This window comes from Hylemonella sp. W303a (assembly GCF_046452315.1).
GTDB lineage: Bacteria > Pseudomonadota > Gammaproteobacteria > Burkholderiales > Burkholderiaceae_C > Hylemonella.
Genome location: NZ_JBKFDG010000003.1, coordinates 225,865 through 337,012, shown reverse-complemented (window position 1 = coordinate 337,012; position 111,148 = coordinate 225,865). Strand labels below are relative to the sequence as shown.

Sequence of the window (111,148 nt, the reverse complement as noted above, 5' to 3'; positions counted from 1 at the left end):
CGGACGCCGATGGCGTGGCGCGTCGCCTGATGAAGACCAACCCGCGCCTGCCCCTAGACAAGGCGCAATGGCTGGCGCGGCAATGGGCACGCCCGAACACCCAAGGCGACTGGGAAATCCTGGGCGACGCGGCGCACAAGATCGTCAACCCCCAGCTCTACCGCGTGGAGGAAGTGCGAGCCGCCTACGCCGCCATCACGGCTCCCGTGCTCGTCGTCGAGGCCTCTGAGACCGAAATGGAGCAGTGGTGGCAGGGGCGCTACAGCCTGGCCGAGTTCCATGAGCGGCTGCGGGCCGTGCCGCGCTTGCGCCGGGAGGTGATCGACAACGCCGCGCACATGCTGCACCACGACCAACCGGAGCAACTCGCCGGCTTGATCGAACATTTCCTCACGGCGCAGGCGCAGGTGCCGGTGCCCTGAAGTGGGCTGAAGTGCGCGGACAATGCCGGCCTTTCCCTGTTCTCCGACGCTCCCGTCGGTCTCGTTCCGGTCATGCACGTTTTCTTGTCTCGTCTCGCCCTTGCAGCCCTGATGCTGGGCGCACTCCACAGCCATGCGGGGGAGTTGCCCGCGCAAACCCCCAGGGCGCTCTCTGAGTCCGCCGAAACACCGCCTGAGTTGCCCTGGACGCTCACCGTCGTGCCTTATGTGCACCACTGGCATCACAACCCTGAGCATCGGCAAGTCTTCATCGCCTCACTGGAAAAGCAGCAAGACCCCAGGCAGTTGCTCGGCCTGGCCTTGTTCAGCAACTCTTTTGGCCAGCCCTCGGCGTACGCGTATGCGGGCTACGAACAGCAGGACTTTCTGGACATGCCCGGGCTGTCGGCCAAAGTCACCGCGGGCATCATCTACGGCTACACAGGCCGATACGCCGACAAAGTGCCGCTGAACCACAACGGCTATTCGCCGGGCATCGTCCCCTCCTTGGGCTACCAGGTCAGCGCCCGTGACAGCGTGCAGTTGATGGTGCTGGGCACCGCGGGTTTTGCCCTCGGTTTCGACCGCAGCTTCTGAAACATCCCTGGCCGGTCCAAGGTGTCCGGCTGGCGTCCTTGGGAACCTAAAATACGGGGTTTTCGGAATCGCAACGCTGCCGTCGGCAGCCCGCTCAGAACACCACAGGACACCCACCATGGACGCAGAACAGATCAACGCCATCGGCGCTCAACTGGCCGACCTCAGCCAGCGCACGGTCGAACTTCGGGGGTATCTTTGACTACGATGCCAAGGCTGAACGGCTGAGGACGGTCAACGCCTCCCTGGAAGACCCCACGGTCTGGAACGACCCCAAGAAGGCGCAGGAACTCGGCAAGGAAAAAAAGTCGCTGGACGAAGTGGTCGTCACGCTCAACCGGCTGACCAGCGAACTGGCTGACAACTCCGAGCTCTTCGAGATGAGCAAGGAAGACGGTGACGAGGCGGGCCTGCGGACCATCCAGGCCGAGGCGGGCAAGCTCGCGGAGATCGTCGAGAAACTCGAATTCCGCCGCATGTTCAACAACCCGGCCGACCCCCTGCCCGCCTTCCTGGACATCCAGGCGGGCGCGGGCGGCACCGAAGCCTGTGACTGGGCCAGCATGCTGCTGCGTCAGTACCTCAAGTACGCGGAGCGCAAGGGCTTCAAGGCCACGGTGGAAGACGAAACCCCGGGTGACACGGCAGGCATCAAGAGCGCGACCATCAAGATCGAGGGCGATTACGCCTTCGGCCTGCTGCGCACCGAAACCGGCGTGCACCGCCTGGTGCGCAAGTCGCCCTTCGACAGTTCGGGCGGACGCCACACGAGCTTCGCGTCCATCTTCGTCTACCCGGAAATCGACGACACCATCGAGATCGAGATCAACCCGGCCGATGTGCGCACCGACACCTTCCGCGCCAGTGGCGCGGGCGGCCAGCACATCAACAAGACCGACTCGGCCGTGCGCCTGACGCACATCCCCACCGGCATCGTGGTGCAGTGCCAGGACGGACGCAGCCAGCACAGCAACCGCGACGTGGCCTGGAAGCGCCTGCGCAGCCGCCTCTACGACTTTGAGATGCGCAAGCGCATGGAAGAGCAGCAAAAGCTGGAAGACACCAAGACCGACGTGGGCTGGGGCCACCAGATCCGCAGCTACGTGCTGGACCAGAGCCGCATCAAGGACCTGCGCACCAACTACGAGACATCGGCCACCCAGAAGGTTCTGGACGGTGACCTTGACCCATTCATCGAAGCTTCACTGAAGCAGGGAGTCTGAAATCATGCGTGAAGGACACACCACCGTCATCCGGCGCGAGGACTACACGGCCCCCGCCTTCTGGATTGACAGCGTCGAACTGACCTTCGACCTGGACCCGGCCAAGACCCGCGTGCTCAACAAGATGCGCCTGCGTCGCAACCCCGACGTTGCGGCCCAGGCCCTGAAGCTCGACGGGGAGGAACTGAACCTGGCGCGCGTGCTGGTCAACGGCCAAGGCACGAGCTTCAAGACCGAGGGCGACCAGCTGGTGCTGGAGAACCTGCCCACGAGCTCGGACGCCTTCGATCTCGAAATCTTCACGACCTGCGCGCCCGAGAAGAACAGCAAGCTCATGGGCCTGTACGTGAGCCAGGGCACGTTCTTCACGCAGTGCGAAGCCGAAGGCTTTCGCCGCATCACCTACTTCCTTGACCGCCCGGACGTGATGGCCAGCTACACGGTCACCCTGCGCGCGGACCAGAAGAAATACCCCGTGCTGCTGTCCAACGGCAACTTGGTCGAGCAAGGCGAACTGGAAGGCGGCCGCCACTTTGCCAAATGGGTCGACCCGCACAAGAAGCCCTGCTACCTGTTCGCCCTGGTGGCAGGCCAGCTGGTCGCGCGTGAACAGCGCGTCAAGGCGCGCAATGGCCGCGAACACCTGCTGCAGGTCTACGTGCGTCCGGGCGACCTGGACAAGACCGAGCACGCGATGAACTCGCTGATGGCCTCCATCGCCTGGGACGAGGCGCGCTTCCAGCTGCCGCTGGACCTGGACCGCTTCATGATCGTCGCGACCAGCGACTTCAACATGGGCGCGATGGAGAACAAGGGCCTCAACATCTTCAACACCAAGTTCGTGCTGGCCAGCCAAGCCACGGCCACGGACGTCGACTACGCCAACATCGAAAGCGTGGTGGGTCACGAGTACTTCCACAATTGGACCGGCAACCGCGTGACCTGCCGTGATTGGTTCCAGCTCTCGCTCAAGGAAGGCTTGACCGTCTTCCGCGACCAGGAATTCAGCATGGACCTGGCGGGCGAAGCCAGCGCCCGCGCCGTCAAGCGCATCGAAGACGTGCGCGTGCTGCGCACCGCCCAGTTCCCCGAGGACGCGGGCCCCATGGCCCATCCGGTGCGGCCCGACAGCTACATCGAGATCAACAACTTCTACACCGTCACGGTGTACGAAAAGGGCTCGGAAGTCGTGCGCATGCAGCAGACGCTGACGAGTCGCGACGGTTTCGCCAAGGGCATGGCCCTGTACTTCCAGCGCCACGACGGCCAGGCGGTGACCTGCGACGACTTTGCCCAGGCCATCGCCGACGCCAACCCCGGCTCCGAACTCGCGCGCCTGCTGCCGCAGTTCAAGCGCTGGTACAGCCAGGCGGGCACGCCCCAGGTCGCCGCGCGCGGCCGCTACGACGCGACGGCGCAGCGCTACACACTGACGCTTACGCAGAGCTGCCCGCCCACCCCGGGTCAGGCCGAGAAACTGCCGTTCGTGATCCCCGTGGCCCTGGGCCTGCTGTACGCCGATGGTCGTGAAATCCCCAACAGCGCCCGCACCGTGGTGCTCAGCGAGACGCAGACCGAGGTGGTGTTCGAAGGCGTGGTGTCCGAGCCCGTGCCCTCGCTGCTGCGCGGCTTCAGCGCGCCCGTGGTGCTGCGCTACGACTACAGCGATGCCGAGCTGCTGACCCTGCTGGCGCACGACAGCGACCCATTCAACCGCTGGGAAGCGGGTCAGCGCCTGGCCCTCAAACGCGCCCTGGCCGCCATCGACAGCGGCGCCACCGAGCAGCCCTTGGACGCGGCCTACCTGGACGCGATGCGCGCCGTGCTGCGCCACCCGCAGCTCGACGCTGCCTTCAAGGAACTCGTCCTCACCCTGCCCTCGGAGACCTACATCGCCGAGCAGTTGGACGTGGTGGACCCGCAGCGCGTGCACGCCGTGCGCGAGGCCATGCGTGGTCAGTTGGCGCTGGAACTGCGCGAGGACTGGGCGTGGGCCTATGAACAGCACCATGACACCGGCGCCTACCGGCCCGACGCCGTCTCCTCTGGGCGGCGCGCGCTGGCGGGCCTGGCGCTGGCCATGCTCTGCCTGGCCGCGCGCGAAACCGGCGACGTGGTTTGGCCCGGCAAGACCTACCAGCGCTTCAAGGACGCGGGCAACATGACGGACCGCTTCTACGCGCTGACCGCCCTCGTGCAAAGCGGCCACGCCCTGGCGCGCGACGCCCTTCAGCGCTTCCACGCGCTGTTCAAGAACGAGGCCCTGGTGCTGGACAAATGGTTCGCCCTGCAAGCCGGCGCCTCCGACCGCGGCGGCGACGTGCTGCCCGCCGTCAGGCAACTGATGAAGCACCCGGACTTCACGCTCAAGAACCCCAACCGCGCGCGCAGCCTGATCTTCAGCTACTGCAGCGCCAATCCCGGCGCCTTCCACCGCGCCGACGCGGCCGGTTATGTGTTCTGGAGCGAACGCGTGCTGGAACTCGACGCGCTGAATCCGCAAGTCGCCGCCCGCCTCGCGCGCGCGCTGGACCGCTGGAAGAAGCTCGCCGAGCCCTACCGGCACGCCGCCCGCGAGGCCATCGCCCGCGTCGCCGCCAAGCCGGACCTGAGCAACGACGTGCGTGAAGTCGTGAGCCGCGCTCTCGCCGAAGAATGAACGAGACCCGAACATGAGCCAGAAAATTTCCCTCTCCCGCTACCTCGTCGAGCAACAGCGCGTGCACGGCCACATTCCATCCGAGCTTCGCCTGCTGCTCGAAGTGGTGGCGCGCGCCTGCAAGAGCATCAGCCACGCCGTCAACAAGGGCGCCTTGGGCGGCGTGCTGGGCAGCGCCGACAGCGAGAACGTGCAGGGCGAAGTGCAGAAGAAGCTGGACATCATCGCCAACGAGGTGCTGATCGAAGCCAACGAATGGGGCGGCCACCTCGCGGCCATGGCCAGCGAGGAGATGGACAGCATTTACGCCGTGCCCAACCGCTACCCGCAGGGCGAGTACCTGCTGCTGTTCGATCCGCTGGACGGCAGCAGCAACATCGACGTGAACGTGAGCATCGGCACGATTTTCAGCGTGCTCAAGAAGCCCAACGACGACCCAAAGAAGATCGAGGCGGTCAGCGAAGCCGACTTCCTGCAAGCGGGCCGGCAGCAAGTTGCTGCGGGCTACTGCGTTTACGGGCCGCAAACCACGCTGGTGCTGACCGTGGGTGACGGCGTGGCCATGTTCACGCTGGACCGTGAACAAGGCTCCTTCGTGCTGACCCAAGAGAACGTGCGCATTCCTGAAGACACCAAGGAATTCGCCATCAATATGTCGAACATGCGCCACTGGGACGCCCCGGTGAAGCGCTACATCGACGAATGCCTGCAGGGTAAGGAAGGTCCGCGCGGCAAGGACTTCAACATGCGCTGGATCGCCAGCATGGTGGCCGACGTGCACCGCATCCTGACGCGCGGCGGCGTCTTCATGTACCCCTGGGACAAGCGCGAGCCGGACAAACCCGGCAAGCTGCGCCTGATGTACGAGGCCAACCCAATGAGCTGGCTGGTCGAGCAGGCGGGTGGCGCCTCCACCAATGGCCGCCAGCGCATCTTGGACATCCAACCCAAGAAGCTGCACGAGCGCGTGAGCGTCATTCTCGGCAGCAAGAACGAGGTGGAGCGCGTGACGTCCTACCACCAGGCTTGAGCCGAAGCACCCCGCAAAAAGGCCGATGCCCGGACAAGCCGGGCATCGGTTTTTTTTATGGAATCCGGCGGGCCACTGCCCGCTCAGATTCCCCCATCGACGTCGCCTCTCTCTGTTTCTCTCATCGCGCTGCCGGAGGCACCGCGTTGTCACTCCGGTGTGATGTTGTTGCGCTTGATGAACTGGCCCCAGTGTTCGCGCTCCTTGCGCAGTTCGACCGCGAAGGCTTCGGGCGTGTCCAGCACGGGGATCAGGGCCTGTTGCTCCAAGCGCTGCCGCACGGCCGGATTGTGGAAAGCCTTGCTGATTTCCGCGCTGAGCTTCTTGATGATGGGCGCGGGCGTCTTGGCCGGCGCCATGATGCTGAAGGACGTCCAGGCACGCACGTTCAGTCCCGCTTCCTGCAAGGTAGGGACGTTGGGCAAGAGCGGGGTTTTCTCATTCACGGCCAGCGCGACCACCTTGCCCGCCTTGATGTGTTGGTCGATCGTCGCGAGGTCGGTGTACATGAAATGGAGCTGGCCACCCAAGAGGTCTTGGTACGCGGGCGCCACACCCTTGTAAGGCACGTGGGTGAAGCGCGTGCCCGAGGCTTCTTCCAACATGCGCACGCCGATGTAGGGCGGGCTGCCCACGCCCGCGGAGCCATAAAAGTACTTGGTGCCGTCCTGCTTGCCGGCCGCGATCAGGTCCTTCACCGTCTTCCAGCCCGTGGACGGTGTCGCGACCAACACCATGGGTGCCATCACGCCCCGGCTCACCGGCGTCAGGTCTCGCTCAGCGTCGAAGGGCATGCTCTTCATGATCACCGGGTTGATGCCCAGCGAGGAATTGGACGCGATCAGCAAGGTGTAGCCATCGGGCGTGGACTTCGCCGCCAGGTCGGCGCCGATGTTGCCGCTGGCACCGGGTTTGTTGTCCACCACGAAAGACTGCTTGAGTTGCTCAGACAGCGCCTGCGTCAGCAGACGCGCGAAGGCATCGGTGCCGCCGCCCGGCGACGAGGGCACGATGACCCGCACGGGACGCGAAGGCCAGTCTTGCTGGGCCTGCGCCACGAACGGCAGCCCGACCGTCACGGCCAACAGGGCGGCTGCGACCGCATGGCGGCGTGCGAGGGAAAACAAAGTCTGCATGGTGATCTCCTGGTGTGGTTGTGATGGGTCTGGCCGGTGCCCTGGTCACGACCGGCGGCGTTCGACGGCGGCTTGTTTCCAGAGGTTCCAGGGGCGCTCGACCTGCCCCTCCGTGCTGTCCATGGCGGCTCGGCATTCGCCGGGCGTCAGAAATTCAGGGTCGCCCAGTTGCGTGGCTTGCAGTTGCAGGCGCGCGTTGATCTCCGCGTAGACCGCGCGATACACGGCAAGCTTGAGCGAGGGGGCCACCACGGTGGAGCCGTGGCCGCGCATCAGCACGATGTGGGCGCTGCCCAGACGGTCGGCCAGCGCCTGGCCCAAGCGCTCGTCGCGCACCAGCAGGTCGCTCGCGTCACCCGCGCTGTCGCGAATTTCGAACAGAGGCGCGCCCGCGCCAAGAAAGCCGCTCATGTGGCAGACCGGCGCCAGCCGGGTGCGGCGCGACACGGTGAAGGGCACGACCGAGGCCGAATGGCTGTGCACCACGGCCATCACTTCCGGGCGGGCCCGGTAGATCGCACCGTGGATGAAACGCTCCAGATACACCCGCCGGTCGCCAGCGTCCAGGGGCGTCCCGTCCAGCGCGAACTGCACGATGTCCTCGGCCTGCACCTGCCCGGGCGCCATGTTGCGCGCCAGCAAGAAGCGCTCGGGATGCACGTCGTGGCGCACGCTGACGTGACCGAAGGCATCCACCACGCCTTGGTCGAACAGGATGTGGTTGGCCGACACCAGATCGGCGATCAATTCGGCGGCGGGGCCAGCGGCCGGGGTCGGCAGGGTCATGGTCTCGCTGCTCCTCAGATCTTGGCCATCTCATAGGTGGTGGAAGCGAACAACTCGTCCACGCTCACCTTGCGCCGAGACAGACCCTGGTCATGGTGGTGGGCCAGGAAGGCCTCCAACGTGTGGCGGTTGGCGGCCACGCCGTTGGGCCAGTAGTCCGGTCCCATCAGTTGTTGCGCCGCCGCGATCTGCTCCTCCAGGAAAGGCAGCGACGTCTTGGGCGCGGACGGATCGGCCAGCCGCTCGAGGGCGAGGTTCTTCGCCGCGTCGAACGCCTTGTAGAGCGCCACGGGCAGCCAGGGGTGCTGCGCCACCAGCGTCTTGCGCAGGCCCAGCACATGCATGATCGGAAAAACGCGGGTGCGGCGGTAATAGTCCTGGGCTGCGGCGGTCGGGTCCGCGTAGAGCCAGCCCACTTGCGGATTGCGTCCGAAGCACGAGGGCGCGCGCGGACCGACGAAGGCATCGATATCGCCCCGGTCGAGCATGGCCGACAGCGTGTCCGTCTCGTCGGCGGCTTCCAGCTTCACGTCCGTGGGCAATTCGATGCGCAGCTTCTCGGGGCGCCCCGGCGTCTCGATGCCGCCGCGCACCCAGGTCACGTCGCTGGGCAAGATGCCGAAGTCGTCCTTGAGCAGCGCGCGCGCCCAGACATTGGCCGAGAGCTGGTATTCAGGCAAACCCACGCGCTTACCGCGCAGATCGGACGGTTGACGGATGCGGTCGCGCCGCACGTAGATCGCGGTGTGGCGGAAGGCACGCGACATGAAGATCGGCACCGCGACATAGGCACAGTCACCTTGCGACACCTTGAGCGTGTAACTCGACAGCGAAAGCTCACTGACATCGAACTCGGCACCGCGGAAGGCGCGGAAGAAGGCTTCCTCCGGCGACAAGGTCATGAAGATGGGATCGACACCGTCAATCAAAACCGCGCCATCCAGCAGCGCACGCGTGCGGTCGTAGTCGCCCATGGCGACGGAAAGGGTCAGCCTGCTCACGAAGTCTCCGATGTGTTCCGTGCCCCGGGCGCGCAGGGCGAACCGGGAACGGACGCACGGTAAGCGGCCCTCGCGGCAGGGTCAAGATTGATTGTTCAATCCAGCATTCGACGCGGCGAGGGATGACACCACGGTGTCAGCAGGCGTAACAAAACGTGCGCGCGGCCGCATGAGCTGGCCGCTACCGCGTTGTTCCTCGATGTGCGCCACCCAGCCGGCGACGCGTGCGACCACGAAAATCGCGCTCGCGGCCTCCTGGCCCAGCCCCATGGCGCGAGTGAGCACCACCATCGGCAGCTCGTGTCGCACGCGCAAGCTGGTGGCGCGCTCGATCTCCTCGATGGCATCGCAAACCGCCAAAACGGCCCGCTGGGGGTAGCGCGAGCGGATGAACGCCAGCAGCAAGCGGCCCCGCGGATCGCCCTGTGGATACAAGGCGTGGCCAAACCCCGGCAAGGGGCGGCCCGAGGCGTGCCGTTCCAGGGCACGCCGCAGCAAGGCGGCTTTGCCGCCACCCGCCAGAAATGCGTGGGCATCGTCGTACAGGTGCGCCACGTTCATGCCCGAGCTGGTGCACAGGGCCGCGCCAATGCAGGCATGCAACGTCGCCCCGCCCGAGGCCGCCACCCGCACCGCCAGGGTGCCCGGCATCAACTCATGGTCGGCCAGCAAGGTCAACATCAAACTCATGGCCGCGCGGTTGCTCGGGCTGGGCTCGCCCCCCAAAGCCCGCAACAGGGCATCGGCGATGCGCTCGCCGCGCGCCATGGGCACGTAATGCGGATCGCGCGAGGCCAGGCCGCAGCAGCCCACCAGGACTTGCACGATCTGGCGCGCCTGGTCGTGCACGCTCTCCTCCACGCCACGCCGCGCGCGCCGCTGCAGACCGAGCTGCAGCACCACCAAGGCGAACACCTCCAGCAGGGACTCTCGCCCCGCCGCGTCACGCAGCGCCTCCACCATGCCCACCAGCATGCGCGGCGTGGTCACCACGGGCCAATCCGGTGTTTGGGGTTGCCACTGCCCGCGCCAGAGCAACTCGGCCACGGCCTCGAAGGAGGCGGCTTCTTCGACAAGCTCCATCGCGAGGCGCCCCCGGTACCGCGGCCCCTGGGGGGTGATCTCGGTGATGGACGTCGGGATGATCGCCTGCCCATGGTTCATGGCATCGGCCGCGACCGCGCCGTGCCCGGCCCGCGCCAGCGCCCGCGCGTGCACCCGCTCCACATCGGCACGCAAATAAAGGCGCGCTTTCTGGCCGGGACGGATGACGCTGCGGATCAAGCCACGGCTCACGTAGGCGTACAGCGTTTGGCGTTGCACGTCGAGCCATTGCACGGCCTCACGCGCGGTGAGGTACTCGCCAGGAGTTGGATTCGGGTTCGCTTGCATGGATGCCAAGCTTAGCCAAGACGCCAACGCGGCTCGGGGTGCCCGCAACCACCGGAGCAGACCGCCACGGCCAAGCGGGCATCCCATTCCTGGCACCGCCGCCGGGCTGGGGCGGGTCGAAAGCCAACCCAAATACCCTATAATCCAGGGCTTCGCCGGTGTAGCTCAGTTGGTAGAGCAGCTCATTCGTAATGAGAAGGTCGAGGGTTCGATTCCTTTCTCCGGCACCAGAAAAAAGAAGCCCGCTATCTTTTGGATAGCGGGCTTTTTGTTTGCTCAACCCTCCAGCCGCTCGTGGAAATCACTCGCACCTTGCTTCCAGTAGACGGCGATGCGAGCCGCTTCCTTGGGCAGGCCCTTGTCCTGCAACAGCACCTGCCGCAAAGCGGCCATGCTCGCGGCCTCGCCCGCACACCAGGCGAAACCTTCACCGGCGGGCACGGCCCAATCTCGCACGGCATCCACCAGGGCGTCGGTACTGCCGCACCAGTGCACGTGCACCTGAGCCGCGCTCGGCAACTCGCGCTGGTCCGCCGGGTCATCCAGGTAGACGAACACCTCCACCTGCGCGTTCGCGGGCAGTTCTTCCAGTCGCCGGGCGATGGCGGGCAAGGCCGTCGCGTCGCCCACGAGCAGATGCCAGTCGTAATCCATGGGCACGATCATCGAACCTCGCGGGCCACCGATCAGCGCCTTCTGGCCGACGCGGGCCTGGCGCGCCCAGTCGGACGCGGCCCCTTGACCGTGCAAGGCAAACTCCAGCGTCAGCTCGCCCGCGCGACGGTCAAAAGACCGCGGCGTGTAGTCACGGCGCACCGGTTCCGCACTGCTCGACTCGATCATGAATTTGACGTGGTCGTCGAAGGAGTCCGATACGAAATCCCGCAGGGACTCACCGGCGAAAGTGACGCTGACGAAGTTCGGGCTGGGTGATTCGATGCGCGCGACCGTCAGATCGCGCACCTTGAGTTCGTGCCGCACGCGTTGGACGCGGCGTGCTGTTGCTTGCGATTCCATGGTATTTCCATTGGTTGATAATGTCCACTATCATGACGAAACAAGTTGATAATGTCAACCATAAGGATTTGCCACCAGCGGAGCAAGCCTTTGAGCTGATCCACACCATCATGCATTTGCATCGCGCGCGGCAATTGCGCGGACTGACCGATGGCCCGTCCGAGTTGACGCACATGGAAGGCAAGGCGCTGGGGTACATCGCCCGTCATCCGGGCACCACCCAGAGCGAATTGGTAACGCGCAGTCGGCGCGACAAGGCGCAGATCGCACGCCTGATTGGCAGCCTGCGCGAGCGCGGATTGCTGGAGACCCGGGTCGATGAACTGGACCGGCGCAGCCAGCGTCTGCACCTCACGTCCGCCGGACAGCAACTGTACGAAGCCCAGCAACTTCAGTGGCGCAAACTGGCCCGCTTGGGCATGGCTGGCCTGAGCGCCGAGGAAAGCAGGCAATTGGTGGTCCTGCTACAAAAAGTGGAGCAAGGCCTGAGCGCGAACCCGGACGAGGTCTGAGGCCGCAGGCTGTGGCAGGCTCGCGTCGCACGCGAGCCTGAGAGAGTCTTGCCCCGCGTAGGCCTCACTCGGGCGTGATCCCCGCCGCCTTGATGACCTTACCCCACTTGGCGGTCTCGGCCGCCTGGAAGCGCGCCAATTCGGCGGGACTGCTGGTCCAGGCTTCGCCACCGCTGGCCTCGAAGAAGGACTTGGTGGTCTCGCTCTTGACGGCAGTCACCAGCAACTGGTTGAGCTTGTTCACCACGGGCGCGGGCGTACCGGCCGGGGCGTAGGCCGCGAACCAGTAGCCCATGTCGTAGCCCTTGACGCCTGCTTCGGCGATGGTCGGCACCTCGGGCAACAGCGGGCTGCGGGCCGGGGTAGAGTAGCCGAGGGCGCGCAGCTTGCCGGCCTTGACCTGGGGCACGCCGGTGGAGGCGTCGGTGACCATGAGGTCGATCATGCCGCTGAGCAGGTCGGTGATGGCCAGGGGGTTGCTCTTGTAGGGGATGTGCAGCAGGTCGATGCCGGCCATCTGCTTGAGCATTTCACCGGCCACGCGGCTGGACGAGCTGCCGCTGCCGAAGGTCAGCTTGCCGGGCGACTGGCGCGCGGCGACGAGCAGGTCGCCCAGGGTCTTGTACGGCGAGTTGGCATTGACCACCAGCACCTGGCCGCCCTTGCCCAGACCGGTCAGGGGCGCGAAGTCCTTGACGGGGTCGTAGGGCAGCTTTTTGTACAGGTGCTCGTTGGCCGCGTGCGTGGTGTTGGTCGTGATCAGCACGGTGTAGCCGTCGGCCGTGGCGCGCGCAACACCCGCCGCCGCGGGCATGCCGCTGGCGCCGGCCTTGTTCTCGACCACGACCGCCTGGCCGGTCTGCTCATTGATCGACTTGCCCAGCGCGCGCGCCAGCAGGTCGGTGGCGCTGCCGGCGGCAAAGGGCACCACGAAGGTGATGGGCTTGCTCGGGTAATTTTGGGCCTGCGCCGGGCCTAGGCACAGCAGCAGCGCGCTGGCCACCAGGGCGAATCGTCGGGTCCAAGGGGTGATGTTCATCAAAGTCTCCTCCAGGTGGGTTGTGTGAAAAACTCAATCGGGTCCGATCAACAAGGCGGCGTGTTGCGCCGGCACGTCGATCAGAAGATCCAACAGCAGGTAGGACAGCGCCTTGCCGTGGCTGTCCAAGTTGAGCGCGTCGTTCACGCCGCCATCGAGCACGGCGTCGATCACGAAGTTCATCGCCTGCAAGCGCGGCAGCAGATGGCGCCGCACCGATGTGGGAGTGCGATGCGCGAACAGGCGCGCCACAGCCTCTTCGGTGACCTGCTCAACCAGCAGTTCCCAGAACACTGGGTGCCAAGCGATCACGCTGATGTTGGAGCGGTCGCCCTTGTCGCCCGTGCGGCCATGGGCCAGGCGGTGCAGCGGCACTTGGAGCATGGGCGCGCTCATGCTGCCTCCTCGATGAACCGGTGCGAGGCGGGCACACGCTCGCGCGGCACCAGGCAAGACATCGTGCCCAAGCGGGGCCGCAAGGCCGTGCGCACGCCACCGCCGCCCGCCGGACCACAGGTGTAGAGCGCCGTCACCTCGCGCGGCAAGCGCTCGGCGCTGGCCTGATCGGACTGGCGCCACGCCACGCGCAGCCGCACGTCGCGCGCTTCGCCCACGTCTTGCGCCTCTAGCCAGCGACCATCGTCATCTGCAAAGAGGCTGCTCACGCCAATCAGATCCACTCGCATCGGCCCCAGGCCCTGCAGACGTTCGCGCAGCACCTGCGCGGCCAGCCTCGCGCGCGCCTCGGCGCGGGCGCCCGCGTAGGAAATCTCGCCCTCGGCCAGCCAGCCGGTTTCGTGGCAGATGTTGACCTTTAAGGTCGCGGGGCGAGGATGGCCACGCACGCCAGTCAAACGCACGCGGTCGGGGCCGAGTTGCGTGACCTCGGCCTCGCCCAGGTCGGCCACCACGTCGGGCGTCAGGTAGGCCAAGGGGTCATGCACCTCGTAAAGCAACTGCTCTTTGACCGTATGTTCGTCGATGCGCCCGCCCGTGCCCGCGGGCTTGGTGATGGTGCAGTCGCCCTCGGCGTCGATTTCTGCAATCGGGTAGCCCAGGTTGGCGAGGCCGGGCACGTCCTTGAAACCTGGGTCGGCGTAATAGCCACCGCTGACCTGCGCACCGCACTCCAGCAAGTGCCCGGCCATGGTGGCGCGGGCCAGGCGGTCCCAGTCGTCGCGCCGCCAGCCGAAATGGGCCAGGGCGGGTCCGACCGTCAAGGAGGGATCGGCGACACGGCCGCAGACCACGATCTGCGCCCCTTCCAGCAAGGCATCGGCGATGGCCTCGGCGCCCAGATAGGCGTTGGCCGAAACGACCTTCAAGCCAACGGCAGCCTCGGCCCACAGGGCTCGACGGTCCGGCAGGTTCAGATCGTCCCCCTCCACCACCGCAATGCGCGGCGGAGGCAGGCCGAGTTCACGCGCGAGGGCGTGGATGCGTCGGGCTGCGCCAACCGGATGGGCCGCCCCGAAGTTGCTGACGATGCGCACGCCCGCCTTCAGGCAGCGTTCGAGCACGGGACGCAACAGCTCGACAAGCAAGGGCTCGTAGCCCCCCTCAGGCTGGCTGCGGCGGGACAATTGCGCCAGCGCCAGGGTGCGCTCGGCCAGGGTCTCGAAGATGAGAACGGCAGGACCACCCGCAGCGATCAAGGCTTCCACCACGGGGCCTGCAGCGTCCACGCGGTCGCCAGAAAAACCGGCGGCACAGCCGATGCGCAAAAGGGGTTCTCTCATGTCTCCTCGCAAGCAACGCCAAACACCGAATCGGCGCCGCCCTCGTACCGACAGGCCACGCCAAGGCAAGGCAAAAAAACACACCCGCTTTCTCTCCAGAAATTGCCGGACAGGCCCACGCGCAGTGGTGGGATGTGATTGCTTTAGCCCTTGTCGAGAAAGGACTCTAGGCCTTACGCTGTCATCCGTGAAATCGAATATTCAAATCAATTCATCGGCACATCAAATGAATGTCTCATCCCGGGACCTGCGGGCCTTCCTGGCCCTGGCCACCGAACGCAACTTCACCCGCGCCGCGGCGGCCTGCCACCTGTCTCAACCTGCGTTCAGCGCCTTGGTGCGGCAGTTGGAAGAAAGCCTGGGCGTGCGCCTGTTCGACCGCAGCACCCGCCATGTGGAACTGAGCCAGGACGGGGTGGAGTTCGAGCACGCGGCACGCCGCGTGCTGAGTGAACTCGATGCCTTGGTGCTAGGCATGCGCGAGCGGGCCGCGCGCGAACGCGGCCGGGTGTCGATCGCGCTGCTGCCCTCCCTGGCCGCGGACTGGCTACCGCCGGTGCTCGCGGGCTTTCATTCCGCCTACCCCGGCATTGAGATCGAAGTGGCGGATGTCCTGTCCGAGCCCTGCATCGAGCGGGTGCGCAGTGGGCGCTTCGATTTCGCGCTCGCGGCCACGCGAGCGGAGACCCCCGAGCTGCGTGCCGAGCCGTTCTGCAGCGACGGGTTCCATCTGGTCTGCCCGGCGGGCCATCCGCTGGCTCAGCTGCGCGATCCGCGCCCGCGCGACGTCACGGCCTGGCCGTTCATCCACCTCTCACGCACGTCCAGCGTGCGCCAGTACCTGGACGCGGCGACGCACCCGCAGCCTTTGCGCTCGATTCTGGAAGTCGATCAACTGGCCACGGTGGCGGGCATGGTGCGGGCGGGTCTGGGCGTGAGCATCGTGCCCGCGCTCACGCTCTACCAGTTCAGCGCCCCGGAGCTGGACATTCGCCCCCTGCGCTGGCCGGGCTTGAACCGGCGAATCTACCTGGTGCGCCGCCGTGACCGTGGCCTCTCACCGGCCGCGCAAGGCCTGTACGACTGGGTCATGGCGCACCGGCCTGCGAAGGAAAAATCGGCGCAGCGTGGCTGAGTGGCCGCTTGCCGTCAATGCGTCAGGGATGTTGGGGTCTTGTCGGACGAGAGCTTGGCCAAGGCGCCGATGGAATGCAGGTGGGCGTAAATCCAGGCCACCCAGCTCTTGGTGAACCAGAGTTCCAGCGTGTCGCCGCGCAGTTCGGAAAACTTCTGCGTGCTCACGGCGTGCAGACCTTGCAGGCGCACGGCGCGTCCGCCATCCCGGGGGCGAACTTCGACCTCGAAGGGCGCGAGCAAGCCCTTTTGCGCGAGCCCGTCGCAGAACTCACGCGTGCGTCGCATCTCGGTATCGAACCCGCGCATAAAGGCCAGCGCAGAGTCCAAGGCTGGGGCATGGCCATCCTCCGTGAACAGCAGCTCGCCCTCGGTTTCGGAAAAGGCGCGGCTCTTTTCGTCGATGCAGACGGTGCCATCCGAGGCCAAGGCAAAGGGGTAACGGCGGATGAAGGCGGGCACATAACTGCCTTGCCAACGGCCTTGGGGGTCCACCAGCGCATGGCCGCTGTTGGAGAGCGACATCATGACCACGGGAAAGAAATGGCCGTCAGCCCCTTTCTGAAACAGCACGGTCATGTCGCGGCTGGCCTCGAAGAATTCGATGGCGGCCAGGGGCACGGAGTTCACACCCGCCGAAAAGGCGAAGCCATCGTCCATCGCCTTCAAGCGCAGTTTCTTGTGTCGCTCGCGATTCAGGGCCACGGGCTTTTCGTAAAACAACAATTCACTCATCGTCTCTACCTCTTCCATTCAAATTTTCTTGTCTTGCCTGCCTCGCACAACCTCGTGCATCGCGCTGGGTCGCAGCAGGCACATGGCAGGCATCGCGCGCGTACGCTCCCACGCGCGCGCCTCAGTGCGCCTTGTCCCAGTTCACCCCCACGCCGACTTCGGCCAGCAGCGGCACCCTGAGCTGGGCCACACCGGCCATCAGCTTGGGGACTTCGCGCTTGAGCCAGTCCACCTCGTCCTCAGGCACCTCGAACACCAGTTCATCGTGCACCTGCATGATCATCTTGGTCTTGCGGCCTTCGGCGTCGAGCACGCGCTGCACCGCGTTCATGCTGAGTTTGATGAGGTCGGCCGCCGTGCCCTGCATGGGCGCGTTGATGGCGGCGCGCTCCGCGCCGCTGCGACGCGGCCCATTGGGGGAATTGATCTCCGGCAAATAGAGCCGTCGGCCAAACACGGTCTCCACATAGCCCTTGGCCTTCGCCGAGGCGCGGGTCTCGTCCATGTAGCGCTTGACGCCCGCGAAGCGATCGAAGTAACGCTCGATGTAGTTCTTGGCCGCCGTGTTGTCGATGCCCAGGCTCTTGGCCAGGCCGTAGCTGCTCATGCCATAGATCAGACCGAAATTGATGGTCTTGGCGTAACGTCGTTGTTCGCTGGTGACCGCGCTGGTGGGCACGCCGAACACCTCGGAGGCGGTGGCGCGGTGCACGTCCATGCCGTCGTGGAAGGCCAGCAGCAGGGCCGCGTCGCCGCTGAGGTGGGCCATGATGCGCAGCTCGATCTGCGAGTAGTCCGCGCTGGCGATCAAGCACCCGGGCGAGGCGATGAAGGCCTCGCGCACGCGACGGCCTTCGGGCGTGCGGATCGGGATGTTCTGCAAATTCGGATCATTGCTGGACAGCCGCCCCGTCACCGCCACGGCTTGCGCGTAGTGCGTGTGCACGCGCCCGGTGCCCGGCAAGGCCATCTGCGCCAGCTTGTCGGTGTAGGTGCCCTTGAGCTTGGACAGGCCACGATGCTCCAGGATCTTGGCGGGTAGCGGATAGTCGTCGGCCAATTTCTCCAGCACCTCCTCGTCGGTGCTGGGCGCGCCGGTGGCGGTCTTCTTGACGATGGGCAGGCCCAGCTTGCCGAAGAAGATTTCGCCAATTTGCTTGGGCGAACCCAGATTGAAGGGCTGGCCCGCCAGCTCATAAGCATCCTGCTCCAGCTGCAGGATGCGCTGACCCAGCTCATGGCTTTGCTGCGCCAGCGTCGACGCGTCGATCAACACGCCGTTGCGCTCAATCCGGTAGAGCGTCTCGCTGCTGGCAATTTCCAGCTCGTAGATGGCCTTGAGCTTGCCGCCCTCCTGGGCGTCCTTTTCCAGGCGGGGCCAGAGCGTGCGATGCACGTCCAGGGTCTGGTCGCTGTCCTCGCAGGAGTATTGCGCCGCCTTGTCGATGGCCACCTGGCTGAACGGAATCTGCTTGGCGCCCTTGCCGCAGAGGTCTTCGTAGTTGATGCCGGTGCGGCCCAGATGCCGCTCGGCCAGGCTAGCCAGGCCATGCGGCTTGTGCACCTCCAGCACATAACTCTGCAGCATCGTGTCATGCACGTAGCCCTGCACTTCAATGCCGTGGTTGGCGAAAACATGCCGGTCGTACTTCACGTGCTGGCCCAGCTTGTGCGCGGCCGGGTTTTCCAGCCAGGGCTTGAGCTTGGCCAACACCTCGTCACGCGGCAATTGCGCGGGCACTTTGTCATCACCGGGATAGTCGTGCATCAGCGGGATGTAGGCCGCCTCGCCGGGCGTGACGCTGAAGCTGATGCCCACGATCTCGGCCACCATCTCGTCGAGCGAGGTGGTTTCGGTGTCCAGGGCCGTGAGTTCCGCCGCCTCGATGCGCGCCAACCAGGTGTCGAAGGCGGCCCAATCGAGGATCGTGTCGTAAGCCACCTGCGTGATCGATGGCGTCGGCGGCACAGGCTCGTCAAAAAGGCCCGGCGCGTCGGCGGCCGATGCGGACGCCGCTGCCTTGTCCGCCAAGGTCTTGGCCAGGCCCTTGAAACCGTACTGTTCGTAAAAGGTCTTGAGCGCGGCGTTGTCCGGCTCGCCGATGCGCACCGCGTCCAGCGCGGGCAGGCCCGGCACCCAGCCGTTCAGGTCGCAATCGGTCTTGATGGTCAGCAGCTGGCGCCCGGTGGGCAGCCAGTCCAGCGCCTTGCGGATGTTTTCCCCCATCACACCTTTGATGGAATCCGCCTTCTGCACAACTTGATCCAGTGAACCATAGTCCTTGAGAAGCTTGGTTGCCTTGACGGGACCAATGCCGACAACGCCCGGCACGTTATCTACCGAGTCACCGACCAAGGTCTGGTAATCAACCATCAGATGGGGAGGAACTCCAAACTCAGCCTCTACACCTGCCACATCACGCTTCTTACCATTCATGGTGTCGACGATCGTGATGCGTTCAGTCACTAGCTGAGCTAGGTCCTTATCGCCACTGCTGATAACAACGTCCACATTTTGAGCCGCAGCCGTCACCGCCAGCGTACCAATCACGTCATCCGCTTCTACACCGGGAACATCCAGCACCTTCCATCCCATCCGGCGCACCACTTCATGAATGGGCTCGATCTGTGTGCGCAGGTCGTCAGGCATGGGGTCTCTCTGAGCCTTGTACTCGGGATAAAGGGCCTCGCGAAAGGTCGGCCCCTTGGCGTCAAAAACGCACGCCGCATAGTCAGCGGGCACTTCCTTTTTTAGCTTCTCGAGCATATTGATGATGATGCGGATAGCTCCAGTCTTCTGGACCGTACCATCAGGCAAAGTGATGCTCATCGCATCCCCACCGGCAAAAAAGGCACGGTAGAGGTAGCTGGAGCCATCCACCAGCAGCAGGGTTTTCTTGTCGCTCATGGGCGTGGATTGTGCCTGCCCTGAAGGGAGAAGCCCAGGCACGCGCGGGTCCGGGCTCTACAATCCGCACCATGTCGATCTCCCGCCTCCTCCCCCCGCTGCTCGCCCTGGGCGTGGTCTGCGCGCAGGCACAGACAGCGCCTACCGCTCCCGCACCGGAGGCCGTGAAAAGCGGGCCGCCCGATCAGAAGGTCGAACAAATCCAGCACGAGGACAAAGGCTCACGGATCGAAGAGTTGCGCGTGGGTGGCGAGACGCGCAGCATCACCGTGAACCCCAAGATCGGCAAAGGCACGGCCCCAGCCTACGAGGTCACGCCCGAGAGCAACAACCGCAATCCGGCCACCAGCGACGGCAGCGGCGAAGGCCGCGCGCGCTGGACGATCTTTTCCTACTGAAGCCCCCGCCTCGCCGACCGCTGGCCCACGGCACGCACCGACTGATCCTCCCATCCGCACACGCTCTGGCGCTCGCGCTTTACCTCCCTGACTTTTCAGCATGGCCGTTTTCACCGAAGTCACGCCCGACCAGGCCCGCGAACTGATGCAGCAACTCGGCCTGGGCGAGTTGCAAGAACTGCGCGGCATTCAGGGCGGCATCGAGAACACCAACTATTTCGTGACCACGGAGCAGGACGATCCCGATGGCCAGAAGCAGCGTGGGGACTACGTGCTCACCCTGTTCGAACGCCTGAGTGCCGAACAGCTGCCCTTCTACCTGCATCTGATGAAGCACCTGGCGCGGGCGGGTATCCCGGTGCCCAACCCCGCTGCCCGCCCGAACGGGGACGCGGCATCGGGCGCCCAAAGCGACGACATCCTGCACGCGCTGTGCGGCAAGCCCGCCGCCGTCGTGAATCGCCTGCGTGGCGCCAGCGAGCTGGCGCCCGGGGTGGCCCACTGCGAAGCGGTGGGCGCCATGCTGGCGCGCATGCACCTGGCGGGGCAGGACTACGCACGCCACCAGCCCAATCTGCGCGGCCTGGCCTGGTGGAACGACACCGTGCCCTTGGTGCTGCCGCATCTGGATGCGGCGCAGCGCTCGCTGATCCTCGGTGAACTGGCCTATCAGAACCATGTCGCGGCATCCCCCAGCTACGCAGCCCTGCCGCGCGGCCCCATTCACGCCGACCTGTTCCGCGACAACGTGATGTTCGACGGCCCGCGCGAGACGCCTGAACTCACGGGGTTTTTCGACTTCTATTTCGCGGGCGTCGACACCTTGCTCTTCGACGTGGCGGTCTGCCTGAACGACTGGTGCATCGACCTGGCCACGGGCGTCACCGACCTGCCGCGCAGCGCCGCCTTCCTGCAAGCCTACGCGACTGTGCGCCCCTTGACCGCCGCCGAACGCGCGCTGCTGCCCGCGATGCTGCGCGCGGGGGCCTTGCGTTTCTGGGTCTCCCGTCTGTGGGACTTCTACCTGCCGCGCGAGGCCAGCCTGCTCAAACCCCACGACCCGACCCACTTCGAGCGGGTGCTACGCCAACGGGTCACGCAGCCGCTGCAGGCCGCTGACCTGCTGACGGCACCGGCGGCACCTGCAGCCGAACTCGCTCCCACACCTGCCGCATGAAACTCAACCTCGTCCCCGCCCGCACAGGCCTCGCCTGGTTCCGCGCTGGCTTGCGCACCTTCTGGCGTCAGCCCCTGGCGTTCTCGGGTCTGTTCCTGCTCTTCATCGCGATCGTCTCCCTCGTGAGCATGCTGCCCGTCGTGGGCGGCGTTCTGGCACTGACCTTGCTGCCCGCTGCCACCCTCGGTTTCATGGCGGCCACGCGCGAAGCGACCCTGGGCAAGTTCCCCATGCCGGCGATCCTGCTTAGCGCTTTTCGCGCTGGGCGGCAACGCGCCCGTGCGATGCTCATGCTGGGCGTCGCCTATGCGCTGGGCCTCGTGCTGGTGCTGGGTGTGTCGGCCCTGGCCGACGGCGGACAGTTCGCGCGCATGTACCTGTTCGGAGGTCCGATCACGGTGGAACTCGCCAACTCCAGCGCGTTTCGCAGCGCCGTGTGGATTTCGATGGCGCTGTACGTTCCGCTCAACATGCTGTTCTGGCACGCTCCCGCGCTGGTGCACTGGCATGATGTGCCGCCCGCGCGCGGCCTGTTCTTCAGCTTCGTGGCCTGTGCGCGCAACTTCTGGGCCTTCACGCTCTACACCCTGGCCTGGTCTGGCCTGGGCCTGTTGGTGGCCTTCGGCCTGATCCTGCTCACCGCCCTGCTTGGCAGCCCGCAGGTGCTGGGCGTGGCCCTGATGCCCGTTTCCTTGCTGATGGGTGCGATGTTCATCACCTCCATCTGGTTCTCGTTCCACGACAGCTTCGTGGTGTCGGACGAAACCACGGACTCAGGCGCGGCCTCGGCCGAGGCCTGAGGCTGGAAGGCGAACAACATCCGCAGCCCCATCGAAGGCAGAAGACCGGCATGTCGGATGACACCCTGCCCCCGCTGCTCGAGGTCCGGCCTGGCCTCTACCGGCACTACAAGAACCTACCGTACGAGGTGCTGGGCACCGTGCGGCACAGCGAGACGCTGGAGCCGATGACGCTGTACCGCGCGCTCTACGGGGACCAGGGCCTGTGGGTGCGGCCTGCGGCCATGTTCCAGGAGGAGGTGGTGGTCAACGGCCAACGCCAGCCGCGCTTCACCTGGGTCGGTGAGTCCAGCGGGGCAGGTGAGGCCGAAGTCCCTCCACCGCCCGCGCAGCCCGAGGCCTGAACCGGCCATCCCTCGACCGGCCGTCCTTCAATCCCGCCTACTGCCAGAGCTTTAAGACCACGAGCTTTAAGAAGCCGCGCCATGCGCGGCTTTTTTCACACCTGCGCGAGCGGTGGCGCTTCAGTGCGACCATCGGGATGGCGGGCGAAGCGAGCAGCCTCAGCCCCGTGCACCGGGTCGGACGCAGGCCAGGGCCAACCCCCAAACTGCGTGCGACGGTAGTCCATGAAGGCCTGTTGAATCTCGGCCTGGGTGTTCATCACGAAGGGGCCGTACTGCGCCACCGGTTCGGCAATCGGGCGCCCCTGCAGCACCAGGATGTCCGCCGGTGCGGGGCCGTTGACCAATGCCACGGGCTGCGTCACCGAAGTTTCGATGCCCGCGCGCCCTTGGACCGTCTCGCCGTTGAGACTGAGGCTGTGCCCCTCGAAAAAATACAAGACGCGGCGCGTGCCCGGCCGCGCAGGCGGCAAAGTCAGGCGTGCGCCTGCCGCCAGCTTGAGGGTCCAGATGGCCACATCGCCCTCGGGCTGCGAGGCCCAGGAATCGGGAGGCGGTGCCAGGGGCGGCTCCACGTCCGGGAAAGCCCCTGCGATCACGCGCAGGCTCACCCCGTCGGCTTCGATGCGCGGGATCTGTGGGCCCCAGAACATCGTGAAGTGCGGCGCCACCATCTTGTTGCGCCCAGGCAGGTTGAGCCAGATCTGGAACAGCTCCGCCGGGTTCTCGCGATCGCTGTGCAACAAGGGGAACATTTCGGAATGGACGATGCCGCGCCCCGCGGTCAGCCACTGCACATCGCCCTCGCCAAAACGCGCGGCCGCGCCCAGGGAGTCGGAATGGTCGATCAGGCCATCGCGCACGATGGTCACGGTCTCGAAGCCGCGGTGCGGGTGAGCGGGAAAGCCAGGCACGGTCTCGCCGTGGTACATGTTCCAGCCATCCTGGTTGGCGAAGTCCTGACCGATGGCACGACCCGCCAGCGAAGCCGCCGGCCCGAATTCACCATTGCCCTTGGGGTAGGCGTCCTTGTGGTGCACGCAGAACAAAAACGGGTCCAGGGTCGGCCACGGCGGCGCGCCGAGCGGGAACTGCTGCAGGATGGTGGTCTGGTTCATGCGGATGTCCTCAATGCCAAGCCCAGGAATGGGCTTTTCCCGTACATGCGGCCTGAACCGCCTGCATCAACCCCGCATTGTCCCCCGCCAGCGCGCCCCATGCGGGTTGAAGGCCTCTGCGCTTCAAGCGCCCTCGATCCCCGGTCGTCCTGCGCCACCATCATGCGCGGCCACCGGGCGTGGGGCTGGGTGATGCTGAGTCTCTCGGCAGCTCCAGCACCGCCTGCAAACCGCCCTGTGGCAAGTTGTGCAAGCGCAAGTTGCCGCGCTGCCGGCGCACGAGGTCCCGGGCGATGGCCAAGCCCAGACCCACGCCGCCAGTGTGGCGATTGCGGGATGCATCCACACGGTAGAAGGGTTCGAACACCTGTTCAAGTTGGTGCGGCGGAATGCCCGGCCCGCGGTCGGAGATTTCAATGCGCAGGCTCGCGGGATCGTCGCGCAGCACAACGTGGGCCCGCTCGCCATAGCGAACCGCGTTGTCGATCAGGTTCACCAGCGCGCGCCTCAGCGCCGAAGCCTGGGCCCGCACCGGGCGCGCCTTGCCCTCGACCTGCACGGCCCCCGGGCCCACGGGGTGGTCATCGGCCAAGCTGCTGAGCAGCGCGCCGACATCCAGCCAAACGAAAGGCTCCTCCTCGGCCACGCCACGCAGGTAATCCAGCGTGGCGCGGATCATCTCTTCCATGCCTTCGATGTCATTCTGAAACGCCAGGCGATCAACGGGTTCGGCGAGGGACTCCGCGCGCAGTCGCAAGCGGGTGAGCGGCGTGCGCAGATCGTGGGAAACGGCGGCGACGAAACGGTCACGCTCCTCCAGTTGCCGGCGCAGCTGCGCCTGCATCTGGTTGAAGCCCCGGCTGGCCTCCCGAAACTCCTGGGCGCCCTCCTCCGGCAAAGGAGGCCGATGCACGTCCTGGCCCAACTCGCGCGCCGCTTGGGCCAGGCGACGGATGGGGCGGGACAACCAACGCGCTGCCAGCCAGGCGGTCAACATGAGCGCGCCCAAACGCACGCCGATGTCCAACAACATGCCCGTACCCAGATGCAAGAGCCCAATGGGCGGTGGTGGTGGCCCAGCAGGTCGAGGCGGCGCCGCCGACCAAGGCGCAGGAGCGGCCCCTGCGAATTGAGGAGGTGCCCCAGGAGTGAACTCAGGCCCACCCGGTGGTGGCCCGCGCCATTGGGGCTCGGGCCTCAACTCAAACATCAGCGTCAGGGCCAGCAGATGGCTGGCCAGCACCGCGACAAAAAGCAGCAAGGCCAAACGTCCAAACAGCGTGGCGGGCAGCAAGCGTGACGCCAGGGCGGAGACTCGTCGCAGCCAGGCGGGCACGACCCCCGCTACCACGACGCCATCCCCTGCACTGTGTTCACATTGAACAGGTAGCCTGCCCCGCGCACGGTCTTGATCAGGGACGGTGCCTCCGTGTCCTCGGCCAACTTCTGGCGCAGGCGTGACACCAACAGGTCGATGCTGCGCTCGAAGCTGTCCATCGCCCGGCCACGCGCTTGCTCCATGAGCTGGTCACGCGTGCAGACTCGCCGCGGCATGCGCAAAAAGGTGCTGAGCAAGCGGAACTCGGCGTTCGACAAGGGCACCACGACACCGCGTGGCGACAGCAGGTTTCTCTCCTGCAAGCGCAGTTCCCAGCCATCGAAGCACACGCGCCCGATCTGAGGCGGCTCGCCCGCGGGTCGGCTGGCACGGCGCAGCACCGTGCGGATGCGCGCCACCAGCTCGCGCGGCTCGAACGGTTTGCAGAGGTAATCGTCCGCGCCCATTTCGAGTCCGATCACACGGTCATACGCTTCGGCGCGAGCGGTGAGCATGATGATGGGCAAGCGGGCGTGCTGTCGGCGCAGTTCACGCGAGAGCACCAGGCCATCCTCGCCCGGCAGCATCACGTCCAGCACGACCAGGTCAGCCTCGTCTTGGGCCAAGGCCGCGCGCATGGCCGAGCCATCGCCCGCGGTGCGCACCTCGAACCCAAAGCCAGCGAGGTAGTCGGAGAGCAGTCCTGTGATGCTTTCATCGTCGTCGACGATCAGAACGCGCGGCTTGGAACTCATGGCACAAGGAGACGGAAGGAACAGCGGGAATGGGTGACGTCGGAAAACACAGGCGTTGGGCCAAAAGTGTAGGCAGCGCGACCGGCCCCGAACCCAAAAACTGGACTCGGACCGCCCGGCTGTTCGTGGCTTAGAAAGGGCTTTCGTATCGGCCTCGATACAAGGCGCACAACAGGGCTTTACGGCCACTTCAAACAATTCAGCAGTCGCCGTGCGTCCGTTTGGAACCGGCGGCGCAACCCTCTTGGAACTGAAAGGAATCACCATGAGTAGCATCAGTGGAATCAGCGGCGCGAGCAGCGCCTGGTCTTCCATGATCGCCATGCGCGGCAACCGGCCGCCCGCTGGCAAGGACCCCGCCGAAATGTTCGCCAAGGTCGACACCGACGGCAACGGCAGCGTGGACGAGACCGAACTGCAGACCATGCTGGACGACATCTCTGAAAAAACCGGCACGAGCTTCGACGCCAGCGCTGGCGAACTGCTGGGCAAGATGGACAGCGATGGCGACGGCAGCCTGAGCCAGGCGGAACTTGAGGAGGGCATGCGCAGCCTGCTGCCGCCCCCGTCGACGATGGACTTCGCCCAGTCGCGCGGCGCGGAAGGCGTCGATGACCTGTTCGGCAAGATCGACACGGATGGTGACGGCAAGGTCAGCAGCGACGAACTGCAAGCGCTGTACGAAAAAATGGGCATCGAGGAAGACGCTACCGAGCGCTTCGCCGAGTTGGACACCGATGGGGATGGCAGCCTGAGCCAGACCGAGTTCGAAGCTGGCCGACCCCAGCCGCCCGGCGGCATGCCACCGCCGCCGCCGAGCGCGGATGCCAGCGACAGCTCCGACAGCACGACCGATGCCTTGCAAGCGCTGCTCGATGCGCTGGACAGCAATGGCGACCATCAGGTCAGCGACGAAGAAGCCCAGAGCTTTCTGGAACAGCTGAACGAAGAGCAACAGGCCGCCCAAAGCGGCCAGGGTTCGGAGTCCAGCACGCAACGCCTGACCCTGTTGGTGCAACAAGCCTATGCCCAACTGAGCGCCACGTTCAGCAGCCAGGGCACCACGGTGAACGCCACGGCCTGAACGCCTTGAACGAAGGACTTGCCGCCGCAACGGCTACTTGCGGCGGCCGTCTGACCGCCATCGCCGATACAGAGTCTCAGCGCGCTGCCAGCAGGGTGCGCCGCGTGTGCCGCACGCGCAAGGCCGTCACAACCAAGGTCAGTTGCACCAGAGCGAGCCCGACGAACACGGCGCGCCAGTCCTGGTGGTCCATCAGCCAACCAAAAACCAGGGGCGACACCGCCTGCCCGATGTCCAGCCCGGCATACACCACCCCATAGACCCGGCCACTGGCGTGCTCCGGCGTTGAGCGCTTGATCAGCAGGTCACGCGCGGGCCCCGCGAAACCCGCCGCCAGCCCCATGCCAGCGAACAGCACCGGCACCGCCGCCGCGGGCAGGGGCGCCAGGCCCAGCACCAGCGAAATGCCCGCCGCCACGCCAAAACCCGCGCCCACCAGGCGCTCGCTGCGCACGGCGTCCGTGGCCAGGAAGCCGCCCACCACCATGCCGCAGGCGCTGGGCACCATGTACGCGGTCAGGCAAATCGCCACCCAGGCCAAGGGCATGGCGTGCAGTTGGCGCGCCGCTTCGGGTGCGTAAGCCTGCACCACGCTGAGCGCCGTGGCGAAGATGAAGAAAAATGCAAAGCACATCCAGACCGCCGGGATGCGCAGGAAGTCCAGCGCGCCTTCCGCCCGGTCGGCCTGCGTGACCTGCGCGCGCGCTGACACGAGAGGCGGCGGCGCGGCCAGCCGCCGACCTTGCCAGACGCAGAGGAGCAGCACGCCCAGCACCACGCAGCCAGCGGCCGCCAGGGCCACGCGCCAGGAATGCAGCATCGCCAACGGCACCACCAGGGCCGAGGCCCCGGCCCAGCCCAGATTGCCGCTGATGCCATGCACGCTGTAGGCATGGCCCAGACGCGGGCCGCTCACCTTGCGATTGATCAGGGTGTAGTCGACGGGGTGAAAGACACCGTTGCCCAGCCCACCCATCACCACGCAGACCAGCAACATTGCATAACTCGTGCTGGAAGCGTAGCCAAACGCCGCGAGAGCCAATAAGCCCAGACCAGCGTAGAGCACGGGGCGCGGACCGAAGCGGTCCACGAAAAATCCCGACAGCGTCTGCGCCACGCAAGACACGACAAAAAACACCGACATCAGAAAACCCAGCTCCGCATAGCTGACGCTGAACTCGGTGCGCAGCCAGGGAAACAAGGGTGGCAGCAGGAGCTGGCTGAAGTGACTGATCAAGTGGGCCACGCCGATCAGACCAATCAGGCTGGCGTCTTGGCGCAAGGGCACGGGCGCGACGGAAATGCTGGCGGTACTCATGGTGCTGGGCTTACGGCGTGAGTTTCAGGAATGGCTCAGGAACTCCGCGATCGCACACGGGTAGATCAGGTGCTCTTGCGTGAGCACGCGCGCGGCCAGCGCGTCTTCGTCGTCCTCCGGCAGCACGGGCACCACGGCCTGGGCCAGGATGGGACCGTGGTCCAGTTCCGCCGTCACCTGGTGCACCGTGGCCCCGGCGAATTTGCAACCGGCTTCGATGGCGCGGCGATGCGTGTGCAAGCCCGCAAAGGCGGGCAGCAGCGAGGGGTGGATGTTGAGCAGACGACCCGCGTAATGGTCCACGAAGCCGGGCGTGAGGATGCGCATGAACCCCGCCAGCACCACGAGCGCGGGCGCGTGGGCATCGATGGCTTGCATCAGCGCGGCATCGAAAGCCTCCCGGCTGGCGTAGGCCTTGTGGTCAAGCACGGCGGTGGCGAGGCCCTCGTCCTGCGCGAAGACCAATCCCTTGGCGTCGGCCTTGTTGCTGATCACGGCGGACACCCGGGCGTTGAAGCGCGTCTTCCAGTCCTCGCGGGCAGCGGCCCGGACGATGGCGGCCATGTTCGAACCGCCCCCTGAAATCAGGATCACGATGTTTCTCATGTCCGGGATTATCCTTGTCGCAGCGTGGACAGACCGAAACGAACGGTCGTGCTAAAACCACGGCACGAACTTGGCATGCGGGCCGCGTCCCCCAGACGTGGTCCGCCCGCCGCCCCAAGAAAAACCATCAGGAGACAGCCCATGGACTTGGCCTTCACCCCCGAGGAACAACGCTTTCGCGACGAGATCCGCGCCTGGGTGCGCGCGAACCTGCCGCAGGACATCGCGCACAAGGTACGCAACGCCCTGCTCCTGAGCCGCGACGACCATCAGCGCTGGGCCCGCACCCTGGGCCAAAAAGGCTGGCTGGGCTACGGCTGGCCCAAGGAGTTCGGCGGCCCGGGTTGGACAGCAGTGCAAAAGCATCTCTTCGAGGAAGAATGCGCGCTGGCGGGCGCGCCGCGGATCATTCCCTTCGGACCGGTGATGGTCGCGCCCGTCATCATGGCCTTCGGCTCGCCCGAGCAGCAACGGCGCTTTCTACCGGGCATCGCCAGCGGCGAGGTCTGGTGGAGTCAGGGCTACAGCGAGCCGGGTTCGGGCTCGGACCTGGCCTCGCTCAAGACGCGCGCCGAGCGGCAAGGCAACAAGTACATCGTGAATGGCCAGAAGACCTGGACCACGCTCGGCCAATACGGCGACTGGATCTTCTGCCTGGTGCGTACCAGCACGGAGGGCAAGCCGCAGACCGGCATCTCCTTCCTGCTGATCGACATGAAGAGCCAGGGCGTGACCGTGCGGCCCATCATCATGCTGGACGGCGGACACGAAGTGAACGAGGTCTTCTTTGACAACGTGGAAGTGCCCGCCGAGAACCTGATCGGCGAGGAAAACAAGGGCTGGACCTACGCCAAGCACCTGCTCAGCCACGAGCGCACCAACATCGCAGACGTGAACCGCGCCAAGCGCGAGCTGGAGCGGGTCAAGGCCATCGCCAAGCGCGAAGGCGTTTACGACGATGCGCGCTTCCGCGACAAGATCGCCCTGCTGGAAGTGGACGTGGTGGCGCTGGAGATGCTGGTGCTGCGCGTGCTGTCGGCCGAGAAAAGCGGCAAGAACTCGCTGGACATCGCCGGCCTGCTCAAGATCAAGGGCAGCGAGATCCAGCAGCGTTACACCGAGCTGATGATGCTGGCCGCCGGCCCCTTCAGCCTGCCTTTCATCCAGGAAGCGATGGAAGCAGGTTGGCAAGGTGACTTCCCTGGTGGCTATCCGGGCGGCGAAGTGGCCAATGCCCCGCTGGCCGCGACCTACCTCAACACCCGCAAGACCACCATCTACGGTGGCAGCAACGAAGTGCAGCGCAACATCGTCGCGCAGACGGTTCTCGGCTGACGCGCCGTAGAACCGTCCGCGCCTTGCGCGACAGGACTGCTCCCCCGCGCCCCCGCCAAGAGGGGGCTCCAGCAAGAGCTACGTTAGGAGTTAGAAATGGACTTTGATTTTTCAGACGACCAGGAACAGCTGCGCGACGCCGTGCGCAAGTGGGTGGGCCGTGCCTACGGTTTCGAGCGCCGCCGCAACATCGTCAAGGAAGGCGGCTTTTCCGGCGAAGCTTGGGGCGAGCTGGCTGAACTCGGCCTGACCGGCCTCTACATCCCCGAAGACGACGGTGGTCTGGGCATGGGCCCCATCGAGGGCATGGTGGTGATGGAAGAACTGGGACGCGGCATCGTGCTGGAGCCGCTGGCGCAGTCGCTGATCGCGGGCGGCATCCTGGCAGGGTACGCACCGGCCGACGTCAAGCAAGGCTGGTTGCCCGGCGTTGCCTCCGGCGAACGCATCGTGGTGCTGGCGCATGGGGAACGCAAGGCCCGTTACCGACTGGAGGTCTGCGAGACCACGGCGACGAAAACCGGAGGCCACTGGGAAGTCAGCGGCCTCAAGAGCCTCGTGCCGGTGGGTGACCAAGCGGATGCCTACCTCGTACCCGCCCAGGTGCAGGGCAAGATCGCCCTCTTCCTGGTCGAACGTATTGCCAACGGGGTCACGGCACAAGGCTATGGCACGGTGGACGGATCGCGCGCGGCGGAGGTGAGCTTCAAGACGGCCCCCGCGCAACTTGTCACGGCCGAAGGCCTGGTCGCGCTGGAACATGCGGTGGACATCGGCCTCGCCGCGCTCTGCGCCGAGGCGGTGGGCGTGATGGACCAGACCGTGGCCGTCACAGTGGACTACATGAACACGCGCAAGCAGTTCGGCGTGACGCTCGCCACCTTCCAGGCCCTGCGTCATCGCGTGGCCGACATGAAGATGCAGCTGGAGTTGGCGCGCTCCATGAGTTACTACGCCAGCCTCAAGCTCAACGCACCGGCCGAGGAGCGGCGAAGGGCGATGGCCCGTGCCAAGGTGCAGCTGGGCCAGAGCATGCGTTTCATCGGCCAGCAGGCGGTGCAGTTGCATGGCGGCATCGGCGTGACCGAGGAATACATCGTCAGCCACTACTTCAAGAAGCTCACGCAACTGGAGCTGAGCTACGGCGACACCCTGCATGCCCTCGGCGAGGTCAGCGCGCGCATGCAAGACACGGCGGGCGTGTTCGCCTGAGATCCGACCATGGCGTCTGGCATGGCACAGGGCATGGCCCCCGCTCGCGTTGATCATTTGGTGATCGCGGCCCACACCTTGGCCCAGGGCGTGGCCTGGTGCAGCACTGTGTTAGGCGTCGAACCCGGCCCGGGCGGCGAGCACGTGCTCATGGGCACGCACAACCGGCTACTGGCCTTGAAGGACGGCACGCATCCGCTCGCCTACCTGGAAATCATCGCCATCAACCCACAGGCCCCGGCGCCAGGCCGACGTCGTTGGTTCGACCTGGACGACCCTGCCCTGCAGTCGGCCTTGCGCGAGGCGCCCCGCTTGGTCCACGTCGTCGCGCAATGCGAGGACGCTGCGCAGGCCTGTGCAGCTCTGTCCGCGCAAGGGATAGACCGCGGCCCGCTGCTCCGCGCCTCGCGCCAGACGGCGCAGGGCTTGCTGGAGTGGCAGATCACGGTGCGCGAGGATGGGCGGCGCCTGTTCAATGGCGCCTTGCCCACGCTGATCCAGTGGGGCGACACGCATCCATCCGGGTCTCTACCCGAACGCGGGCTGCGGCTGCGCGCGCTGCATGCGACCCATCCCGAGGCCGGGGCGCTGCGCGCCGCCTGCCAGGCCATGGGCCTGAGCGCGCTCACAGTGGAAGAGGGCCGACCCAACCTGGTCGCCGTGCTGCAAACGCCGCGCGGCACGGTCAGGCTGGAATCCTTGGGCACCTAAGCCCGAGGGCCTGTTGCCCACGGGTCGGAGCGACCCGGCGCGCTCAGAAACCCAGTGTGTGGGGCAGCCAGGTCGACAAGGCCGGCACGAAGGTCAGCAGCAGCAAGACCACGAGGTGCGCCCAGAGAAAGGGCGGCAGTTCGCGCAGCAGCGCGTTCATGGGCACCCGGGTCGCGACCGAGGTCACGAAGAGCAGGCTACCGACCGGCGGCGTGATCATGCCCAGGGTCAGGTTGACGATGACCACCATGGCGAAATGCGTGGGATCAATACCCAGCGCGGCGGCGATGGGCGCGAGGATGGGCACCAGGATCATCACACCCGGCAAGGGCTCCATGAAGATGCCAAACAGCAGCAAGAGCACGTTGACAGCGAGCAGGAACATCCAGGGTGAAAGCTGCCAATCGATGATGGTCTGCGACAAGGCCTGTGGCACGCCTTCCACCGTCAGCACCCAGGAGAACGCCGCCGAAGCCGCCATCACCAACAGCACCGAGGCCGTCAGCATGGCGGAGCGCGCGGCGATGGCGGGCAACGCCGTCCAGGCCAGCGTGCGGTAGATCCATTTGCCACAGACCAAGGCGTAGAACACGGCCACCACCGAGGCCTCGGTCGGCGTGAAGACGCCGAAGCGGATGCCGACCAGGATCAGCACGATCAGCAGCAAAGCGGGCAGCGCCTTGACGCTGGTCAGCAGCATCTCGCGCGCCGAGGGACGGGGTTCGCTGGAACGGTAGTCACGCGCCTTGCTGATGCGCCAGTTAACGCAGGCCATGGCCAGGGCGATCAACAAGCCCGGCACAAACCCCGCCATGAACAAGCCGCCCACCGAAACCTGCTCGTCCTGCATGGCGTAGATGATCATGATGATGGACGGCGGAATGATGGGGCCAACAATGGCCGTGGCCGAGGTCAGCGCCGCCGCGTAGGCCCGGGCGTAGCCCGCCTTGTCCATCATCTTGACCATCATGGAACCCGGGCCGGCTGCGTCCGCCAGCGCCGAGCCGGAGATGCCCGAGAACAGCGTGAGCGACATCACGTTGGCATAACCCAAACCGCCGCGCAAATGACCGACGAATTGGGCCGCGAAGCGCAGCAACACGGCCGTGAGTGCACCGCCGGACATCAACTCGGCCGCGAAGATGAAAAAAGGCACGGCCATCAGCGGAAAGCTGTCAATGCCCGTGAACATTTCCTTGAACACCACGAGCTGCGGGTAACGCCCGCCGACGGCCACTGCCAGGGCCGCTGACAGGATGAGCGCGAAGGCCACCGGGAAACCCAGGGCCAGCAGCGCGACGACAGCGATGAAGAGGGTCAGGGTCATGGCAAAGCGCGGGAATCGGCGTGACGAAGCGCAGGCGTCGGATCAGATGGACGCGGCCGCCTCGGCGTCCATCTCGGTCGACGCCGCGTGGTGGCCTTCCAGCACATAAACCCGCGCGATGAAGAGCAGGTGCAGGAAGAGCAAGGCGAAACCCAGCGGCATCGCCGAGTAGATCCAGGCGAAGGGAATGTCGGTGGCTGCCGTGGTCTGGAAACGCGTGGCCCAAACGTAGAGCGAAGCGTGGTAGGCCATGAACAGAAAGGACAGGCCCAGGCCAGCCAGCACGCAGGCACGCAGCCACCGAGCCCAACGCGGGCCGACCGCCTGGTGCAGGTTGTCGATGGCCACATGCCCACCAAAGCGCAGCACCAGGCCCGCGCCCAGAAAGGTGATCCAGACCATCAGGTGCCGCGCCACCTCCTCGGCCCAGTAAATCGCGTCACCGGTGGTGTAGCGCAACACCACGTTGGCGAAAACGATGCAGGCCATGACCAGCAGCAAGACGATCAGCAGGCCGCGGTTGACAGCGACCAGGGCGCGTTCGAGCTTGTCCAACATTCGGTGGTCCGCGATCGGGCGAGGAGGAGTCCTGAATCGAGCCGCGTGGCGGCTTTACTTCACGGCGACGATCTGGTCCAGCGTCTGCTGGCCGAATTTGGCCGCGTACTGTTGGTAGGCCGGCGTCAGCGCGGCCTGGAACGGCGCCTTGTTCACCTGGGTCACGACGTTGACGCCATGCGACTTGATTTCCGCCACGCCCTTGGCCTCGACATCGTCGACGAAATCACGCGAGGCCTTGGCGCCGATCTTGGCGCCTTCGATGAACGCGGTCTTCTGCGCGTCCGTCAACCCGTTGAAGAATGCCGGCGAGACGATCAAGGCCACCGGTGCGTAGACATGGCCGGTCAGCGTCAGGTTTTTCTGTACCTGCCACAGCTTGGCCGAGACGAAAACCGACAGCGGATTCTCTTGGCCGTCGATCACGCCCTGTTGCAGCGCGCCAATCACCTCGGGCCAGGCCATGGGCGTGGGCGCCGCGCCCAGGGTGCGGAAAGCCAGCAGGTGCACCGGGTTCTCCATGGTGCGGATCTTCAAGCCCTTGAGGTCAGCAGGCGTGTTGACCGCCAGCTTGTTGTTGCTCAAGTGGCGAAAGCCCTGCTCGCCCCAAGCCAGGGCCATCAGGCCACGTTGCTTGAATTTGTCCAGCAGGCCCTGGCCGATGGGGCCGTCAAACACCTTGCGCGCGTGCGCCGTGTCGCGGAACAGGAAAGGGACGTCCACCACGCCGACCTCGGGCACGAAGTTGCTGAGCGCGCCGGTGGAGACCAGGATGGCTTCGATGGTGCCCAGCTGCAGGCCCTCGATCAGCTCGCGCTCACCACCCAGCGCGCTGGAGGGGAACTGCTGGACCTTGAAGGCATTGTTCGTCGCTTTTTCCACATGGGCCGCCCAGGCTTGGGCACCCGCGCCGTAATGGGAGTTGAGTGCCAAGGCATAAGCCATCTTGACCGGCTTGGCGGTCTGAGCCTGTACCGGGGCAGTGCAGGCCAGCAAGGCCAAGGCCGCGGCTGCGGAGTTGAAAGTGCGGCGTGCAAACATCTGGGAGTCTCCTCGTTGCGGGGTTCTTTTGATTGGGTCTTCGGCGGGCCGTTCCAAGCCGGCCGGTCTTGCGCCTCGGCTCATGCGTGGACACAAAAAAACGGCCTTCGCGTCACGCGAGGGCCGGATTGTAGGGGCAGGCCCCGAAGCGCTGGGGCAAGCTGCGGCGGGTGGGCTTTCAGGCCAGCAGTCGGGAGGACTTAGGCACGTGGGCCATCAAGAACTCCATCTGGTCCGCCAGGATGCGCCGATTGCGCAGGATGAAGTCTTCCCACAAGCTGGGCACATAGGGTGTGTACAGCAGAGGCATGCCAGCCTGCTCGGGCGTGCGGCTGCTCTTGCGGTGGTTGCAGGCGCGGCACGCCGTGACCACGTTCATCCAGGTGTCGATGCCGTTCTGAGCGAAGGGGATGATGTGCTCGCGCGTCAATTCTTCTTCGTGGAAGTGCTGGCCGCAATAAGCACAGACATTGCGGTCGCGCGCGAAGAGCTTGGCATTGGTCAGGCTCGGGCGCAGGTCAAAAGGGTTGATGTTGGGCACGCCCTTGGTGCCGATGATGCTGTTGACGGTGACCACGGACTGCAGGCCCGTGATGGCGTTATGCCCCCCGTGGAACACAGCGACCTCCCCGCCTGCCTCCCAGCGCACCTCGTCGGCGGCATAGTGCAGCACCGCTTCTTCCAGCGAAATCCAGGACTGGGGCAGTCCCTGGGCCGAGAGCTTCAATACCTTCAACACGTGCCTCCTGATGGTCAAACCAAGCCAGCAAACGGGAATGTCGGGCGATGCGACAATATACCCCCAATTCGTGAACGTGGCGCGATAGGGCCCTTTGACGGCCCGCCAGTGCACGCCGCGCCGCTATCAAAACCGTATCAACCCGCCGCGGTCCATCGACCCTCCCCGTCTTGAAAATCTTTCGCGGTTTCCACCACCCAGGTCTGTCCAGCGTACCGACACCTGACGGATCGGGCAGCCACGCCATCGGCACCGCCGTCACCATCGGCAACTTCGATGGTGTGCACCGGGGACATCAAGCCATGCTGGCCTTGCTGCGCAGCGAAGCCGAGCAGCGAGGCTTGCGCAGTTGCGTGCTGACCTTCGAGCCGCATCCACGCGACTATTTCGCCGCGCAAGCGCGCAAGCCTGAGTTGGCGCCCGCGCGGATCTCCACCTTGCGCGACAAGCTGGCCGACCTGCGACGTGCGGGGATCGACCAAGTCGTGGTGCTGCCTTTCGATGCGCGCCTGTCCAGCCTCTCACCCCAGGCCTTCATTGACGAGGTGCTGCTGCGCGGCCTCAACACCCGCTACCTGCTGGTGGGCGACGACTTCCGCTTCGGTGCTCGGCGCGCAGGCGACTACACCCTGCTCGATGCGGCCGGACAAGCCCAGGGCTTTGACGTCGCGCGCATGAACAGCTACGAAGTGCATGTGCCCGGCCCGGGTTCCACGGGCGCGGGCCAGCGCGTCTCCAGTTCCCTGGTACGTGCCGCCCTGGCCGAAGGCCGCATGGACGACGCGGCCAAGCTGCTGGGCCGCCCGTACCACATCAGCGGCCACGTGCTGCACGGCCGTAAGCTGGGGCGCGAACTGGGCAAGCACCTGGGGTCAGGTTCACCGGGTGGCGGCCAAGGCTTTCGCACACTCAACCTGCGCTTCGCTCATTGGAAACCCGCCGCGAGCGGCATCTACGCCGTCCGGGTGCATGGGCTGAGCGAAGCCCCCCTGGAGGGAGTGGCCAATCTGGGGGTCCGGCCCTCCCTGGACCCAGGAGATGTGAACGGCGGTCGGGTGCTGCTGGAAACCCATGTCTTCGACTGGCCCGCCGAACTGGGCCTGGAGGGGGGCTACGGTAAAATCATCCGCGTGGAATTGCTGCACAAACTGCACGACGAACTGAAGTACGACAGCCTGGAAGCCCTGCAAGTGGGCATCGCCCAGGACTGCGAGCACGCCCGTGCCTGGTTCGCCACCCACACCCAGACGCGTCGCCAGACCACGCGCGACCGAATTTGAGGCCTAGCCACCGGCCGCCGGCTCGTGCCTGCCAACCGCGCAGGCACTCTTCGACAAGCTCAGGGCAAGCGGTCTCCAGTTTCGCGCGAACCCTCACCTGTTCGGGCTGAGCCTGTCAAAGCACAACCACAAGCAAGCCATGTCTGAATCCAACACGCCGAACGCGCCCGACCTCCGCAGTACCCTCAATCTGCCCGACACACCCTTTCCGATGCGCGGCGATCTGCCCAAGCGCGAACCCGCGTGGGTAGAAGAGTGGAACGCCAAGGATGGCGACGCGGGTCTGTACAAGCGCCTGCGCGTGGCCCGCGCGGGCAAACCCAAATTCATCCTGCACGACGGACCGCCCTACGCCAATGGGCAGCTGCACATGGGCCACGCGGTCAACAAGATCCTCAAGGACATGATCACCAAGGCGCGACAGCTTGAAGGCTATGACGCGCTGTACACGCCGGGCTGGGACTGCCACGGCCTGCCGATCGAAAACGCCATCGAGAAGAAATTCGGCCGCAACCTGTCGCGCGACGACATGCAGGCCAAGAGCCGCGCCTTCGCGACCGAGCAGATCGCGCAACAGATGGCCGACTTCAAGCGCCTGGGCGTGCTGGGCGAGTGGGACCAGCCCTACAAGACCATGAACTTCGCCAACGAAGCTGGCGAAATCCGGGCCTTCAAGCGCGTGATCGAGCGCGGCTTCGTCTACCGCGGCCTCAAACCCGTCTATTGGTGCTTTGACTGCGGCTCTTCGCTGGCCGAGTTCGAAATCGAATACGCCGACAAGCAGAGCCAGACCATCGACGTGGCGTTCAAGGCGCACGACCCGGCCAGGCTGGCCGCAGCCTTTGGCCTGCCCGCCCTGGCCAAGGACGCTTACATCGTCATCTGGACCACGACGGCCTGGACCATCCCCGCGAACCAAGCGCTCAACCTGAACCCGGAGCTGCCCTACGCCCTGGTGGACACGGAGCGCGGCCTCTACATCGTGGCCGAGTCCCTGGTGGCGTCGTGCATGACGCGCTGGGGCCTGCAAGGTCAGGTGTTGGCCGTGGTGCCAGGCGCAAAGCTGGCGGCGCTGGAATTCGAGCATCCCCTGCACGACGTGGACGCCGGCTACCGGCGCGTGGCACCGGTGTACTTGGCCGAGTACGCCACCGCCACTGACGGCACGGGTATCGTGCACTCGGCGCCCGCTTATGGCCTGGATGACTTCAACTCCTGCGTGTCGCATGGCATGAAGTACGAGGACATCCTCAACCCAGTGCAGGGCAATGGCGTCTACGCGACCGACTTGCCGCTGTTCGGCGGCCAGCACATCTGGAAGGCCGTGCCTGTGATCATCGAGACGCTGAAGAACGCGGGCCGGCTGCTGCACACGACGACCATCACCCACAGCTATCCGCATTGCTGGCGGCACAAGACGCCGGTGATCTACCGCGCCGCCGCGCAGTGGTTCATCCGCATGGACGAGGGCGAAGGTGTCTTCACCAAGCCCGGCGACAAACCGGCCAAGACCCTGCGCCAGCTCGCACTGGACGCCATCGAGCAGACCAGCTTCTACCCTGCCAACGGCAAGGCGCGCCTGCACGACATGATCGCCAACCGGCCTGACTGGTGCATCTCGCGCCAGCGCAGCTGGGGCGTGCCCATTCCCTTCTTCTTGCACAAGGCCACGGGCGAACTGCACCCGCGCACGATGGAGATACTGGACCAGGCCGCGGCCATCGTCGAACAGGGCGGCATCGAGGCCTGGAGCCGCGTGACGACCCAAGACATTCTGGGCGCCGCCGACGCGGCGAATTACGACAAGAGCAGCGACATCCTCGAAGTCTGGTTCGACTCGGGCTCGACCTTCTGGCATGTGCTGCGCGGCACGCACGCGCCGGGTTTCCATGAAACCGGGCCAGAAGCCGACCTCTACCTCGAAGGCCACGACCAGCACCGCGGCTGGTTCCACAGCTCCCTGCTGCTGGCCTGCGCCATCTATGGCCGCGCGCCCTACAAGGGCCTGCTGACCCATGGTTTCACCGTCGACGCGCAAGGGCGCAAGATGAGCAAGTCGCTGGGCAACGGCATCGACCCGATGGAGATGAGCAAGAAGCTCGGCGCGGAAATCATCCGCCTGTGGGTCGCGGCGTCTGACTACTCGGGCGACATCGCGGGCGACGACAAGATCCTGGCCCGCGTGGTGGACGGCTACCGCCGCATCCGCAACACCCTGCGCTTTCTGATGGCCAACATCAGCGACTTCGACCCAGCGAAAGATGCGGTGCCCGCCGAGCAGTTGCTGGAGATTGACCGTTACGCCCTGGCGCGCGCGGCCGAGCTGCAGGCGGAGATCCTCGAGCACTTCAACAAGTACGAGTTCCACCCGGTGGTGGCCAAGCTGCAGCTGTATTGCTCGGAAGACCTGGGGGGCTTCTACCTGGACGTGCTCAAGGACCGGCTCTACACCACGGCCCCCAAGAGCCTGGCCCGGCGCAGCGCTCAGACCGCGCTGCACCAGATCACCCACGCCATGCTGCGCTGGATGGCGCCTTTCTTGTCCTTCACGGCGGAAGAGGCATGGAAGATCGTTGGCGAGCCGCAGACCGGCCATGACTCCATCTTCTTCGAGACTTTCAGCAGCTTCCCCGCGCCGGACGTGGCGCTGCTAGGCAAGTGGCAACGTCTGCGCGAGATCCGCGATGTGGTGAATAAGGAGATCGAAGCACTGCGCGCTGACGGCAAGGTGGGTGCCTCATTGCAAGCGGAAGTCGCGCTCAACGCGAACACCGCCGACCATGCGCTGCTGGCCAGCCTGGGCGATGACCTGAAGTTCGTCTTCATCAGCTCTGCGGTGACACTGCAATCCGGTGCTGAATTTGCCGTACAGGTTGCGCCCAGCTCAGCCACCAAATGCGAACGCTGCTGGCATTACCGCGACGACGTGGGCCACGACCCTGCCCACCCCACGCTCTGCGGCCGTTGCACCAGCAACCTCTTTGGCTCAGGTGAAAAGCGCTTGTTTGCCTGATCCCCTCAACTCAACCTCAACGCGAAACTCCCCATGTCCTCCCGTGGAAGCCAAGGCCTGCTGCAGTGGCTCGGCGTCGCCGCCCTGACCCTGCTGCTCGATCAGTTCACCAAGCTGCTGATCCTGATGAACTACAACTACGGCCAGGCCACGTACGTGACCGACTGGTTGAACATCGTGCGCGTGCACAACCGCGGCGCGGCGTTTTCCTTCCTGGCCAACGCGGATGGCTGGCAGCGCTGGTTCTTCATCGGCCTGGGCGTGGTGGCCGTGCTGTTCATGGTCTACCTGCTGCTCAGCCACGCGGGCCAGCGCCTGTTCTGCTTCGCACTCGCATTATTGATGGGTGGTGCGCTGGGCAATGTGCTGGACCGGCTGATCCACGGCTATGTGGTGGACATGATCGATTTCCACATCGGACGCTGGCATTTCCCGGCCTTCAACCTCGCTGACTCCGCTTTGACGCTGGGTGTGGTCTTTTTGTTGATCGACGAACTGCGCCGGGTGCGGCGGACCCGCTGAATGCACTGATCGCTCTGATCAACTCCTGCCCGCTGCAACAGCCCGCCTCGTGCGGGCTTTTTTTTGGCACTCGCGCTTCCTTGTCATGCCCTTGTCACTGGCAGCGGATGCAATGTAATCGTTTACATGAACTCGTTGATATGAGCATCCTGGAAGTAGCCAGTCAGGCTGGCGTCTCCGTCGCCACCGTCTCGCGTGTGTTCAACCTGCCGGCCAAGGTGGCCCCCGCGACGCGGGACCATGTGCAGCAGGTGGCCCGAGCCCTGGGCTACCAACCCAACGCCAGCGCGCGCACCTTGCGCACGCAGCGCAGCCGGGTGCTGGGCGTGGTGCTGCCCACGCTGACCAATCCCGTGTTTGCGGAATGCCTGGATGGCATTGCGCAGGCTGCGGTAGCGGGGGGCTATGCCATCCTGCCCTTCACCACCGACTACCGCGTGGAACAGGAAGACCGGGCCGTGAACCTGCTGCTGGCGGGCAATGTGGACGGAATGATCTTGGTGGTGTCCAACCCCGCCACCTCCACCGCGCTCCAGCGCTTGGCCGAGGTCGGCCTGCCCTACGTGCTGGCCTACAACCAGCACCCCGACCACCCCTGCGTTTCGGTAGACAGCGAGCAGGCCGTGGCCGAGGCCGTGGCCCGGCTTGCAGGCCTGGGGCACCGGCGTATCACCATGGTGAGCGGACTGCTGCAAGCGTCCGACCGGGCACAACAGCGCTGCCGGGGATATGCCCAGGGGATGGAGCGTTTGGGCCTGCCGGCGCAAGCCGTGCTGCAGCTGCCCTTTGTGGCGGCTGCGCCGGAGGTGCTGGGCGTGGCCCTGGGCAAACCCGAACGCCCCACGGCCCTGGTGTGTTCCAACGACCTGCTGGCCATCCGCAGCATCCGCGCCGCGCATCTGGCGGGTCTTTGCGTGCCACGCGACCTGAGCGTGGTGGGCTTTGACGGCATCGCTCTCGGGCAGGACCTCACGCCCCAGCTCAGCACGGTGGTGCAACCCAATGCCGACATCGGCCGCCATTGCGTGGAGCTGCTGGCCCAGGCCGTGGCCAGCGCCAGTCCGCTGGGACCGGAGATGGGCCTGACCCTCGCACACGCATTCCGCGCTGGCGAATCCTGCGCGCCCCCCGCTTCCCTTTGACACGTGTCTTCGTTTTTCTTCCTCGTGCCTTCCTCCCTTCACCTGAACCCCAAGGAGCCTCCGATGACATCCACCCTGCACCGCCTTGCCCGCACCACGCTGCTGGCCTGGGGCCTGGCTGCGAGCGCAGCGGCCATGGCGCAAAACGCCATCTGCTACAACTGCCCGCCCGAATGGGCCGACTGGGGCAGCCAGATCAAGGCCATCAAGGCCAAGACAGGCATCACCGTGCCGCCGGACAACAAGAACTCCGGCCAGTCGCTGGCCCAATTGGTGGCCGAAAAAGCCAGCCCCGTGGCGGACGTGACCTATCTGGGCGTGACCTTTGCCATCCAGGCGCAAAAAGAAGGTGTGGTGGCCGCTTACAAGCCCGCCGGCTGGGCCGAGATTCCCGATGGCCTGAAGGACCCCGCTGGCCACTGGTTCACCATCCACTCCGGCACGCTGGGCTTCATGGTCAATGTGGACGCGCTCAAGGGCAAGCCCGTGCCGCAGTCTTGGGCGGACCTGCTCAAACCCGACTACAAAGGCCTGATCGGTTACCTGGACCCGGCCTCGGCCTTCGTCGGCTATGTGGGGGCGGTGGCGGCCAACCAGGCGCGTGGTGGCACGCTGGACAACTTCGGCCCCGGCATCGACTACTTCAAGGCCCTTCAGAAGAACGAGCCCATCGTGCCCAAGCAGACCTCGTACGCGCGTGTGCTGTCGGGTGAGATCGCCATCTTGCTGGACTACGACTTCAACGCCTACCGCGCCAAGTACAAGGACAAAGCCAACGTGCAGTTCGTCATCCCCGCCGAAGGCACGGTGGTGGTGCCCTATGTGATGAGTCTGGTCGCCAACGCGCCGCACGCGGACAACGGCAAGAAGGTGTTGGACTTTGTGCTTTCTGACGAAGGCCAGGCCCTCTGGGCCAACGCCTACCTGCGCCCCGTGCGCGCCAGCGCCATGCCCAAGGAAGTGCAAGCCCGCTTCCTACCCGCCAGTGAATACGCACGCGCCAAGACGGTGGACTACGGCAAGATGGCTGCAGTGCAAAAAGCCTTCTCGGATCGCTACCTGAAAGAAGCGCAGTAAGCCAGCTTGGCGCGCCCCGTAGCCCGTATGCACCCAGGTTTTGCCCCCTCTCGCCCACCGCTGCTGGCCTGTGCCGCGCCTGCGGCGGCCTTCTTCGCCGCGTTCTGGCTGCTGCCGATAGTCCAATTGGTGGCACTGCCCGCCAGCCAGGGCTGGGAAACCTACGTCGTGGTGCTCACCCACGCGCGATACCTGAAAAGCCTGCTGCAGACGCTGGGACTGTCGCTGGCGGTGACGCTGACCACGCTGGTGCTGGGCGCGGCCGTGGGCATCACACTGGCGCGCCAGCGCTTCGCAGGGAGGCGGCTGCTGCTGTCACTGCTCACGCTGCCTCTGTCGTTCCCCGGTGTGATCATCGGTTTCTTCATGATCCTACTGGGCGGACGCCAGGGCCTGGTCGCGCAGTGGACGGAAGCCCTGGGCCTGGGACGCGTCACGTTTGCGTACGGTCTCACGGGCTTGTTCCTGGCCTACCTGTACTTTTCACTGCCGCGCGCCATAGCGAGCTACACGGCCGCGGCCGGCGCGATGGACACGGCGCTGGAGGAAGCCGCCCGCTCTCTGGGCGCGCCGCGCTGGCGCGTGGTGCGCGACGTGTGGCTGCCGGAGCTGGCCCCCACCACGCTGTCGTGCGGCGCCATCGTGTTCGCCACGGCCATGGGCGCATTCGGCACGGCGTTCACGCTGTCGGCCAAATTTGAGGTGCTTCCCATCACCATCTACAACGAGTTCACCAACTACGCCAACTTTGCACTCGCTGCCAGTCTGTCCTTTGCACTGGGGCTGCTCACCTGGCTGGTGCTGTGGTTGTCCCGCCGCATGGCGGGGCCGGTTGCGGCAGCTGGTGCCTGAGACGCGTCACCCATGCGCACTGCACAACAAGCCTCCCTGCCACTGCTGGCCTTCACGGCGCTGGTGGCGATGTTCATGCTCGCCCCCATCGCGCTGTCGGTGGCGGCGGGGCTGGTCAACAACTACAGCACGGGGCTGGCCAGCGGCTTCACCACACGCTGGCTGATGGAGGTGTGGGAACTGTACGGCGACACCGTGGGCTGGTCGCTGGGCCTTGCGCTGCTGTGCGTGCTGGGCAACCTGGTGCTGGGCGTGCCCTGCGCTTACGCCCTCGCGCGCAGCCGCTCGCGCGCGGCGCGGCTGTTCGAAGAATTGCTCACCTTGCCCGTGGCCGTACCGGGCCTGGCCAGCGCACTGGCGCTGATCCTGGCCTACGGCCAGCTTTCGGGCTTTCGCCGGAGCTTCGCCTTCATCCTGGTCGGGCACATGGTGTTCACCCTGCCCTTCATGGTGCGCACCGTGGGCGCGGCCTTTCAGCGCCAGGAGTTGCGCGCGCTGGAAGAAGCGGCGCGCTCCCTCGGCGCCAGTTTCGCACAGCGCTTTCTGGGCGTGCTGGTGCCCGCGGTGCTGCCAGCCATCGTGGCGGGCAGCCTGATGGTGTTCACGCTTTCGGCGGGCGAATTCAACCTGACCTGGATGTTGCACACCCCGCTCACCCGCACCTTGCCTGTCGGACTGGCCGACAGCTATGCGTCGATGCGCATCGAGATCGGCTCGGCCTACACGCTGATTTTCCTGGCCGTCATCCTGCCGGTGCTGTGGGGACTGCAAGCCCTGGCCACCCTGATTGAAAAACACCATGCAACTTGAACGCACGCTCGTGGACATTGCCCACTGCGCCAAAACCTATGCCGACGGCACGCGCGGCCTGCGGCCCACCAACCTGACCGTGGAGCCCGGCGAAGTGCTGGCGCTGCTAGGTCCCTCGGGCTGCGGCAAGACCACGCTGCTGCGCCTGGTGGCCGGGCTGGAGGCGCCGGACGCGGGCAGCCGCATCACCTTTGGCGCCACGGACGTGACCCACATCCCCATCGAGCAGCGCGGCGTGGGCATGGTGTTCCAGCACTACGCGCTGTTTCCGCAGATGAGCGTGGAAGCCAACATCGGCTACGGCCTCAAGATCCGCGGCGTGGCCGAGGACGAGCGCCGCCGCGCCGTGGGCGAGCTGGTGGATCTGGTGCGCCTGAACGGTCTGGAAAAGAAACGCCCGGCCGAGCTTTCGGGCGGCCAGCGCCAGCGCGTGGCCTTGGCGCGCGCGGTGGCCGTGCGCCCGCGCGTGCTGCTGCTGGACGAACCGCTGACCGCGCTGGACGCAAAGCTCAAGGAATCCCTGCGCGACGAACTGGCCGAGCTGCTGCGACGCCTGCACATCACCGCCATCCACGTCACGCACGACCAGCAGGAAGCCCTGGCCCTGGCCGACCGTCTGGCCGTGATGCACGCAGGCCAGGTGGTGCAGGTAGGCGACGGCGAGACGCTGTACCGCACACCCGCCCACCCCTTTGTCGCGCAGTTCCTCGGCCGGGTCAACCGGCTGCAACGCGGCGAAGCGGGCCCGCACACCGCGCTGCCCCTGGGTGGCTGGTCCCTGCCCTGTCCACCGGCCCTGCAGGGCCAAGCCGCCGTGCTGGTGCGGCCCGAAGACATCGAGGTGGGGCCCGCTCGCACGGCAAGCCCCGCGCCTGGTTGGGGTCAGGCCCAGGTCACGCGCCGCAGCTTCCTGGGCGACCGGGTGCAACTCACCCTGGCCCTGGCTGACCAAGCTCCGCTGTGCGCCGATGTGGCACGTGACCACCCCGCGCGCGCGGGCGACACCGTGGCCGTGCGCATAGCGCCCGAGCGCCTGATGCCCTGCCTGGATGCGACTGGACTGACTGAATGAACGACGAAGCGACGGAACGCCCTCTGTGACCACGACCACCTTGCTGCTGCAACTCTCCGACACCCATATCCGGGAGCCCGGCCGCCTGGCCTATGGCCGCATCGACACCGCACCCTACCTAGCCGAGGCCGTGGCCAGCATCGCCCGCCTGCCCCAGGCGCCCGATGCGGTGGTGGTGACGGGTGACCTGACCGACTTCGGCCGCGCGGTCGAGTATGAGCACCTGCGCGCCCTGCTGGCCCCGCTGCCCATGCCCGTGTACTTGCTGCCGGGCAACCACGACAGCCGCGAGCAGATGCGCACGAGCTTCCCCGATCATCCCTACCTGGGCAAGGGAGGCAACCATGACTTCATCCAATACAGCGTGCCCGTGGGCGACCTGCAGCTGATCGTGCTGGACACCGTGGTGCCCGGCGCCAGCGAAGGCCGCCTGTGTTCCGCGCGCCTGCAGTGGCTAGAAACAGAACTGGCGCGCCACACGTCGCGCCCGGTGGTCATCGCCCTGCACCACCCGCCGTTCCGCACGCTGATCGGCCATATGGACGACATCGGCCTGCGCGAGGGCGCCGAGGCGCTGGAGGCCATCGTGGCGCGCCACCCGAACGTGGAACGGGTGATCTGCGGCCACCTGCACCGCACGATCCAGGTACGTTTTGGCGGCACCATCGCGGCCACCGTCCCTTCGCCCGCGCATCAAGTGCGGCTGGACCTGGCACCGGACGCCGCGTCGGCCTGGATGCTGGAGCCGCCCGGCTTTGCCCTGCACGCTTTGCCGAGAGGCGGACGCTTGGTGAGTCACATCGCGGCCAGCGGCCGCCATCCTGGGCCATTCCCCTTCCATGATGGTGGTCAATTGATCGATTGACCAGACCGAGAGCCCTGGCGCCTCAGCCATGCCTCTCCAACACACCTCCTCCCACCATAGGGGCGTGGCAGTTGGACTCAAAATCAGGAGTATGCTTGCACATCATGCTTGGGCGGCGCCTTTTTTCATGCGCGGCCATCAGGAAGCGGCGTAATCAGGTCACGCCCCTCGCGGGCTCCCATCGAGCACGGAACCTCTTGTACTTACCAACGCCCGCCGCACTGCTTGCATCGGAAGGGACACGCGACGCACGCGTTTTCAAAAATAACTACAAGCACGGTATTTCATGAAGCATTTGCTGAATCTGCTCGCAGCCATCGCGCTGCTGGTCTGGGGCACCCACCTCGTGCGCACCAACGTGCTGCGCGTCTTCGGGAGCAATCTGCGGCACTTCCTGGCCGCCAGCATGGGCAACCGTTTCACGGCCATGCTTTCGGGCCTGGGCGTCACGGCGGTCGTGCAGTCCAGCACCGCCACCGCGCTGATCACCTCGGCCTTCGTCGGCCAGGGCCTGATCGCCCTGCCCGCCGCGCTGGCCGTGATGCTGGGCGCGGACATGGGTACCAGCCTGATGGCGGTGGTCTTCTCATTTGATCTGTCCTGGCTGTCGCCGCTGTTCATCTTCCTGGGCGTCACGCTCTTCATCGCGCGCCAGGGCACGACCATGGGTGACGTGGGCCGTGTGCTGATCGGCCTGGGCCTGATGCTGCTGGCCCTGCAACTGGTGGGCGAGGCCACGACGACGCTGACCCGCAATCCGGCCGTGCAACTCATACTCGGCCAGCTCGCGAGCGACCGGCTGCTGGAAATCGTGATTGGTGCGACGCTGACCGTGCTGGCCTATTCCAGTCTGGCGGTCGTGCTGCTGGTCGCAACCCTGGCACTGCAGGTCATCACGGTGGACGTGGCGCTGGGCCTGGTGCTGGGCGCCAACCTGGGCAGCGGCCTGCTGGCGGTGCTGACCACCCTGCGCGCCAGCCCCAGCACGCGCCAGGTGCCGCTGGGCAACCTGATCTTCAAGGGCTTGGGCGTGCTGGTGGCCATTCCCCTGGTGCCGTATTGGCTAGGTGGCGCGCAATTGCATGTGCAAGACCCGGCCCTGCTTACCGTGCTGTTCCATCTGAGCTTCAACATCGCAACGGCGCTGATCTTCGTGGGGCTGACCCACCCCGTCGCGCGCTGGGTCGAACGCCTGCTGCCACGCAACAAGGCCTCCGCGCTGGAGCGCCCCCAGCACCTCGACCCGTCCGCGCTGGCGACGCCTTCGCTCGCGATTTCCTGCGCGGCGCGCGAGGCGATCCACCAGGCTGACGTGGTGGAGACCATGCTGCGCGGCGTGCTCGCGGTCATCAAGGACAACGACCTCAAGCTGGCCGAGGAACTTCGCAAGATGGACGACACGGTGGACAGCCTCTATTCGTCCATCAAGTACTACCTGACCAAGCTCTCGCGCCAGCAGTTGAATGAGGCCGACAGCCGCCGCTGGACCGACATCATCAGCTTCACCATCAACATGGAGCAGATCGGCGACATCGTGGAGCGCATCCTGCTCGACATCGAAGACAAGAAGATCCGCAAAGGACGGGCCTTCTCCGAAGCCGGCATGGCCGAGATCTGCGAGATGCACGGCCGCCTGATCGCCAACATGAACCTGGGCATGAGCGTGTTCCTCAACGGCAATGTGCGCGACGCGCAGCGCCTGATCGAGGAAAAGATGCGCTTTCGCGATCTGGAGCGCGCCTACGCCACCAGCCATCTTGAACGCCTGAGCGGGCAGACCGTGCAGAGCATGGAAACCAGTTCGCTGCACCTGGACTTGATCAGCGATCTCAAGCGCATCAACTCGCACATCTGCTCCATCGCCTACCCGATCTTGGATTCGGCCGGGGCGCTCGCCCCCACGCGGCTGCGCATGCCGCCCGAAGCCCCCTCGCAAAAGAATTGACCCCGCCTCCGAGCGGGCTCACCTTGGGTTCTCCGGCAGCGCCCTCTCGGCGCCCGGGGCACCCCGCTTTTCCGCGAATCAAACCCTCAAGTTGCCCTCAGGCGCGCCGAAAACGAGGATGAGGCCCCCTCATCTGCCCGCCTGTTTCTGACCGGCGGCTTGTGTCGTGGCCGGAATGATCGAGGAAGACGGCCCCCGAGGACACATCCAACCCGCGCAGCCCGTGGCTCTGACGATCAACACCAACATGCTGTCGCTGACGGCCCGGAGGAATCTGGCCGGCAGCGATGCCGCGTTCACGACCACGATCCAGCGCTTGTCCAGCGGCCTGCGCGTCAACAGCGCCCGCGACGATGCCGCGGGCCTGGCCATCTCGGAACGCTTCACCAGCCAGATCCGCGGGCAGCAGCAGGCCATGCGCAATGCGAACGACGCGGTGTCGCTGCTTCAAACGGCCGAAGGCGCCATTTCGAACGTGTCCGGTGCGCTACAGCGCATACGTGAACTGTCGATCCAGTCCGCCAACGCGACCAATTCGGCGTCGGACCGGCGGTCCTTGCAGTTGGAGGTGAGCCAATTGCTGGCCGAGATTGACCGGGTGGGCGTGACCACCGAATTCAACACACTCAAGGTGTTCGACCAGTTCCGCAACAAGATGGTGGGCGGTGGCACCACGGGTGACTTGGACAAGGACGCGGTGATCGAGGGACTGCAAGGCGGCTGGCTGGAAAACACCGAGAAGATGATCCAGGCCGCCTATGGCATCGCGGGCAGCGGCAACACTTTCACCATCGACCTGAGCGTCTTCACCGATGGCGCGGGCGGCACCGCGGCGAGGGTCACGTCGCTCGTCGGCCCCAGTGGCCCGGGCACCAACATCACGCTGGAAATCGACATGGCGGATTTCGTTCCGCCGAACCTGCCCAACGGAGGCACGGCGCCGTTCTACAGCGACCGCATCATTGCCCATGAAATGGTGCACGCCATCATGGCCACGGGGCAGAGCTGGGGCGAACTGGCCAACGATGGTGGCGCCACCTGGTTCCTGGAAGGCGTGGCCGAATTCATCCATGGCGCTGACGAACGGGTGCAGGCCGATGGTGTGCCCGCCACCTTGGCCGACAACATCTCGGCCTGGGGCGGCACCAGCGTGGACTATTCGTCGGCCTACACCGCCGTGCGCTACCTGCACACCATGACGGGCGGCAACGGCGTCAAGGACATGCTGCAGTACCTGCAGGGCACGCCCGGTCAAACCCTGGACGACGCATTCGCGGCCGTGACGTCGTACGCCAGCACGGCCGCTTTCGTGGCCGACTTCAACGCCAACAAAGCGGCGTTCATCTCGACCTTCAATTTCGGCAACGCCGACACCGGGGCCATCGGAGGCACGGATGTGGATGGTGGCCCGTCCATGAGCGCGGAAGACATCGTCAACGACGTTGGCAGCACCATCGGCACCAATGTACTGTCGGGCTTCAACGAAGTCTGGAAGGAGTGGGAAGAAAGCAGCGGGGGCGGCACCGGCAATATCCTGCGCTTTCACATCGGGGCCAACGCCAAGCAGACCATCGACGCGGCCATCGGTGGCATGAACCTGGGCGCGCTGAATCTGACGGATGTGGACATCAGCGACGTCAACGGCGCCAGCAAGGCCATTTTGCGCATGGATCAGGCGCTGGAATACACCAGCCGCCTGCGCGCCAATTTAGGGGGGCAGATGTCGCGCCTGGAGCAAACCATCGCCAACCTGCAGATCTCCGCCGAGAGCCTGAGCGCGAGCCGCTCGCGCATCGTGGATGCGGACTTCGCACGGGAAACCGCCGCGCTGTCGCGCGCGCAAGTGCTGCAGCAAGCGGGCACCGCCATGGTGGCGCAGGCCAACCAGACCCCTCAGGGCGTGCTGGCGTTGCTGCGTTAGCGGCGCAAAGCTCAGCCTGCTGGCTGAATCAGATCCGGCGCGAGTATCAGCGCTGCTTCCAGCGTGTACCGCCCCGCCGCCACGTCCGCGCGCACGCGATGAGGGGACACGAGTTCGAAGCGCTCCACTTCGCCATCCTGGTTGACGGGTTCGACCCCCAGCGGCACCGTGCAACGGTACCAGTCGATGCGCTCCACCGTGTAGCCCACCCCAGTGACGCCGTCGCTGGGCTTGCGGATATCGAGCACGCCCGCGTAAACCACATCGTGCAGGACATCCAGCCTGAGCCCGGCTTCTTCCCAGGTCTCGCGGGCCAGGGCCTGCTCCAGCGTATCCGCCGCGCTGACCATCCCCCCCATCAAGGTGTCCCACAGCCCCGGGTCATTGGCTTTGTCCTTGGACCTCAGTTGTGCCCAGATCCCCTGGGGTTCGCCTTCGCGGACGGACACGCCGTGCAGGTGCACCGCGCGTGTGGCGATGCCCAGCGCGCGCACGGCGGCGCGTTCGATCCGAGCGACGGGTTCGCCGAGTTGCACGCCCTCCGAATCGGGATGCACCGGCAGCAATTCGTCACGCCAGGCACCGAGCAAGCCACGCTCGCGCAAGGTTTGCGCCAAGGTGGCCAACGTCGCATCAGGACGGCTGAAGGCGTGGATGCACCAACCCGCCTCGAAAGAGGCCAGGGCCAGCGCGTGCGCCACCTCGGGCACGACCGAGCCAATGCGCAGGGGCGCCGCCGCACCTATGCGCAGCCACAACGGATCACGCACTCGCAAGGGGGCGCGCTGGTAGCGCAGCAGCTCCGTCATTGAGACGGACTCCGGGTCCACATCAAGCACGCGCCTCGAATCACAGCGTCAAGATCGTGCTACCCGTGGTCTTGCGCGCCTCGAGGTCGCGGTGAGCCTGCTGCACGTCTTCCAGCTTGTAACGCTGGTCGATGTTGATTTTCACCTTGCCACTGGCCACGACCGCGAACAGCTCGTCCGCCATGGCCTGGGTGCTCTCGCGCGTGGCGATGTGGGTGAACAAGGTCTGGCGCGTCACATAGATGGAGCCCTTGGGCCCCAGCAGCCCCGGAGCGAAGGGCACGGGTGAACCCGAGGAGTTGCCAAAACTCGCCATCAGCCCGAAGGGCCGCAGGCAGTCCAGGGATTTGTCCCAGGTGTCCTTGCCCACGCTGTCGTAGACCACCTTCACGCCCTGCCCCCCGGTGATTTCTTTGACGCGCACCAGGAAGTCCTCGGTGTTGTAGTTGATCACGTGCGCCGCCCCGTTGGCCTTGGCCAAGGCGCACTTCGCGTCGGAGCCCGCGGTGCCGATCAGTTGCAAGCCCAGCTCACGCGCCCACTGGCAGGCGATCTGGCCCACGCCGCCCGCGGCCGCATGGAAAAGCACGAAGTCACCGCGCTGCAGTCCGTCGACCGGCAGTGTCTTCCTGAGCAGGTATTGCGCGGTCAGGCCCTTGAGCATCATGGCCGCGCCGGTCTCGAAGGAAATGCTGTCGGGCAACTTGCAGACGCATTTCGCGGGCATCACGCGCACATCGCAATAGGCGCCCGGCGGCTGGCTGGCGTAGGCCGCGCGGTCTCCGACCTTGAGATGCGTGACACCGGCGCCCACGGCTTCCACCACGCCAGCGCCCTCCATGCCCAATTGCAGAGGCATGGGAAAAGGGTAAAGACCCGTGCGCTGGTAGACGTCGATGAAATTCAGACCGACCGCGTGGTGACGGATGCGGATTTCGCCCGGACCCGGTTCGCCCACCCACACCTCGACCACCTTCATCTCTTCCGGGCCGCCGCTCTTGTCGATGCGAACAGCGCGGGAACGGATCTCACTCATGGGGAAACATCTCCTCGTTGCAAAAGCCGAGGCATTCTAAGGGGCCGCCCGATGTGTCGCAGTGGCATGGCGCCCCTGCGCGACACCGTGGCGCGGGCACAGGCTGCGCGCTTGCTACAGTGCGGGTCATGTCAGACGCATCCAACGCTCGCTCCCACAGCCTCACCCTCTCCACCCTCGCATTGCTCACTTTGCCGCAGATCCTCTGGGCTGGCAATGCCATCGTCGGCCGCTTGGTCGTGGACCTGGTGCCGCCCCTGATGTTCAACTTCCTGCGCTGGTCGCTGGCCAGCCTCGTGCTGCTGCCTCTGGCCGCCTGGGTCCTAAGCCCCGGCAGTGGACTGTGGGCGCATCGCTGGCGCTTTGCCTGGCTGAGTCTCTTCAGCGTGGGCGCCTACAACGCGCTGCAGTACATGGCGCTGCAAACCTCATCGCCCATCAACATGACCCTGGTGGGCAGCAGCATGCCGATCTGGATGCAGCTGGTGGGCCGCGTCTTCTTCAAGGAACCGGTCTCGCGCCGCCAGATGGCGGGTTCGTTGCTGTCCATCGCGGGCGTGGTGCTCGTGCTCAGCCGTGGCAGCCTGGACACACTGCGCAACTTCCACCTGTTGCCGGGTGACTTCTACATCTTGATGGCCACCATCTGCTGGGCCATCTACAGCTGGATGCTGGTTCGGCCCCAGGGTGAACCTCAGGCCATCCGGGGCGACTGGGCCGCCTTCCTGTTCGCTCAAACCCTGTACGGCTCGGTCTGGGCCGGCCTCTTCGCGGTGGGCGAAACCGCGCTCTCCGACCACCCCATCGTTTGGGGCTGGCCACTGGGCCTCGCCTTGCTCTTCGTGGTGATCGGCCCGGCTGTTCTGGCCTACCGTTCCTGGGGCGCGGCGGTGCGGCGGGCGGGCCCCACCATCGCCAGCTTTTTCATCTGCTTCATTCCCTTCTTCACCGCCATGCTCTCAGCGCTACTACTGGGTGAAATGCCGCAGCTCTACCACGGCGCAGCCTTCCTGCTGCTGATCGGTGGCGTGATGGTTGCATCAAAGCGATAACTGGCCAGCGCAAGCGCCTTTGCATCGGTGCCCTCCAAAACCGCAGGCTCCCGTGGAACCGGCTTTGCCGGGCGACTGGGAGCGGCCCCCTGCAAGGGGCCGAGGTTTGCGGCTCCAAGCCTGCCTGCGCAGGCTTGGACAGACCGAAGGGCCCACGCCTCTGGCGTAGGCACCCGGCGCAGCGCCCAACGAGGCGCGGGGCCTGGGGGTGAGCCTCAATACGTGCCCGGATAAGCCCCGCCATCGGCCAACACGTTCTGGCCATTGATGTAGCCCGCCTGCACGCTGCACAGGAAAGCGCAGATGGCGCCGAACTCCTCGGAAGAACCGAAGCGGCGGGCGGGGATCGTCTGGCGGCGGGCATCGGCCACTTCTTCCAGCGTTTTGCCGGTCTTCTGCACGGCGCCCACCATGGTGGCTTTCAAGCGATCCGTATCAAAGGCACCGGGCAACAGGTTGTTGAGCGTCACGCCCTTGCCAGCGATTTGCGGGTTGCGCGCCAAGCCCGCGACGAATCCCGTGAGACCGCTGCGCGCGCCATTGGACAAGCCCAGGATGTCGATGGGCGCCTTGACCGCGCTGGAGGTGATGTTGACGATGCGCCCATAGCCCCGCACGGCCATGCCGTCGATGGTGGCCTTGATCAGCTCAATGGGCGTGAGCATGTTGGCATCCACGGCCTTGATCCAGGCCTCGCGATCCCAGCTGCGGAAATCACCGGGCGGTGGGCCTCCCGCGTTGGTGACCACGATGTCGTAGTCCTTGCGTTCGGCGAAGATCGCCGCGCGCCCCTCGGGCGTGGTGATGTCCACCGGCACGGCGATGACTTCAACGCCCGGGCACTCCGACTTCAGCCGGGTCGCTGCGTCGAGCAAGGCATCCTTGCCGCGCGCGACGATGACGACGTTCACGCCCTCCTTGGCCAGCGCGTGCGCGCAGCCGTAGCCCAGGCCCTTGCTCGCGCCACCCACCAGCGCCCATTTGCCCTTAATGCCCAAATCCATGGTGATTCCTTTTATTTTTTGCTGAAAAGAAAAATTCCGCTGAGCACCAGCGCCGTGCCGGCCAGCACCCACAAGGTCAGCGGCTCATCGAGCAGCAGCGCGCCCATCAGGATGGTGGACAGCGGGCCGACCATGCCGGCCTGGGCCGCGGCCGCCGGTCCGATGCGCTTGATCGCCATCATCACCAGCAGCACGGGCACGGCCGTGCAGGCCGTGGCGTTGAGCAAGGAAAGCCAGAGCACCGGCTGGGCCACCAGCATGGCCGAGACCGGCCGCAGCAGCAGGAACTGCGCGATGCAGAACACGCACGCGGCCGAGGTCGCCCAACCCACGAGCCGCAGGGTGCCCAGGCGCTGCACCATCTGACCGCTGTAAACCAGGTAGACCGCATAGCTGATCGCGCTGCCGAAGACCAGCAGCACGCCCAGCAGCACATGGCTGCCCTGCAAGCTCACCTCGTGCCCGAAGACCAGGAGCACGCCCGCGTAGCTGATGGCCATGGCCAGCATCTGCCGCGCGGTGACTTCCTTGCGATAGAGCAGCCAGCCCAGCAACATGACGATCGTCGGGTTGAGGTAGAGGATCAGCCGCTCCAGCGAGGCCGTGATGTAGGCCAGACCGGCGAAATCAAGGAAGCTCGCGAGGTAGTAGCCGGTGAGCCCAAGACCCAGGATGCCCAGCCAGTCCTTGCGGGTCAGCGGGGCCTGGCCCCGACCGCTCCACCAGGCCATGCCCAGGAAAATGGGCAAGGCAAACAGCATGCGGTACATCAGCAGCGTGACCGCGTCCACGCCGTGGCGGTAGGCCAGCTTGACGATGATGGCCTTGCCGCTGAAGGCCACCGCGCCCACGGTGGCATAGACCAGACCGGTGGCCCGGTCTCCTTTGTTTGAGAGCGCCGCCTGCATCAACACACTTTCGACATGCGCTGACTCAGTAGCCTGCGGCCAAGCCATCACGCCGAGCATCGCTGGCGGCCATGTAGCCCTCGACACCCGGATCGCCCATGCGCCAGATGAACTGGCCCGCGCCGAAATCCTGGTAGTTGTCGTTGATGACTTCCATGCGGTGGCCCAAGGCGGCCAGACCGGCCACGGTGTCGGCGCGCATCTGCTGCTCGACGTTGATCTCCAGCCCCGCGTTGTAGCGCCAGCGCGGCGCGTCGCAGGCAGTCTGCGGGTTCTGGCCGTAGTCCAGCATGCGCACGAGGGTCTGCACATGGCCTTGCGGCTGCATGTTGGCGCCCATCACGCCGTAGCTCATCACGGGCTGACCATTCTTGGTGAGGAAGGCCGGGATGATGGTGTGGAAGGGCCGCTGGCCCGGCGCGACCAGATTGGCAGGGTTTGCGGCCTTGGCGTCCAGCGTGAAGCCGTGGCCGCGATTCTGCAGGCTGATGCCAAAGGTCGGCTCCACGCAGCCCGAGCCAAACCCCATGAAGTTGCTCTGGATGAAGCTGACCATCATGCCGCTCTCGTCGGCCGCGGTCAGGTAGATGGTGCCGCCCTTGACCGGGTTGCCGGCACCGAAATCCTGCGCCTTCTTCATGTCGATCAACTTGGCGCGCTGAGCCAGGTAGGCCGGGTCCAGCAGCTGCGCCGCCGTCACCTCCATCTTGCCCGGCTCGGCCACGTAGCGGTAGACATCCGCGAAGGCGAGCTTCATGGCCTCAATCTGCAGATGCTGCGAAGCGGTGCTGTCCACGGGCAGGCTCTTGAGGTCGAATTGGGCAAGGATGCCCAAGGCGATCAAGGCCGTGATGCCCTGGCCATTGGGCGGAATCTCGTGCAAGGTGTGGCCACGGTAATCCTGAGAGATCGGTTTCACCCATTCCGGCTTGTAGTTCGCGAAGTCGCTCACCGCGTGGCTACCGCCGTTTTGTACCGAGAACTTGACGATCGCCTCGGCGATTTCACCGCCATAAAAAGCCGCACCCTTGGTGTCGGCGATGGCGCGCAGGCCGCGCGCCGCGGCCGTGAACTTGAACAGCTCACCCACCTCGGGCGCGCGGCCCCAGGGGAGGAAGTTCGCTGCAAAACCCGGCAGGCCTTGCAGCTCGGGCGTGGCTGCGGCCCATTTCTGCTGCACCACCACCGGCATCAGATAACCGCGCTCGGCAATGTCGATGGCAGGCGCCATCAGATCGGCGAAAGGCAGCTTGCCGAAGCGCTCGCTCAGGGCCACCCAGCCAGCCACCGCACCCGGCACGGTCACGCTGTCCATGCCCCGCTTGGGCGGGTTCAGCGCATCGGCGCCGTACTTGCGGCGGAAGTAGTCGGGCGTCCAGGTCTGCGGCGCGCGACCCGATGCGTTGAGGCCATGCAGTTGCTGACCATCCCAGAGAATGGCGAAGGCATCGCTGCCCAAGCCATTGCTCACCGGCTCCACGATGGTCATGGCCGCCGCCGCGGCGATGGCGGCATCCACGGCATTGCCGCCCCGTTGCAGGATGCGCAGGCCAGCCTGGGCGGCCAGAGGATGCGAGGTGGAAACGATGTTGCGAGCAAACACCGGCAGGCGCGTGCTGGGGTAAGGATTGCTGTAGCTGAAGGACATAGCGTGGCTCTCTGCAGGAACTGGGAGAAAGAAAAAAACGGCGCCGCAGCGCCGTTTTTTACTTGTGGGTCTGCTCACCCGAGCTTATCAGTCATCGACAAACGCTTCTTCGCGTTTGGACTTGACCGCAGGCAAGAGCACGATGATGAGCAGCAAGGCAGCCACGGCCAGCAAGCTCGCGGAAATCGGCCGGGTCAACAACACAGCCCAGTCCCCTCGTGACAGCAGCAAGGCGCGCCGCAGATTCTCTTCCATCATGGGTCCGAGGATGAAACCCAGCAGCAAGGGGGCGGGCTCCACGCCCAACTTGATGAAGCCGTACCCGACGATGCCGAACAAAGCCACCATCCAGATGTCCCAGGTGTTGTTATTGGTGGAGTAGACGCCAATCGCGCAGAACAGCACGATGGACGGAAACAGCCACTTGTAGGGCACAGCCAGCAACTTGATCCACATCCCGATCAACGGCAGATTCAGGATGATCAGCATCAAGTTGCCGATCCACATGGACGCGATCAGACCCCAGAACAGCTCGGGGTTGCTGGTCATCACCTGCGGACCCGGCTGGATGTTGTGGATGGTCATGGCCCCCACCATCAGCGCCATCACCGGGTTGGGCGGAATGCCCAGCGTCAACAGGGGAATGAAAGAAGTCTGAGAACCTGCATTGTTGGCGGATTCGGGCGCCGCGACACCGCGGATATTGCCTTGACCGAAGGGCACTTCGCCCGGCTTGAGCTTGGTTTTCTTTTCCAGCGTGTAGGCCGCGAAGGACGACAACAGCGCGCCGCCGCCCGGCAGAATGCCCAAGCAAGCGCCCAGCGTGGTGCCGCGCAACACGGCCGGTGCCATCAGCTTCAGGTCTTGAAGCGTCGGGTAGATGTTCTTGACCTTGCCCGTGAACACTTCCCGCTTCTCTTCCGAGTGAGAAAGGTTCTGGATGATCTCGCCATAACCGAACACACCCATGGCGATCACGATGAAACCGATGCCATCCGTCAGCTCGGGAATATCGAAGCTGTAACGCGCAACGCCTGAATTCACGTCCGTGCCGATCAGACCCAGCAACAGACCGAGCACGATCATCGCAATCGCCTTGAGCAAGGAACCCGAGGCCAGCACGACGGCACCGATCAGGCCCAGCACCATCAGCGAGAAATACTCCGCAGGGCCGAACTTGAAAGCCACTTCCGTCAGAGGCACCGCGAAAGCCGCCAGCACCAAAGTTCCCACGCAACCTGCGAAGAAGGAGCCAATCCCGGCGGCGGCCAGAGCGGGCCCGGCCCGGCCTTTGCGGGCCATCTGGTAGCCATCGATGACGGTGACGACCGAGGAAGACTCGCCCGGCAGATTGACCAGAATGGCCGTGGTCGAGCCGCCGTACTGCGCGCCGTAATAAATGCCGGCCAGCATGATGAGCGCGGCCACCGGCGGCAAGGCGTAGGTGGCGGGCAGCAACATGGCGATGGTGGCCACGGGGCCCACGCCCGGCAGCACGCCGATCAGTGTGCCCAGCACGCAACCGATCAGAGCGTAGATGAGGTTCTGAAAGGTAAAGGCAACGCCAAAACCCATCGACAGGTGATCAAACAATTCCATGATGCGGACCCCTTAACCGGTGATGAATGCGGGCCAGACCTGGAACTGCAGATTCAGCAGCTTCACGAACGCCACGTAGCTGGCAACGGCCAGAATGGTGGACAAAATCAGCGAACCCTTGAGAGAGAAGTGCTCGCCAGCCATGCCAGCGACGATGGTCAGCGCATAGATGGCGACGATCAAACCAAAAGACGGCAGACCGATGATGGGAAGCCCGCCCAACAACACCCCGAACAACAAGTTGGCGCTGATCACGAACACCAGCGGTTTCCAAGCCACCTTGCCCAGTTTGTCACCCGCGCCATCCTGGGACTTGCGCAAGCCCTTGATCATCACGAGCAAGCCCAGCACGGTCAGCAAGATGCCCAGCAGAAGCGGGAAATAGCCCGGCCCCATGCGCGCGCCGGTTCCTATGGTGTATTCCCTCGCGCCAATCGCAAAGGCGCCGCCCACGATGACAAACATCAGGCCCGAGAAGAAATCCTTCTCGCTCTTGATCACTTTCACGCAAACTTCTCCTGAACCGGCCGGGGATAACCCCCAGCCCAAAAGGGGCACATTCTGCACCTGATCACCCTAGGGATTTGTTCTGGATTCTCCCTATAAACCCTTGCTTCTCCCGTCAAGCCTATGCATTTCACCGGCAAACCGGGGCTCCGCGACGGCATCGTGACCCATCATGTCGCTTATTGCGGGATGCGAACAATCCCTCTTTACGCTTCTTTACGTTTTGCTCACCCACTTGTGTGGGGCGCTCGCATCGCCCCTGCTTGCACACCCACGAAGCCTCGATCGTGGCAAGTCGAGGCCAGGGAGCCCGCTCACCACACGCCCCACAGCCCCTCAGTCCTTCTGGGGTGAGGGGGTCTCGGTGTCAAACACTGGCTCCAAGCCTTTCAACCATTTCAGCGCGGGCAGACCCCAGCGCGCCTCGATCGCCTCGGCACGCGCACTCAAGGCGACCCGTGCCGTGCGCTCGCGCAGCACGGCTCCTGGATCACCGCCGCCCGTTGCGCCATTGAAAGCCAGTACCACGGTATTGCCCTCGCGGGTGGCCTTGAAGCGCCACAGCGCCGAGCGCCCAAATGCCTCTGCCATGCGAGCCACGCTCTGATGGAAACTCGCGCGGCGGCCAAACAGGTTGACCGTCATGCAGCCCTGCTCGGTCAAGAGACGTCGGCACCCGGCATAGAACGCCACGCTGTCGAGCACGGGTGCAGCAGCCTCGTGGTCATAGAGGTCGACCTGCAAGGCGTCCACCGTGCCCCACCACTTGGGATCATCAATTTCCCGCTCCGCATCCGCCAGGACGATTTCCAGCAGAGGCCCTGGCTCGGGCAGGTGGAACCAGCCCCGACAAGCATTCAACACGCCAGGGTTCAGCTCAATGACCGTGGTCGGCATGCGCAACACCTTGACGCAGAACTTCGTCAGCGAACCCGCCCCCAGGCCCAATTGCATGGCGCGCCGACGTTGCACGCTGTCAGGCTCCACGAACAGCAACCAGGCCATCATGCGTTGCACATACTCGTGCACCAGGCGCACCGGGTCACGCAAATCCATGGAGCCCTGGATCCAGATGCTGTCCAGGTGCAGGTGTCGAATGCGCCCTTCGTCGGAAAACTGGACGTCGGGCAGGTAAGGAACGGATGCTGCTTTCAAGGTGCCGGCATTATCTACGCGACGCCTGCCCGCGTCGCCTCAGAGCAGTCCGGCTTGGACGGCCGCGTCGTACCAGGCGGCCCGCTTGCGCTCCAGGCTCCAACTTGCATTGGCAGGACTGCTGGACGGCAGTCGCACGACCGGCAAGCCCAGCGCCGCCGTGTGCTTGGCATGCTTGAAACTTTCTCCGCCGTTGTGCGCGATCACCTTGAGTTGCGGGCAGGTGGCCACTAGCGCCGAAAAGTCATTCACCACGGCATCTCGGATCGCGCTGTCCAAGCTACCCTGCCGCTCACAGCTCGCGTACACATCCCAAATGCCCAGACCCCGAGCCCGTACCCAGGCGCAACGCGCCGCGTAATCGCTGACCTCGGGCAGAGGGAACTCAGGCCACAGCGCCTGGAGGATTTTCCAGAAATGGTTCTGCGGATGCGCGTAATACTGCTGGTCGCGCAGGGAGGCAACACTGGGGAAACTGCCCAAAACCAACAGGCGTGTCTCCGGGCCGACGATGGGCGCCAAGCCGGTCAGTCGCGTCATGACGTTGCAAGATCGGTCGCCCCCAAAAGGGTGCGCAAGCGAGGCAAAGCCGCCAAGGCATTGGCCCGCGTGTCGCGCGCCAACTGGGCAAGTTCCAAGCCACGCAACTCGGCCAGAACCTGCGCGATGCGCGGCAACTCGCCGGGCTCGTTGCGCCCCTGGGCCAGGCCTTGATCGCGTTGCGCAGCCGTGGTGTAAAGCCAGTGCGGAGGGATATCTGGCGCATCGGTTTCCAACACCACGGCCTCCAGCGGCAAGACACGCGCCAACTCCCGCAGTTTCGTGGCGCGCTCATAGGTGAGCGCACCGCCAAAGCCCAGCTTGAACCCCAGGGCGATGAAAGCCTGCGCCTGCTGCAAGCTGCCATTGAAGGCGTGCGCGATGCCATGCCAGGACTCACCCGGCTCAGCAAAATCCCGCAAGCCCTTGAGCAGCAGGTCGGCCGAACGCCGCACATGCAGGATGACCGGCAGGCGGTGCTTTTTCGCGAGCTTGAGTTGCTCCCGGTAGAAGAACAACTGCCGCGTCCGCAAGGGTTCCTCGCACAAGGCGGGCACGAACAGGTCCAACCCGATCTCGCCCACGGCCACCAGCCGAGGATCGTCCCGATGCCGCGTCAGAGCTTGGTCCAGGCGGGCCAAATCGTCATCTTCGGCCGCTGGCACGAACAGGGGATGGATGCCCAGGGCGTAAGCATCACCGAACTCGTGTGCCAGGGCACGCGCGCGTTCGAAATCGCGCGCTTGCACCGCGGGCAGCACGCAACACATCACGCCCCGGTCACGTGCGCGAGCCCGCACCTCGGCGAGGTCCGACACGAACTCGGGCGCGTCAAGGTGCGCGTGTGTGTCGATAAAGGTGTCTCGAGGCGACGTCATGGCAAGGATGATGCCGCAAGCGGACGATCCGGCTGAATACTTGCCAAAAGCAAGTATTTACGCCACACTGGCCTCATGAACCACGCCTCCCCATCGGCCGACCCGACCTCGGCCAACCGCGCCGCGACCCTGCGCGCCTTCAACCGCTTTTACACGCGCCGCATCGGCGTGCTGCAGGATCGCCTGCTGGCATCGTCGTTTTCCCTGCCCGAGTCGCGCGTGCTCTGGGAACTGGCGCACACGCCTGGTTTGACCGCCACAGCGCTAGCGGAAACCCTGCAACTGGACGCGGGCTACCTGAGCCGCCTGGTTGCCGGCCTGCGAGAGCGCAAGCTGGTGAAGGCCGAGCGCGCGGCGCACGACGGCCGACAAACCTTGCTGACCCTCACCCTGGCAGGCCAACGCGCACTGGCGCCGCTGGAGCAACGCGCCCAAGCTCAGATGAGCGCCTTGCTCGCGCCGCTGTCGGAAAGCGAGCAGCAGGAGCTGCTGTACGCCGCCCAGCGCATCGAATCCTTGCTGGATCGTCGTCAAACGGGCACCGTGCGCTTGCGCGGACTGCGCCCGGGCGACGTCGGCTGGATGATTTCGCGCCACGCCGCGCTGTACGCACAGGAGCACGGTTGGGATGCCCGCTTCGAGGCCATGGTCGCGCGCATCGGCGCGGACTACATCGATCACTTGGACCCCCGGCGCGAATGCGCCTGGATCGCCGAGCGCATCGACACCTCGCTCACCCCGGAGGCAACCGGCGACACGGCCCATGCCCCAGGCCCCCCATTGGGCTGCGTTTTCCTCGTGCAGGCGCAGGACGAAACCCGGGGACAGCCTGAGCCCGGCGTGGCCCAGCTGCGCCTGTTGATCGTGGAACCCGCAGCACGGGGCTTAGGCATCGGCAAGCAATTGGTGGACGAGTGCACACGATTCGCGCGAGCGGCCGGTTATGAGCGCATCCGGTTGTGGACCAACAGCATTCTCATCCCCGCGCGCGCCCTTTACGCCCAGGCGGGCTACAAGCTCATCGCCAGCGAGCCGCACGAGAGCTTCGGCCAGCGCCTGGTCGGTGAAACCTGGGAGTTGCGGCTATGACGAACATGCCGGCCACGACCCACTGCCCCTGTGGCAGAGGCTTGCGCTACGCGAGCTGCTGCGAACGCTGGCACGGGAAGGCCCCAGAGGACGACAGCCCGCAGTCCGCCAGCCCGTTGGCGCCTCCGGCACCCAGCCCCTTGGCGCTGATGCGCTCTCGCTACAGCGCCTTTGTGCTTGGACGCAAGGACTACCTGCTGGCCACTTGGCATCCAGACACGCGTCCGGCTGCGCTGCATCTTGACCCCGCGACGCGGTGGCTGGGCCTGGAGGTGCGCGCAGCACAGGAAGATGGCGACCGCGGCACGGTGGAGTTCGTGGCACGCAGCAAGCTGGGCGGGCGTGCCACCCGCCTGCACGAAGTCAGCCGATTCCTCCGCATCGCGGGTCGCTGGTTCTACCTCGACGGCGAATTCCGAGCCTGAAACACGCGATACCGGCCTGGTCAACGAGCTTCGCGGGTCCCCTGGGGCGGCAGACCCACGCTTGGCGGTGCGATGCGCGCCGGTCCACGTTGCATGTGACGGTCGCGGCTCTGCACTTACCCCCGTACATCACGGGGGCTGCAAAAACCACCCGTCCGTGCTACCGTCTCGTCATCCCCTTCCGCAGGAGCCGATCATGCGTGTGCCGCCAGATCTGCCGTCGAGTGCGCTTCCCAGGCTGCTTGCCGGGTGGTCGCAGCGAGTGCGACCGCATTTCTGGCGCGGACTGGCAGTAGCGGCCCTGCTGGGCCTGCTGATCCAGACCCTGTGGCCCCAGCCCACTGAGCGCAAACTCACGCAACAGGACATCGACGCCGCCGTGCTCAAGACGCTGGAGACGGCCGTGCTGCCCTCGCCCGCCGCACGGGCCGCGGCCGCGATAGCGCCTGCGGTCGTGCGCGTGCAAAGCTTCACATCGAATGGCAAGGGCGGCGAGGAACCCCATGGCGTCGGCACGGGGGTGGTGATCGTCAACAGCGGCGTGATCCTCACCAATCTGCACGTGGTCGCCGGCGCCCAACGCGTCGAGGTCACGTTCTTCGACGGCAGCAGCTCTCCGGCCTACATCAGCAACACCCAGACCGAGAACGACCTGGCAGTGCTGCAAGCCCGCCGGGTGCCCGACGATATGGAACCCGCTACCCTGCGCTCGACTGCGGGCCTGCGGCCCGGCGACGGCGTGGTCGCCGTGGGCTTCCCCTTTGGCATCGGCCCCTCGGTGAGCAACGGCGTGGTCTCGGGCCTGGGGCGCAGTTTCCGCTCGCCCGAGGGCAAGCAGGTCATCGGCAACCTGATCCAGTTCGATGCCGCAGCCAACCCCGGCAACTCGGGCGGGCCATTGGTCACGCTGGACGGCCAGGTGGTCGGCATCGTGACCGCCATCCTGAACCCGAGCGACCAGCGCACTTTCATTGGCATCGGCTTCGCCGTGCCCATCGAGAACGCGGCCACGGCCGTGGGCATGCATCCCTTCTGAGCAGAAAGGTTCCCCATGAGCGCTCCCCCCCTGAACCTCACGCCGGCGGATGCCGCGCAAGCCGCCCGCCTGACGGAACAGATGTTGTACGAAGTCAAGCGCGTGGTCGTCGGGCAAGACCGTTTTCTGGAACGCGTGATGGTGGCCTTGCTGGCCCAAGGTCACCTGCTGGTCGAAGGTGCGCCGGGCCTGGCCAAGACGCTGACCGTCAAGACTTTGGCCCAGGTGGTGCGGGGGCAGTTCAAGCGCATCCAGTTCACACCTGACCTGGTACCCGCCGACCTGGTGGGCACGCGCGTTTACAACCAGAAGACGGGCGAGTTCGGCACGGTGCTGGGCCCGGTGTTCGCCAACTTGCTGCTGGCCGACGAAATCAACCGCGCGCCCGCCAAAGTGCAAAGCGCCCTGCTCGAAGCCATGCAGGAACGGCAAGTCACCATCGCGGGCGAGAGCCATGCGCTGCCTTCGCCTTATGTGGTGATGGCCACGCAGAACCCCATCGAGACCGAAGGCACCTACCCCTTGCCCGAGGCGCAGGTGGACCGCTTCATGTTCAAGGTGCTGGTGGACTATCCCAGCGAAGAAGAGGAATTCGTGATCGCCCAGCGCGTCACTGGCGCGGTGTCCGGCGAAGCCGCCGCGCAGCCCGCCGCGGTCGCTGACACGGCCCAGCTAGCCCGACTGCAGGCCTGGTGCCGCTCGGTGTATGTCGACCCGGTGCTGGTGCAGTACGCCGTCCGCTTGGTCGCCGCGACCCGGGAACCGAAACGCGCGGGCCTGCCGGAACTGGAACGCCTGCTGAGTTTTGGCGCCAGCCCACGCGCCACCTTGAGCCTGGTCGAGGGCGCACGCGCCCTGGCACTGCTGCGAGGCCGCAACTATGCGTTGCCCGAGGATTTCGGCGACCTCGCGGCCGACGTGCTGCGACACCGCCTCGTCCTATCCTATGAGGCGCTGAGCGAGGGCCTGGACAGCGACGCGCTCATCGGCCAGATCATGGCGCGCGTGCCACTGCCGGCCAAGGTCGTGGCGCACGACAAAGCCGCTTGAATCATGCAGCTGCGGAGCGCGCCCGAACACACCCTCCAGCGACTGGAGTGGACAGTGCTGCGTCGCCTCGACGGCCTGTTGCAGGGCGACTACCGCACCCTGCTGAGGGGCACGGGCTTGGACCTGGCCGATCTGCGCGAGTACCAGGAAGGGGACGACGTGCGCCACATCGACTGGAACGTCACCGCTCGCTTGGGCCACCCCCATGTGCGCGTCCACACCGAGGACCGTGAACTCAGCGCTTGGTTCCTGATCGACCTCAGCGCCTCGCTCAACTTCGGTTCAGGCCAACGCCCCAAACGCGCGCAACTGACGGACGTCGCCGCCGTGCTGGCGCGCCTGATCACACGACGAGGCAACCGCGTCGGTGCTTTGATCTATGACCGGGGCGTGCGTGCCATCCTGCCGCCTGGCACCAGCCGCCAGCATGTGCTGCGGTTGCTGCACCTGCTGCAAAGTTCACCAGAACAGACCGCGCAGACGGACGCTGGCCCCACTCGCCTGCACGAGCTGCTGGACGCGGCCAACCACCTGCTGCGCCGCCGTTGCGCGGTCTTCCTGATGTCGGACTTCCTGAGTGAACCGGGATGGGAACGCCCCTGCGCGCATCTGGCACGCCGCCACGATGTGGTGGCCGTGCACCTCTATGACCCGCTCGAGCGACAGTTGCCCAACCTTGGCCTGCTGCCCTTGCAAGACGTGGAGACCGGGGAAGTGCTGCTGGTGGACACTCAGGACCCGGTGTTTCGCGAACGATTCGCGCACCTGGCCGCGCAGCGCGAGGAGGTCCTGCATGACAGCCTGGCCCGCGCGGGTCTTGACCTGCTCGAACTGGCAGCGGATGACGATCTGCTGCCCGCGCTGCTGCGGTTCGTCCGTCTGCGCGCTGGACGCAACCGGGCAGGCGCGAACCGGCCTGGAGCCGTTACGCGGGCAGACCGCGGGCTGCGCCTGGTCGACAAGGAGGTCGCATGAGTTTCCTATGGCCCTCGTTGCTGCCCATGCTGCTGGCGCTGCCCATGCTGGTGGGCTTGTACGTCTGGCTGTGGCGGCGCAAACGCCGTCAAGTCGTGCCCTACGCCAGCCTGTCACTGATCAAACAGGCCATGGCGCCCCAGCGGCACTGGCGACGGCACCTGCCGCCCGCCCTGTTGCTGCTGGCGCTGACCTCGCTGTTGCTGGCGGCCGCGCGCCCCTTGGCGAGGATCGCCCTGCCCACCCAGCAAGAGACCATCATGTTGGCCATCGACGTGTCGGGCAGCATGCGCGCCACCGACGTTCAACCCAACCGTCTGGAAGCCGCGCAGGCCGCGGCCCGGGCTTTTTTGGCCGACCTGCCGCGCCACGTCAAGGTCGGCATCGTCGCCTTCGCGGGCTCGGCTCAGATCGCGCAACTGCCCACAACCAACCGCGAAGACCTGAACGCGGCCATCGATCGCTTCCAGCTGCAACGCGGCACCGCAATCGGCAACGGCATCGTCCTGTCGCTGGCAGCCATCTTTCCCGAGGGAGGCATTGACCTTGGACAGTTCTCCTCTGGCCGCCCTGGGCAGCCTCGCGGCCAATCCCTGGACATGCCGCCTCCCAGTCCACCGCCCACGCCCGTGGCCCCCGGTTCCTACGGCTCCGCGGCCGTCATTCTGCTCACCGATGGTCAACGCACCACAGGCATCGACCCACTGGAAGCCGCCAAGCTGGCCGCTGATCGGGGGGTGCGTGTCTACACCGTGGGCGTGGGCACGGTCGAGGGCGTGACGGTGGGCTTCGAGGGCTGGTCCATGCACGCGCGTCTGGACGAGGAGTCTCTCAAGCAGATCGCGCAGCAAACACGCGGGGAGTATTTCCATGCGGCCTCGGCCGAGGCATTGACGCAGGTCTACGAAACCCTGAGCTCGCGCCTGACGATCGAAAAGAAGGAAACTGAAATCACCGCATTGCTGGCCCTGCTCGGCGCCTTGTTGGTGATCGCCAGCGCCACGCTGTCCATGCTGTGGTTCCATCGCGTGGCCTGATGCGCCGCGGGACGATCAGGTCGCCTCGTCCTCGGCCGTGCCCGCGCTCCGTGAACTTCAGCCAGGGAAACGCGTGGGTCTGAGGGCTTGATGGTCCACCTCGACCATCCACAGCAAGGCAGCGCCCGCGCCGGAGCTCGCCCAGTCAGGCTCCTCACTCTGGATTTCGGCCAGCATGGCCGGGTCCGGCTGCGTCAGCAAGCGCAACAGCCGGGCGCGTTCTTCAGCCGCCAACTCGGGAACCACGCGCGCACAGGCGTGCGCCTTCATTCGCGCTCGCACGGCGGGCGGGGCGGTCTCATAGATTTCGCGGGCCAGCGCGTCGACCGTCACGGACGAAACCGGGAGCGTCGCGGTCTGAACAGCCGCATCACGTGGGTGCATGTTCATAGGCTCTCCTTCGCGAACCTGTTTCGCGGGCGTGTGGTCACGCCTCATCCAGTCGCTCGGCACGGATGATGAATCCCGGCTGTAGCGCGCCGATGCATCACGTGCAAACCTGGGTAAAGGGAAAGTAAACCCGCAGCGTCGATAGGCGTGGCGCTTGCGCGGAAATCCCGGGATGGGTATCGAGTCGACCTCAATTCACCAGCAAGCCGCGGTCGAGCCGCAGCGTGCGTTGGCAGCGCGCCGCCAGCGTTTCGTCGTGCGTGACGACGATGAAGGCCGTGCCCTGCTCGCGCGCGAGGCGCAACATCAGCTCAAACACCCCTTCCGCGGTGCCGCGGTCGAGGTTGCCGGTGGGCTCGTCGGCCAACACGCAGGCCGGCCGCGTGACCAGCGCCCGCGCGATCGCCACGCGCTGACGTTCGCCGCCGGAAAGTTCGGAGGGACGATGCATCAAGCGCGCCCCCAAACCCACGGCCTCCAGCACCCGCGCCGCTTGTTGCGCTGCGTCAGCGCGGGGCAGCCGGCGAATCCACAGCGGCATCGCCACGTTGTCCTGGGCGCTGAACTCGGGCAACAGGTGATGGAACTGGTAGACGAAGCCAAGGTGTTGGTTGCGCAAATGCCCTTGCACCGATGGCGCCAGGGTGGAGAAGTCCCGATCCATCAAGCGGACCTGCCCCGCACTGGGCGCATCGAGCCCGCCCAGCAAGTGCAACAGCGTGCTTTTGCCCGAACCCGAGGCGCCGACGATGGCGAGGATCTCGCCAGCGCGGACCTGCAAATCCACGCCGCGCAACACCGTCACGTCGAGCCGCCCCTCGGTGTAGCGCTTTTGCAATCCCGAGGCCTGCAAAACGGCACCGCCCGCAGGCATCGGGGAAGTGAGCGGGGCGCCCAGCGAAGACGTCACCGGGGTTTCATTCATAACGCAAGGCCTCCGCAGGATTCACGCGGCTGGCACGCCAGCTCGGGTACAGCGTGGCCACGAAAGCCAGCACCAGGGAAATCAGGGCGATGGGCACGATGTCGCTGGCCAGCGGTTCACTGGGCATGCGGCTGATCAGGTAGATGTCCTGGGGCAGGAAGCTGGCGTGCAGCAAGCGCTCCAGCGCGGGCACCAGCACATCGATGTTGAAGGCCACGCCCAGCCCCAGCGCCAAGCCCGCGAACGTGCCGATCACGCCCACCAGCGAGCCTTGCACCACGAACACCCCCATGATGCTGGCCGGACTGGCGCCCAGCGTGCGCAAGATGGCGATGTCGGCGCGCTTGTCGGTCACGGTCATCACCAGCGTGGAAACGAGGTTGAAGGCCGCGACGGCAACGATGAGCGTGAGGATGATGAACATCATGCGTTTTTCAAGCTGTACGGCGGCGAACCAGGTGCGGTTCTGCTGCGTCCAGTCGCGCACCACCAGGTCATGGTTCTGCTGCCGGGTCAGGCTGACGATCAGGTCGGAAGCAACATCGCGCGCCTGATGCAAGTCCTTGAGCTTCACGCGGATGCCGGTAGCCCCCTCCAGCCGGAAGATGCGCGCAGCGTCGGCCACGTGCATCAGCGCCAGGCCCGCGTCGTATTCGTAATGGCCGGAATGGAACAGGCCCACCACCGTCATTTGCTTCATGCGCGGCAGCACGCCCGCGGGCGTGACCTGGCCACTGGGCGCGATCAGCGTCACCGGATCGCCCACCCGCACGCCCAGCTGACGCGCCAACTCGCGCCCGAGCACGATGCCGAATTCACCGGGCACCAGACGTGCCAGAACGCTGGCGTTGGGGGCATCCCCTTGCACTCCCCCAGAGAGATCAGTCACCTGGCCTTCAAGGCCGGGCACGATGCCACGCAGCACCGCGCCCTTCATGTCCTCGCCTCGGGCCAGCAAGGCCTGCGCGGCGATGAATGGCGCCGCGCCGACGACCTGTGGGTGCTCGCGCACGAGTTCCAGCGTGCGCCCAGCGTCCGGCAGGGCCAGTCCGTCGGCGGAATAGATTTCGATGTGCGACACCACGCCCAGCATGCGGTCACGCACCTCTTTCTGAAAGCCGTTCATCACGGACAGCACGATGATGAGGGCGGCCACCCCGAGCGCGATGCCCAGCATCGACACCCCTGAAATGAAAGAGATGAAGCCATTGCGCCGCGTCGCCCGGCCGGCGCGCGTGTAGCGCCAGCCCAGGCTCAGTTCATAAGGCCATTCCATGCAGGTCCTGTCGGTTCTTTTGTGGATTGCTCGAAGCGGTGGGACTGTACAGGACAATCGGCGCATGCCTTCTCAGCAGCTCCTGATTCCCCATGCCCTGGTGGACGACGCCGAGGCCGCGCCTGCAGCCAGGGCGGCGTTGTCCACCGCCTTCAAGAATGGCCTTCTGCTACCCGGCCTGCAAAGCCATTTGGATCGGGTCACGCCACGGACTCGGCGCTTGGATGCCCAGGGCGTGGTTGGCGCGGACGAAGACGTCCTGGCTCGGGCTCAAGGCCTGGACCCAGAGACGCCGCCATGGGCCGCATTGCGCGCGCGAGCCTTGGGCTTGCCCAACGCGAGCGCCATGGCATGGGCCTTTCTCACTCCCGCGCACTGGGTCCTGCCGCAAGGCGTCGGCCAGACCCAGGTGAGTCTGAGTGACCCGGGGCAACTGCGGCTGAATGAAGCCGAGGCTCGAGCCCTCTGCGCCGCCATGCAACCGTATTTCTCCGAAGACGGCCTGACACTGCACATCGACACCCCCGCACAGTGGCTGGTCTGCGGCGCGCCTTTGCAGGGCCTGCGCAGCCCCGCGCCCGAGCGCGTGCTGGCGCTGGGCGGGGACGTGGCGCCTTGGTTGCCGTCCACATCACCGGGCGCGCCGCTGCTGCGCCGCCTGCAGAACGAGATGCAAATGCTGCTCTACACCCACGCAGCCAACGACGCACGCGAGTCCCGAGGCCTGCCCTCCGTGAACTCCTTCTGGCTCCATGGCTGCGGCGCGCTGGGCGCGGCGCCCGAGCCGCAGAACGACTGGACCGTGCTGGAGTTTCTGCGTGAACCTGCTTTGCGCGGGTATACCCAGGGTGATTGGCGGGCCTGGGCGGACGCCTGGCGCGAACTGGATGCCCGCTTGCAGGCGACGACGCAAGCGCAGACCACGCCGCCCGGTCTTGTGCTCTGCGGTCTCCACACCATCGTCACCTTGGAGCACGCTGAGCGCCCCTCCCGTGGTTTATGGCGCCGCCTGCGTCGACGCCTCCAGCCGAACCGCCAGAATGCGGCCCTCGCAGCATTCTTGTGTCCCGCATGAAAATCGTCACCCGTGATGTACCGCCCCGCGCGGCCTGGGCGCTGGAACAGGCCGGAGTGCACCCGCTGCTCGCACGTCTGTATGCCGCCCGCGGCGTGCGCGACACAGAGGAGCTGGACGACGCCCTTGGACGGTTGCTGCCACCGACCACGCTCAAGGGCACGGCCGAAGCCGCCGCGCTGCTGGCCGACGCGATTGCCGCCAACCAGCGCCTGTGCATCGTGGCCGATTACGACTGCGACGGTGCCACGGCCTGCGCCGTCGGCATTCGCGGCCTGCGCATGCTGGGCGCACGCCACGTGCACTACCTCGTCCCCGACCGGGTGGTGGACGGCTATGGCCTCACCGCCCCCATCACCCGGCGTGTGAAGGACAGCGGCGCGGACCTGCTGATCACCGTGGACAACGGCATCGCCAGCGTGGAAGGCGTGGCCTTGGCGCGCGAACTTGGCATGCGGGTGCTGGTCACCGACCACCACCTGCCCGCAGCTGAGCTGCCGGCGGCGGACGTCATCGTGAACCCCAATCAACCAGGCGACGATTTCGAGAGCAAGTCACTGGCCGGCGTGGGCGTGATGTTCTACGTGCTGCTGGCGCTGCGCGCGGAGTTGCGCGCCCGGGGTGTATTTGATGATGCATCGAGCGCCGCGCAGGGCCGCCCCAAGCAAGCGAGCACCCCCTCGGGGGGCAGCGCAGTAGACGACGCGACAAGCGTGGGGGCCAAGAATCCACAGCCCAAACTCGACGCACTGCTGCCCCTGGTCGCGCTGGGCACCGTGGCCGACGTGGTGAAGCTGGACGCCAATAACCGTCGCCTGGTCGCGCAGGGGCTCAAGCGGATACGCGCGGGCCACATGCCCGAGGGCCTGCGCGCGCTGTTCGATGTGGCTTCTCGCAAACCCGCGCAGGCCAGCGCTTTCGATTTCGGTTTCGCGCTCGGGCCGCGGATCAACGCCGCCGGGCGGTTGGCGGACATGACACTGGGCATCGAGCTGCTCCTGACCGACGATGCCGGCCGGGCCGACGAGCTGGCGCGGATGCTGGACGGCATCAATCGCGAGCGGCGCGAGATCGAAGGCGAGATGCGGGCGCAGGCGCTGGAGATCGTTGAACACATTTTTGCCCAAGGAAGAGCCGCCGAGCCGTCGCCGGGCCGCACCAAGAGGGCGAGCGGCCCCGGTCCCAGCGAGACGCGGGGCGAGCCTGCGACCGGGGGCGGCGAGGACACGGCCGAGCCGAGCGTGGAGGCCAATATTTCAGCGCTCTGCGTGTTCGACCCCAGTTTCCACGAGGGCGTGGTAGGCATCGTCGCGGCACGGCTGAAGGACAAGTTGCATCGCCCCAGCTTTGTGTTCGCGGCCAGCCGGGCGCCCGGCCACGAGGGCGAGCTGAAGGGCTCGGGACGTTCCATTCCCGGCTTCCACCTGCGCGACGCGCTGGACCTGGTGTCCAAGCGCCATCCGGGTGTGCTGCTGCGTTTCGGTGGCCACGCCATGGCGGCGGGGTGCACCATCGCCGAGTCTCATTTCGAGGTGTTCGAACGCGCGCTGGACGAGGTCGCGCGCGAATGGCTGGATGCAGCCACCCTGACACGCCGCATCGAGACCGACGGCGCCCTGCCCGCCGAGTACCGCCGCACGGACGTGGTGGATGCGCTGGCGCGCGAGGTCTGGGGCCAGGGCTTCGCCCCCCCCACCTTCAGCGAAGAGGTGGAAGTGCTCTCGCAACGACTGGTGGCCGAAAAGCATCTGGCACTCAAGCTCAGGCATCAAGGCCAACCGGTCGACGGCATCTGGTTTGGCCGCGCCGAACCGTTGCCGCCCAGCCACAGTCGGATCAAACTGGCATTTCGCCTGGAGGCCGACGAATGGCAGGGCGTGCGTCGGCTGCGCTTCCTGGTCGAAGGCGCCGAGCTTTAGTGTTGGCCGGGCCGGAGAACGCCACCCGGACAGGTGCCCCGCGAGGGTATGCCCTTCCCCCATTCCTGGGATGGACCCCTGCGGGACTTCAAATTTAGAGTTTGCGGATTTGCTCGTCCCCGGCTGCCCATGAACATCCGCCAACCCATCCATCTGATGGGGGAGATCCCCCGACCTGCACCCAATGCGCAGGTGGGCTCTGCGCCCGAACACACCGCCAGAACATCGCGCGGGGCTGCGCGCAAGCGTTGGAAACACCCTACGGATCGTGCGCGCGCGCATTGGCTGGTGCGCATGAACTACTCCAACCGCTTTTGCGTCTGTGCTTTGCTGGGCCTGCCCGTGGGCGCGCACCTGACAGACATCGGCGCGCCTCTGTGGCTTTGGGGTCTGCTGGTCGCACAGTTCTACCTCTACCCCCATGTGCTGTACTGGCGTGCGCGACGGGCACACGATCAACTGCGGGCGGAGAAACCACACCTCTTGCTGGACTGCGTGGCCAGCGGTGCCTGGGCTGCTGGTCTGGGGTTCCCGACCTGGCTGAGCTTCGCACTGTTCGCGTGCAACAACATCAACTTCGTGGCGTACTACGGAGGGCAAACCGGGGTACCCCGATTGGTGGGGGCCATGGGCGTGGGTGCCGCGGTGGTCTGGTTCAGTGGAATGCACTACCCGCTGAATCCGGACACGGGCCTCGCCGCGACAGTCTTGTCCATGGTGGCGCTCACGCTCTATCTGGTGGCCTTCGGTCACACCGGCCACCAGCGCGCCTTGGCGTGGCGCAAGAGCAATCTGAAACTGCGGGAGCAATACAAGAAAATCAACGCCTTGCAAGCCCGATTGCGTGAGCAGGCCGTGCGCGATCCGCTCACGGGCTTGTACAACCGCCGTCACCTGGGCGAGGTGCTTGAGCCCGAACTCGCGCGCTGCCGCGCGGCTCGCTCCTCGCTGGCGGTGGTGCTGATCGACGTCGACCATTTCAAGTGCATCAACGACACCCGTGGGCACGCCGTCGGCGACATGGTGTTGCAAAGCCTGGCCCAGCTCATGCAGCGTCACGTGCGCGCGCAGGACATGGTGTTCCGCTATGGCGGTGAGGAGTTTCTGCTGTTGCTGCCGGACATTTCGCTGGAAACCGCGACCCAGCGCGCCGAGGCCTTGCGCACGGCCTTTGGCCAAACACCGATGCGCGTCAGCGCCAAGGACGCTCCACCGCTGAACGTCACGCTGTCATGCGGCGTCGCCGCCTTCCCCCTGCATGCTGAACAGGGCGAAGCATTGATCAGTTGTGCCGACCAAGCGCTCTACGCCGCGAAACGCCAGGGACGCAATCGCACCCAGGTCTGGCCGCAAGCGGTCCAGGCCGCGTGCGCTTGAAGAGGCCCCGACTCAGAACAGGCCCCAGCCGTCCTTGTCTTGCGCGGCCGCTGCAGTGCTGTTGCTTAACTGACGGGGCTCGGAGACGCGCCCTGTCTTCAAGGGGGGCGCAGCAGGCCGTGCCTTCGGCGGCGCAGAGCGCAGCGCGGCCGCTTGAGGCACTGACGCGGCGGCGGCCCCGGCCAGGGTCTGCTGATGGACCTTGAACACCGCGACCGCCTCCGACAGGCGCCGGGCCTGATCCCGCAGGGAAGACGCCGCCGCGCTGGATTCCTCCACCAAGGCTGCGTTCTGCTGGGTGACTTGATCCAGGTTCGTCACCGCTTGATTCACTTGCTTGATGCCATCACGCTGCTCGGAAGCAGCCGCGGTGATTTCGCCGATCAAGTCAGAGACGCGCTTCACGCCAGAGACGATCTCCTCCATGCCCTTGCCAGCCTGGGCCACCTGGATCGATCCCATCTGCACCGCATCCACGGAGTTGCCGATCAGGCCCTTGATCTCTTTCGCGGCTTCGGCGCTGCGTTGCGCCAGGCTGCGAACCTCGCCCGCGACCACCGCGAAGCCGCGACCTTGCTCGCCCGCGCGGGCGGCTTCCACCGCCGCGTTGAGCGCCAAGATGTTGGTCTGGAAAGCGATGCCATCGATCACACCGATGATGTCGTTGATCTTGGTGGACGCATCGGTGATCAGCTTCATGCTTTCAATCACTTGCTGCACCACGTTGCCACCCTCACGGGCCGATTGCGCGGCCTGCGACGCCAGCTGATTCGCTTGAGTCGCCGTGTCGGCCGACTGTCCCACCGTGGAGGTGAACTCCTGCAGACTGGCTGCGGTTTCCTCCAGATTGGCGGCCATCTGCTCGGTTCGAGCCGAGAGGTCGGTATTGCCACTGGCGATTTCGCCCGAGGCTGCGCTCACGGCCTCGACGCTGGAACGCACTTCGGCGATCACGCCTCGCAAGCGCTCGGCCATCGTTGCGGTGGCGCGCAGGAGGTTGCCGAATTCGTCGGTGCGCCGGACGATGACCGTGACCGTCAGATCGCCGCTGGCGATCGCTTCCGTCACCTTGACGGCGTGCGCCAGCGGCTTGGTGATGGCGGTGATCAGGTACATCGCGAGCAGGATGCCCAACACGACGATCACGGCTGCGCAAGCAAAGGCGATGAAGAGCAACCGGGTCTGCGCGGCTTCGGCGGCGGCCACGGCGTCATCGCGGCTCTTTTCCTGAACCTGGACAAATTTGTTGATCGCACCGATGTAAGCGGCGGCGCGCGGCTTGTATTCCTTTTCCACGAAGGCCTGCCGAGCGGCCATGTCGGCGCCCTGGCTGATCAATTCGTTGATCTTGGGCGATAGACCACGGACTTCGGCACGTATGGCCGCCACCGCCTCCAACGCTGCTTTCTCCTCGGGCGTGTCAACTTCCTTGTTGATCTTTTCCTGCACAGGATTCAGGCTGGCCGTGATGGCGGCCACCTTGTCGCTCAGGACCTGCGTCAGGGTTGGATCGGCGGACACCATGCGCCCCATGGACATGTCCATCGCACTTTCCGCTCGGTCACGCCAATGCGTAGCGATGGTGATGCGCCCCTCGGCCGTGCGGACCTGCGCCAGCGCGGTGTCGGCCAGGTTTTCAAAACGCAGCAGAGTCACCACCGAAAGCGTCAGCAAGGACAGCATCAGTAGCAGCACGGTGGCCCAGAGTTTGTGGGCCACGCGCAGGTCGTCGAAGAATTTCATGAGCTTTGCTATCTTTGGTGAAAGTTATTTCTTTACTAAAAGGGATTGATAGCATCTATTGAAAAGCAGCTTGCTCTGCCTCTCAAGGTCGCGCGGTCACCGCGAGTGGCTTGTCATCCCTTTGCCTCTGTCTTCTGTGTTTTCGACGCGCCGCCTGAAATCTGTAACTCCCCCTGACACCGACCGGACGCAGTCCGCTTTCGACAGCCCTCTAAAATCCCCAACATGGCCTCCTATCTGAATGCCGACCTTCATTGCCATTCCGTGGCGTCTGACGGCACCCTGACGCCGGAGGCCCTGGCCCAGCGCGCGAAATCAGCGGGGGTCGAGCTGTGGGCGCTCACCGACCATGATGAGGTGAGCGGACAGCAACGCGCCATGGCTGCGGCTCGTGCGCAAGGTCTGCCCTATCTCACAGGGGTTGAAATCTCCATCACCTTCGCCGGCCAGACCGTGCACATCGTCGGCCTAGGCTTTGATGCCTCTGACACCCGACTGGTCGAAGGCTTGCGCCAGACGCGTGGCGGGCGGGGTGAGCGAGCGCGTGAAATGAGCGCGCAACTGGCGCAAGCCGGCATCCCGGGAGCTTACGAGGGGGCGCTCAAGTACGTGGGCAACCCGGAACTGATCTCACGCACCCATTTCGCCCGCTACTTGGTGGAAGCAGGTGTCTGCAGTGATACGAACGAGGTGTTCCGACGCTTCCTGACGGAAGGCAAACCCGGTTACATCCCGCACCGTTGGGCCACGCTGGGTGACGCGGTGGACTGGATCACCCGCGCGGGCGGTCTGGCCGTGATCGCACACCCGGGACGGTACAAATTCACCCCCAATGAGGAATACGCCCTGTTTTCGGAGTTCAAGCAACACGGGGGGCGGGGCGTTGAGGTCGTGACCGGAAGCCACCTGCCCAGCGAATACGTTAAATATGCCGACATGGCCATGGAATTTGACTTGGCCGCCTCGCGTGGGAGTGACTTTCACAGTCCCGACGAATCACGCATCGACCTCGGTGCCCTGCCTTACCTGCCCGGCCAGCTCATCCCCATCTGGGAATTGCTGTCCGAGCGCATCCACCACTGACTCACTGCTTTCATGACTTCTCTTCTTGCTCGCCGCAACACGGCCGGCGGCATGCTGCTCGCGTTGGCCGCGCTGGCCTGCTTCGCGACCCTGGACACCTCCGCCAAGATCGTCGCCCTCACCCTGCCGGTGCTGCTGGGGCTGTGGTTCCGCTACATCTTTCAAGCCGTGCTGACCACGGTGGTGATGCTCCCGCAGCGGGGCAGCGCCATCTTCCATACGCAACGCCTGGGCCTGCATGCGCTGCGCGGTGCACTGCTCGCGGTGACCAGCCTGCTGACATTTCTCAGCGTGAAGTACATGCCCGTGGGCGAGTTCACTGCCATCGCCATGATCGCGCCGCTGGTGGTCACCCTGCTCGCGGCCACGCTCTTGGGTGAATATGTCTCGCGCCTGCGCTGGGTCTTGGTGGCGGGCGGCTTCATCGGCACGCTCATCATCATCCGACCTGGCGGCGATCTTTTCGGCTGGCATGTGCTCTTGCCCTTGGCCCAGGTGGGCACGCATTCGGCCTTCCAGCTCCTGACCGGCAAGATGGTGCAGACCGAGGATGCTGTCACCATGCACTTCTACACGGGCTGGGTCGGCGCACTGCTGGCTTCGCTGGCCCTGCCCTTCATCTGGGTCACGCCGCAGACGCTGACCGAATGGAGCGCGCTGGTGCTGATGGGGCTGACGGGCACCATTGGCCACTTCGCGCTGATCCAGGCCTATCGGCGCGCGCCAGCTTCCTCGCTGATGCCGCTGATGTATGTGCAAATCGCCTTTGCCATGTTCGCAGGCTGGCTCGTCTTCGGTCATTTGGCCGACGGCTGGGGCTTGCTGGGCATGCTGTTGATCGCCAGTTGCGGCGCGGCCAGCGCATGGCTGGCCCTGCGCGAGAAACAGGCGGAGCGCCCCAAGGATTTCCAGAACAGCGTGCTGCGCGAGCCGATGGAAGTCTGACTCCCCTCCACTCGCTGCACTTCAGTCAACGATCCGCCGAGCCAACTTCACGTCAGCGCCTGAACCGCCATGGCCCAGTTATTCGAAGTCCATCCCGACAACCCGCAGCAACGTCTGCTCAAGCAGGCCGTGGCCCTGCTCACGTCGGGCCAGGTCTTGGCCGTGCCCACCGATTCCTGCTACGCCTTGGTCTGCCACTTGGACGACAAGTCAGCCGCGGAGCGTCTGCGCGCGATTCGGCGCATCGACGACAAGCACCATCTGACCCTGCTCTGCCGCGACCTGTCGGAACTGGCGAACTACGCGCGCGTGGACAACCGCCAGTACCGTCTGCTCAAGGCCGCGACGCCAGGACCCTGGGCTTTCATTCTGGAGGCCAGCAAGGAAGTACCCCGACGCTTGAGTCATCCCGCGCGCAAGACCATCGGCCTGCGCGTACCGGACCACAAAGTGCTGCAGGAACTGCTGGCGCTGCACGGTGCACCCTTGCTGGCGACCACGCTGATTCCAGCCGCAGAGGTCGAGCCACTGAACGATGCCCAGGAGATCCGCGCCCGTTACCAGCAGGAGTTGTCTGCCGTGATTGACGCGGGGGCCTGTCCACTGGAGCCAACGACGGTGATCGACCTCACGGGGGACGAACCTGAAATCATCCGGCGGGGACGGGGTGATCCGGCGGTGCTGGGGTTGTGAAACTCCCGCTACTCGCGTGATCGGCGAGTGGGGTAGTTGAACGTTCACGGTTTTCAGGTCGCGGTTGGCTGGCTCCGCGAGGCGCGGGGGGGCAACCGTCCGCCTCATGAGATTTGCTGCGCAAATCAAAATCGGCGGCGCGGTCGCCCGCCCGCACCTCGCTGGAATGGATGGGCACTCGCACAAAGCACCCGCATCCGCACCCGCATCCGCACCCGCACCCGCACCCGTACCCGCGCCGGCACTGGCACTGGCACAGCCGACCAGGCCTGTGGCAGGCGCGCGGGGCAGGGAATCCCGACGATTTGGATTTGCGCAGCAAATCCCATGAGGAGCGGTTCCTTGCCCCGCGCGCCTGCCACCCCCAGCCAAAGCCCGAGCCCGTGACACCGACGACACCCCAACCCCGCAGGACCCAGGCATTGCGGGAATGAGACAATCCCTTCCGTGGATTTCAACAACCTGATTCAAACCGTCCTCATCTACGCCCTGCCCGTGATCTTCGCCATCACGGTCCACGAAGCAGCCCACGGCTACGCAGCCAAGCGCTTCGGCGACGACACCGCCTGGATGCTCGGACGCATGACGCTCAACCCCGTCAAGCACATCGACCCGCTCGGCACTTTGCTGATGCCCGTGTTGATTTACTTCGCCACGGCGGGTGCCTTCGTCTTCGGTTACGCCAAGCCGGTGCCGGTGCGCTTCGACCGCCTGCGCCACCCCAAGCGCGACATGGTCTGGGTGGCCCTGGCCGGGCCGGGCGCCAACCTGCTGCAGGCGTTGCTCTGGGCCATCTTGCTGTTCGTGCTGATCGCCTTGGGCCTGAACACGCAGGCCAGCGAACGCTTCTTCCTCGAGATGTGCCGCGCGGGCGTGCTGGTCAACGTAGTGATGTTCGCCTTCAACCTGTTCCCGCTGCCTCCGTTGGATGGCGGCCGGGTGCTGGTCGGGCTGCTGCCGAACAAGCAGGCCTACTGGCTGGCGCGTGTCGAACCCTGGGGCTTCTTCATCGTGCTGGGCCTGGTCATGCTGGGCCTGGTCAGCACGTACTGGATGCAACCCGTGATGCGCCTGACCTACGATCTGCTTGACGTGCTGCTGACACCCGTCACTTACCTGCTGCGCTAATTTCACGAAGAAACCCGCGACATGAGCAACGAGACTCCCAGCAACAAGACCTTGCGCGTCCTGACCGGCATCACCACCTCGGGAACTCCCCACCTGGGCAACTACGTCGGCGCCATCCGCCCCACCGTCATCGCCAGCCGCACCGCAGGCATGGAGGGTTACTACTTCCTAGCCGACTACCACGCCCTCATCAAGACCGGCGGCGACCCGGCCCGCGTGCAGCGCAGCACGCTGGAGATAGCCGCCACTTGGATCGCGGCCGGCCTGGACCCCGAGCGCGTGACCTTCTACCGCCAAAGCGACATCCCCGAGATTCCCGAGCTGACGTGGTTCCTCACCTGCGTCTGCGGCAAGGGCCTGCTCAACCGGGCGCACGCCTACAAGGCTGCGGTCGACAAGAACCGCGAGAAACGGGCAGCGGCAGGTGCCGCGGGCTTGGACGAAGACGAAGACGCGGGCGTCTCCGCCGGGCTCTTCATGTACCCCGTGCTGATGGCGGCGGACATCCTGATGTTCAATGCCCACCGCGTGCCCGTAGGCCGTGACCAGATCCAGCACATCGAGATGGCGCGCGACATCGGCACCAGCTTCAACCATCTTTACGGTGAGCACTTCACCCTGCCCGAGGCTCAGATCGAGGAAACCGTGGCCACGCTGCCCGGCCTGGACGGGCGCAAGATGAGCAAGAGCTACGACAACACCATCCCACTATTCACGCCGCGCGATCAGTTGAAGAAACTCATCGCCGGCATCAAGACCGACTCACGCGCGCCCGGTGAACCCAAGGACACCGAAGGTTCGGCCCTGTTCCAGATCTACGAAGCCTTCGCCACGCCCGAGGAAACAGCGCAACTGCGCCGGGCCTACGCCGAAGGCATCTCCTGGGGCCAGGCCAAGGAACTGCTGTTCGAGCGCATCGATCGCGAAATCGCGCCCATGCGCGAGACCTACCAGAGCCTGATCGACCACCCCGAGCGGCTGGAAGACATGCTCAAGGCCGGCGCGGCCAAGGCCCGACGCATCGCCACGCCCTTCACCGCCAAGCTGCGTCACGCCGTGGGCCTGCGCGACCTGCGCGCGCAAGCCACGGACAAGAAAAGCAAAGCGACCAAGGCCGCGCTGCCCAGCTTCAAGCAATACCGCGAAGCCGATGGCCAGTTCTATTTCAAGTTCGTCGATGCCCAAGGCCAGTTGCTGCTGCAAAGCACAGGTTACGCCAGCCCCAAGGACGCGGGCGCGGCCATCAAAGCCCTGCAGGCCGACGATGCGGCGCTGGCACAACTGCCCGCACCAGCCGACGTCGACGCCGTGCGCGCGGCCCTGCGCATACTTCGCGAGGCCGCCGAGGCGGCTTGAACGAGTAGCGAAGCACGTGGAGGCCATGCACAGCGGCTGAGGGGGCGCAAAAGCCAGCGTCGTGCTGCTACAATCCGATGCTTCGACACATGTGTCAAAAGCCGGAGAGGTGGCAGAGTGGTCGAATGTACCTGACTCGAAATCAGGCGTAGGCGCAAGCCTACCGTGGGTTCGAATCCCACCCTCTCCGCCAAGTTTTCAACGGGTTGCTGCAGAAATGCCGCAACCCGTTGTTGTTTCTGGGCTGACCTTTCGGATTCTGATCTCAAAAGCAGGTTGGCGACTGAAGTGCAGGTCAAGTGCTCGGGAGGCACGGAGCCCCTCAATCGGTGATCGATGGCAAGTCCAACAAAAGAAAAAGCCCGGTGCCATCCGTCCGAGACGGGTGACCACCGGGCTTCTCAGCGACAGGCCTAGGCCGCCAGCGTGCTCATCAAAACACGCCCCACTCGCCGTCATCGTCCTTGGCATTCGCCGACACCGGCGCAAGCTTGGGCTTGGACGCTTTAGCCAAGGTGGACGTCAAGCGCGGCGGCGGGACGGGGACAGAGCGCAATGGAGCGGCGGGCTGCAGCTTGGTCGCCAAGGCTGGCGCCGCAGAAGCAGGCATAGGCACAGGCGCGGGACGCGCGATCTGCGCGGCCACCGGCGTACCGGCGCCCACGTTGAACACCGCGACCACCTGCGCCAGGCGCACGGCCTGGTCGCGCAGCGCGGACGCCGCCGAGGCGGATTCCTCCACGAGGGAGGCGTTCTGCTGCGTCATTTGGTCCAGGGTGCTGATGGCCTGGTTGACTTGGTTGATGCCGTCTCGTTGTTCCGTCGCCGAGCTGGTGATCTCGCCGATCAGGTCGGATACGCGCTTCACGTTGGTGACGATTTCGTCCATGGCGGCACCAGCTTGTTCGACCTGGGTCGAACCCGCCGCCACAGTTGCCACCGAGGCGCCGATCAATGTCTTGATTTCCTTCGCCGCGTCCGCACTGCGACCCGCCAGACTGCGCACTTCGCTGGCCACCACGGCAAAGCCCCGTCCTTGTTCTCCCGCACGCGCAGCCTCGACCGCGGCGTTCAGGGCCAGGATGTTGGTTTGGAAGGCAATCCCGTCGATCACGCTGATGATGTCATTGATCTTCTTGGAGGAGTCGCTGATCTGCTGCATGCTCTGAACCACCTGTCCCATCACTTCGCCGCCACGAACGGCCGAGTCGGCGGCGGAGGTCACCAATTGGTTCGCCTGCCGCGCCGTGTCGGCGGACTGGGCCACGGTACTGGTCAACTGTTCGATGCTGGCTGCGGTTTCTTGCAGATTGGCGGCGGTCTGTTCGGTGCGCGCGGACAAGTCTTGGTTGCCGCTGGCGATTTCGTCGGAGGCGTTGGACACCGACTCCACGCCCGTACGGACCTTGGCGACGAGTTGGCGCAGGCGCTCGTTCATGTCGGCCAGAGCCTGCAGCAGCAGGCCAAATTCATCCTTGCGGCGCGTCTGGAGGGTTTGGGTCAGGTCCCCCTCGGCAATGGCCTGGGCGACGGTGACGGCACTGTCCAGGGGCTTGGTGATGGAGAGCACCAGCCAACGGATCAGCCCCACGCTCAAGGCCAAAACCACCAACACGCCCACACCGCTGATCACGAGCAAGCGCCGGTGCTGCGCTTCCATTTCTGCGCGGGCTTCGTCTCGCTGAGCTTCCTGCTCGGTGATGTACTTGCCGATCGTCGCGAGGTAGACGCTTTGCGTCGGCCGGTATTGGCTTTCGACGAAAGCCAGCAAACCCGCCTGATCCTGAGCCTCCTCGAATTTCTTCATCTGATCTCGGTTGGCAAGCACAGTGACGCGAAGCTTGCCAATCTCGGCCAAGACGGCCTTGTCGCGGTCAGAGCGGGCACTCTTGGAGATTTGTTCTTGAACCGGCGAGATGCGCTTGCTGAGTTCAAGGGAGCGCGCCTCGAAGTCAGCACGCAGGGCAGCGTCAGTGACCTTGGCTCGACTCAGGGTCATGGCCGTGGCCAGCTCAGCCAGGCCCTGCCAGCGCACCGCGGTCGCGATCGCAGACTCGTAGTGCGCCACCACCTCGGAGGCACGATCGGTGGCGGAACGCAGCGCGATCTGCCCCCAAATGCCGACCACCACGATCAAGGTCAGCAGACCCATGATGACCAGCCAGAGCTTTTGCGCCACGCGCAAATTGTTGATATTCATTCAGCTACCCCTAGGCCCAAGCACGGGCGCGTCAACAAACACCATCGCGGGACGATGGGCTTCACAAAGTCGACACCGGGGAAAGAAGGGCCTACACCGCTCACCTGCGGCTGTTCCCTGAGACAGCGGCCCCACGATCCTGGTTGCTCGCAGACCGCGAGCAACTTTAGACTGGAAGCTTTGCGACCCCGGCTTTCGCACGGGTGTGCCTTTGTGTGATTCGCATTCTAGTCTGTGCGCGGTCTTCGACATCGACCGGCCGCGTGCGGGAAAGCCACCCGCAGTGACGCGAGCACCAAAGAGACTACTTCACTCGTTTGAGTGCAGGCCGCCCCCCCGCAGGCGACGCAGGAGGCCGAGGCGGTTCTGGATCCCCCTCGTCGCGCGGAACGGCATCGACATCGGGCGCCAGGCTGAGAATCGCACCCCCGGCTTGCCCAGCATCACCGGACACAGGGTCAGAGCCCGCGCCGATGTCTTCATGCGCCTCCTCATCAGGCGGAGACTCCAACGGGAAAGCCATGCCCTGTCCATTTTCCCGGGCGTAGATCGCCATGACCTGCCGGATGGGCACCAGAATGTCGCGCCCCACACCCGCGAAACGCGCCTTGAACTCGATGTACTCGTTGCCGATCTGGAGGGCGTTCGTGGCATCCATGCTGATGTTCAGCACGATCTCGCCGTCCTTCACGTACTCGCGTGGCACACGCACGCTGTCGTCAACCCGCACCGCCACGTAGGGCGTCAAGCCGTTATCAGCGCACCATTCGTAGAGCGCCCGGATCAAGTAAGGACGGGTGGAGGTGGCCTGAGGTGGCTGAGGTCCCGTCGTCGTGCTCTGGCTCATCTTGCGTGTTCCCGCGAGACGCTTACTTGCGCATCACCTTTTCAGAGGGCGTGAGCGCCTCGATGTAGGCCGGGCGAGAGAAGATGCGCTCAGCGTACTTGAGCAAGGGCGCGGCGTTCTTGGACAAGTCGATGCCGTAGTAATCCAGGCGCCAGAGCAACGGGGCGATCGCCACGTCCAGCATGGAGAAGTTCTCGCCCAGCATGTACTTGTTCTTCAAAAACACGGGGGCCAACTGTGTCAGGCGGTCACGGATGTGGCCGCGGGCCTTTTCGAGCGCCTTTTCGTTATTCTTGGTCGCGCGATTTTCCAGCGTGGACACGTGGACGAAAAGTTCTTTCTCGAAGTTCAGCAGAAACAGGCGCACGCGGGCTCGGTCCACCGGGTCGCCCGGCATGAGCTGCGGGTGCGGGAAACGCTCGTCAATGTACTCGTTGATGATGTTGGACTCGTACAGGATCAAGTCGCGCTCGACCAGGATGGGCACCTGGCCGTAGGGGTTCATGACATTGATGTCCTCAGGCTTGTTGTAGAGGTCCACGTCACGGATCTCAAAATCCATGCCCTTCTCGAACAACACGAAACGGCAACGGTGGGAGAAGGGGCAGGTCGTGCCCGAGTACAGCACCATCATGGCGGGTAGCTCCTGGGGGATGGGAAAAAAGAAGGAAACTCAGAAACGAAAAGAGTGGGTTGCATTATCGCAAACCCACTCATCGAAAAGCAAATTTTGCACCATATTGGTGCAAAATCAGCACTGACGACTTATTTGACGTCTTTCCAGTACGAGGCGTTCAGGCGCCAGGCGAGGATCGTGAAGCCCAGCAGGAAGATCAAAACCCACACGCCGATGCGCACACGGGTGTTCTGCGCGGGTTCGCCCATCCACTGCAGGAAGTTGACGAGATCACCCACGGCTTGGTCATATTGCAGCGGGGTCAAGGTACCCGGCGTGACTTGCTGCCAGCCCTTGAACACATGCACTTCATGACCATGCTCTTGGCGCGTCTCATAGACCGGCGTGCGCTTGCCTTGCAATTCCCACAGCACATGGGGCATGGCGACACTGGGGAAGGCCAAGTTGTTCCATCCCGTGGCCTTGCTGGCATCGGGATAGAAAGTGCGCAGGAAGGTGTAGAGGTAATCCGCACCCGTGCCGCCATGGCCAGCGCGGGAGCGGGCGATCAAGGTCAAATCGGGAGGATTGGCGCCGAACCAGTCCTTGGCCTGCTTGGGGTCGATCGCGGACTTCATCAGGTCACCGACCTTGTCGCTGGTGAACAGCAGGTTGTCCTTGATCTGCTCATTCGTGAAACCGATGTCCTGCAGGCGGTTGTAACGCATGAAGGCGGCCGAATGGCAGTTCAGGCAGTAGTTCACGAACAGGCGGGCACCGTTCTGCAATGACACCGTGTCGCTGGTGTTGACCGGCGCCTTGTCCCAAGCGATGCCGCCTTCGGCAGCCAGGGCGCCCGCGCCCAAGGCAAAGAACGTGGAGAGGGCAAGAATCAGTTTTTTCATGTTGTTGCTCCGTCTGCTCAATGCGCCTCGAAAGTCACGCGGCTGGGCACAGGCTTGGGCTCACCCAGGCGACTCCACCAGGGCATCAGCAGGAAGAAGCCGAAATAGAACAGAGTGCCGACTTGGGATACGCGCTCACCGATCGGGGACGGAGGCTGCACGCCCAAATAACCCAGGATCAGGAAGACGATCACGAACAGGCCGTAGAGGTACTTGTGCCAGCTCGGACGGTAGCGGATGGACTTGACCGGGCTGTTGTCCAGCCAAGGCAAGAAGAACAGGATGATGACCGCGCCGCCCATCACCACCACGCCCCAGAACTTGGCATCGATGCCGAGCATCAAGGCGATACCGACCAGAGCGCCAACCGCCACCGCGCCTTTGCCCTTGCTGCCCAAGTTGCCCTTGACGATGGCCAAGACCGCGGCGAGCGCGACGATCAGCACCAGCGCGTACATCATCTCGGTGGTGATGGCACGCAGCATCGAATAGAACGGCGTGAAATACCATACCGGGGCGATGTGAGCCGGGGTCTTGAGCGGATCGGCCGGGATGAAGTTGTTGTACTCCAGGAAGTAGCCACCGAATTCAGGCGCGAAGAACACAATGGCAGAGAACACCATCAGGAAGACGCTCACGCCCATGATGTCGTGCACCGTGTAGTACGGATGGAAGGGGATGCCATCGGCCGGCGCATCCTTGGACCAACGATTGCCCTTGGGGCCCTTCTTGATCTCGACGCCGTCGGGGTTGTTGGAGCCCACATCGTGCAGCGCCAGCAAGTGCGCCACGATCAGGCCCAGCAACACCAGGGGCACAGCGATCACGTGGAAGCTGAAGAAGCGGTTCAGGGTCGCGTCGCCCACCACATAGTCACCGCGGATCAGCAAGGCCAGATCCGGACCGATGAAGGGAATGGCGGAGAACAGGTTCACGATCACCTGGGCGCCCCAGTAGGACATCTGGCCCCAGGGCAGCAGGTAACCCATGAAGGCCTCGGCCATCAGCACCAGGAAGATGGCGCAACCGAAGACCCAGACCAACTCACGCGGCTTGCGGTAGCTGCCGTAGATCAAACCCCGGAACATGTGCAGGTACACCACGACGAAGAAGGCCGAGGCACCGGTGCTGTGCATGTAGCGCACCAGCCAACCCCAGGGCACGTCGCGCATGATGTACTCAACCGAGCCGAAGGCCAGGGCCGCGTCGGGCTTGTAGTGCATCACGAGGAAGATGCCGGTGACGATCTGGATCACCAGCACCAGCATGGCCAGTGAGCCGAAGAAGTACCAGAAGTTGAAGTTCTTCGGAGCGTAATACTCCGACATGTGGACGCGGTAGGCGTCGAATGCGGTCGGGAACCGGTTTTCGAACCAGTTCATCACCTTGGCGCCAGCGGGCGCGTCGGCAGGGAGTTCCTTGAATTCAGCCATGATGTTCTTCTTCCTACCTTTAGGCCTTGTCTTCGCCGATCAGCAGCTTGCTGTCGGACAGGTACATGTGCGGCGGGACTTCCAAGTTGTCGGGAGCCGGCTTGTTCTTGAACACACGGCCCGCCATGTCGAAAGTTGAACCGTGGCAGGGGCAGAGGAAGCCGCCGGGCCAGTTGTCGGGCAGCGAGGGCTGGGCACCGGGGGTGAACTTGTCCGACGGCGAGCAGCCCAGGTGGGAGCAAATGCCCACGCCCACGAACACTTCGGGCTTGATGGAACGGTGGCGGTTCTTGGCGTACTCGGGGGTCGGGTAGGCCTTGCGGTCAGAGTTCGGATCGGCCAGTTGGTCTTCATCCTTTTCCAGCGTCGCTAGTTGCTCCGGCGTGCGCTTCATGATCCACACCGGCTTGCCGCGCCACTCCACAGTCACCTTCTCGCCCGGCTTGAGGGCGGAAATATCCACCTCGACGGCGGCACCCGCGGCCTTGGCACGCTCGGACGGCTGGAAAGTGCTGACGAACGGGACGAGCGTGGCCACGCCCCCCACGGCACCCGCAGCGCCCGTGGCGATCAGCCACGTCCGTTTGCTCGGGTCCATCTGACTCTGATCGGCAAGCGTGTCGCTCATGGTTTCCTCAATCAAATCTACCGGGGTTGAAATCGTGCCGACCCACGATGGCCGGACTTTTAGCAGGGGGATTCTAGCCGACTCAACGTGCAGCCAGACGCTGGGCGGCCCTCACCGCTGCGATCAGGCTGGACGCATCCGCCACACCCTGGCCCGCGATGTCGAACGCGGTGCCATGGTCCGGACTGGTGCGCAGCAGCGGCAAACCCAGGGTGACGTTCACGCCCTGCTCCACACCAAAGTATTTGACTGGGATGAGCCCCTGATCGTGGTACATCGCCACCACCACATCGAATTCGCCTGTGTGGCCCGGCGCCTGTCGCGCACGCATGAAGACCGTGTCAGGTGCGTAAGGGCCCCGCGCGTCAATGCCTTGCGCCCGCGCCTGTTCGAGCGCGGGCGCGATGACCTCGATTTCCTCGCGACCGAAGCGCCCGCCCTCACCCGCGTGCGGGTTGAGGCCTGCCACACCGATGCGCGGCGCGCGGCCTAGCAGGGGGCGCAAAGCCGCGTCGGTGATCCTCAAGGTCTGCACGACATTGTCAGGGGTGACGGCGTCGATGGCCTCGCGCAAGGAAACGTGGATGCTGACCAATACCGTGCGCAACTCTTCGTTGGCCAGCATCATGCGCACAGGCATGTCGGCCACGGGAACGCCACGATGGGCAGCGGCCTCGGCCTGAAGCAACTCTGTGTGGCCGGGATAGCGGTCCCAGGGTGGACCGGCGGCGGCCAGCGCCTCTTTGTGCAAAGGTGCCGTCACCAGCCCGGCGATTTCTTCGCGCAGCGCCGCACGCGCGGCCCAAACCACGCACTCGCCCGCCAAGCGGCCCGCCGCCGCGCTGATGCAGCCAGGTGGCGCGGCGTCCAACCCGCCCTGCAAAACAGCGGCTGGTAACACCGGCAAGTGGTGAGCCGGCACCGTGAGCGCTTGCGCGGGATGACTGATCTGCACCAAGGTGGGCCGTTGCGAGGCGGGTGCTTTGACTTTGTCGCGCAGCCAACCCGCCGCACGGTGCAGCACCGCAGGATCGCCCACCACGAAGCAAGCGCGCAGCAGCTCTGGCGCCTGCCAGGCCGCCTTCAGGATGATTTCCGGGCCAATGCCCGCAGCGTCGCCCAAGGTGATGGCGAGAGGTTTCATGCGAAGTGCACCCGGTTTCAGGCGGGATTGTCGATGTCGATGAATTCGTGCGCCAAGCCCAGCTGGGCCGCGACATGGGCGGCAACGGCGGGCGCACCATCACGCTCGGTGGCGTGGTGGCCACAAGCCAGGTAGGCCACGCCGCATTCGCGGGCGTAGTGGGCTTGCGGCTCTGAAATCTCCCCTGTGATGTAGGCGTCGGCACCCGCCGCGATCGCGGCCTCGAAATAACCTTGAGCACCTCCGGTGCACCAAGCGATCTTGCGCAAGTTCTGTCGGCCGCCGTCCACAAGCGTCACTCGCCGGCGGGAGCCGGACGCCTGGCCCAAACGCTGCGCGACATGGTCGGCCAGCACCTGGGCATTGGCGTAGGGGCCACCTTCGACAGGCTCTCCCAGCCAGCCCAACAGGCCCTCGCCAAACGCCGCCTGACCGTGCAGCCCCAGTCGCGCGCCCAACTGGGCGTTGTTGCCCAGCTCGGGGTGCGCGTCCAAGGGCAAGTGGTAGGCGTAGAGATTGATGTCGTGCGCCAGCAGCAGGCTCAACCGTTGCTTCATCCAGCCCGTGACCCGGCCGTCTTGGCCCCGCCAGAACAGGCCGTGGTGCACGAAGATGGCGTCGGCTTGGGCAACGATCGCCGCCTCGATCAGCGCCCGACTGGCGGTGACGCCCGAGACGATCTTGCGAATGGTGGGTTTGCCCTCGACCTGCAAGCCATTGGGGCCGTAATCCTTGAAGCGCTCGGGCTGCAGGAGCGCGTCGAAACTCTGGAGCAAGGTCTCGCGGGATGTCATGCGTGCGATTGTGCTTCATCGCTACGGGGCTGCACTGCGGGGCCGTCACGCTCGACTTCAACGCGGGTCCAGTGCCCGCCTGGCTTTAGAACTGCCGGGCATGAGGTTATGACGATAATTTGGTTCTCTTGTGCGTCCGAACCGGGCACACTTTCGCCTCGATTCCACGAGCCCCGTGTCACAAGCGTCGGGGCTCTTGCTTTTTTGCTCTCCATGAATGCCCCTCTCCCAGTGACTCCGGCCTTGTCGGAGCCTGCCCCGCTGATCCGACTCGACGCCGTCAGCAAGACTTTCACCCTCCCAGACGGTGGTCGTTTCCAAGCGGTTCAATCCGTCACGCTCGACATCAACGCAGGCCAGGTGTTCGGCCTGATCGGCCGCAGCGGCGCCGGCAAATCCACCTTGTTGCGATTGATCAACCTGCTGGAACGCCCAGACGCGGGCCGGGTGTTGGTGCAGGGCCGCGATCTGGTGACCCTGCCCAAGCGGGAACTGCGCGCCACACGTCAGAACCTGGGCATGATCTTCCAGCAGTTCAACCTGTTGCAGAACGCCACCGTGTTCGACAACGTGGCCTTCCCGCTGCGCCTGCACCCCGGCCCCGATGGCAAAAGACGCAGCAAGGCCGAGATCAATGGGCGGGTACGTGAGTGCCTGGCCCTGGTGGGCCTCGCCGACAAGCTGCATGCGTATCCGGCCCAGCTCTCGGGCGGGCAGAAACAGCGCGTGGCGATTGCCCGCGCGCTGGCGCCCCGGCCCCAGGTGCTGCTCTGCGACGAACCCACCTCGGCACTGGACGCTGAAACCACCCGCTCGGTGCTGCAGACCTTGCGCGAGATCAACCACAAGCTGGGCGTGACCATCGTGATCGTCACGCACGAACTCGCCGTGGTGCAGGCCTTGTGCGACCGCGTGGCGGTGGTGGAAGGTGGCTGCTTGGTCGAGCAGTTCACCGTGGCTGACCTTGACACGCCGCGACGCAGCGCACTGGGCCAGGAACTGGCGCTGGAGCAAAACAATGCCCGGGTGCTGGCGGAGCACGCCGCACGCAGCGCTGCCCTGACCACAGCCCCCGCCCCCGAGGCCCAATCCACCTGACCATGTCTGACAACCTCCTCGAAATCCTGCCCGAACTCTGGCTCGCCACGGGTCAGACACTGCTCATGCTGGGGATCGGTCTATCGGCCGCCCTGCTGCTGGGGGGGCCGTTGGGTGTGCTGCTCTTCCTGCTCGGCCCGGGCCAATCGCTACAGAACCGCCCGGCCTATCTGCTGCTGAGCTGGATCGTCAACACCGTGCGATCCTTCCCGTTCATCATCCTGCTGGTGGCCCTGGTGCCCTTCACCCGCATCGTCGCTGGCACCTCCATCGGTCCGCTCGCAGCAGCAGTGCCCTTGTCCGTCGCTGCCATTCCCTACTTCGCTCGCTTGGTCGAGCAGAGCATCCGCGAGGTGCCCCGCGGCGTGATCGAGGCCGCGCACGCCATGGGCGCCTCGGAACTGCAAATCGTCTGGCGCGTGCTGGTGCTGGAGGCGCGCTCTGGCCTGGTGCTGGCGTTGACCGTGCTGGCCGTGAGCTTTCTGTCCTACTCGGCCGTGGCCGGCGTGGTGGGTGGCGGCGGCATCGGTGACTTGGCCATCCGCTACGGCTACTACCGCTTCCAGACCGATGTGATGTTGCTCACCATCACGCTGCTGGTCGTGCTGGTCCAAATCATCCAGTTCGGCGGCAGCGCGATCGCGCAGCGGCTGGACAAGCGTTGAACCATTTTTTCTCACTCCCATCCTTCAAGGACTCTCCTCCATGTCGAACCTCCGTCGTCACTTGCTGCTGGCCGCCGTTGCCTCCCTCAGCGCCTTCGCGCTCAACGCCCAAGCCGCCGACCCGGCCAAGAGCAGCCTCACCTTGGGTGCCACCGCAGGCTACAACTACGACGTGCTCAAGAAAGCCATCGTGCCCCAACTGGAACAGCAAGGCTACAAGGTCAAACTGGTTGAGTTCAACGATTACGTGCAGCCCAACCTGGCGCTGGCCCAAGGTGCGCTGGACGCCAATCTGTTTCAGCACATCACCTACCTCAACCGCTTCAAGACCGACCAGAAGCTGGACCTGATCGACCTGGCGCAAAGCACGACGGCGCCGATGGGCATCTACTCGGACAGCCGCAAGAGCCTGGCCGATCTGAAGGAAGGCGACCGCGTTTCCCTGCCCAACGACCCGAGCAACCTGGCCCGCGCCCTGCAATTGCTGGTGCAGCAGAACCTGATCACCGTGAAGGCGGACGTGGACCCGCTGCGCGTGAGCGAACGCGATGTGCAGAACAATCCGAAGAAGCTGAAGTTCGTGCCCATTGAGGCCGCGCAGCTGCCGCGCACCCTGGGCGACGTCGCCGTGGCCATCGTGCCGGGCAACTTCGCCACCTCGGCCGGCCTGAAGTTCACCAGCGCCCTGGCCCTGGAAAAGCCGCCCGCGCAGTACCAACAGGTGGTCGCCGTGAAAAAGGGCGACGAAACCAAACCCTGGGCCAAGGACCTTGCCGCCGCGTTCAAGTCACCTTTCTTCAAGCAAGTGCTGACCAAGGAATTCCCGGGCTACACCTACCCGGCCGGGCTGTAAGAAGAGCCAGTCGGCCCCTGCGCCCATCCATGACCGAGCCCTGAGCTTGCCGGACCGGGGCAGGGGAACCCGACGATTTGGATTTGCACTGCAAACCGCATGAGGAGCGGTCCCCTGCCCCGGTCCGGCAAGCGCCGACGATGAAAGCAACCATGCAGCTGCCGCGCACCTACAATTTGCAGCCATGAAACGCTATTGGCTGCTGTTCTCGCAAACCGTCACCGTCCTGTTGGCGATCTGGTTCATCGTCGCCACGCTCAAGCCGGGCTGGCTGCTGTCTTCCGGGCAGGCCGCCCCCACCGTAGCGCTCTTTCAGGCGCCCTCGGACCGCTCCGCAGGTGGCCCTCCCGGAAGCTTCCGGCTAGCAGCCCAAAAAGCATCGGCCGCCGTGGTGAGCATCAACACCAGCAAGGCACCCAAGCGGGGTCAAGCGGGCAGCGCCTTGAACAACGACCCCTGGTTTCGCTTTTTCTTCGGTGACCAGGACAGCGAGCCGCAAATTGGTCTCGGCAGCGGCGTGATCGTCAGCGAGAGCGGCTACATCCTCACCAACAACCACGTGATCGAAGGCGCCGATGAAATCGACGTCATCCTCAACGACAGTCGGCACGCACGCGCGCGCGTGATCGGCTCGGACCCCGACAGTGACTTGGCCGTGCTCAAGATCGAGCTGGACAAGCTGCCTGTCATCGTGCTGGGCAACTCGGACACCCTGCAAGTCGGTGATCCAGTGCTCGCCATCGGCAATCCCTTTGGCGTCGGCCAGACCGTGACCAGCGGCATCGTCAGCGCGTTGGGGCGCAACCAACTCGGCATCAACACCTTCGAGAACTTCATTCAAACCGACGCGGCCATCAACCCCGGCAATTCAGGGGGCGCCTTGGTCGACGCCAGCGGTAACCTGCTGGGCATCAACACGGCCATCTATTCGCGTTCCGGCGGCAACATGGGCATTGGCTTCGCGATTCCCGTGGCGACCGCCCAGCAAGTGTTGGAGAGCATCGTCCGCGATGGCCAGGTCACGCGCGGCTGGATCGGCGTGGAGCCCAGTGACCTGACAGCCGAGTTGGCGGAGACCTTCGGCGTCAAGGCCGACGAAGGCGTGATCATCACCGGCGTGCTGCAAAACGGACCTGCGGCACAGGCCGGCATCCGCCCGGGCGATGTGATCACACGAGTGGGCGGACAACCGGTGCGCAACGTCTCGGAACTGTTGACACGGGTGGCCGCGCTGAAACCAGGTCAAGCCGCCCCCTTCGCGGTGCAACGGCAGAACCAGCCCCTGGACATCAACATCACGCCAGGCGTCCGACCCACCCCGCGCAGGATGCAGGAATAAATCGGATCAAACCGGCTGCGCGGAGCCGGTTGTTTATTCGCCTTGCGCCTCAGGCTTCTCTTCCGGCGCCTTGGTGTGCCGGATGAAGATCCGGGCCGCGATGATGCCTACTTCATAGAGCAGGCACATGGGAATGGCCAGTGCCAGTTGCGACACCACGTCAGGAGGCGTCACGATGGCGGCGATAACAAAGGCAAGCACCACAAAATAACCGCGGAAGGCCTGGAGCTTCTCGATACTGACGATGCCCAGACGCGCCAACACGATCACCGCGATAGGCACCTCGAAGGCCAGCCCAAACGCCAGGAACATCGTCAGAACGAAACTCAAGTAAGCCTCGATGTCGGGTGCTGCCGTGATGCTCTTGGGCGCGAAACTCTGGATGAAGGCGAACACCTTGCCAAACACGAAGAAATAGCAGAACGCCACACCGGTGAGGAACAGCAGGGTGCTGCTGATCACCAAGGGCAGGATCAGCTTCTTCTCGTGGTTGTACAGCCCCGGCGCGACAAACGCCCAGATTTGGTAGAGCACCACGGGCAAGGCCAGCAGGAAGGCTGCCATCAGCAAGATCTTCAGCGGCACCATGAAAGGCGAAATCACCGAGGTGGCGATCAAGGTTGTCCCCTGCGGCAAGTGGGCCACCAGGGGCGCGGCCAGCAGGTCGTACAACTCCGCCGGACCCGGATAGAGGGCCAGAGCCAGAACGGCGATGCCCATCGCGATCACGCTCTTGAGCAGCCGGTCGCGCAGCTCCATCAGGTGCTGGACAAAGGGCTGTTCGGTGCCCGCCAGTTCATCGTCCTTTTTGTCGTCGGAATCAGCCATGCGTTCAGCGCTGCGCCCCAGGCCCCGTTGAGGTAAGAGCGCGCTTATTTAGAGGGATGAGAAACAAAAGGGACAAAAGAAAAGCTCAACCGAGCTGGCGCGGGGGCCTTGCAGCACCTGCAACGCCCGGCGGGCGGTGCCGTGCCACCCGTGCCGCGCCGGACAAGGCCTTGGTGCGCACCCCCTGACGTGCCTTGTACCAGGCGGGCACGCTGCCCCGCTTGAGCCGCCAGTTCTTGCCTGGGTGCTTGTACTCGGGGTAGATGACGAGCTCGGACATCACGCCGTCGGAGGATTCATAGCTCGATGTCAACTCCGAAGTCGCAGCGGACCACTCCCGCTCGACCCCGGACGTGGCGCTGTGGATGGAGCTTTCGACGTCGCGCGCCGCACCCTCGACGCTGCCTTTCATCTTGCGCAACTCTTCCAACTCCATGGAGCGGTTGACTTCGGCCTTGACGTCGGACACGTAACGCTGCGCCTTGCCCAGCAAGGTCCCGATGGTGCGGGCGACGCGCGGCAGCTTCTCCGGTCCGATGACGATCAAGGCCACCGCGCCGATCAGCGCCAGCTTGGACAAGCCGAGGTCAATCATGGCTGGGTCACCACCGTCTCAGGACGCGGGTCGCGCGAACGGCGCATCACGACTTTTGCTTGGCTTCGACGTCGATGGTCTTCTTGTCGGCGGTGGCGCTCGCGACTTGCTGCGGCTGCGGCGCGGGAGTGGCCGACTTGTCGTCGCTGGAGCCATCGCGCATGCCGTCCTTGAAGCCCTTGACGGCGCTGCCCAGGTCGCTGCCCAGGTTCTTGAGCTTCTTGGTGCCGAACACCATGACCACGATCAACAGCACGATCAGCCAGTGCCAAATGGAAAACGAACCCATATCTCTTACTCCTAAAAAACCCGGAATCAGGGCGCAGATTCTAGGGCTTGTTTGTCAAGCCCCGGTAACTGGCACGCCTGCCATCCCCCTCAAGGTCTCAGCCTTTGAGCCAGGGGCGCGGTCCGCCAATCACGTGCAGGTGCAGGTGGTGCACTTCCTGTCCGCCATCGGCGCCTGTGTTGACCATGATGCGAAAGCCTCCCTCTGGATACGGTCGGCAACCTTGCTCCAGCGCCAGCTTCGGGGCCAAGGTCATCATTTTCCCCATCAGCGCCGCGTGCTCCGGCCCAATCTGTGCCATCGATGCGATGTGTGGCTTGGGAATGATCAAGAAATGCACTGGCGCCCAGGGCTGTATGTCATGGAAGGCCAGGATGTCGCCATCCTCGTAGACCTTCTTCGAGGGAATCTGCCCTGCAACGATCTTGCAGAAGATGCAGTTCGGGTCGTGGCTCATGCCGTCTCCTGTGGGTGGTCTGGAAACTTCAGGATTGCTGCTTGTCCGCGGCTTCCGCCGCGCTGCGCGCCTGCGCCTTGCGCAGGGCCTTTTCCTCGAGGCCACTCATGCCCTCCCGACGCTCTAGCTCGGCAATCACGTCGGCGGGCGTGAGGCCGTAATGGGCCAGGGCGATCAGGCTGTGGAACCAGAGGTCGGCCATTTCGTAGAGCACCTTCTGCCGGGCCACGTCGGCGCCGGAGCCTCCGAGGGCGAGCGCGTGGTCCGCATCCTTGGCCGCCATGACGACTTCCGTGGCTTCTTCGCCCACCTTTTTCAAGAAGGCATCCGGGCCCTTGTGCAGCAGGCGTGCGACATAGCTCTTCTCGGGATCACCGCCTCGTTCGGGCCTGCGGCTGTCGATGACCGCCGCCAGGCGCATCAGGGCATCGTGGGTGTTCATGCTCATTTGTAGATCGATTCCGGGTCCTTCAACACAGGCTCCACCGTGTGCCAGGCCCCGTTCTCGTAGCGCTGGAAAAAACAGCTGTGTCGGCCGGTGTGGCAGGCAATGCCCGGCGTGTGGCCCGCCTGGGTGACTTTCAGCAAGACCACGTCGTTGTCGCAGTCCAGCCGGATGTCGTGCACGGTCTGCACGTGGCCGGACTCCTCGCCCTTGAACCAAAGCTTGCCGCGCGAGCGGCTGTAATAAACAGCCCGCCCCAGTTGAGCGGTTTTGAGCAGGGCCTCTCGGTTCATCCAGGCGAACATCAACACATCGTTGCTGCCCTGCTCTTGCGCGATCACAGGCACCAGGCCCTGGGCGTCCCATTTCACCTCGTCCAGCCAGATTGCATCCGGGGCTGACGGCATCGGGGGCGCGCTCATGCGTGCGCCTCCTCAGACACTTCGATCCGCACCGGAATGCCGGCCGCCGCCATGGCCGCCTTGGCCTGAGCGATGGTGTAGGTGCCGTAATGGAAGATGCTCGCGGCCAGCACGGCATCCGCGCCACCTTGCTTCACGCCCTCGACGAGATGGTCCAGCGTGCCCACGCCGCCCGAGGCGATCACCGGCACGCTCACCGCGTCACTGACGGCGCGTGTGAGCGCCAAGTCGAAACCGCTCTTGGTGCCATCGCGGTCCATGCTGGTCAACAAGATCTCGCCCGCGCCATACTCAGCCATCTGACGCGCCCAGGCCAGGGCATCCAGCCCGGTGTTCTTGCGCCCACCGTGGCTGTAGACGTCCCAGCCCGGACCGATTTCACCCCCGTCGACGAGGCGCCGTGCGTCCTCCTCGGAGCGGCGCTTGGCGTCGATGGCGACCACGATGCACTGCGCGCCATACTTGTCCGAGGCGTCGCGAATGACCTGGGGATTGGCGATCGCGGCGGAATTGAAGCTGGTCTTGTCCGCGCCCGCGTTGAGCAGACGGCGCACGTCTTCCACGGTGCGAACACCGCCACCGACGGTGAGCGGGATGAAGACCTGGGACGCCACGGCCTCGATCATGTGCAGGATCAGGTCACGCCCGTCGCTGGTCGCGGTGATGTCCAGGAAGGTGAGTTCGTCCGCGCCCTGCTCGTTGTAGCGCGCGGCGATCTCCACCGGATCGCCCGCGTCGCGCAGCTCGACGAAGTTCACGCCCTTGACGACGCGCCCGCCCGTCACGTCCAGGCAGGGGATGATGCGTTTGGCTAACATGCTGGGGATTGTAGGGGGGCGCCATTGCACACATGACCAGCGTAGACGTCGCGGACACCCCGCCATCCCCTTTTTTGCACTACCGTCAATTCAATGGCGGCCAGATCCCCCATAGCGCACTGGCGTTTCTGTTCACGCTCTTGTGGTCGCGGTTTCGTTGGCGCGTGCTGGCTTTGACGGGCACCAGCGTCGCGGGCATCGGCCTGATGGCGCTGGAACCGCTGTTCCTGCGTGACCTGGTCGAAGCCCTGGCCCGTTTCCAGCCGGACCGGGAAGCCCCCTGGCCCACCGACATTTGGCTGCCGTTTGCCCTGGTCGCGGGCGCCTGGCTGCTGTCCGCCGCGTTCAACCGACTGAGGGAGTGGGTGGATTTGCACACCACGCCCGCGCTGCGCATGGAGGTGCAGACCTGCCTCTTCTCTTATTTGATGGAGCACGCACCCGCGTATTTCCAGGACAACTTCGCGGGCCGGCTGGCGCAGAAAGTGAAGCAAGCGGGCCAGGCGGCCGCCAATCTGCTGGGCATCCTGTTCAATGAAATCACGCGGCTCATCGTCGCCATCGCCGTGGGGGCAGCCATCGTGGCGCCCCAGGCCTCCATCTTCCTGTGGGTGCTGCTGGGCTGGACGGTGGCCTACCTGGCGTTGTCGATCCTGCTGGCGCGGCGTTGCCTGGGCCTGTCGCGCGCCTTGTCCGAGGAGGTTTCACGCTCCACCGGGGTGATGGTGGACATCCTCGGCAACGCCGAGATCGTGCGCGGTTTCGCCCGTGGCGCGCACGAATGCCTGCGCCAAGCCGATGCCGTGTTGAAGGAAGCCGACGCGTCGCGCCGACTTCGCCGTTTCCTGATCTTGATGTGGTTGCTGATGTTCAACGCCCTGCTGGCCTTCCAAATCAGCTTCATCGCCCTGGCCATCGCGCAAGTGATGGCCAGCACGATGCGCGTGGGCGACATGGTGATGATTTTTTCTCTGGCGGCGATCCTCAGCAACAACGTCTGGAATCTCTGCGCCCGCTTCACCGACCTGTTCGAGAACCTGGGCATCATCGACTCGTCGCTGGAAACACTGAACGTGCCGCACGCGATCGCCGATTTGCCCGGCGCGCCGAATCTCACGGTCCCGCGAGGCGGAATCGGCTTCGAACGCGTGACCTTCCGGCACGGCGACGGCACGCCAGTCTTCACCGGGCTGGACCTGTCCATCCGGCCCGGAGAGAAGGTGGGACTGGTCGGCCCGTCGGGGTCCGGCAAGAGCACGCTGATTCGCCTGCTGCGGCGCCAGTACGAGCTGCAGGCCGGCCGCATCCTGATCGATGGCCAGGACATCGCCAAGATCACACTGGACTCCTTGAACCGCGCGATCGCCGAAGTACCTCAGGACCCTGGCCTGTTCCACCGCACGATTGGCGAGAACATCCGCTACGCCCGACCCGAAGCGAGCTGGGACGAGGTGCTGCAGGCGTCGCGCCAGGCCCACTGCGATGACTTCATCCGCCGTCGCCCCGGCGGCTACGAGGCCGTCGTGGGCGAGCGCGGCGTGCTGCTGTCCGGCGGTGAGCGCCAGCGCGTGGCCATCGCCCGCGCCTTTTTGAAACAGGCGCGCATCCTGTTGCTGGACGAGGCGACGAGTGCGTTGGACTCCGAAACCGAACACGCCATCCGCGACGCGCTGTGGAACCTCTTCGAAGGCCGCACGGTGATCGCCATCGCGCACCGCTTGTCCACCGTGAGTCGCATGGACCGCATCCTGTACATGGAAGGCGGTCAGATTCGGGAAGAAGGATCGCATGAGGCCCTACTGGCCCAAGGCGGCGCCTACGCCCGGCTCTGGGCGCGGCAGGTCGACGGGTTCATCGCGGACGAGGAGGAGTAACGGCCAGCGTGTCAGCGCTGACCTGCCCCGGCGTGTCCGCGAATCATCGCGCTAAGGTGGATCGCTGCCAGCCCTGCCAGGTACCGCCCGGCGGAACGGTCACCGGCGTCAGCACTTGAGCCGCTTCGACGCAAAGGAAGTGCCGGTACGCGTCATCGGTCAAGTCCGGAATGACCTTGCCCGCGCCAGGATTCCAAACCACGGTGTGCCCCCAACTAGCGCTTTGGGCGATGGTGAGACGCGCGGCGCTGTCTTGCAACGTCAGCGGCTGGGCGGCAGCCTGGTAGACGCGGTCGAACTCCTCGGTGAAGCGCAGCGGTTCGGCGCCCTGGCCGTGCACGTCGCGCACCGAGTCCCACTCGGCTTGCCCACCCAAGCCTTCAAGCCGGGTCTGGGCAATGTCGTTCACCGCGAAATAGGTGTGCAGCGCGCCGCTGAAGCTCAGCGGCTGGGTGTCGGTGTTGCGCAGGTCCAGCGTGAGCTGCAGTTCGCCAGGACGCAGCAAGAGGGTGAACCGTGCCTCGAAGGCCTGAGGCCAGTAAGCGCGCGTCGCCGCGCCGTCCCGCAGTTGCAGCGTCAGGCTCAGGCCGTCGCCGAGCATCCTGGCCGCCCCATCGACCTCCCAGGGCAAATTGCGAACAAAGCCGTGCTTGGGCAACGGACCCCGCATATTGAACTGGGGAAAGCAGACCGGAACTCCGCCGCGGATCGCCGCTTGACCGTCCAGCACGGACTTGGGGCTCAGGTAGAGGCGCTCTTGTCCGCCTGCCACCCAGGACACCACGTGTGCTCCGTGCCGGAGCACGCGCAGGCTGTCGCCACTCGGAAGTTGAAGCAGCAGGGAGGGCAGGCCGTGGAAGGACTCCTCGGCCTGGCCCGAGGTCGTGGACTGAGGCGTGGACATATCGGCTTGAGGCTTCAGCCGTTGAGTTCGTCAGCGCGCCGCTGGGCCGCTTCGAAGTCGAGGTCACCGCTGTAGATGGCGCGGCCGCAGATGACGCCCTCGACGCCTTCGTCCTCAACCGCGCAGAGCTGCTCGATGTCGGACAGGCCCTTGAGGCCGCCGGAAGCGATGACGGGAATCGTCAAGGCCTGGGCCAGCCGCACCGTGGCATCGATGTTGATGCCGGTCAGCATGCCGTCGCGACCGATGTCGGTGTAGATGATGGATTCGACGCCGTAATCCTGAAACTTGCGCCCCAGGTCCACGACTTCGTGCCGGGTGAGCTTGCTCCAGCCGTCCGTCGCGACCTTGCCGTCCTTGGCGTCCAGGCCCACGATGATGTGCCCGCCGAAGGCCGTGCAGGCGTCTTGCAAGAAGCCGGGGTTCTTCACCGCCGCCGTACCAATGATGACGTAGCGCAAGCCTGCGTCCAGATACCGCTCAATCGTGTCGAGGTCGCGGATACCGCCGCCAAGCTGCACGTCCACCTCGCCGCCGACCGCCTTGAGGATGCCGCGGATGGCCTGTTCGTTCTTGGGGCTGCCGGCGAAGGCGCCATTCAGGTCCACGAGGTGCAGGCGACGCGCACCCGCGTCCACCCATTTGCGGGCCATCTGGACCGGGTCCTCACCAAAGGTGGTGGATTGGTCCATGTCGCCCTGTTTGAGGCGCACACAATGACCGTCTTTCAAATCGATCGCGGGAATGAGGAGCATGAAGCAGCGGCAGATGCAGGTAAGGATGCAGGTGCAGTGGTGCTGAGGGACTAGAAGAAAAGGAAAACAGGCTACGGAATCAGGACCCGGCGGTCATGCGTTCATGGATTCCAGGCCAGGAAGTTCCGGTACAGAGCCAGGCCATGTGCCGCGCTTTTCTCAGGGTGGAACTGGGTCGCGAAAATATTATCGCGTGCCAGCGCCGCCGTGAAGCGGGCTCCGTAATCGGTTTCGCCTGCGCTGTGGCGCGCATCCGACGGTTGCGCGTAATAGCTGTGCACGAAGTAGTAGTAGCTGCCGTCGGGCACGCCCGACCACACGGGGTGACCCCGTCCATCCGGGGACTGGCGCCAGACCTGGTTCCAGCCCATCTGCGGTACCTTGTAGCGGCTGCCGTCAGGCTGCGTGCGCCCTTCCAATTGGAAGCGCAGGCAGCGGCCGGGAATGAGTCCCAGGCCAGGTGTGTCTTGCTCTTCGCTGTGATCCAGCAGCATCTGCATGCCCACACAGACGCCGAACATCGGCTTGTGGGCGGCGGCTTCGAGCACGGATTCGCGCAGACCTGAATCGTTCAGTTCGCGCATGCAATCCCGCATGGCGCCCTGCCCTGGCAGCACGATGCGCTGGGCCGCACGCACTTCTTCGGGCCGAGAGGTGACCACCACCTGCCACCCGCTGCCAGCCGCCGCAGCCTGCACCGCCTGGGACACCGAACGCAGATTCCCCATGCCGTAATCAACAACGGCGACGGTTTGAACGCTCACAGACTGCCTTTGGTCGAGGGGATGACACCCATGGCGCGCGGATCGATCTCCAGCGCCATGCGCAGGGCACGGCCGAAGGCCTTGAACACCGTCTCGCACTGATGGTGCGCATTGACACCCCGCAGGTTGTCGATGTGCAGGGTGACGCAGGCGTGGTTCACGAAACCGTGGAAGAACTCGGACACCAGTTGCGTGTCCATGGTGCCGATCATGCCGCTGGTGAAGGGCACATGCAGCTCCAGCCCCGGACGGCCCGAGAAATCCACGACCACGCGGCTCAAGGCCTCGTCGAGCGGCACATAGGAATGGCCATAACGGCGCAGTCCTTTCTTGTCGCCCACGGCCTGGGCCACGGCCTGACCGAGGGTGATGCCCACATCCTCGATGGTGTGATGCCCGTCGATGTGCAGATCACCTTGAGCCTGGATGTCGAGATCAATCAGACCATGGCGCGCCACTTGGTCCAGCATGTGGTCGAAGAACCCGATGCCCGTGGACAGGCGCGATTCACCCGTGCCGTCCAGGTTCAGCTTGACGGCGATGCGGGTTTCCTTGGTGTTGCGCTCCACCGCCGCAGTTCGGGGGCTGGGGGTGGACGCGTCGGCGGTACGGCTCATGAGGACAAGGGGAATAGAGCGGAAATTTAGAGCGATTCTCGCAGAGCCGCCAGCATCTGGGCATTTTCCTGCGGGGTACCCACCGTCAGGCGCAGGCAACCGGCCAACAGCGGGTGCATGGCGGACACGTTCTTGACCAGGATCTTGCGAGCCTTGAGACCGGCGAACACCCGGGCGGCCGACTGAGCGGCATCTTCGGTACCCGCGCCCGCGCTTTGCGGGACACGCACCAGGATCATGTTGGCCTCGCTGCCCCAGACGGTGAAGCCCAGGCCCCTCAGCGCATCAACCAACAGCGTGCGCTGCGCCTTGATTTCGCGCGCCTGAGCGGCGAACACCCCCGCATGCTCCAGCGCGAACAGCGCGCACTCGGCGTTGAGCACGCTCACGTTGTAAGGCGGACGCACCTTGTCGAACTCGGCCAGTAGCGCGGTTGGCCCCACCATGTAGCCCAAGCGCACCCCTGCCAGCCCGAACTTGGAGAGCGTGCGCATCAACAGCACGTGGGCGTGCTTGCTGGGTTCGGCGCGCATCTTATCCAGCCAGGTCCGCGCCGCGAAAGGCTGGTAGGCCTCGTCGATCACGACCAAGCCGCCTTGCGCTCCGGCGGTGGCGATGATGCGCTCCATGGCACCGTCATCCCACAGCGTGCCGGTGGGATTGTTCGGGTAGGCCAGGTAAGTGATGGCCGGCTTGTGCTTTTGAATGGCGGCCACCATGGCGGCCTCGTCCAGTTGGAAGTCCGGCGTCAGGTTGACGCTGTGGTAGGCCAAGCCCTGCAGTTGAGCGCTCATCGCGTACATCACGAAACCCGGCGCGGGCGCCAGGATGGAAGCACCGGGCAGGTCGCAGGCCATGGCGACCATTGAAATCAATTCGTCCGAACCGTTGCCCAGCATGAGCGCCTGACCCTCGGGCAGGTCAATGTGCCGCGCCAAGGCCCGCTTCAGATCGTCGATGCGTGCGCCCGGGTAGCGATTCACCGCCACGGCTCCGAGGCGACGGCCGAGTTCGGCCTGCAGTTCAGGCGACAGGCTGTACGGGTTCTCCATCGCGTCCAGTTTGACCAGCCCCGAGCTGTCCTGCACCGCATAGGCGTGCATGCCCTGCACGTCGCTGCGGATGCGGGAAAAGACGGGCGGGCGCGAACGGGAGAGGTCAGGCGCGTTCATGGAGCAGGATGGGAGGGGACGGGGGTGGGAGCAAGGGGTCGGTGACTCGCCTTGAACAGCGCGGCCACCACGTCGGACTGGGTGATCATACCGACGACGCGCAGCGCCTCGTCCACCACGGGCAGGTGGTGCAGGCCGCCATCGGAAAACAGTTCCACCAGCTCCACCAGCGGCTGCGCGGGCCGCGCCACCCGCACGCGCCGCGTCATGATGTCCTGCACATGCCGGGCCGTGTTCATCACGGGCAGCTTGCGCGGGTCGGGCGCGCTCTGGGCCAGGAAAAAGTCATGAAGGGACACGATACCCGCCAGCGTGCCATCGTCGCGCACCACGGGCAAGGCCTTGACCTTGTGCGTGATCAGCTGGGCCCAGGCGGCGTCCACGCCGTCGCGCGGGCGCGCCGCGACCACATCGCGCGACATGATGTCCTCGCACAGCAGGTCTCCGAACTGGCGGCGGCTGGCCTGCAATTGCGCACGCACCAGCACTTGCTCGAGATCGTCCCGGGTGATGTCCAGAAGATGCCCCTGGCTGGCCAGTGCCGCATCCAGATCGGCACGGTTGAAACCCAGGCGAGCGCTGGGCAGCGGATCGGTTGTGCCATGGGGGTGCGGCGCGGGCCGGTGCGGGTAAGGGCGGCGCGCCACGGTGCTGTACAGCAGGGCCAAGGCGAGCAGCAGGAGGGAATTCAAGCCTGCGGGCCAGAGCACGTAACGCCAGCTCAGCTCGGCGATGGCCGGTCCGCCCAGCACCGCCGTCAACGCCACTGCCCCGCCAGGTGGATGCAGGCAGCGCAAGGCAAACATGGCCGCTATCGCGCCCGCGCCCGCCAGACCCGCCGCCAGCACGCCATGTCCGAACGCATGCATGCAGGCAACGCCGACCACTGCCGACACCAGATTGCCCGCCAGCATGGGCCAAGGCTGGGCCAGGGGACTGGCCGGGGCTGCGAACAACAGCACGGTCGACGCCCCCATGGGCGCGATGAACCAGGGGTTGACTTGCCCCAGGATGAGATGACTCAAGGCCGCAGAGCCCAACAGGCCCAGGGCCGCACCCACCACACTGAGCGTCAGCTCACGTCCGCTGACGCGGGGTTGTGTCGGCTTGAATCCGACCCACCATGACCATGGAAACTGCACGCGGCACACTCCAGAAGCACCAAAACGGGGCATTCTAGGATGCCCTCGTTGAGCTACCGATGAATCGGTCGATGCTCCGTCCCCGCGCCCGGCGTGAGGAACAACAAGGTGGTCGAAGTAGAAGTTCTGGCCGTGTGCCAGACACTCCGAGGTACAAGCACATAGGCGCCCGTCGTTTGCAACGGCGTGACCTGCTCGCCCTCGGGCAGATCGAGCACAAGTTCACAGCTCCCGGACAAGAGCAAGACCAGTTCCTCGCCAGCGGGGTGACGCTCCCACGTGGCCCAGGGCTCGGAAAAAGTGAAGGCGGACATCAGCCGCCCTTGGTCCAACTGCGGCAAACGCCCGGCCGACACGTCGGCCCAGAAGGCATCGGTGACGGCCAAGGCATCCGCGCTCCCGCCGTCTCGGAAGTGCAGATAGGTGGTCAGAATGTCTCTACTTGTACGCACGATTCAACTTCCGCCATGCCGATGAGCGACCCGATCTTTCGATTGCAAGGATCGACCACATTGCAGCATTTCGCTACAAGAGTTCCATCGCGTGGTCGATGGTATGAATGCGCAGAGCTGGCTCTACAAGCAACCGCTGCCCTAAGTTTGCTACATTCTCGCGCCCGCAGAGTTCGCTTATCAACTTAGGAGGTCCATTTGAAAGCTGCTGTCACGAAAATTTTTGCCATTTCCACCGCCATTCTGTTGTCTGGGTGCGCCACGATCATGGGAACACCGACGCAGACCGTACCCATCAGCAGCACGCCCAGCGGCGCCAGCATCCTGATCACCGATGAATCTGGCATGGAAGTCTTCGGCGGTACCACTCCCACCTCCGTCACGCTGAACAAGAGCTCAGGTCGTTACTGGGGTGGGAAGAATTTCAAGGTAACGATTTCGAAACCGGGCTACAAAACCCAAGTCATTCCAGTCGAGACGAACGCGAACGGTTGGTACATCGCTGGGAACCTTGTGTTCGGCGGGCTGATCGGCTGGTTCATCGTCGACCCTTTGAATGGCAACATGTATTCCCTGTCTCCCGAAGCAGTGGCTGCGAACTTGGGCACTGAAGCAGCGCACAATAACCGGACCAATGACGGTAGCATCGCGGTGATGCTGCTTGAGGATGTGCCGTCGCAGCTCAGGGACAAACTGGTGCGAATCAACTGAATCTCCGCGCTCGCGGATTTCATCAGTCCTTGAACAGTGGCACGAAACTCAATGTTTCGTGCCCGACAACCGCATCTCCGCCGCCCGAGCATGCGCCTGCAGGCCTTCGCCGTAGGCCAGTTCGGCGGCGATCTTGCCCAGGCCTTGCGCGCCAGCCTCGCTGACTTCGATCAGGCTGCTGCGTTTCTGGAAGTCGTAGACACCCAACGGTGACGAAAACCGCGCCGTGCCACTGGTCGGCAGCACGTGGTTGGGGCCGGCGCAGTAGTCGCCCAGCGACTCGCTGGTGTAGGCGCCGAGGAAGATGGCGCCCGCGTGCTTGAGCAGCGGTTCCCACCGGTGCGGATCACGGCTGCTGACCTCCAGGTGCTCCGGGGCGATGCGGTTGCTGATGGCGCAGGCTTCCGCCATGTCGCGGGTTTGGATCAGCGCGCCCCGTCCACTCAAGCTCTTGGCGATGATCTCGGCGCGTGGCATCTCGTTGAGCAGCCGGTCGATCTCGCGCTGCACGGCATCGATGTAGGCCGCGTCGGGGCAGAGCAAGATGCTTTGCGCCAGCTCATCGTGCTCAGCCTGGCTGAACAGGTCCATGGCCACCCAATCCGCAGGCGTGCTGCCGTCGGCCAGCACCAGGATTTCGCTGGGGCCAGCGATCATGTCGATGCCCACCACGCCGAACACGCGGCGCTTGGCGCTGGCCACGTAGGCGTTGCCGGGGCCGGTGATCTTGTCCACCTTTGGGATCGTGACCGTGCCATACGCCAGCGCCGCCACGGCTTGCGCGCCGCCGATGGTGAAAACGCGGTGCGCACCCGCCACAAACGCCGCAGCAAGGACCAACTGATTCTTCTCGCCACGCGGCGTGGGCACGACCATGATGATTTCGCCCACGCCCGCGACATGCGCTGGAATGGCATTCATCAACACGGACGAGGGGTACGCCGCCTTTCCGCCCGGCACATAAATGCCCACGCGGTCCAGGGGCGTGACCTTCTGACCCAGCAGGGTGCCGTCGGCGTCACGGTAGCTCCAGCTTTCGCCACTGGCTCGCTTCTGCGCCTCGTGATAGAGGCGCACACGCTGCGCAGCGGCCTGCAAGGCCTCGCGTTGCGCGACGGGCAGCCCGTCGAACGCCGCCTTCAATTCGTCGGTTTTGATTTCCAAGGCGGCCATGCTGGTCATTTGCAGGCCGTCAAAACGCGCGGTGTAGTCCAGCACGGCGGCATCGCCGCGTGTTTGCACATCAGCCAAGATGTCGGCCACGCGCTGCTCGATGGCCGCATCGGTGTCGGCGGCCCAGTGCAGGCGCTGCTGAAAGCGCTGTTCGAAGTCGGCCTGCGTGGTGGACAGGCGCAGGGGCTCGGCCTTGAAACTCATGCAGTGGTCTCCAGAGCTTGGCCAAAGGCGTCGATGATGTGGCGCAGCGGCTCGCGCTTGAGCTTGAGCGCAGCCTGGTTCACGACCAGGCGCGCCGAGATGTCCATGATGCGCTCGACCTCCACCAGGTTGTTGGCCTTCAGCGTGTTGCCGGTGGACACCAGGTCCACGATGGCATCCGCCAAACCGGTGAGTGGCGCCAACTCCATGCTGCCGTAGAGCTTGATCAGATCCACGTGCACGCCCTTGGCGGCGAAGAAGTCGCGCGCGATGGTCACGTACTTGGTGGCCACGCGCAGGCGCGCGCCCTGGCGCACGGCGGCGACGTAGTCATAACCTTCGCGCACGGCGACACTCACGCGGCATTGGGCGATGCGCAGGTCCAGCGGCTGGTACAGGCCTTCGTTGCCATGCTCGATCAGGGTGTCCAGGCCGGTGATGCCCAGATCGGCGCCACCGTACTGCACATAGGTCGGCACGTCGGTGGCGCGCACAAGCACCACGCGCACCTCGGGTCGGTTGGTGGCGAGGATGAGCTTGCGGGTCTTCTCGGGATCGTCCAGCACCTCGATGCCGGCGGCCTGCAACAGCGGCAAGGTCTCGTCGAAGATGCGACCTTTGGAGAGGGCGAGTGTGATCATGGGCAGGGATTATTTCACGCGCTTGAGCGCCGCCGGGCCGCCCCAAGGCGCGAAGGCCCCACGTCAAGCGAAGCGCAGGGCAAGCCTGCAGTCGGGGGGCAGCGGCCACACGAAGTGGGCAAGCGTGGGGGCATTAGCGCACGCGTTCGATATCGGCGCCCAGCGCCGCCAGCTTGGCTTCCATGCGGTCGTAGCCACGGTCGAGGTGGTAGATGCGATCCACCACGGTTTCGCCCTCGGCCACGAGACCGGCGATGACCAGGCCCGCGGACGCGCGCAGGTCGGTGGCCATCACGGTGGCGCCCGAAAGACGCGGAACGCCTTCGATCACGGCAACCATGCCACCGGCCTGGATGCGTGCCTGGGCGCCTAGGCGAGCCAGTTCGTGCACGTGCATCAGACGGTTCTCGAAAATGGTTTCCGTCACCGTCGAGGTGCCCTCGGAGATCACGTTGAGCGCCATGAACTGCGCCTGCATGTCGGTCGGGAAACCCGGGTACTCGGTGGTTCGGAAGCTCTGAGCCTTGAGGCGCCCATGCGAGCGGACGCGGATGCCGTCGGTCTGGACCTGGACGCGCGCACCGGCCGCGACCAGTTTTTCAATCACCGCGTCCAGGTGATCACCGCGGGCATGGCGCAGGAACACGTCCCCCCCGGTGGCGGCCACCGCGCAAAGAAAGGTACCGGCTTCGATGCGGTCTGCCACCACCTGGTGCTGAGCGCCGTGAAGCTTTTCGACGCCCTGGATACGAATGCGGCTACTGCCGTGGCCTTCGATCTTGGCGCCCATCTTGATGAGCAATTCCGCCAGATCGGGAATCTCCGGCTCTTGGGCCGCGTTCTCCAGGATGGTCTCGCCCTCGGCCAAGGTCGCGGCCATCATCAGGTTCTCGGTCCCCGTGACCGTGACCATGTCGGTGGCGATGCGCGCGCCCTTCAAGCGCTTCTGGCCCTGCGGCAGTTTGGCCAGGATGTAGCCATGCTCAACCACGATCTCCGCACCCATGGCCTGCAGGCCCTTGATGTGCTGATCTACTGGACGCGAGCCAATGCCGCAGCCCCCTGGCAGCGACACCGTGGCTTCGCCAAAGCGCGCGACCAAAGGCCCCAACGCCAGCACGGAGGCACGCATGGTCTTGACCAGTTCATACGGTGCCTCGCGCAAGTTCAGTGGGCCTGCGTCAATGCATGTGCGTCCTTGCTCGTCACGCTCTGCCTTAACCCCCATATGACGCAAGAGTTGAAGCATCGTCGTGACGTCTTGCAGCCCCGGAACGTTGAGCAAGGTGACCGGCTCGTCCGTCAACAGCCCCGCGCACAGCTCCGGCAAAGCCGCGTTCTTGGCACCTGCAATCGGCACCTCGCCTTGCAATTCTCGTCCGCCGCGTATCCGTAGTTTGTCCATGATGTTGTGCGTTAGCGCCGCCTGGCGGCAGGCGGTTTATTGAGAGGCCGCCCGCCACTCCGCGGGGGTGTAGGTTTTCATCGACAGCGCGTGCACCTCGTCCGTGTGCATGCGCTGGCCCAACGTGGCATAGACGCGCTGGTGGCGCTGGATCAGGCGCTTGCCCTCGAACTCGGGCGAGACAATGACGGCACTCCAATGTCGGCCATCGCCTTCCACGGTGATGTGCTCACAGGGCAGGCCAGCTTGGATGAGTGCTTGCAGGTCGTGTGCTTGCATGTGGGTAGGGAGCTGATCGGGCCGTGGATCAATGACGGATCTTGTAGCCGATGCGTAGCAAGTGCACGGCCAAACCACCGACCCCCAACAAGGCCACCACGACCACGCCCAGGCTGAGCCAGGGCGAAACGTCGCTCACGCCAAAAAAGCCGTAGCGGAATCCGTCGATCATGTAGAAGAAGGGATTGAAATGGCTGAGGCCTTGCCAGAACGCTGGCAGGGTGTGCAGCGAATAGAACACGCCCGAGAGAAAGGTCATGGGCATGATCAGGAAATTCTGGAAGGCGGCCAGCTGGTCAAACTTCTCGGCCCATAGCCCAGCGATCAGGCCCATGGCGCCGAGCAGAGCCGCACCCAAGACAGCAAACACCAGCACCCACAGCGGGGCCACCAGAGTCAGGTCGGCGAACCAGACGGTGACCAGCAGCAGCACCGCACCGACGACCAGACCGCGCAGAATTGAGGAGCCCACGTAGGCCACGAACCAGGCCCAGTGCGACAGCGGCGTGAGCAGCAGGAAGATCAGATTGCCCGTGATCTTGCTTTGGATCAAGCTGGAGGAGCTGTTGGCGAAGGCGTTTTGCAGCACGCTCATCATCACCAGGCCGGGGATCAGGAAAGCGGTGTAGCTGATCTGCCCATAGACCTTCACATGGTCTTCCAGCACATGGCCGAAGATCAGCAGGTAAAGCAAGGCCGTGAGCACGGGCGCGGCGATGGTCTGGAAGCTGACCTTCCAAAAGCGCAGCACTTCCTTGTAGAACAGGGTCTGCCAGCCTTGCAGACGCCCCCCTGCCCTGCTGAGTCGGGACCGCTGGCCCGCGTCTGCATTGAGCGAGACTTCCGTGCCTTGCAGAGGTTCAACGGCGCTCATGCGGACTCCCTTTGCTCGCCCATGACCTGGATGAACACATCTTCCAGGTCGGCCTTGGTGATTTCGACTTCGTCCACCCGCACGCCTGCGGCGCGCACGGCGGCAAGGTAGTCTTCGATCGCGCGCGCGTCCTGGGCGGGAAACTGCACGCTGCGGCCCGTCACGCGCGCGCGCGCGGCCAGCTCGGGCGGCAGTTCGCCCTCGATTTTCAGACGCAGCACATGGCTGGACGCGGACTTGAGCAATTCACTCGTGCGCTCCAAGGCGACCACCCTGCCCTGCTTGAGCATGGCGATGCGGCTGCACAGGGCCTCGGCCTCTTCCAGGTAATGCGTGGTAAGCAGCACGGCATGGCCCTCGCGGTTCAGGCGCAGCACGAACTGCCACAGCGTCTGGCGCAATTCCACGTCCACGCCCGCAGTCGGTTCGTCCAGCACGATCACAGGCGGCTTGTGCACCAAGGCCTGAGCCACCAGCACACGACGCTTCATGCCGCCGGACAGTTGGCGCATGTTGGCGTTGGCCTTGTCGGCCAGCCCCAAGCCCTCGAGCAACTCGTCGATCCATGCGTCGTTGTTCTTGACGCCAAAGTAACCCGACTGGAAGCGCAGCGCCTCGCGCACATTGAAAAAGGGATCGAAAACCAACTCTTGCGGAACAACGCCCAGGAGGCTGCGGGCCGCGGCGTAGTCGGTCTGCACGTCATGACCTAGAACGGTCACACGGCCACTGCTGGCCGTGGTCAAGCCCGCGAGGATGCTGATCAGGGTGGTCTTGCCGGCACCGTTGGGACCGAGCAAGCCGAAGAACTCACCCTGCGCGATGTCGAAGCTCACACCATCCAGAGCAGCGAAGGTGGACGCGCCCGCCCCGGCCTGACCGCCACGCGCAGCGCCCTTCGGCGTGGGATAGCGCTTGGTGATGGACTGAAAGGAAATGGCGGGGAGCTGGGTGGAAGCTGGCATGGGAGCCCGATATTTTAGCGAGAGGGGCTCAACCTGGCTTGTCGTGCCGGCATGCGGCCAAGCCCCATCGCCGCAGACGGTCTGCCCCGTGACTCAGGCCCGGCGAGTGCTCGCCTCAGTGGATCGACAGCAACTCATCCACGCCGTAGAGGCGGGCAAGCTCAATGAGACGTGGATTCAAATGCAGCAACTCGAGTCCCTTGCCATTCGCTAGGCAGGCACGGCGGAACTCCAGCAAGACAGCTAGCGTCGAGGAATCGAAGTGCTCCAAAGCCCCGGCATCCACTTGCGCCGCGGGCCCGGTTTGTGAGGGAATGGCTTGCACCAACATCGGCAAACAGGCGTTGGCCTGGAGATGCGTCAGGTCTTCAGGCAGCACGAGCAAGGGAGGGGTCGGCATGAGGACGCCTTTTTTGCTGTTGGAATCAGTTCTTCGGGGCCGCGGCCTGCGCCGTGGCTTTGTTGCGCTCGGCCAAGGAGGCGATGAGCCCATCAATGCCTCGGGCGTTGAC

110 protein-coding genes, 2 tRNA genes and 1 riboswitch (2 of these 113 running past the window's edge) are annotated in these 111,148 nt (G+C 65.1%); of the genes, 49 read left to right on the top strand and 63 right to left on the bottom strand.

The window, feature by feature from the left end:
• The 5 genes from ACLBKS_RS07820 to ACLBKS_RS07800 all read left to right on the top strand — a co-directional run.
• On the top strand, window positions 1–422 hold the 3' portion of the coding sequence (locus ACLBKS_RS07820; protein ID WP_410192228.1) for an alpha/beta fold hydrolase. The gene continues 526 nt to the left of window position 1, outside the view; the window shows 422 of its 948 coding nt (coding positions 527–948); its start codon lies beyond the left edge, outside the window; the stop codon is at window positions 420–422.
• Between the two features lie 84 nt (window positions 423–506).
• A complete protein-coding gene (locus ACLBKS_RS07815) occupies window positions 507–1,019 on the top strand; it encodes an ABC transporter ATP-binding protein (RefSeq protein ID WP_410192227.1) in 513 nt (170 codons plus the stop codon).
• Window positions 1,020–1,137: 118 nt separating this feature from the next.
• Window positions 1,138–2,242, top strand: a protein-coding gene (gene prfB / locus ACLBKS_RS07810; protein ID WP_138922566.1) for a peptide chain release factor 2 whose coding sequence is annotated in 2 segments (ribosomal slippage) — window positions 1,138–1,218 and window positions 1,220–2,242 — 1,104 coding nt in all. Because the reading frame shifts where the segments join, the coding sequence is not laid out codon by codon here.
• A 4-nt stretch (window positions 2,243–2,246) separates the two neighbouring features.
• Window positions 2,247–4,901 carry an aminopeptidase N gene (gene pepN / locus ACLBKS_RS07805; protein ID WP_410192226.1) on the top strand — a complete coding sequence of 885 codons (2,655 nt, stop codon included), beginning with the start codon at window positions 2,247–2,249 and terminating at the stop codon, window positions 4,899–4,901.
• Between the two features lie 13 nt (window positions 4,902–4,914).
• Window positions 4,915–5,931 carry a class 1 fructose-bisphosphatase gene (locus ACLBKS_RS07800; RefSeq protein WP_410192225.1) on the top strand — a complete coding sequence of 339 codons (1,017 nt, stop codon included), beginning with the start codon at window positions 4,915–4,917 and terminating at the stop codon, window positions 5,929–5,931.
• Between the two features lie 149 nt (window positions 5,932–6,080).
• On the opposite strand, the gene ACLBKS_RS07795 is transcribed toward ACLBKS_RS07800, so the two are convergent.
• From ACLBKS_RS07795 to ACLBKS_RS07780, 4 genes are all read right to left on the bottom strand, one after another.
• The gene (locus tag ACLBKS_RS07795; protein ID WP_410192224.1) at window positions 6,081–7,067 is read right to left on the bottom strand and encodes a Bug family tripartite tricarboxylate transporter substrate binding protein; all 987 of its coding nucleotides are present in this window, start codon (window positions 7,065–7,067) and stop codon (window positions 6,081–6,083) included.
• Window positions 7,068–7,112: 45 nt separating this feature from the next.
• Window positions 7,113–7,853, bottom strand: a complete 741-nt coding sequence (locus tag ACLBKS_RS07790; protein WP_410192223.1) for a class II aldolase/adducin family protein — start codon at window positions 7,851–7,853, stop codon at window positions 7,113–7,115.
• A gap of 14 nt (window positions 7,854–7,867) precedes the next feature.
• Entirely contained in the window at window positions 7,868–8,854 is a 987-nt protein-coding gene (locus ACLBKS_RS07785; RefSeq protein WP_410192222.1) for an ABC transporter substrate-binding protein, read from the bottom strand.
• An 81-nt stretch (window positions 8,855–8,935) separates the two neighbouring features.
• Window positions 8,936–10,246 carry a citrate/2-methylcitrate synthase gene (locus tag ACLBKS_RS07780; protein WP_410192221.1) on the bottom strand — a complete coding sequence of 437 codons (1,311 nt, stop codon included), beginning with the start codon at window positions 10,244–10,246 and terminating at the stop codon, window positions 8,936–8,938.
• Between the two features lie 154 nt (window positions 10,247–10,400).
• On the opposite strand from ACLBKS_RS07780, the gene ACLBKS_RS07775 reads away from it, so the two are divergent.
• Window positions 10,401–10,476, top strand: a tRNA-Thr gene (locus ACLBKS_RS07775).
• Window positions 10,477–10,522: 46 nt separating this feature from the next.
• Here ACLBKS_RS07775 and ACLBKS_RS07770 read toward each other — a convergent pair.
• Entirely contained in the window at window positions 10,523–11,263 is a 741-nt protein-coding gene (locus ACLBKS_RS07770; RefSeq protein WP_410192220.1) for a siderophore-interacting protein, read from the bottom strand.
• A 110-nt stretch (window positions 11,264–11,373) separates the two neighbouring features.
• Here ACLBKS_RS07770 and ACLBKS_RS07765 point away from each other — a divergent pair, with 110 nt between their 5' ends.
• On the top strand, window positions 11,374–11,775 hold the full coding sequence (locus ACLBKS_RS07765) for a MarR family winged helix-turn-helix transcriptional regulator (RefSeq protein WP_410192219.1): 402 nt from the start codon (window positions 11,374–11,376) through the stop codon (window positions 11,773–11,775).
• A 64-nt stretch (window positions 11,776–11,839) separates the two neighbouring features.
• Here ACLBKS_RS07765 and ACLBKS_RS07760 read toward each other — a convergent pair whose 3' ends face one another.
• From ACLBKS_RS07760 to ACLBKS_RS07750, 3 genes are read right to left on the bottom strand one after another with little or no spacing between them, the layout of a single operon-like run.
• On the bottom strand, window positions 11,840–12,814 hold the full coding sequence (locus ACLBKS_RS07760; RefSeq protein WP_410192218.1) for a Bug family tripartite tricarboxylate transporter substrate binding protein: 975 nt from the start codon (window positions 12,812–12,814) through the stop codon (window positions 11,840–11,842).
• 33 nt (window positions 12,815–12,847) lie between these two features.
• Window positions 12,848–13,210, bottom strand: coding sequence for a hypothetical protein (locus ACLBKS_RS07755; RefSeq protein ID WP_410192217.1), 363 nt, complete (start codon window positions 13,208–13,210; stop codon window positions 12,848–12,850).
• Complete coding sequence (locus ACLBKS_RS07750; protein WP_410192216.1) at window positions 13,207–14,553, bottom strand: acyclic terpene utilization AtuA family protein; 1,347 nt, start codon at window positions 14,551–14,553, stop codon at window positions 13,207–13,209. The genes ACLBKS_RS07755 and ACLBKS_RS07750 overlap by 4 nt, the downstream gene beginning before the upstream one ends.
• A 226-nt stretch (window positions 14,554–14,779) precedes the next feature.
• On the opposite strand from ACLBKS_RS07750, the gene ACLBKS_RS07745 reads away from it, so the two are divergent.
• Window positions 14,780–15,688 (top strand): LysR substrate-binding domain-containing protein, encoded by a 909-nt coding sequence (locus ACLBKS_RS07745; protein ID WP_410192215.1) that lies wholly within the window; start codon window positions 14,780–14,782, stop codon window positions 15,686–15,688.
• Between the two features lie 14 nt (window positions 15,689–15,702).
• On the opposite strand, the gene ACLBKS_RS07740 is transcribed toward ACLBKS_RS07745, so the two are convergent.
• Complete coding sequence (locus ACLBKS_RS07740; RefSeq protein WP_410192214.1) at window positions 15,703–16,422, bottom strand: SapC family protein; 720 nt, start codon at window positions 16,420–16,422, stop codon at window positions 15,703–15,705.
• Between the two features lie 121 nt (window positions 16,423–16,543).
• Window positions 16,544–19,330 (bottom strand): DNA polymerase I, encoded by a 2,787-nt coding sequence (polA, locus tag ACLBKS_RS07735; protein WP_410192213.1) that lies wholly within the window; start codon window positions 19,328–19,330, stop codon window positions 16,544–16,546.
• Window positions 19,331–19,401: 71 nt separating this feature from the next.
• Here polA and ACLBKS_RS07730 point away from each other — a divergent pair, with 71 nt between their 5' ends.
• The 4 genes from ACLBKS_RS07730 to ACLBKS_RS07715 all read left to right on the top strand — a co-directional run bounded on the left by ACLBKS_RS07730 (window position 19,402) and on the right by ACLBKS_RS07715 (window position 22,049).
• Complete coding sequence (locus ACLBKS_RS07730) at window positions 19,402–19,728, top strand: hypothetical protein (RefSeq protein WP_410192212.1); 327 nt, start codon at window positions 19,402–19,404, stop codon at window positions 19,726–19,728.
• 100 nt (window positions 19,729–19,828) lie between these two features.
• The gene (locus ACLBKS_RS07725; RefSeq protein WP_410192211.1) at window positions 19,829–20,905 is read left to right on the top strand and encodes a homoserine kinase; all 1,077 of its coding nucleotides are present in this window, start codon (window positions 19,829–19,831) and stop codon (window positions 20,903–20,905) included.
• On the top strand, window positions 20,902–21,705 hold the full coding sequence (locus ACLBKS_RS07720; RefSeq protein ID WP_410192210.1) for a BPSS1780 family membrane protein: 804 nt from the start codon (window positions 20,902–20,904) through the stop codon (window positions 21,703–21,705). The genes ACLBKS_RS07725 and ACLBKS_RS07720 overlap by 4 nt, the downstream gene beginning before the upstream one ends.
• Before the next feature lie 50 nt (window positions 21,706–21,755).
• Window positions 21,756–22,049, top strand: coding sequence for a DUF1653 domain-containing protein (locus ACLBKS_RS07715; RefSeq protein WP_410192209.1), 294 nt, complete (start codon window positions 21,756–21,758; stop codon window positions 22,047–22,049).
• A gap of 95 nt (window positions 22,050–22,144) precedes the next feature.
• Here the strand turns inward: ACLBKS_RS07715 and ACLBKS_RS07710 are convergent, their stop codons facing one another.
• From ACLBKS_RS07710 to ACLBKS_RS07700, 3 genes are all read right to left on the bottom strand, one after another.
• Complete coding sequence (locus tag ACLBKS_RS07710; RefSeq protein ID WP_410192208.1) at window positions 22,145–23,167, bottom strand: pirin family protein; 1,023 nt, start codon at window positions 23,165–23,167, stop codon at window positions 22,145–22,147.
• Between the two features lie 160 nt (window positions 23,168–23,327).
• Complete coding sequence (locus ACLBKS_RS07705; RefSeq protein ID WP_410192207.1) at window positions 23,328–24,503, bottom strand: ATP-binding protein; 1,176 nt, start codon at window positions 24,501–24,503, stop codon at window positions 23,328–23,330.
• An 8-nt stretch (window positions 24,504–24,511) separates the two neighbouring features.
• Entirely contained in the window at window positions 24,512–25,240 is a 729-nt protein-coding gene (locus tag ACLBKS_RS07700) for a response regulator (RefSeq protein ID WP_410192206.1), read from the bottom strand.
• Between the two features lie 265 nt (window positions 25,241–25,505).
• Between ACLBKS_RS07700 and xopAW the strand changes: the two genes are divergently transcribed.
• Complete coding sequence (gene xopAW, locus ACLBKS_RS07695) at window positions 25,506–26,324, top strand: XopAW family type III secretion system calcium-binding effector (protein ID WP_410192205.1); 819 nt, start codon at window positions 25,506–25,508, stop codon at window positions 26,322–26,324.
• Between the two features lie 76 nt (window positions 26,325–26,400).
• On the opposite strand, the gene ACLBKS_RS07690 is transcribed toward xopAW, so the two are convergent.
• Both ACLBKS_RS07690 and purN read right to left on the bottom strand, forming a co-directional pair.
• On the bottom strand, window positions 26,401–27,642 hold the full coding sequence (locus tag ACLBKS_RS07690; RefSeq protein ID WP_410192204.1) for an MFS transporter: 1,242 nt from the start codon (window positions 27,640–27,642) through the stop codon (window positions 26,401–26,403).
• Between the two features lie 24 nt (window positions 27,643–27,666).
• Complete coding sequence (gene purN, locus ACLBKS_RS07685) at window positions 27,667–28,248, bottom strand: phosphoribosylglycinamide formyltransferase (RefSeq protein WP_410192203.1); 582 nt, start codon at window positions 28,246–28,248, stop codon at window positions 27,667–27,669.
• A 141-nt stretch (window positions 28,249–28,389) separates the two neighbouring features.
• On the opposite strand from purN, the gene ACLBKS_RS07680 reads away from it, so the two are divergent.
• The 3 genes from ACLBKS_RS07680 (at window position 28,390) to ACLBKS_RS07670 (ending at window position 31,506) form a co-directional block, all read left to right on the top strand.
• Window positions 28,390–29,583: an acyl-CoA dehydrogenase family protein gene (locus ACLBKS_RS07680; protein ID WP_410192202.1), complete on the top strand. Its 1,194-nt coding sequence runs from the start codon at window positions 28,390–28,392 to the stop codon at window positions 29,581–29,583.
• 96 nt (window positions 29,584–29,679) lie between these two features.
• Complete coding sequence (locus tag ACLBKS_RS07675; protein WP_410192201.1) at window positions 29,680–30,795, top strand: acyl-CoA dehydrogenase family protein; 1,116 nt, start codon at window positions 29,680–29,682, stop codon at window positions 30,793–30,795.
• A 9-nt stretch (window positions 30,796–30,804) separates the two neighbouring features.
• Complete coding sequence (locus tag ACLBKS_RS07670; protein ID WP_410192200.1) at window positions 30,805–31,506, top strand: VOC family protein; 702 nt, start codon at window positions 30,805–30,807, stop codon at window positions 31,504–31,506.
• A gap of 43 nt (window positions 31,507–31,549) precedes the next feature.
• Here ACLBKS_RS07670 and ACLBKS_RS07665 read toward each other — a convergent pair whose 3' ends face one another.
• From ACLBKS_RS07665 to ACLBKS_RS07650, 4 genes are all read right to left on the bottom strand, one after another.
• Entirely contained in the window at window positions 31,550–32,833 is a 1,284-nt protein-coding gene (locus ACLBKS_RS07665; protein ID WP_410192199.1) for a TRAP transporter large permease, read from the bottom strand.
• A 42-nt stretch (window positions 32,834–32,875) separates the two neighbouring features.
• Complete coding sequence (locus tag ACLBKS_RS07660; RefSeq protein ID WP_410192198.1) at window positions 32,876–33,391, bottom strand: TRAP transporter small permease; 516 nt, start codon at window positions 33,389–33,391, stop codon at window positions 32,876–32,878.
• A 54-nt stretch (window positions 33,392–33,445) separates the two neighbouring features.
• Entirely contained in the window at window positions 33,446–34,432 is a 987-nt protein-coding gene (locus ACLBKS_RS07655) for a TRAP transporter substrate-binding protein (protein ID WP_410192197.1), read from the bottom strand.
• A 178-nt stretch (window positions 34,433–34,610) separates the two neighbouring features.
• Entirely contained in the window at window positions 34,611–35,168 is a 558-nt protein-coding gene (locus ACLBKS_RS07650; protein WP_410192364.1) for an HNH endonuclease, read from the bottom strand.
• A 173-nt stretch (window positions 35,169–35,341) separates the two neighbouring features.
• On the opposite strand from ACLBKS_RS07650, the gene ACLBKS_RS07645 reads away from it, so the two are divergent.
• The 11 genes from ACLBKS_RS07645 to ACLBKS_RS07595 all read left to right on the top strand — a co-directional run bounded on the left by ACLBKS_RS07645 (window position 35,342) and on the right by ACLBKS_RS07595 (window position 49,670).
• Window positions 35,342–36,451, top strand: a complete 1,110-nt coding sequence (locus ACLBKS_RS07645; RefSeq protein ID WP_410192196.1) for a bifunctional riboflavin kinase/FAD synthetase — start codon at window positions 35,342–35,344, stop codon at window positions 36,449–36,451.
• A gap of 139 nt (window positions 36,452–36,590) precedes the next feature.
• A complete protein-coding gene (gene ileS, locus ACLBKS_RS07640) occupies window positions 36,591–39,464 on the top strand; it encodes an isoleucine--tRNA ligase (protein WP_410192195.1) in 2,874 nt (957 codons plus the stop codon).
• Between the two features lie 33 nt (window positions 39,465–39,497).
• Window positions 39,498–39,986, top strand: coding sequence for a signal peptidase II (lspA, locus tag ACLBKS_RS07635; RefSeq protein ID WP_410192194.1), 489 nt, complete (start codon window positions 39,498–39,500; stop codon window positions 39,984–39,986).
• Between the two features lie 140 nt (window positions 39,987–40,126).
• A complete protein-coding gene (locus tag ACLBKS_RS07630; RefSeq protein WP_410192193.1) occupies window positions 40,127–41,128 on the top strand; it encodes a LacI family DNA-binding transcriptional regulator in 1,002 nt (333 codons plus the stop codon).
• Window positions 41,129–41,191: 63 nt separating this feature from the next.
• On the top strand, window positions 41,192–42,205 hold the full coding sequence (locus ACLBKS_RS07625) for an ABC transporter substrate-binding protein (RefSeq protein ID WP_410192192.1): 1,014 nt from the start codon (window positions 41,192–41,194) through the stop codon (window positions 42,203–42,205).
• Window positions 42,206–42,232: 27 nt separating this feature from the next.
• Complete coding sequence (locus ACLBKS_RS07620) at window positions 42,233–43,057, top strand: ABC transporter permease (RefSeq protein WP_410192363.1); 825 nt, start codon at window positions 42,233–42,235, stop codon at window positions 43,055–43,057.
• A 12-nt stretch (window positions 43,058–43,069) separates the two neighbouring features.
• Window positions 43,070–43,867: an ABC transporter permease gene (locus ACLBKS_RS07615; RefSeq protein WP_410192191.1), complete on the top strand. Its 798-nt coding sequence runs from the start codon at window positions 43,070–43,072 to the stop codon at window positions 43,865–43,867.
• Window positions 43,857–44,939 (top strand): ABC transporter ATP-binding protein, encoded by a 1,083-nt coding sequence (locus ACLBKS_RS07610; protein WP_410192190.1) that lies wholly within the window; start codon window positions 43,857–43,859, stop codon window positions 44,937–44,939. The genes ACLBKS_RS07615 and ACLBKS_RS07610 overlap by 11 nt, the downstream gene beginning before the upstream one ends.
• Before the next feature lie 25 nt (window positions 44,940–44,964).
• Window positions 44,965–45,804 carry a phosphodiesterase gene (locus ACLBKS_RS07605; protein ID WP_410192189.1) on the top strand — a complete coding sequence of 280 codons (840 nt, stop codon included), beginning with the start codon at window positions 44,965–44,967 and terminating at the stop codon, window positions 45,802–45,804.
• A 286-nt stretch (window positions 45,805–46,090) separates the two neighbouring features.
• Window positions 46,091–47,749, top strand: coding sequence for a Na/Pi cotransporter family protein (locus ACLBKS_RS07600; RefSeq protein ID WP_410192188.1), 1,659 nt, complete (start codon window positions 46,091–46,093; stop codon window positions 47,747–47,749).
• Between the two features lie 223 nt (window positions 47,750–47,972).
• A complete protein-coding gene (locus ACLBKS_RS07595) occupies window positions 47,973–49,670 on the top strand; it encodes a flagellinolysin (RefSeq protein WP_410192362.1) in 1,698 nt (565 codons plus the stop codon).
• Window positions 49,671–49,681: 11 nt separating this feature from the next.
• Here the strand turns inward: ACLBKS_RS07595 and ACLBKS_RS07590 are convergent, their stop codons facing one another.
• The gene (locus tag ACLBKS_RS07590) at window positions 49,682–50,479 is read right to left on the bottom strand and encodes an NUDIX hydrolase (protein WP_410192187.1); all 798 of its coding nucleotides are present in this window, start codon (window positions 50,477–50,479) and stop codon (window positions 49,682–49,684) included.
• A gap of 40 nt (window positions 50,480–50,519) precedes the next feature.
• Window positions 50,520–51,515, bottom strand: a complete 996-nt coding sequence (locus ACLBKS_RS07585; RefSeq protein WP_410192186.1) for a quinone oxidoreductase family protein — start codon at window positions 51,513–51,515, stop codon at window positions 50,520–50,522.
• Window positions 51,516–51,643: 128 nt separating this feature from the next.
• Here ACLBKS_RS07585 and ACLBKS_RS07580 point away from each other — a divergent pair, with 128 nt between their 5' ends.
• The gene (locus ACLBKS_RS07580) at window positions 51,644–52,567 is read left to right on the top strand and encodes a DMT family transporter (protein WP_410192185.1); all 924 of its coding nucleotides are present in this window, start codon (window positions 51,644–51,646) and stop codon (window positions 52,565–52,567) included.
• Between the two features lie 215 nt (window positions 52,568–52,782).
• On the opposite strand, the gene ACLBKS_RS07575 is transcribed toward ACLBKS_RS07580, so the two are convergent.
• The 8 genes from ACLBKS_RS07575 to ACLBKS_RS07540 all read right to left on the bottom strand — a co-directional run bounded on the left by ACLBKS_RS07575 (window position 52,783) and on the right by ACLBKS_RS07540 (window position 60,806).
• On the bottom strand, window positions 52,783–53,571 hold the full coding sequence (locus tag ACLBKS_RS07575; RefSeq protein WP_410192184.1) for an SDR family oxidoreductase: 789 nt from the start codon (window positions 53,569–53,571) through the stop codon (window positions 52,783–52,785).
• Window positions 53,572–53,582: 11 nt separating this feature from the next.
• Entirely contained in the window at window positions 53,583–54,479 is an 897-nt protein-coding gene (locus tag ACLBKS_RS07570; protein WP_410192183.1) for a DMT family transporter, read from the bottom strand.
• A 25-nt stretch (window positions 54,480–54,504) separates the two neighbouring features.
• Entirely contained in the window at window positions 54,505–56,127 is a 1,623-nt protein-coding gene (locus ACLBKS_RS07565) for a gamma-glutamyltransferase family protein (RefSeq protein ID WP_410192182.1), read from the bottom strand.
• An 87-nt stretch (window positions 56,128–56,214) separates the two neighbouring features.
• A complete protein-coding gene (locus ACLBKS_RS07560; RefSeq protein ID WP_410192181.1) occupies window positions 56,215–57,726 on the bottom strand; it encodes a tripartite tricarboxylate transporter permease in 1,512 nt (503 codons plus the stop codon).
• Window positions 57,727–57,738: 12 nt separating this feature from the next.
• The gene (locus ACLBKS_RS07555; protein ID WP_410192361.1) at window positions 57,739–58,191 is read right to left on the bottom strand and encodes a tripartite tricarboxylate transporter TctB family protein; all 453 of its coding nucleotides are present in this window, start codon (window positions 58,189–58,191) and stop codon (window positions 57,739–57,741) included.
• A 378-nt stretch (window positions 58,192–58,569) separates the two neighbouring features.
• Window positions 58,570–59,388, bottom strand: a complete 819-nt coding sequence (locus tag ACLBKS_RS07550; protein WP_410192180.1) for a spermidine synthase — start codon at window positions 59,386–59,388, stop codon at window positions 58,570–58,572.
• A gap of 39 nt (window positions 59,389–59,427) precedes the next feature.
• A complete protein-coding gene (locus ACLBKS_RS07545; protein ID WP_410192179.1) occupies window positions 59,428–59,928 on the bottom strand; it encodes a DNA-deoxyinosine glycosylase in 501 nt (166 codons plus the stop codon).
• Window positions 59,925–60,806, bottom strand: coding sequence for a TatD family hydrolase (locus tag ACLBKS_RS07540; protein WP_410192178.1), 882 nt, complete (start codon window positions 60,804–60,806; stop codon window positions 59,925–59,927). The genes ACLBKS_RS07545 and ACLBKS_RS07540 overlap by 4 nt, the downstream gene beginning before the upstream one ends.
• 75 nt (window positions 60,807–60,881) lie before the next feature.
• Between ACLBKS_RS07540 and ACLBKS_RS07535 the strand changes: the two genes are divergently transcribed.
• From ACLBKS_RS07535 to ACLBKS_RS07510, 6 genes are all read left to right on the top strand, one after another.
• Window positions 60,882–61,895 carry a GNAT family N-acetyltransferase gene (locus tag ACLBKS_RS07535; RefSeq protein ID WP_410192177.1) on the top strand — a complete coding sequence of 338 codons (1,014 nt, stop codon included), beginning with the start codon at window positions 60,882–60,884 and terminating at the stop codon, window positions 61,893–61,895.
• Window positions 61,896–61,900: 5 nt separating this feature from the next.
• Window positions 61,901–62,320, top strand: a complete 420-nt coding sequence (locus ACLBKS_RS07530) for a YchJ family protein (protein WP_410192360.1) — start codon at window positions 61,901–61,903, stop codon at window positions 62,318–62,320.
• A 196-nt stretch (window positions 62,321–62,516) separates the two neighbouring features.
• Window positions 62,517–63,356 (top strand): S1C family serine protease, encoded by an 840-nt coding sequence (locus tag ACLBKS_RS07525; RefSeq protein ID WP_410192176.1) that lies wholly within the window; start codon window positions 62,517–62,519, stop codon window positions 63,354–63,356.
• Window positions 63,357–63,371: 15 nt separating this feature from the next.
• On the top strand, window positions 63,372–64,406 hold the full coding sequence (locus ACLBKS_RS07520; protein ID WP_410192175.1) for an AAA family ATPase: 1,035 nt from the start codon (window positions 63,372–63,374) through the stop codon (window positions 64,404–64,406).
• 3 nt (window positions 64,407–64,409) lie between these two features.
• Window positions 64,410–65,381, top strand: a complete 972-nt coding sequence (locus ACLBKS_RS07515; protein WP_410192174.1) for a DUF58 domain-containing protein — start codon at window positions 64,410–64,412, stop codon at window positions 65,379–65,381.
• Window positions 65,378–66,418: a VWA domain-containing protein gene (locus tag ACLBKS_RS07510; protein WP_410192173.1), complete on the top strand. Its 1,041-nt coding sequence runs from the start codon at window positions 65,378–65,380 to the stop codon at window positions 66,416–66,418. The genes ACLBKS_RS07515 and ACLBKS_RS07510 overlap by 4 nt, the downstream gene beginning before the upstream one ends.
• Window positions 66,419–66,475: 57 nt before the next feature.
• Here ACLBKS_RS07510 and ACLBKS_RS07505 read toward each other — a convergent pair whose 3' ends face one another.
• The 3 genes from ACLBKS_RS07505 to ACLBKS_RS07495 all read right to left on the bottom strand — a co-directional run bounded on the left by ACLBKS_RS07505 (window position 66,476) and on the right by ACLBKS_RS07495 (window position 69,009).
• Window positions 66,476–66,808 carry a hypothetical protein gene (locus ACLBKS_RS07505; RefSeq protein WP_410192172.1) on the bottom strand — a complete coding sequence of 111 codons (333 nt, stop codon included), beginning with the start codon at window positions 66,806–66,808 and terminating at the stop codon, window positions 66,476–66,478.
• Between the two features lie 190 nt (window positions 66,809–66,998).
• The gene (gene lolD / locus ACLBKS_RS07500) at window positions 66,999–67,733 is read right to left on the bottom strand and encodes a lipoprotein-releasing ABC transporter ATP-binding protein LolD (protein WP_410192171.1); all 735 of its coding nucleotides are present in this window, start codon (window positions 67,731–67,733) and stop codon (window positions 66,999–67,001) included.
• A complete protein-coding gene (locus tag ACLBKS_RS07495) occupies window positions 67,726–69,009 on the bottom strand; it encodes a lipoprotein-releasing ABC transporter permease subunit (protein ID WP_410192170.1) in 1,284 nt (427 codons plus the stop codon). Before ACLBKS_RS07495 ends, lolD begins: the two co-directional genes overlap by 8 nt.
• Before the next feature lie 64 nt (window positions 69,010–69,073).
• Here ACLBKS_RS07495 and ACLBKS_RS07490 point away from each other — a divergent pair, with 64 nt between their 5' ends.
• The 3 genes from ACLBKS_RS07490 (at window position 69,074) to ACLBKS_RS07480 (ending at window position 73,380) form a co-directional block, all read left to right on the top strand.
• On the top strand, window positions 69,074–70,084 hold the full coding sequence (locus tag ACLBKS_RS07490) for a phosphoglycerate mutase (RefSeq protein WP_410192169.1): 1,011 nt from the start codon (window positions 69,074–69,076) through the stop codon (window positions 70,082–70,084).
• The gene (recJ, locus tag ACLBKS_RS07485) at window positions 70,081–72,003 is read left to right on the top strand and encodes a single-stranded-DNA-specific exonuclease RecJ (protein WP_410192168.1); all 1,923 of its coding nucleotides are present in this window, start codon (window positions 70,081–70,083) and stop codon (window positions 72,001–72,003) included. The genes ACLBKS_RS07490 and recJ overlap by 4 nt, the downstream gene beginning before the upstream one ends.
• Before the next feature lie 129 nt (window positions 72,004–72,132).
• Entirely contained in the window at window positions 72,133–73,380 is a 1,248-nt protein-coding gene (locus ACLBKS_RS07480) for a diguanylate cyclase (RefSeq protein ID WP_410192167.1), read from the top strand.
• Window positions 73,381–73,392: 12 nt separating this feature from the next.
• On the opposite strand, the gene ACLBKS_RS07475 is transcribed toward ACLBKS_RS07480, so the two are convergent.
• On the bottom strand, window positions 73,393–75,123 hold the full coding sequence (locus ACLBKS_RS07475) for a methyl-accepting chemotaxis protein (protein ID WP_410192166.1): 1,731 nt from the start codon (window positions 75,121–75,123) through the stop codon (window positions 73,393–73,395).
• A gap of 225 nt (window positions 75,124–75,348) precedes the next feature.
• Between ACLBKS_RS07475 and ACLBKS_RS07470 the strand changes: the two genes are divergently transcribed.
• From ACLBKS_RS07470 to ACLBKS_RS07445, 6 genes are all read left to right on the top strand, one after another.
• The gene (locus ACLBKS_RS07470) at window positions 75,349–76,206 is read left to right on the top strand and encodes a 3',5'-nucleoside bisphosphate phosphatase (RefSeq protein WP_410192165.1); all 858 of its coding nucleotides are present in this window, start codon (window positions 75,349–75,351) and stop codon (window positions 76,204–76,206) included.
• A gap of 12 nt (window positions 76,207–76,218) precedes the next feature.
• On the top strand, window positions 76,219–77,151 hold the full coding sequence (locus ACLBKS_RS07465; RefSeq protein WP_410192164.1) for a DMT family transporter: 933 nt from the start codon (window positions 76,219–76,221) through the stop codon (window positions 77,149–77,151).
• A gap of 69 nt (window positions 77,152–77,220) precedes the next feature.
• Window positions 77,221–77,844, top strand: coding sequence for an L-threonylcarbamoyladenylate synthase (locus ACLBKS_RS07460; RefSeq protein ID WP_410192163.1), 624 nt, complete (start codon window positions 77,221–77,223; stop codon window positions 77,842–77,844).
• A gap of 447 nt (window positions 77,845–78,291) precedes the next feature.
• Complete coding sequence (locus ACLBKS_RS07455) at window positions 78,292–78,972, top strand: site-2 protease family protein (protein WP_410192162.1); 681 nt, start codon at window positions 78,292–78,294, stop codon at window positions 78,970–78,972.
• A 21-nt stretch (window positions 78,973–78,993) separates the two neighbouring features.
• Window positions 78,994–80,328, top strand: a complete 1,335-nt coding sequence (locus ACLBKS_RS07450; protein ID WP_410192161.1) for a tryptophan--tRNA ligase — start codon at window positions 78,994–78,996, stop codon at window positions 80,326–80,328.
• Between the two features lie 103 nt (window positions 80,329–80,431).
• Window positions 80,432–80,521 (top strand) — tRNA-Ser (locus tag ACLBKS_RS07445).
• A gap of 240 nt (window positions 80,522–80,761) precedes the next feature.
• On the opposite strand, the gene ACLBKS_RS07440 is transcribed toward ACLBKS_RS07445, so the two are convergent.
• The 8 genes from ACLBKS_RS07440 to ACLBKS_RS07405 all read right to left on the bottom strand — a co-directional run bounded on the left by ACLBKS_RS07440 (window position 80,762) and on the right by ACLBKS_RS07405 (window position 88,895).
• Window positions 80,762–82,528 carry a methyl-accepting chemotaxis protein gene (locus tag ACLBKS_RS07440; protein ID WP_410192160.1) on the bottom strand — a complete coding sequence of 589 codons (1,767 nt, stop codon included), beginning with the start codon at window positions 82,526–82,528 and terminating at the stop codon, window positions 80,762–80,764.
• A 121-nt stretch (window positions 82,529–82,649) separates the two neighbouring features.
• Window positions 82,650–82,748: riboswitch (cyclic di-GMP riboswitch) on the bottom strand.
• A gap of 84 nt (window positions 82,749–82,832) precedes the next feature.
• Window positions 82,833–83,375 (bottom strand): ClpXP protease specificity-enhancing factor, encoded by a 543-nt coding sequence (locus tag ACLBKS_RS07435; RefSeq protein ID WP_410192159.1) that lies wholly within the window; start codon window positions 83,373–83,375, stop codon window positions 82,833–82,835.
• A gap of 22 nt (window positions 83,376–83,397) precedes the next feature.
• Complete coding sequence (locus ACLBKS_RS07430; RefSeq protein ID WP_410192158.1) at window positions 83,398–84,009, bottom strand: glutathione S-transferase N-terminal domain-containing protein; 612 nt, start codon at window positions 84,007–84,009, stop codon at window positions 83,398–83,400.
• Between the two features lie 131 nt (window positions 84,010–84,140).
• Window positions 84,141–84,896, bottom strand: coding sequence for a cytochrome c1 (locus ACLBKS_RS07425; protein WP_410192157.1), 756 nt, complete (start codon window positions 84,894–84,896; stop codon window positions 84,141–84,143).
• A gap of 17 nt (window positions 84,897–84,913) precedes the next feature.
• Window positions 84,914–86,332 (bottom strand): cytochrome b, encoded by a 1,419-nt coding sequence (locus ACLBKS_RS07420; protein ID WP_410192359.1) that lies wholly within the window; start codon window positions 86,330–86,332, stop codon window positions 84,914–84,916.
• 16 nt (window positions 86,333–86,348) lie between these two features.
• Entirely contained in the window at window positions 86,349–86,957 is a 609-nt protein-coding gene (gene petA / locus ACLBKS_RS07415; RefSeq protein WP_410192156.1) for a ubiquinol-cytochrome c reductase iron-sulfur subunit, read from the bottom strand.
• Between the two features lie 82 nt (window positions 86,958–87,039).
• Window positions 87,040–88,101: a 4-hydroxythreonine-4-phosphate dehydrogenase PdxA gene (gene pdxA, locus ACLBKS_RS07410; RefSeq protein WP_410192155.1), complete on the bottom strand. Its 1,062-nt coding sequence runs from the start codon at window positions 88,099–88,101 to the stop codon at window positions 87,040–87,042.
• Window positions 88,102–88,118: 17 nt separating this feature from the next.
• Window positions 88,119–88,895, bottom strand: coding sequence for a Nif3-like dinuclear metal center hexameric protein (locus tag ACLBKS_RS07405; RefSeq protein WP_410192154.1), 777 nt, complete (start codon window positions 88,893–88,895; stop codon window positions 88,119–88,121).
• 213 nt (window positions 88,896–89,108) lie between these two features.
• Here ACLBKS_RS07405 and ACLBKS_RS07400 point away from each other — a divergent pair, with 213 nt between their 5' ends.
• The 4 genes from ACLBKS_RS07400 (at window position 89,109) to ACLBKS_RS07385 (ending at window position 92,850) form a co-directional block, all read left to right on the top strand.
• Window positions 89,109–89,993 (top strand): methionine ABC transporter ATP-binding protein, encoded by an 885-nt coding sequence (locus tag ACLBKS_RS07400; RefSeq protein ID WP_410192153.1) that lies wholly within the window; start codon window positions 89,109–89,111, stop codon window positions 89,991–89,993.
• 2 nt (window positions 89,994–89,995) lie between these two features.
• Window positions 89,996–90,658, top strand: a complete 663-nt coding sequence (locus tag ACLBKS_RS07395) for a methionine ABC transporter permease (protein WP_410192152.1) — start codon at window positions 89,996–89,998, stop codon at window positions 90,656–90,658.
• Between the two features lie 40 nt (window positions 90,659–90,698).
• A complete protein-coding gene (locus ACLBKS_RS07390) occupies window positions 90,699–91,511 on the top strand; it encodes a MetQ/NlpA family ABC transporter substrate-binding protein (protein WP_410192151.1) in 813 nt (270 codons plus the stop codon).
• A 184-nt stretch (window positions 91,512–91,695) separates the two neighbouring features.
• Window positions 91,696–92,850: a S1C family serine protease gene (locus ACLBKS_RS07385; protein ID WP_410192150.1), complete on the top strand. Its 1,155-nt coding sequence runs from the start codon at window positions 91,696–91,698 to the stop codon at window positions 92,848–92,850.
• A gap of 33 nt (window positions 92,851–92,883) precedes the next feature.
• Here ACLBKS_RS07385 and tatC read toward each other — a convergent pair whose 3' ends face one another.
• From tatC to hisF, 7 genes are all read right to left on the bottom strand, one after another.
• Window positions 92,884–93,678: a twin-arginine translocase subunit TatC gene (gene tatC / locus ACLBKS_RS07380; RefSeq protein ID WP_410192149.1), complete on the bottom strand. Its 795-nt coding sequence runs from the start codon at window positions 93,676–93,678 to the stop codon at window positions 92,884–92,886.
• A gap of 85 nt (window positions 93,679–93,763) precedes the next feature.
• Window positions 93,764–94,273, bottom strand: a complete 510-nt coding sequence (gene tatB / locus ACLBKS_RS07375; protein ID WP_410192148.1) for a Sec-independent protein translocase protein TatB — start codon at window positions 94,271–94,273, stop codon at window positions 93,764–93,766.
• A 46-nt stretch (window positions 94,274–94,319) separates the two neighbouring features.
• Window positions 94,320–94,562 carry a Sec-independent protein translocase subunit TatA gene (gene tatA / locus ACLBKS_RS07370; protein WP_410192147.1) on the bottom strand — a complete coding sequence of 81 codons (243 nt, stop codon included), beginning with the start codon at window positions 94,560–94,562 and terminating at the stop codon, window positions 94,320–94,322.
• A 97-nt stretch (window positions 94,563–94,659) separates the two neighbouring features.
• Entirely contained in the window at window positions 94,660–95,019 is a 360-nt protein-coding gene (locus ACLBKS_RS07365) for a histidine triad nucleotide-binding protein (RefSeq protein ID WP_410192146.1), read from the bottom strand.
• Window positions 95,020–95,047: 28 nt separating this feature from the next.
• Window positions 95,048–95,461, bottom strand: coding sequence for a phosphoribosyl-ATP diphosphatase (locus ACLBKS_RS07360; protein WP_410192358.1), 414 nt, complete (start codon window positions 95,459–95,461; stop codon window positions 95,048–95,050).
• 2 nt (window positions 95,462–95,463) lie between these two features.
• Window positions 95,464–95,871 (bottom strand): phosphoribosyl-AMP cyclohydrolase, encoded by a 408-nt coding sequence (hisI, locus tag ACLBKS_RS07355; RefSeq protein ID WP_410192357.1) that lies wholly within the window; start codon window positions 95,869–95,871, stop codon window positions 95,464–95,466.
• 11 nt (window positions 95,872–95,882) lie between these two features.
• The gene (gene hisF / locus ACLBKS_RS07350) at window positions 95,883–96,704 is read right to left on the bottom strand and encodes an imidazole glycerol phosphate synthase subunit HisF (protein WP_410192145.1); all 822 of its coding nucleotides are present in this window, start codon (window positions 96,702–96,704) and stop codon (window positions 95,883–95,885) included.
• Window positions 96,705–96,736: 32 nt separating this feature from the next.
• Between hisF and ACLBKS_RS07345 the strand changes: the two genes are divergently transcribed.
• A complete protein-coding gene (locus tag ACLBKS_RS07345) occupies window positions 96,737–98,578 on the top strand; it encodes an ABC transporter ATP-binding protein (RefSeq protein WP_410192144.1) in 1,842 nt (613 codons plus the stop codon).
• 43 nt (window positions 98,579–98,621) lie between these two features.
• Here the strand turns inward: ACLBKS_RS07345 and ACLBKS_RS07340 are convergent, their stop codons facing one another.
• From ACLBKS_RS07340 to ACLBKS_RS07310, 7 genes are all read right to left on the bottom strand, one after another.
• The gene (locus tag ACLBKS_RS07340; RefSeq protein WP_410192143.1) at window positions 98,622–99,482 is read right to left on the bottom strand and encodes a D-hexose-6-phosphate mutarotase; all 861 of its coding nucleotides are present in this window, start codon (window positions 99,480–99,482) and stop codon (window positions 98,622–98,624) included.
• Window positions 99,483–99,496: 14 nt separating this feature from the next.
• The gene (gene hisA, locus ACLBKS_RS07335) at window positions 99,497–100,237 is read right to left on the bottom strand and encodes a 1-(5-phosphoribosyl)-5-[(5-phosphoribosylamino)methylideneamino]imidazole-4-carboxamide isomerase (RefSeq protein ID WP_410192142.1); all 741 of its coding nucleotides are present in this window, start codon (window positions 100,235–100,237) and stop codon (window positions 99,497–99,499) included.
• Window positions 100,238–100,338: 101 nt separating this feature from the next.
• Window positions 100,339–101,001, bottom strand: coding sequence for an imidazole glycerol phosphate synthase subunit HisH (gene hisH, locus ACLBKS_RS07330; protein WP_410192141.1), 663 nt, complete (start codon window positions 100,999–101,001; stop codon window positions 100,339–100,341).
• The gene (gene hisB / locus ACLBKS_RS07325) at window positions 100,998–101,618 is read right to left on the bottom strand and encodes an imidazoleglycerol-phosphate dehydratase HisB (RefSeq protein WP_410192140.1); all 621 of its coding nucleotides are present in this window, start codon (window positions 101,616–101,618) and stop codon (window positions 100,998–101,000) included. Before hisB ends, hisH begins: the two co-directional genes overlap by 4 nt.
• Window positions 101,619–101,644: 26 nt before the next feature.
• Window positions 101,645–102,790, bottom strand: coding sequence for a histidinol-phosphate transaminase (gene hisC, locus ACLBKS_RS07320; RefSeq protein WP_410192139.1), 1,146 nt, complete (start codon window positions 102,788–102,790; stop codon window positions 101,645–101,647).
• On the bottom strand, window positions 102,787–103,932 hold the full coding sequence (locus ACLBKS_RS07315) for an HPP family protein (protein WP_410192138.1): 1,146 nt from the start codon (window positions 103,930–103,932) through the stop codon (window positions 102,787–102,789). Before ACLBKS_RS07315 ends, hisC begins: the two co-directional genes overlap by 4 nt.
• Window positions 103,933–103,985: 53 nt before the next feature.
• On the bottom strand, window positions 103,986–104,384 hold the full coding sequence (locus ACLBKS_RS07310) for a cupin domain-containing protein (protein ID WP_410192137.1): 399 nt from the start codon (window positions 104,382–104,384) through the stop codon (window positions 103,986–103,988).
• Window positions 104,385–104,582: 198 nt separating this feature from the next.
• On the opposite strand from ACLBKS_RS07310, the gene ACLBKS_RS07305 reads away from it, so the two are divergent.
• The gene (locus ACLBKS_RS07305; RefSeq protein WP_410192136.1) at window positions 104,583–105,095 is read left to right on the top strand and encodes a hypothetical protein; all 513 of its coding nucleotides are present in this window, start codon (window positions 104,583–104,585) and stop codon (window positions 105,093–105,095) included.
• 48 nt (window positions 105,096–105,143) lie between these two features.
• Here the strand turns inward: ACLBKS_RS07305 and hisD are convergent, their stop codons facing one another.
• From hisD to ACLBKS_RS07265, 8 genes are all read right to left on the bottom strand, one after another.
• Window positions 105,144–106,472 carry a histidinol dehydrogenase gene (gene hisD / locus ACLBKS_RS07300; RefSeq protein ID WP_410192135.1) on the bottom strand — a complete coding sequence of 443 codons (1,329 nt, stop codon included), beginning with the start codon at window positions 106,470–106,472 and terminating at the stop codon, window positions 105,144–105,146.
• On the bottom strand, window positions 106,469–107,113 hold the full coding sequence (hisG, locus tag ACLBKS_RS07295) for an ATP phosphoribosyltransferase (RefSeq protein WP_410192134.1): 645 nt from the start codon (window positions 107,111–107,113) through the stop codon (window positions 106,469–106,471). Before hisG ends, hisD begins: the two co-directional genes overlap by 4 nt.
• 133 nt (window positions 107,114–107,246) lie before the next feature.
• A complete protein-coding gene (gene murA / locus ACLBKS_RS07290; RefSeq protein WP_410192133.1) occupies window positions 107,247–108,518 on the bottom strand; it encodes a UDP-N-acetylglucosamine 1-carboxyvinyltransferase in 1,272 nt (423 codons plus the stop codon).
• Window positions 108,519–108,554: 36 nt separating this feature from the next.
• Window positions 108,555–108,797 (bottom strand): BolA family protein, encoded by a 243-nt coding sequence (locus ACLBKS_RS07285; RefSeq protein ID WP_410192132.1) that lies wholly within the window; start codon window positions 108,795–108,797, stop codon window positions 108,555–108,557.
• Window positions 108,798–108,825: 28 nt separating this feature from the next.
• Window positions 108,826–109,581 (bottom strand): ABC transporter permease, encoded by a 756-nt coding sequence (locus ACLBKS_RS07280; RefSeq protein ID WP_410192356.1) that lies wholly within the window; start codon window positions 109,579–109,581, stop codon window positions 108,826–108,828.
• Window positions 109,582–109,667: 86 nt separating this feature from the next.
• Complete coding sequence (locus ACLBKS_RS07275; RefSeq protein ID WP_410192131.1) at window positions 109,668–110,636, bottom strand: ABC transporter ATP-binding protein; 969 nt, start codon at window positions 110,634–110,636, stop codon at window positions 109,668–109,670.
• Between the two features lie 115 nt (window positions 110,637–110,751).
• Window positions 110,752–111,036: a lipid asymmetry maintenance protein MlaB gene (locus tag ACLBKS_RS07270; protein WP_410192130.1), complete on the bottom strand. Its 285-nt coding sequence runs from the start codon at window positions 111,034–111,036 to the stop codon at window positions 110,752–110,754.
• 25 nt (window positions 111,037–111,061) lie between these two features.
• Window positions 111,062–111,148: the final stretch of a phospholipid-binding protein MlaC gene (locus ACLBKS_RS07265; RefSeq protein WP_410192129.1), read on the bottom strand. Its footprint extends 585 nt past the window's final position; 87 of the gene's 672 nt are visible here — the last part of the coding sequence; the start codon falls outside the window, past its right edge; its stop codon occupies window positions 111,062–111,064.

Coding starts and splice junctions, on each gene's coding strand:
- ACLBKS_RS07285 (WP_410192132.1), bottom strand. CDS start 108,797: ATGCAAGCACACGACCTGCAAGCACTCATCCAAGCTGGCCTGCCCTGT.
- ACLBKS_RS07680 (WP_410192202.1), top strand. CDS start 28,390: ATGGACTTGGCCTTCACCCCCGAGGAACAACGCTTTCGCGACGAGATC.
- ACLBKS_RS07395 (WP_410192152.1), top strand. CDS start 89,996: ATGTCTGACAACCTCCTCGAAATCCTGCCCGAACTCTGGCTCGCCACG.
- ACLBKS_RS07340 (WP_410192143.1), bottom strand. CDS start 99,482: ATGTCCACGCCTCAGTCCACGACCTCGGGCCAGGCCGAGGAGTCCTTC.
- ACLBKS_RS07345 (WP_410192144.1), top strand. CDS start 96,737: ATGACCAGCGTAGACGTCGCGGACACCCCGCCATCCCCTTTTTTGCAC.
- ACLBKS_RS07600 (WP_410192188.1), top strand. CDS start 46,091: ATGAAGCATTTGCTGAATCTGCTCGCAGCCATCGCGCTGCTGGTCTGG.
- ACLBKS_RS07790 (WP_410192223.1), bottom strand. CDS start 7,853: ATGACCCTGCCGACCCCGGCCGCTGGCCCCGCCGCCGAATTGATCGCC.
- hisA (WP_410192142.1), bottom strand. CDS start 100,237: ATGCTCCTCATTCCCGCGATCGATTTGAAAGACGGTCATTGTGTGCGC.
- ACLBKS_RS07510 (WP_410192173.1), top strand. CDS start 65,378: ATGAGTTTCCTATGGCCCTCGTTGCTGCCCATGCTGCTGGCGCTGCCC.
- ACLBKS_RS07690 (WP_410192204.1), bottom strand. CDS start 27,642: ATGAGTACCGCCAGCATTTCCGTCGCGCCCGTGCCCTTGCGCCAAGAC.
- ACLBKS_RS07660 (WP_410192198.1), bottom strand. CDS start 33,391: ATGTTGGACAAGCTCGAACGCGCCCTGGTCGCTGTCAACCGCGGCCTG.
- ACLBKS_RS07590 (WP_410192187.1), bottom strand. CDS start 50,479: ATGACGGAGCTGCTGCGCTACCAGCGCGCCCCCTTGCGAGTGCGTGAT.
- ACLBKS_RS07390 (WP_410192151.1), top strand. CDS start 90,699: ATGTCGAACCTCCGTCGTCACTTGCTGCTGGCCGCCGTTGCCTCCCTC.
- pdxA (WP_410192155.1), bottom strand. CDS start 88,101: ATGAAACCTCTCGCCATCACCTTGGGCGACGCTGCGGGCATTGGCCCG.
- ACLBKS_RS07770 (WP_410192220.1), bottom strand. CDS start 11,263: ATGGAATCGCAAGCAACAGCACGCCGCGTCCAACGCGTGCGGCACGAA.
- ACLBKS_RS07560 (WP_410192181.1), bottom strand. CDS start 57,726: ATGGAATTGTTTGATCACCTGTCGATGGGTTTTGGCGTTGCCTTTACC.
- polA (WP_410192213.1), bottom strand. CDS start 19,330: ATGAGCGACAAGAAAACCCTGCTGCTGGTGGATGGCTCCAGCTACCTC.
- hisI (WP_410192357.1), bottom strand. CDS start 95,871: ATGCCGTCAGCCCCGGATGCAATCTGGCTGGACGAGGTGAAATGGGAC.
- ACLBKS_RS07515 (WP_410192174.1), top strand. CDS start 64,410: ATGCAGCTGCGGAGCGCGCCCGAACACACCCTCCAGCGACTGGAGTGG.
- petA (WP_410192156.1), bottom strand. CDS start 86,957: ATGAGCGACACGCTTGCCGATCAGAGTCAGATGGACCCGAGCAAACGG.
- pepN (WP_410192226.1), top strand. CDS start 2,247: ATGCGTGAAGGACACACCACCGTCATCCGGCGCGAGGACTACACGGCC.
- ACLBKS_RS07615 (WP_410192191.1), top strand. CDS start 43,070: ATGCGCACTGCACAACAAGCCTCCCTGCCACTGCTGGCCTTCACGGCG.
- ACLBKS_RS07800 (WP_410192225.1), top strand. CDS start 4,915: ATGAGCCAGAAAATTTCCCTCTCCCGCTACCTCGTCGAGCAACAGCGC.
- ACLBKS_RS07720 (WP_410192210.1), top strand. CDS start 20,902: ATGAAACTCAACCTCGTCCCCGCCCGCACAGGCCTCGCCTGGTTCCGC.
- ACLBKS_RS07740 (WP_410192214.1), bottom strand. CDS start 16,422: ATGAGTGAATTGTTGTTTTACGAAAAGCCCGTGGCCCTGAATCGCGAG.
- recJ (WP_410192168.1), top strand. CDS start 70,081: ATGAAAATCGTCACCCGTGATGTACCGCCCCGCGCGGCCTGGGCGCTG.
- ACLBKS_RS07505 (WP_410192172.1), bottom strand. CDS start 66,808: ATGAACATGCACCCACGTGATGCGGCTGTTCAGACCGCGACGCTCCCG.
- ACLBKS_RS07400 (WP_410192153.1), top strand. CDS start 89,109: ATGAATGCCCCTCTCCCAGTGACTCCGGCCTTGTCGGAGCCTGCCCCG.
- ACLBKS_RS07475 (WP_410192166.1), bottom strand. CDS start 75,123: ATGAAATTCTTCGACGACCTGCGCGTGGCCCACAAACTCTGGGCCACC.
- ACLBKS_RS07545 (WP_410192179.1), bottom strand. CDS start 59,928: ATGACGCGACTGACCGGCTTGGCGCCCATCGTCGGCCCGGAGACACGC.
- hisB (WP_410192140.1), bottom strand. CDS start 101,618: ATGAGCCGTACCGCCGACGCGTCCACCCCCAGCCCCCGAACTGCGGCG.
- ACLBKS_RS07580 (WP_410192185.1), top strand. CDS start 51,644: ATGTCAGACGCATCCAACGCTCGCTCCCACAGCCTCACCCTCTCCACC.
- ACLBKS_RS07625 (WP_410192192.1), top strand. CDS start 41,192: ATGACATCCACCCTGCACCGCCTTGCCCGCACCACGCTGCTGGCCTGG.
- ACLBKS_RS07745 (WP_410192215.1), top strand. CDS start 14,780: ATGAATGTCTCATCCCGGGACCTGCGGGCCTTCCTGGCCCTGGCCACC.
- ACLBKS_RS07755 (WP_410192217.1), bottom strand. CDS start 13,210: ATGAGCGCGCCCATGCTCCAAGTGCCGCTGCACCGCCTGGCCCATGGC.
- ACLBKS_RS07585 (WP_410192186.1), bottom strand. CDS start 51,515: ATGAGTGAGATCCGTTCCCGCGCTGTTCGCATCGACAAGAGCGGCGGC.
- ACLBKS_RS07360 (WP_410192358.1), bottom strand. CDS start 95,461: ATGAACACCCACGATGCCCTGATGCGCCTGGCGGCGGTCATCGACAGC.
- ACLBKS_RS07575 (WP_410192184.1), bottom strand. CDS start 53,571: ATGGATTTGGGCATTAAGGGCAAATGGGCGCTGGTGGGTGGCGCGAGC.
- ACLBKS_RS07665 (WP_410192199.1), bottom strand. CDS start 32,833: ATGACCCTGACCCTCTTCATCGCTGTCGTCGCGCTGCTGGCCCTGGGT.
- hisC (WP_410192139.1), bottom strand. CDS start 102,790: ATGAACGCGCCTGACCTCTCCCGTTCGCGCCCGCCCGTCTTTTCCCGC.
- ACLBKS_RS07670 (WP_410192200.1), top strand. CDS start 30,805: ATGGCGTCTGGCATGGCACAGGGCATGGCCCCCGCTCGCGTTGATCAT.
- ACLBKS_RS07470 (WP_410192165.1), top strand. CDS start 75,349: ATGGCCTCCTATCTGAATGCCGACCTTCATTGCCATTCCGTGGCGTCT.
- ACLBKS_RS07715 (WP_410192209.1), top strand. CDS start 21,756: ATGTCGGATGACACCCTGCCCCCGCTGCTCGAGGTCCGGCCTGGCCTC.
- ACLBKS_RS07480 (WP_410192167.1), top strand. CDS start 72,133: ATGAACATCCGCCAACCCATCCATCTGATGGGGGAGATCCCCCGACCT.
- ACLBKS_RS07435 (WP_410192159.1), bottom strand. CDS start 83,375: ATGAGCCAGAGCACGACGACGGGACCTCAGCCACCTCAGGCCACCTCC.
- ACLBKS_RS07520 (WP_410192175.1), top strand. CDS start 63,372: ATGAGCGCTCCCCCCCTGAACCTCACGCCGGCGGATGCCGCGCAAGCC.
- ACLBKS_RS07760 (WP_410192218.1), bottom strand. CDS start 12,814: ATGAACATCACCCCTTGGACCCGACGATTCGCCCTGGTGGCCAGCGCG.
- ACLBKS_RS07490 (WP_410192169.1), top strand. CDS start 69,074: ATGCCTTCTCAGCAGCTCCTGATTCCCCATGCCCTGGTGGACGACGCC.
- ACLBKS_RS07555 (WP_410192361.1), bottom strand. CDS start 58,191: ATGTTTGTCATCGTGGGCGGCGCCTTTGCGATTGGCGCGAGGGAATAC.
- ileS (WP_410192195.1), top strand. CDS start 36,591: ATGTCTGAATCCAACACGCCGAACGCGCCCGACCTCCGCAGTACCCTC.
- ACLBKS_RS07540 (WP_410192178.1), bottom strand. CDS start 60,806: ATGACGTCGCCTCGAGACACCTTTATCGACACACACGCGCACCTTGAC.
- ACLBKS_RS07530 (WP_410192360.1), top strand. CDS start 61,901: ATGCCGGCCACGACCCACTGCCCCTGTGGCAGAGGCTTGCGCTACGCG.
- ACLBKS_RS07710 (WP_410192208.1), bottom strand. CDS start 23,167: ATGAACCAGACCACCATCCTGCAGCAGTTCCCGCTCGGCGCGCCGCCG.
- ACLBKS_RS07460 (WP_410192163.1), top strand. CDS start 77,221: ATGGCCCAGTTATTCGAAGTCCATCCCGACAACCCGCAGCAACGTCTG.
- ACLBKS_RS07495 (WP_410192170.1), bottom strand. CDS start 69,009: ATGGAATGGCCTTATGAACTGAGCCTGGGCTGGCGCTACACGCGCGCC.
- lspA (WP_410192194.1), top strand. CDS start 39,498: ATGTCCTCCCGTGGAAGCCAAGGCCTGCTGCAGTGGCTCGGCGTCGCC.
- ACLBKS_RS07565 (WP_410192182.1), bottom strand. CDS start 56,127: ATGTCCTTCAGCTACAGCAATCCTTACCCCAGCACGCGCCTGCCGGTG.
- hisF (WP_410192145.1), bottom strand. CDS start 96,704: ATGTTAGCCAAACGCATCATCCCCTGCCTGGACGTGACGGGCGGGCGC.
- ACLBKS_RS07275 (WP_410192131.1), bottom strand. CDS start 110,636: ATGCCAGCTTCCACCCAGCTCCCCGCCATTTCCTTTCAGTCCATCACC.
- ACLBKS_RS07610 (WP_410192190.1), top strand. CDS start 43,857: ATGCAACTTGAACGCACGCTCGTGGACATTGCCCACTGCGCCAAAACC.
- ACLBKS_RS07465 (WP_410192164.1), top strand. CDS start 76,219: ATGACTTCTCTTCTTGCTCGCCGCAACACGGCCGGCGGCATGCTGCTC.
- ACLBKS_RS07630 (WP_410192193.1), top strand. CDS start 40,127: ATGAGCATCCTGGAAGTAGCCAGTCAGGCTGGCGTCTCCGTCGCCACC.
- xopAW (WP_410192205.1), top strand. CDS start 25,506: ATGAGTAGCATCAGTGGAATCAGCGGCGCGAGCAGCGCCTGGTCTTCC.
- ACLBKS_RS07765 (WP_410192219.1), top strand. CDS start 11,374: ATGCATTTGCATCGCGCGCGGCAATTGCGCGGACTGACCGATGGCCCG.
- tatA (WP_410192147.1), bottom strand. CDS start 94,562: ATGGGTTCGTTTTCCATTTGGCACTGGCTGATCGTGCTGTTGATCGTG.
- ACLBKS_RS07525 (WP_410192176.1), top strand. CDS start 62,517: ATGCGTGTGCCGCCAGATCTGCCGTCGAGTGCGCTTCCCAGGCTGCTT.
- ACLBKS_RS07730 (WP_410192212.1), top strand. CDS start 19,402: ATGTCGATCTCCCGCCTCCTCCCCCCGCTGCTCGCCCTGGGCGTGGTC.
- hisG (WP_410192134.1), bottom strand. CDS start 107,113: ATGATCACACTCGCCCTCTCCAAAGGTCGCATCTTCGACGAGACCTTG.
- ACLBKS_RS07780 (WP_410192221.1), bottom strand. CDS start 10,246: ATGCAAGCGAACCCGAATCCAACTCCTGGCGAGTACCTCACCGCGCGT.
- ACLBKS_RS07425 (WP_410192157.1), bottom strand. CDS start 84,896: ATGAAAAAACTGATTCTTGCCCTCTCCACGTTCTTTGCCTTGGGCGCG.
- ACLBKS_RS07725 (WP_410192211.1), top strand. CDS start 19,829: ATGGCCGTTTTCACCGAAGTCACGCCCGACCAGGCCCGCGAACTGATG.
- ACLBKS_RS07385 (WP_410192150.1), top strand. CDS start 91,696: ATGAAACGCTATTGGCTGCTGTTCTCGCAAACCGTCACCGTCCTGTTG.
- tatB (WP_410192148.1), bottom strand. CDS start 94,273: ATGATTGACCTCGGCTTGTCCAAGCTGGCGCTGATCGGCGCGGTGGCC.
- ACLBKS_RS07655 (WP_410192197.1), bottom strand. CDS start 34,432: ATGTTTGCACGCCGCACTTTCAACTCCGCAGCCGCGGCCTTGGCCTTG.
- hisD (WP_410192135.1), bottom strand. CDS start 106,472: ATGAGTTTCAAGGCCGAGCCCCTGCGCCTGTCCACCACGCAGGCCGAC.
- ACLBKS_RS07270 (WP_410192130.1), bottom strand. CDS start 111,036: ATGCCGACCCCTCCCTTGCTCGTGCTGCCTGAAGACCTGACGCATCTC.
- purN (WP_410192203.1), bottom strand. CDS start 28,248: ATGAGAAACATCGTGATCCTGATTTCAGGGGGCGGTTCGAACATGGCC.
- ACLBKS_RS07700 (WP_410192206.1), bottom strand. CDS start 25,240: ATGAGTTCCAAGCCGCGCGTTCTGATCGTCGACGACGATGAAAGCATC.
- lolD (WP_410192171.1), bottom strand. CDS start 67,733: ATGAATGAAACCCCGGTGACGTCTTCGCTGGGCGCCCCGCTCACTTCC.
- ACLBKS_RS07750 (WP_410192216.1), bottom strand. CDS start 14,553: ATGAGAGAACCCCTTTTGCGCATCGGCTGTGCCGCCGGTTTTTCTGGC.
- tatC (WP_410192149.1), bottom strand. CDS start 93,678: ATGGCTGATTCCGACGACAAAAAGGACGATGAACTGGCGGGCACCGAA.
- ACLBKS_RS07405 (WP_410192154.1), bottom strand. CDS start 88,895: ATGACATCCCGCGAGACCTTGCTCCAGAGTTTCGACGCGCTCCTGCAG.
- ACLBKS_RS07570 (WP_410192183.1), bottom strand. CDS start 54,479: ATGCAGGCGGCGCTCTCAAACAAAGGAGACCGGGCCACCGGTCTGGTC.
- ACLBKS_RS07365 (WP_410192146.1), bottom strand. CDS start 95,019: ATGAGCCACGACCCGAACTGCATCTTCTGCAAGATCGTTGCAGGGCAG.
- ACLBKS_RS07430 (WP_410192158.1), bottom strand. CDS start 84,009: ATGATGGTGCTGTACTCGGGCACGACCTGCCCCTTCTCCCACCGTTGC.
- ACLBKS_RS07535 (WP_410192177.1), top strand. CDS start 60,882: ATGAACCACGCCTCCCCATCGGCCGACCCGACCTCGGCCAACCGCGCC.
- ACLBKS_RS07795 (WP_410192224.1), bottom strand. CDS start 7,067: ATGCAGACTTTGTTTTCCCTCGCACGCCGCCATGCGGTCGCAGCCGCC.
- ACLBKS_RS07440 (WP_410192160.1), bottom strand. CDS start 82,528: ATGAATATCAACAATTTGCGCGTGGCGCAAAAGCTCTGGCTGGTCATC.
- ACLBKS_RS07675 (WP_410192201.1), top strand. CDS start 29,680: ATGGACTTTGATTTTTCAGACGACCAGGAACAGCTGCGCGACGCCGTG.
- murA (WP_410192133.1), bottom strand. CDS start 108,518: ATGGACAAACTACGGATACGCGGCGGACGAGAATTGCAAGGCGAGGTG.
- ACLBKS_RS07620 (WP_410192363.1), top strand. CDS start 42,233: ATGCACCCAGGTTTTGCCCCCTCTCGCCCACCGCTGCTGGCCTGTGCC.
- ACLBKS_RS07450 (WP_410192161.1), top strand. CDS start 78,994: ATGAGCAACGAGACTCCCAGCAACAAGACCTTGCGCGTCCTGACCGGC.